At 34.4% G+C, this 115,343-nt stretch carries 88 protein-coding genes (1 of these 88 running past the window's edge); 48 read left to right on the top strand and 40 right to left on the bottom strand.

Annotated features, from left to right (window positions below):
- Positions 1-544, top strand: the 3' portion of a protein-coding gene (locus tag EV143_RS17960; protein ID WP_133509325.1) for a helix-turn-helix domain-containing protein. It extends 479 nt beyond the left edge of the window; 544 of the gene's 1,023 nt are visible here — the last part of the coding sequence; its start codon lies off the left edge, out of view; it ends in the stop codon at positions 542-544.
- A 235-nt stretch (positions 545-779) separates the two neighbouring features.
- A complete protein-coding gene (locus EV143_RS17955; protein WP_133509324.1) occupies positions 780-1,730 on the top strand; it encodes a bifunctional helix-turn-helix transcriptional regulator/GNAT family N-acetyltransferase in 951 nt (316 codons plus the stop codon).
- Between the two features lie 88 nt (positions 1,731-1,818).
- Here EV143_RS17955 and EV143_RS17950 read toward each other — a convergent pair whose 3' ends face one another.
- The 7 genes from EV143_RS17950 to EV143_RS17920 form a co-directional block, all read right to left on the bottom strand.
- A complete protein-coding gene (locus EV143_RS17950) occupies positions 1,819-3,015 on the bottom strand; it encodes an NAD(P)/FAD-dependent oxidoreductase (protein ID WP_133509323.1) in 1,197 nt (398 codons plus the stop codon).
- Positions 3,012-3,497: a low affinity iron permease family protein gene (locus EV143_RS17945; protein WP_133509322.1), complete on the bottom strand. Its 486-nt coding sequence runs from the start codon at positions 3,495-3,497 to the stop codon at positions 3,012-3,014. Before EV143_RS17945 ends, EV143_RS17950 begins: the two co-directional genes overlap by 4 nt.
- Entirely contained in the window at positions 3,497-6,319 is a 2,823-nt protein-coding gene (locus tag EV143_RS17940; protein WP_133509321.1) for an AsmA family protein, read from the bottom strand. The genes EV143_RS17945 and EV143_RS17940 overlap by 1 nt, the downstream gene beginning before the upstream one ends.
- 15 nt (positions 6,320-6,334) lie before the next feature.
- Entirely contained in the window at positions 6,335-7,162 is an 828-nt protein-coding gene (locus EV143_RS17935; RefSeq protein ID WP_133509320.1) for an MlaD family protein, read from the bottom strand.
- A gap of 24 nt (positions 7,163-7,186) precedes the next feature.
- Positions 7,187-7,966 carry an ABC transporter ATP-binding protein gene (locus EV143_RS17930; RefSeq protein WP_133509319.1) on the bottom strand — a complete coding sequence of 260 codons (780 nt, stop codon included), beginning with the start codon at positions 7,964-7,966 and terminating at the stop codon, positions 7,187-7,189.
- A 2-nt stretch (positions 7,967-7,968) separates the two neighbouring features.
- Positions 7,969-8,727: an MlaE family ABC transporter permease gene (locus tag EV143_RS17925; RefSeq protein ID WP_133509318.1), complete on the bottom strand. Its 759-nt coding sequence runs from the start codon at positions 8,725-8,727 to the stop codon at positions 7,969-7,971.
- Between the two features lie 278 nt (positions 8,728-9,005).
- On the bottom strand, positions 9,006-11,276 hold the full coding sequence (locus tag EV143_RS17920) for a glycosyltransferase (protein ID WP_133509317.1): 2,271 nt from the start codon (positions 11,274-11,276) through the stop codon (positions 9,006-9,008).
- 368 nt (positions 11,277-11,644) lie between these two features.
- Here EV143_RS17920 and EV143_RS17915 point away from each other — a divergent pair, with 368 nt between their 5' ends.
- A complete protein-coding gene (locus EV143_RS17915; RefSeq protein ID WP_042565425.1) occupies positions 11,645-11,806 on the top strand; it encodes a DUF1328 domain-containing protein in 162 nt (53 codons plus the stop codon).
- Positions 11,807-11,930: 124 nt separating this feature from the next.
- On the opposite strand, the gene EV143_RS17910 is transcribed toward EV143_RS17915, so the two are convergent.
- The 10 genes from EV143_RS17910 to EV143_RS17865 all read right to left on the bottom strand — a co-directional run bounded on the left by EV143_RS17910 (position 11,931) and on the right by EV143_RS17865 (position 21,505).
- On the bottom strand, positions 11,931-12,437 hold the full coding sequence (locus EV143_RS17910; RefSeq protein WP_133509316.1) for a DinB family protein: 507 nt from the start codon (positions 12,435-12,437) through the stop codon (positions 11,931-11,933).
- A gap of 11 nt (positions 12,438-12,448) precedes the next feature.
- The gene (locus EV143_RS17905) at positions 12,449-12,838 is read right to left on the bottom strand and encodes a VOC family protein (protein ID WP_133509315.1); all 390 of its coding nucleotides are present in this window, start codon (positions 12,836-12,838) and stop codon (positions 12,449-12,451) included.
- Between the two features lie 87 nt (positions 12,839-12,925).
- On the bottom strand, positions 12,926-13,135 hold the full coding sequence (locus tag EV143_RS17900; RefSeq protein ID WP_133509314.1) for a hypothetical protein: 210 nt from the start codon (positions 13,133-13,135) through the stop codon (positions 12,926-12,928).
- Between the two features lie 12 nt (positions 13,136-13,147).
- Entirely contained in the window at positions 13,148-13,528 is a 381-nt protein-coding gene (locus tag EV143_RS17895; RefSeq protein ID WP_133509313.1) for a DoxX family protein, read from the bottom strand.
- 350 nt (positions 13,529-13,878) lie between these two features.
- Complete coding sequence (locus EV143_RS17890; RefSeq protein ID WP_133509312.1) at positions 13,879-15,297, bottom strand: TolC family protein; 1,419 nt, start codon at positions 15,295-15,297, stop codon at positions 13,879-13,881.
- A 136-nt stretch (positions 15,298-15,433) separates the two neighbouring features.
- Positions 15,434-18,601: an efflux RND transporter permease subunit gene (locus EV143_RS17885; protein ID WP_133509311.1), complete on the bottom strand. Its 3,168-nt coding sequence runs from the start codon at positions 18,599-18,601 to the stop codon at positions 15,434-15,436.
- An 11-nt stretch (positions 18,602-18,612) separates the two neighbouring features.
- Positions 18,613-19,833, bottom strand: coding sequence for an efflux RND transporter periplasmic adaptor subunit (locus tag EV143_RS17880; protein ID WP_243739902.1), 1,221 nt, complete (start codon positions 19,831-19,833; stop codon positions 18,613-18,615).
- 241 nt (positions 19,834-20,074) lie between these two features.
- On the bottom strand, positions 20,075-20,668 hold the full coding sequence (locus EV143_RS17875) for a TetR/AcrR family transcriptional regulator (RefSeq protein WP_133509310.1): 594 nt from the start codon (positions 20,666-20,668) through the stop codon (positions 20,075-20,077).
- Between the two features lie 320 nt (positions 20,669-20,988).
- Positions 20,989-21,288, bottom strand: coding sequence for a type II toxin-antitoxin system RelE/ParE family toxin (locus EV143_RS17870; RefSeq protein WP_133509309.1), 300 nt, complete (start codon positions 21,286-21,288; stop codon positions 20,989-20,991).
- Entirely contained in the window at positions 21,278-21,505 is a 228-nt protein-coding gene (locus EV143_RS17865; protein WP_133509308.1) for a hypothetical protein, read from the bottom strand. Before EV143_RS17865 ends, EV143_RS17870 begins: the two co-directional genes overlap by 11 nt.
- A 127-nt stretch (positions 21,506-21,632) precedes the next feature.
- On the opposite strand from EV143_RS17865, the gene EV143_RS17860 reads away from it, so the two are divergent.
- The 4 genes from EV143_RS17860 (at position 21,633) to EV143_RS17845 (ending at position 25,948) form a co-directional block, all read left to right on the top strand.
- Positions 21,633-22,061, top strand: coding sequence for a cupin domain-containing protein (locus tag EV143_RS17860; protein ID WP_133509307.1), 429 nt, complete (start codon positions 21,633-21,635; stop codon positions 22,059-22,061).
- 174 nt (positions 22,062-22,235) lie between these two features.
- A complete protein-coding gene (gene gnd / locus EV143_RS17855) occupies positions 22,236-23,135 on the top strand; it encodes a phosphogluconate dehydrogenase (NAD(+)-dependent, decarboxylating) (protein ID WP_133509306.1) in 900 nt (299 codons plus the stop codon).
- 69 nt (positions 23,136-23,204) lie between these two features.
- On the top strand, positions 23,205-24,524 hold the full coding sequence (locus EV143_RS17850) for a gluconate:H+ symporter (protein ID WP_133509305.1): 1,320 nt from the start codon (positions 23,205-23,207) through the stop codon (positions 24,522-24,524).
- Positions 24,512-25,948: a gluconokinase gene (locus tag EV143_RS17845; protein ID WP_133509304.1), complete on the top strand. Its 1,437-nt coding sequence runs from the start codon at positions 24,512-24,514 to the stop codon at positions 25,946-25,948. Before EV143_RS17850 ends, EV143_RS17845 begins: the two co-directional genes overlap by 13 nt.
- 136 nt (positions 25,949-26,084) lie before the next feature.
- Here the strand turns inward: EV143_RS17845 and EV143_RS17840 are convergent, their stop codons facing one another.
- From EV143_RS17840 to EV143_RS17825, 4 genes are all read right to left on the bottom strand, one after another.
- The gene (locus EV143_RS17840; RefSeq protein ID WP_133509303.1) at positions 26,085-26,510 is read right to left on the bottom strand and encodes a response regulator; all 426 of its coding nucleotides are present in this window, start codon (positions 26,508-26,510) and stop codon (positions 26,085-26,087) included.
- 139 nt (positions 26,511-26,649) lie between these two features.
- Positions 26,650-26,994, bottom strand: a complete 345-nt coding sequence (locus EV143_RS17835) for a hypothetical protein (RefSeq protein WP_133509302.1) — start codon at positions 26,992-26,994, stop codon at positions 26,650-26,652.
- Between the two features lie 217 nt (positions 26,995-27,211).
- Positions 27,212-27,670 carry a hypothetical protein gene (locus EV143_RS17830; protein WP_133509301.1) on the bottom strand — a complete coding sequence of 153 codons (459 nt, stop codon included), beginning with the start codon at positions 27,668-27,670 and terminating at the stop codon, positions 27,212-27,214.
- Between the two features lie 97 nt (positions 27,671-27,767).
- Positions 27,768-28,184, bottom strand: coding sequence for a hypothetical protein (locus EV143_RS17825; RefSeq protein WP_133509300.1), 417 nt, complete (start codon positions 28,182-28,184; stop codon positions 27,768-27,770).
- Positions 28,185-28,684: 500 nt separating this feature from the next.
- On the opposite strand from EV143_RS17825, the gene EV143_RS17820 reads away from it, so the two are divergent.
- Positions 28,685-29,233 (top strand): type 1 glutamine amidotransferase domain-containing protein, encoded by a 549-nt coding sequence (locus tag EV143_RS17820; RefSeq protein ID WP_133509299.1) that lies wholly within the window; start codon positions 28,685-28,687, stop codon positions 29,231-29,233.
- 175 nt (positions 29,234-29,408) lie between these two features.
- Positions 29,409-29,708 (top strand): hypothetical protein, encoded by a 300-nt coding sequence (locus EV143_RS17815; protein ID WP_133509298.1) that lies wholly within the window; start codon positions 29,409-29,411, stop codon positions 29,706-29,708.
- Positions 29,709-29,846: 138 nt separating this feature from the next.
- On the opposite strand, the gene EV143_RS17810 is transcribed toward EV143_RS17815, so the two are convergent.
- The 6 genes from EV143_RS17810 to EV143_RS17785 form a co-directional block, all read right to left on the bottom strand.
- The gene (locus EV143_RS17810; RefSeq protein WP_133509297.1) at positions 29,847-30,290 is read right to left on the bottom strand and encodes a DUF4352 domain-containing protein; all 444 of its coding nucleotides are present in this window, start codon (positions 30,288-30,290) and stop codon (positions 29,847-29,849) included.
- A gap of 175 nt (positions 30,291-30,465) precedes the next feature.
- On the bottom strand, positions 30,466-31,257 hold the full coding sequence (locus EV143_RS17805) for a hypothetical protein (RefSeq protein WP_133509296.1): 792 nt from the start codon (positions 31,255-31,257) through the stop codon (positions 30,466-30,468).
- A gap of 219 nt (positions 31,258-31,476) precedes the next feature.
- Entirely contained in the window at positions 31,477-31,863 is a 387-nt protein-coding gene (locus EV143_RS17800) for a DUF7674 family protein (RefSeq protein ID WP_133509295.1), read from the bottom strand.
- A 547-nt stretch (positions 31,864-32,410) separates the two neighbouring features.
- Positions 32,411-33,499 (bottom strand): efflux RND transporter periplasmic adaptor subunit, encoded by a 1,089-nt coding sequence (locus EV143_RS17795; RefSeq protein WP_133509294.1) that lies wholly within the window; start codon positions 33,497-33,499, stop codon positions 32,411-32,413.
- Positions 33,486-36,773: an efflux RND transporter permease subunit gene (locus tag EV143_RS17790; protein ID WP_133509293.1), complete on the bottom strand. Its 3,288-nt coding sequence runs from the start codon at positions 36,771-36,773 to the stop codon at positions 33,486-33,488. The genes EV143_RS17795 and EV143_RS17790 overlap by 14 nt, the downstream gene beginning before the upstream one ends.
- 10 nt (positions 36,774-36,783) lie before the next feature.
- Entirely contained in the window at positions 36,784-38,169 is a 1,386-nt protein-coding gene (locus tag EV143_RS17785) for a TolC family protein (RefSeq protein ID WP_133509292.1), read from the bottom strand.
- A 163-nt stretch (positions 38,170-38,332) separates the two neighbouring features.
- Here EV143_RS17785 and EV143_RS17780 point away from each other — a divergent pair, with 163 nt between their 5' ends.
- The 4 genes from EV143_RS17780 (at position 38,333) to EV143_RS17765 (ending at position 41,344) form a co-directional block, all read left to right on the top strand.
- On the top strand, positions 38,333-39,373 hold the full coding sequence (locus EV143_RS17780; protein WP_133509291.1) for a sensor histidine kinase: 1,041 nt from the start codon (positions 38,333-38,335) through the stop codon (positions 39,371-39,373).
- Complete coding sequence (locus EV143_RS17775) at positions 39,370-40,065, top strand: LytR/AlgR family response regulator transcription factor (protein WP_133509290.1); 696 nt, start codon at positions 39,370-39,372, stop codon at positions 40,063-40,065. The genes EV143_RS17780 and EV143_RS17775 overlap by 4 nt, the downstream gene beginning before the upstream one ends.
- An 88-nt stretch (positions 40,066-40,153) precedes the next feature.
- Positions 40,154-40,627 (top strand): PepSY-like domain-containing protein, encoded by a 474-nt coding sequence (locus EV143_RS17770; RefSeq protein ID WP_133509289.1) that lies wholly within the window; start codon positions 40,154-40,156, stop codon positions 40,625-40,627.
- Between the two features lie 201 nt (positions 40,628-40,828).
- The gene (locus EV143_RS17765; RefSeq protein ID WP_133509288.1) at positions 40,829-41,344 is read left to right on the top strand and encodes a PepSY domain-containing protein; all 516 of its coding nucleotides are present in this window, start codon (positions 40,829-40,831) and stop codon (positions 41,342-41,344) included.
- Between the two features lie 89 nt (positions 41,345-41,433).
- On the opposite strand, the gene EV143_RS17760 is transcribed toward EV143_RS17765, so the two are convergent.
- The 9 genes from EV143_RS17760 to EV143_RS17720 all read right to left on the bottom strand — a co-directional run bounded on the left by EV143_RS17760 (position 41,434) and on the right by EV143_RS17720 (position 51,166).
- Complete coding sequence (locus tag EV143_RS17760; protein WP_133509287.1) at positions 41,434-42,198, bottom strand: SDR family oxidoreductase; 765 nt, start codon at positions 42,196-42,198, stop codon at positions 41,434-41,436.
- A gap of 205 nt (positions 42,199-42,403) precedes the next feature.
- A complete protein-coding gene (locus EV143_RS17755; protein WP_133509286.1) occupies positions 42,404-43,129 on the bottom strand; it encodes an SDR family oxidoreductase in 726 nt (241 codons plus the stop codon).
- 223 nt (positions 43,130-43,352) lie between these two features.
- A complete protein-coding gene (locus tag EV143_RS17750; RefSeq protein ID WP_133509285.1) occupies positions 43,353-44,276 on the bottom strand; it encodes a helix-turn-helix domain-containing protein in 924 nt (307 codons plus the stop codon).
- Between the two features lie 211 nt (positions 44,277-44,487).
- Positions 44,488-45,144 (bottom strand): 2'-5' RNA ligase family protein, encoded by a 657-nt coding sequence (locus EV143_RS17745; protein ID WP_133509284.1) that lies wholly within the window; start codon positions 45,142-45,144, stop codon positions 44,488-44,490.
- A gap of 26 nt (positions 45,145-45,170) precedes the next feature.
- Complete coding sequence (locus tag EV143_RS17740; protein WP_133509283.1) at positions 45,171-46,541, bottom strand: alginate export family protein; 1,371 nt, start codon at positions 46,539-46,541, stop codon at positions 45,171-45,173.
- A gap of 21 nt (positions 46,542-46,562) precedes the next feature.
- Positions 46,563-48,329: an amidohydrolase gene (locus EV143_RS17735; protein ID WP_133509282.1), complete on the bottom strand. Its 1,767-nt coding sequence runs from the start codon at positions 48,327-48,329 to the stop codon at positions 46,563-46,565.
- Between the two features lie 214 nt (positions 48,330-48,543).
- Positions 48,544-49,107, bottom strand: a complete 564-nt coding sequence (locus EV143_RS17730) for an isochorismatase family protein (RefSeq protein WP_133509281.1) — start codon at positions 49,105-49,107, stop codon at positions 48,544-48,546.
- 312 nt (positions 49,108-49,419) lie between these two features.
- On the bottom strand, positions 49,420-49,734 hold the full coding sequence (locus EV143_RS17725; RefSeq protein WP_133509280.1) for a hypothetical protein: 315 nt from the start codon (positions 49,732-49,734) through the stop codon (positions 49,420-49,422).
- A gap of 556 nt (positions 49,735-50,290) precedes the next feature.
- Entirely contained in the window at positions 50,291-51,166 is an 876-nt protein-coding gene (locus EV143_RS17720) for an alpha/beta hydrolase (RefSeq protein WP_133509351.1), read from the bottom strand.
- A 523-nt stretch (positions 51,167-51,689) separates the two neighbouring features.
- On the opposite strand from EV143_RS17720, the gene EV143_RS17715 reads away from it, so the two are divergent.
- The 9 genes from EV143_RS17715 to EV143_RS17675 all read left to right on the top strand — a co-directional run bounded on the left by EV143_RS17715 (position 51,690) and on the right by EV143_RS17675 (position 62,863).
- Complete coding sequence (locus EV143_RS17715) at positions 51,690-53,135, top strand: MFS transporter (RefSeq protein ID WP_133509279.1); 1,446 nt, start codon at positions 51,690-51,692, stop codon at positions 53,133-53,135.
- Positions 53,136-53,183: 48 nt separating this feature from the next.
- Entirely contained in the window at positions 53,184-54,500 is a 1,317-nt protein-coding gene (locus EV143_RS17710; protein ID WP_133509278.1) for an MFS transporter, read from the top strand.
- Between the two features lie 88 nt (positions 54,501-54,588).
- Positions 54,589-55,425, top strand: coding sequence for a 5-dehydro-4-deoxy-D-glucuronate isomerase (gene kduI, locus EV143_RS17705; RefSeq protein WP_133509277.1), 837 nt, complete (start codon positions 54,589-54,591; stop codon positions 55,423-55,425).
- A gap of 5 nt (positions 55,426-55,430) precedes the next feature.
- Positions 55,431-56,222: a gluconate 5-dehydrogenase gene (locus EV143_RS17700; RefSeq protein ID WP_133509276.1), complete on the top strand. Its 792-nt coding sequence runs from the start codon at positions 55,431-55,433 to the stop codon at positions 56,220-56,222.
- Positions 56,223-56,246: 24 nt separating this feature from the next.
- The gene (gene uxaC, locus EV143_RS17695; RefSeq protein ID WP_133509275.1) at positions 56,247-57,653 is read left to right on the top strand and encodes a glucuronate isomerase; all 1,407 of its coding nucleotides are present in this window, start codon (positions 56,247-56,249) and stop codon (positions 57,651-57,653) included.
- A 196-nt stretch (positions 57,654-57,849) separates the two neighbouring features.
- A complete protein-coding gene (locus tag EV143_RS17690) occupies positions 57,850-58,872 on the top strand; it encodes a sugar kinase (RefSeq protein WP_133509274.1) in 1,023 nt (340 codons plus the stop codon).
- A gap of 9 nt (positions 58,873-58,881) precedes the next feature.
- A complete protein-coding gene (locus EV143_RS17685) occupies positions 58,882-59,553 on the top strand; it encodes a bifunctional 4-hydroxy-2-oxoglutarate aldolase/2-dehydro-3-deoxy-phosphogluconate aldolase (RefSeq protein WP_133509273.1) in 672 nt (223 codons plus the stop codon).
- A gap of 217 nt (positions 59,554-59,770) precedes the next feature.
- A complete protein-coding gene (locus EV143_RS17680) occupies positions 59,771-61,213 on the top strand; it encodes a tagaturonate reductase (protein ID WP_133509272.1) in 1,443 nt (480 codons plus the stop codon).
- A gap of 33 nt (positions 61,214-61,246) precedes the next feature.
- Positions 61,247-62,863, top strand: a complete 1,617-nt coding sequence (locus EV143_RS17675) for a UxaA family hydrolase (protein ID WP_133509271.1) — start codon at positions 61,247-61,249, stop codon at positions 62,861-62,863.
- 200 nt (positions 62,864-63,063) lie between these two features.
- On the opposite strand, the gene EV143_RS17670 is transcribed toward EV143_RS17675, so the two are convergent.
- Positions 63,064-64,092, bottom strand: coding sequence for a LacI family DNA-binding transcriptional regulator (locus EV143_RS17670; protein ID WP_133509270.1), 1,029 nt, complete (start codon positions 64,090-64,092; stop codon positions 63,064-63,066).
- A 288-nt stretch (positions 64,093-64,380) separates the two neighbouring features.
- Here EV143_RS17670 and EV143_RS17665 point away from each other — a divergent pair, with 288 nt between their 5' ends.
- The 13 genes from EV143_RS17665 (at position 64,381) to EV143_RS17605 (ending at position 84,079) form a co-directional block, all read left to right on the top strand.
- Positions 64,381-65,838: a glycoside hydrolase family 28 protein gene (locus EV143_RS17665; protein ID WP_133509269.1), complete on the top strand. Its 1,458-nt coding sequence runs from the start codon at positions 64,381-64,383 to the stop codon at positions 65,836-65,838.
- 15 nt (positions 65,839-65,853) lie between these two features.
- Positions 65,854-69,030 carry a SusC/RagA family TonB-linked outer membrane protein gene (locus tag EV143_RS17660; RefSeq protein ID WP_133509268.1) on the top strand — a complete coding sequence of 1,059 codons (3,177 nt, stop codon included), beginning with the start codon at positions 65,854-65,856 and terminating at the stop codon, positions 69,028-69,030.
- 11 nt (positions 69,031-69,041) lie between these two features.
- The gene (locus EV143_RS17655; protein WP_133509267.1) at positions 69,042-70,736 is read left to right on the top strand and encodes a RagB/SusD family nutrient uptake outer membrane protein; all 1,695 of its coding nucleotides are present in this window, start codon (positions 69,042-69,044) and stop codon (positions 70,734-70,736) included.
- Between the two features lie 100 nt (positions 70,737-70,836).
- Positions 70,837-71,772 (top strand): alpha/beta hydrolase, encoded by a 936-nt coding sequence (locus tag EV143_RS17650; RefSeq protein WP_133509266.1) that lies wholly within the window; start codon positions 70,837-70,839, stop codon positions 71,770-71,772.
- Between the two features lie 9 nt (positions 71,773-71,781).
- Positions 71,782-72,747 (top strand): DUF4861 family protein, encoded by a 966-nt coding sequence (locus EV143_RS17645; RefSeq protein ID WP_133509265.1) that lies wholly within the window; start codon positions 71,782-71,784, stop codon positions 72,745-72,747.
- 101 nt (positions 72,748-72,848) lie between these two features.
- Positions 72,849-74,060: a glycoside hydrolase family 88/105 protein gene (locus tag EV143_RS17640; RefSeq protein ID WP_133509264.1), complete on the top strand. Its 1,212-nt coding sequence runs from the start codon at positions 72,849-72,851 to the stop codon at positions 74,058-74,060.
- A gap of 39 nt (positions 74,061-74,099) precedes the next feature.
- Positions 74,100-75,320 carry a glycoside hydrolase family 88/105 protein gene (locus EV143_RS17635; RefSeq protein ID WP_133509263.1) on the top strand — a complete coding sequence of 407 codons (1,221 nt, stop codon included), beginning with the start codon at positions 74,100-74,102 and terminating at the stop codon, positions 75,318-75,320.
- A gap of 244 nt (positions 75,321-75,564) precedes the next feature.
- On the top strand, positions 75,565-77,163 hold the full coding sequence (locus EV143_RS17630; RefSeq protein WP_133509262.1) for a glycoside hydrolase family 43 protein: 1,599 nt from the start codon (positions 75,565-75,567) through the stop codon (positions 77,161-77,163).
- A gap of 229 nt (positions 77,164-77,392) precedes the next feature.
- On the top strand, positions 77,393-79,402 hold the full coding sequence (pelA, locus tag EV143_RS17625; protein ID WP_133509261.1) for a pectate lyase: 2,010 nt from the start codon (positions 77,393-77,395) through the stop codon (positions 79,400-79,402).
- A 107-nt stretch (positions 79,403-79,509) separates the two neighbouring features.
- On the top strand, positions 79,510-80,859 hold the full coding sequence (locus EV143_RS17620) for a glycoside hydrolase family 28 protein (protein WP_133509260.1): 1,350 nt from the start codon (positions 79,510-79,512) through the stop codon (positions 80,857-80,859).
- 207 nt (positions 80,860-81,066) lie between these two features.
- Positions 81,067-81,810, top strand: a complete 744-nt coding sequence (locus EV143_RS17615) for a rhamnogalacturonan acetylesterase (RefSeq protein WP_133509259.1) — start codon at positions 81,067-81,069, stop codon at positions 81,808-81,810.
- Positions 81,811-83,294: 1,484 nt separating this feature from the next.
- Complete coding sequence (locus EV143_RS17610) at positions 83,295-83,678, top strand: hypothetical protein (protein WP_166638182.1); 384 nt, start codon at positions 83,295-83,297, stop codon at positions 83,676-83,678.
- Positions 83,679-83,680: 2 nt separating this feature from the next.
- Positions 83,681-84,079: a hypothetical protein gene (locus EV143_RS17605; RefSeq protein WP_133509257.1), complete on the top strand. Its 399-nt coding sequence runs from the start codon at positions 83,681-83,683 to the stop codon at positions 84,077-84,079.
- 52 nt (positions 84,080-84,131) lie between these two features.
- Here EV143_RS17605 and EV143_RS17600 read toward each other — a convergent pair whose 3' ends face one another.
- Positions 84,132-85,256, bottom strand: coding sequence for a glycoside hydrolase family 88/105 protein (locus EV143_RS17600; RefSeq protein ID WP_133509256.1), 1,125 nt, complete (start codon positions 85,254-85,256; stop codon positions 84,132-84,134).
- 22 nt (positions 85,257-85,278) lie between these two features.
- Entirely contained in the window at positions 85,279-88,080 is a 2,802-nt protein-coding gene (locus EV143_RS17595) for a glycosyl hydrolase (RefSeq protein WP_133509255.1), read from the bottom strand.
- A 387-nt stretch (positions 88,081-88,467) separates the two neighbouring features.
- Here EV143_RS17595 and EV143_RS17590 point away from each other — a divergent pair, with 387 nt between their 5' ends.
- From EV143_RS17590 to EV143_RS17565, 6 genes are all read left to right on the top strand, one after another.
- Positions 88,468-91,611: a SusC/RagA family TonB-linked outer membrane protein gene (locus tag EV143_RS17590; protein ID WP_133509254.1), complete on the top strand. Its 3,144-nt coding sequence runs from the start codon at positions 88,468-88,470 to the stop codon at positions 91,609-91,611.
- A gap of 6 nt (positions 91,612-91,617) precedes the next feature.
- Positions 91,618-93,156: a RagB/SusD family nutrient uptake outer membrane protein gene (locus EV143_RS17585; protein WP_133509253.1), complete on the top strand. Its 1,539-nt coding sequence runs from the start codon at positions 91,618-91,620 to the stop codon at positions 93,154-93,156.
- 166 nt (positions 93,157-93,322) lie between these two features.
- A complete protein-coding gene (locus EV143_RS17580; RefSeq protein ID WP_243739900.1) occupies positions 93,323-94,855 on the top strand; it encodes a sialate O-acetylesterase in 1,533 nt (510 codons plus the stop codon).
- A 201-nt stretch (positions 94,856-95,056) separates the two neighbouring features.
- Entirely contained in the window at positions 95,057-96,130 is a 1,074-nt protein-coding gene (locus tag EV143_RS17575) for a glycoside hydrolase family protein (RefSeq protein WP_133509251.1), read from the top strand.
- 170 nt (positions 96,131-96,300) lie between these two features.
- Complete coding sequence (locus tag EV143_RS17570; RefSeq protein WP_133509250.1) at positions 96,301-97,629, top strand: rhamnogalacturonidase; 1,329 nt, start codon at positions 96,301-96,303, stop codon at positions 97,627-97,629.
- A gap of 284 nt (positions 97,630-97,913) precedes the next feature.
- Positions 97,914-98,090, top strand: a complete 177-nt coding sequence (locus tag EV143_RS17565) for a histone H1 (protein WP_059114598.1) — start codon at positions 97,914-97,916, stop codon at positions 98,088-98,090.
- Between the two features lie 113 nt (positions 98,091-98,203).
- On the opposite strand, the gene EV143_RS17560 is transcribed toward EV143_RS17565, so the two are convergent.
- Positions 98,204-99,703: a rhamnogalacturonan acetylesterase gene (locus EV143_RS17560; RefSeq protein ID WP_133509249.1), complete on the bottom strand. Its 1,500-nt coding sequence runs from the start codon at positions 99,701-99,703 to the stop codon at positions 98,204-98,206.
- A gap of 270 nt (positions 99,704-99,973) precedes the next feature.
- Between EV143_RS17560 and EV143_RS17555 the strand changes: the two genes are divergently transcribed.
- The 7 genes from EV143_RS17555 (at position 99,974) to EV143_RS17525 (ending at position 115,149) form a co-directional block, all read left to right on the top strand.
- Positions 99,974-103,384 carry a DUF4450 domain-containing protein gene (locus tag EV143_RS17555; protein WP_133509248.1) on the top strand — a complete coding sequence of 1,137 codons (3,411 nt, stop codon included), beginning with the start codon at positions 99,974-99,976 and terminating at the stop codon, positions 103,382-103,384.
- 267 nt (positions 103,385-103,651) lie between these two features.
- On the top strand, positions 103,652-105,775 hold the full coding sequence (locus EV143_RS21535) for a hypothetical protein (protein WP_166638181.1): 2,124 nt from the start codon (positions 103,652-103,654) through the stop codon (positions 105,773-105,775).
- Between the two features lie 141 nt (positions 105,776-105,916).
- Positions 105,917-107,767 (top strand): rhamnogalacturonan lyase, encoded by a 1,851-nt coding sequence (locus EV143_RS17545; RefSeq protein ID WP_133509247.1) that lies wholly within the window; start codon positions 105,917-105,919, stop codon positions 107,765-107,767.
- Positions 107,768-108,204: 437 nt separating this feature from the next.
- On the top strand, positions 108,205-111,342 hold the full coding sequence (locus EV143_RS17540) for a SusC/RagA family TonB-linked outer membrane protein (RefSeq protein WP_133509246.1): 3,138 nt from the start codon (positions 108,205-108,207) through the stop codon (positions 111,340-111,342).
- Positions 111,343-111,364: 22 nt separating this feature from the next.
- Entirely contained in the window at positions 111,365-113,311 is a 1,947-nt protein-coding gene (locus EV143_RS17535; RefSeq protein WP_133509245.1) for a RagB/SusD family nutrient uptake outer membrane protein, read from the top strand.
- 127 nt (positions 113,312-113,438) lie between these two features.
- The gene (gene rhaM / locus EV143_RS17530) at positions 113,439-113,765 is read left to right on the top strand and encodes an L-rhamnose mutarotase (RefSeq protein WP_133509244.1); all 327 of its coding nucleotides are present in this window, start codon (positions 113,439-113,441) and stop codon (positions 113,763-113,765) included.
- A 49-nt stretch (positions 113,766-113,814) separates the two neighbouring features.
- The gene (locus EV143_RS17525; RefSeq protein WP_133509243.1) at positions 113,815-115,149 is read left to right on the top strand and encodes a glycoside hydrolase family 88/105 protein; all 1,335 of its coding nucleotides are present in this window, start codon (positions 113,815-113,817) and stop codon (positions 115,147-115,149) included.
- The last annotated feature ends 194 nt before the right edge of the window (positions 115,150-115,343 follow it).

The following is a 115,343-nucleotide window of genomic DNA, read 5'->3' as shown; positions in this document are numbered from 1 at the left end:
TACTTCGGAAGATTTCTTTTACACAGGTTCTTATAATTTAAGAATTGCCGAAAAAATAGAGCAATTGAACGCGATTACTCAAAACGGAATTGTTCGTAATTTATTGAAAGAAGGTATTTTGAAAATTATCCTTGCAATGGAAATTCAACAACATACAGATGATTTACTTGCTGTTTCTAAAGATTCAAATTGTTTGACTTTACGAGAAATGGAAGAAATTAAAGAACTTTCTGAAGCGATAAAAGCAAATCCTGAAGAAGCATTTACGATTAAATCATTAAGTAAAAGATCTGGTTTATCTCCAAATAAATTACAGGAAGGTTTTAAAATGATTCATAACCGAACTGTAAATGACTACATCACTCATATGAGAGTTTTAAAAGCCGAAATTCTAATTAGAACTTCAGACTTAAATATCTCTGAAATTGTATACTGCATTGGTTTTACAAGCAGAAGCTATTTCTCTAAAATCTTCAAACAAAAATTCAACTGCAGCCCAAAAGAATATAAATTTAATTTGAATCCGTTGGCTATAACAGCTTAAGAGAGGTTCAAAGTTGCAAAAGTTCATAGGCTCAAAGGTTTTCTTAGAGCCAAAGATTTCCGTAGAGACGCACAGCAGTGCGGTCTTTTTTTGTTTATATTTTAGAGTGAGCGGGAATTTATTTTCATAAAAATAGTCGAATTTTAAAAAACTTTGTACCTATGAACCTTTGCTTCTTTGTACCTAAACAAAAAACGTGTATATTTGCATAACTAATTATGTAATTAACTATATTATGGGTTTTTTCGACAAAGTGGGTAAGGTTGCTTTAGGAAGCAGGTTGCGATTGATGACCGCAAGCATAACAGATGATGCGGCTAAGATTTATGAACTTTATGGTGTAGATTTTATGCCAAAATGGTTTCCGGTATTTTATGTTTTGACGGAAGAAAGAGAGATAACGATTACGGAAATTGCGAATGAGATTGGACATTCTCAACCTTCGGTAAGTAAGATTGTGCAGGAAATGATTACGGCGGGATTGGTAGAAGAAAATGAAAAAACCAATGATAAACGTAGAAATATTGTTGTTTTAACAAAACAAGGTTTGCTTTTATCTAAAAAAATAAAACTGCAATGTATTGATGTCGAAGCCGCTGTCGAATCTTTAATAGCTGAATCAAACCATAATTTGTGGGCAGCACTTGAAGAATGGGAGTTTTTACTGGAGCAAAAATCACTTTTTAAAAGAGTAAATGAACAGAAAAAAACAAGAGAAAGTCAGTATGTGCAAATCGTTGAATATGAATATAAATACCAGGATGCGTTTAAAGCACTTAACGTAGAATGGATTTCGACCTACTTTGAAATGGAAGAAGCTGATTATAAAGCTTTAGATCATCCAAAGGAATATATATTAGACAAAGGCGGGAAAATTTTCGTGGCTTTATATCAAAATGAACCTGTTGGTGTTTGCGCCATGATTAAAATGCAGGATGAAAATTATGATTTTGAACTGGCAAAAATGGCAGTTTCTCCCAAAGCGCAAGGAAAAAATATTGGCTGGCTCCTCGGACAAACCATCGTAGAAAATGCCAAAAAACAAGGCGCAAAAAAATTATATCTGGAAAGTAATACCATCTTAAAACCTGCTATTAACTTATATCATAAACTGGGCTTTCAGAAAATTTCCGGTTTAGCAACACCTTATAAGCGTTGTAATATTCAGATGGAGTTACTTGTATAGGTTCAAAGGTTCAGAGTTGCAAAGGCTCAAAGGCAAAAAAAGGAACAGAGGTTAAACCTTTGTCCCTCTGTACTTTGATCCTTTGTATCTACCTATTAAACTTATAATACTCCAAATCCAGATGTTCTTTGCCTTCAATAGAGCATAGAATAGAATTCATGGCTATTACGCTAAAAGTGATTCCGTTTCCTCCAAAGCCCAGGACGTAATGTTCATTTTTGTCCGGGTTTGGTTTTCCGAAATAGGGTAGGCCATCTTTGGTTTCACCAAAAGTTCCTGCCCAGGCGTAATCTGGTTTGAAATGTATTTTCGGGAATTTTCTTTGAAATTTCTTTAAAAGAAAATGTTCCTTTTTAGGTAAAAGTTTATCACGTCTTTTAGTGTCTTTAAATTCTTCATCGCCACCGCCAATTATGATTCGGTTATCGTGGGTGGCTCTAAAATATAAGTATGGCGTTGAGGTATCCCAAAAAATAGCTTTTTTGAAAGCGGTTGGCAATTCAGGAACGTTCTCAGATGCAATTACAAAAGTGCTTTTTAAATCAACGATTTTTTCAGCAACAGTTTCTGTGCTTTCATAACCGCTGCAGCGTATAACATGATCGGCAGTTATGTTGAATTTCTCTTCGGTTTTTGCTACAAGTTTTTCTTTGTGTTTTTCAACTGAAGTTATATTGGTACGGTCAAAAATCTGCATTCCTTTTTTCTCGCAATATTGTATTAAATCCTGTGCCAGTTTATACGGATCTACAACGGCAGCAGTTTTAGATTCTATTGCAGCAAGAGCATTTAAACCCAGTTTTTCTAAGTCCCATTTTTCAAGCCATGTCACATCAAAACCATGTTCTTTACGGCATTTGAATTCAGTTTTTAGAAACGGAAGATCTTTTTTAAGCGAGCAAAAATAGATGCTTTTTTTGAATTCGAACTGACAATCGCTTTTTATATCATCGACAATAGTTCGTAAGTCAAAAATTGCTTTTTTGCCATTATTATAGCTGTCAAGAGCGCATTTTTCGCCTCTTAATTTTATAAGGTCGTGTAATGAAACATCAATTTCATATTGTAATAAAGCGGTGCTGGCAGCGGTGCTTCCGTTGGCGACATCTCTGCGGTCGACCATTATAATTTTTTTTCCTTCGTTTATGAGTTTATAGGCGATTAAAGCTCCGGTGATTCCGCCGCCAATAATTAAAATTTCAGTTTCTACATCTGATTCTAAGGATGGATAACTCTCCATCGCATGTTTTAAGGGCCAGAAGGTTTCTGTTGAGCGTAGCTTCATTTTTTGGTTATGTTTTGGGTACGCAATTTCGTCCTGTTTTTGTCTTTTATTTCGTGTTGTTCGTCTGCTTCAGCGATTGAATGAGAAGTTCTCACGCTTTCTTCTTTTTTAGCAAGTTCGCTCAGTCTGTGATAGTATTTCTGAACAATAATCATTTCCTGTTCTGTCATACTTTCAATATCGACCAGCGTGTTGCTTGAATATTCATTTGAAGCCACCAATTCATTTAATTTTAATTGAATGGCAAGTGAATCTCTATTTTGAGCTTTCTGAATTAAAAAAACCATCAGGAATGTAATAATCGTAGTTCCGGTATTTATAACCAGCTGCCATGTTTCAGAATAATTGAAAATCGGACCGCAAATAGCCCAGACTACAACAATTAAAAAAGCACTGATAAAAGCTGTTGTACTTCCTGCTGCTTTAGAAACATGCGAAGCAAAACTATCAAAAGTGCCCTTTTTTTTATTTATCTTTTTCATTATGATTTTGCTTTTACTTTTCGTTTGCTAACTTTTTCTTCCCGAATTACTTTATTATTTTTTTCGTCATAAATGGCATCAAAAATTTTCTGACCCGTTTTACTGAAAATCTTAATTTTAGGATCATCATGTGTTCCTGTAATGGTAATCGGAAATCCGACTAAACCAAAAGGAGGAAGCCCTAATCGCATTCTTAAATCTAACAATCCATCAAAACTGGTTGTTCCTTTAATGGTAGGTCTAAAGCTGGCTACACTAAACGTAAAAGGCTGAATATGAATTAAATTGTTATCTATATTCGATTTTATTTCAATGCCTTTCAAATCAGGATTATTCAATCCGTCTTGTCCGGTTTGCGAACTAATTCCGTCAAAAAGTTTAAGGCCTTTTACTTTTACATCACGTAAATTCAAAATTCCTTCACCTTCAAGAGATTCATAAATTGGTCCCATGTTTCCGTTTAAGTCTCCTTTTATTGTGTAATCAATTCCAATAATTCCTTCTGCTTTTTCAGCCGCGGTGACCATATCATGAAACATCGGAATTTCTTTGTAAGCTTTTTGTACGCTGAAATCTTTGGCCGTAAAATGCGCATCAAAATGGGCAGATGTTGGCGATTCATCTTTATAAGAAGCATCAACTCCAACAATACAATCTATAATATTAAAAGTGGTGTTTTTTAAATAAAAACCTTCTTTCGTAACACTCACTTTTCCTGCGAGTTTATTCAAAACAAGTCCGTTATATTCAACTTTATCGACATTTGTTGTAAGTCCAACATTTAGATTTCTCGGAACAATGACAACGCCGCTCATCTTTGGATGATCTTCTTTGGCGTATTCAACATCAATATTTCGATCTGTATTTTCGCCTTTTTTCAGCGCCATAAATTCGTCAACATTTATCAGTTTCGATTTCATGTTGAATTCACCGCTTAAAGTTCCGTGCGATTCTAAAAAGTAATTGATGGTATTAAGCAGATATCCGTTAATCGCAAAATCAGACTTTCCGTAAAAAGCATCAAATTTTTCAAACCACATTTTCTCATTCTGAAAACGGAAATTCCCTTGTTTGATATAAAATGCTTTCGGAAAAAGTTCAGAAGTTGCTTTTATATTTTTAAGAATAATTGTTCCGCGATTGTCCAGTTTACTATATTGTCCCGTTGTGGCATAACTTTGTTTTCCTTTTAACGAAAGATCAGCTTTGGCATAACCGGTAATGTCAACTCCTTTTTGAGAAAACACTTTATAAATACGCCCCACATTCAGTTCTCCTTTTATTTTAGCATTATAAGCCAAATCACTAAAGTCTGAAAGCGTTGCATTTACATACATCGGATTTCCTTCAAACACAAATGATGCGGGCGCAACTGCCACAATCAAATCCTCAAATGTTCCGGCTTTGTTTAACACATTTGCTACTAAAGTTATATCAGTAATGGGATTAGGATAAGAATCTGTTTTTAGCCAGCCATTTCGCAGAGAAATTCCGCCGATGGTTTTAGGAAATAATTTTTTTGAAGTACTAAAAACACCTCTTGCCTGAATATTGGTTTTCAGAATTCCTTTTAATTCCATGGTGTTTAAACCAATTGCAGCATCTACTGTAGCAAGATCCAAAGCACCTTTTACACTCGCATTTACAGTCATTTCATTAAAGCCTTTGCTGTGTAAATAAGCCGTGAAATAATCTTTTTCGCCTACTTTAAATTTTAAGGTATTTAAGTTTATCAGTAATTTTTGAACATCTAATGATGGCAAAATCGCATTCAGATCCATCTGAAAATCCGTCAATGGGGCAGGGGCATTTTGATAATTTATCGCGCCTTCATTAATTTTAAGATTAAAAGCTAAATCCGGTTTTTGATTTTTGGCAACATTATAATCTCCTTTAAATGTAAAAAGTAAATCACTTTTACCTGAAATTTCGGTTTCTTCCATCCAGGTTAAATATTCCGGTGGCATTACAGAAAACAAATCTTTTAAGGTTGAATTTTTTGAAGCGGCTTTGATATTAATTTTATAACCGTCTCTTAAAATGGTAAATAACCCGGTGAATTCTAAAGGCAATTTATTTATTCGCAATTCATTTTTTTGAAGAATAAACGAAAGCGCATGTGTATTGATTCGGGTAATTAAATCAGCACGTAATTCTTTTTTTCTAAGATAAGCAGTTCTGTTGTAGTAAAAATCGATGTTGTCAATTTTAGCATCGGTGTTTAAATCGAAAATATCTTCGCTTAAATTTCCTTTTCCAACATAATTAAAGCCTTTTGCATCGATCAGAACTTTGGCAGAACGATCGTTGTATTTTACGTGACAATCCTCAAGATCAATACGTTCTAACCGAATTGCTGTTCCTTCTTCCGGCTCTTTGTTTTTGTCTTCTTTGTCATCCGGAGCTTTATAAATATTGTAATTGGCTTGCCCTTTTTGGTTTACCATTATATTTATTAAAGCTTTAGAAACATATAATTTATTGATTTTGACTTCGTTGTCGAAAATTAATCTTTTTAAATTGATACCAAATGCAACTTGCTCTGCTTTAAGCAAAGTATCATTGCTAAAAGGTGCTGATCCTGTAAGCGACAAATCATCCAGCGAAACTGTCAGCGACGGAAAATGTGTAAAAAAAGAAAGCCTCGACTTCGAGAACTCCATTTTTGTATCTAATTTTTCGTTTGCAATTTTCTTTACTTCTGAAGCCACTTTTCCGGGAAAAAGTAGCGGAATGAGAAAAAGCAATAGCAAAATTGTTGCTATTGCTATTCCTAAAACCTTGAGCGTTTTTAAGGCAATATTTTTATATGAAAAACTCATCGGCGTACATTTAAATTACTTTTTTGCTTTTTCGGCTTCGGCTTTTTTGGCGTCTTCTTCTTTTTGTTTTTCAGCTTTTTCTTTATCTTCCTGGGCTTTTTCCTCTTTAGCTTTTTCGGCTTTTTTCTGTTCCTCTTCTTTTTTCTCTTTTATCTCTTCCTGCTTTTTTTCTTTCTGTTTTTCTTTCTTTTTATAGTAACCTCTTAGCAAAAAGTTGCTTTTTGCAGCTTCCATATTTTGGCTAAACCCTTTTGTACCGGATTCTAAATTAGAAAGTGTGTTCGAAACGCTGTTCGCCATTTTATCATCGCGCACTAATCGTGCTAAAGCTCCGTTTCCGTTATTCATACTGTGGCTAAAAATGGCAAGTTCATCGGTAATAACGGCAGCATTATCAACACTTTTCTTAACGCTTTTCATTAAATCCTGCATTTCAATTCCGTTAATCGAAGCAATTGCACCGTTATTTTCAACTACTTTAGTAGATTTAACTCCCGGAGAAATTGTTAAAACTTTATCGCCCATTAATCCGTCAGAACCAATGCTGGCACGGGCATCTGTTTTAATAAATTCACGTACGTCATCTTTTATAACCATCGACACCACAACAGAAGAATCGTTTATTAATCTGATTTCTTCGACTGTTCCGATATTAATTCCTGAAAAACGAACATTATTTCCCACTTCTAAACCGCTAACCGTTTTAAATTGTGATGTAATATGAAATGTTGATCCAAATAGGTTTTTTTGTTTTCCAATAAAATAAATTGCCACTATAAAAAGCAACAATCCTACTGTTACAAACATTCCCAATTTCCAAGTATATCCAGATTGCTTATCCATGATTTCTATTTTTATTTTTTAAGTTTATTCAAAAAAAGAGCGTACCCATTCGTCATCGCTTTGTTCTAATTCTTCGTAAGTTCCTTCAGCATGTATTACACCGTCTTTTAGCACCATAATGCGGTCTGCAGTAAGTTTGGCACAAGCCATATCGTGTGTAATAATGATTGATGTTGTTTTTCGTTTGTGTTTTATATCTAATATCAGTTCACTGATTTCTCTTGATGTTATAGTATCTAAACCGGTTGTTGGCTCATCGTATAAAATAATTTCAGGCTTAAGAATTAAAGTTCTGGCCAGACCAATTCTTTTTTGCATTCCGCCTGATAATTCAGATGGCATTTTATTTATCGCATCACTTAAACCAACATTGTCAAGTGCTTCTACAACTTCAGCTTCAACTTCTTCCGGAGTTAAATCGCTTTTGTGTTTTTTTAATGTAAAAGCTAAATTTTCACGAACTGACATTGAATCGTATAAGGCACCACTTTGAAACAGAAAACCAATTCTTACTCTGATTTCATTGAGGTCTTTTTTATTAAGATTCAGTACGTTTTCATCGAATACTTTTATTTCTCCTTTATCAGGTTCAATTAAACCCACAATACATTTTATAGTTACTGATTTTCCAGAACCGGAACGCCCTAAAATCACTAAGTCTTCACCTTGATTTACAGTAAGATTAACTCCTTTTAAAATCGTGTTATTTTTGCCAAAAGTTTTGTGCAAATTTTTAATCTCGATTATGGGAGTTTTACTTTTTGCTTTTGGTTCTTTCTCTATATTTTTTTCTTCCTTAATCATCTTTAAAAAAATAAGTCGGTTATTTGAACAGCTACCATATCAATTATAAAAATGGCTAAAGATGCCGTTACAACAGCAGAGTTTGCGGCTTTTCCAACACTTTCAGTTCCGTTAGAAGCATTAAAACCTTTATAACATCCAATCATTCCAATAAAAAAGCCAAAGAAAAAGGTCTTAATTGTGGCTGGAAAAAGATCAAGAAATGATAAGGATTGAAGAATTTGTGTCAGAAAACGGTAAAAATTTACATCACCGTGAATATTAATACCAATATATCCGCCTATAATGCCCACTGCATCAGCAAAAAACACTAATAGCGGAACCATTAATGTACAGGCTAAAATGCGGGTTACAACCAAATAATTGTATGGGTTAATTGCCGAAACTTCCATGGCGTCAATTTGTTCTGTTACTTTCATCGAACCTAATTCGGCACCAATTCCTGAAGATATTTTTCCTGCACAAATTAAAGCTGTTATTACAGGAGCAATTTCACGAATCAGTGATAGTGCGACCATTCCCGGTAACCAGGATTCGGCTCCAAATTTCACCAAAGTTGGTCTCGATTGAAGTGTAAGTACTAAGCCCATAATAAAACCTGTAATAGCAACAAGGGGCAATGATTTATATCCTATAATATAGCATTGCTTCACAAATTGCTTAGCCTCGTAAGGAGGTACAAAAACTTCCTTAAAAAACTGCTTTGCAAACAGTGTTGCATTACCTATCTCTTCGAATGTATTTTTTAAAGTAAGAATCAAAATACTACTGTTTTAGTTGAGTTTAAATTTTTGAAAATCAATATTTTAACATATTTAATTTTCCTTCGATATTTTTAAATAAAATTACCTTATTAGTTAACAAAAATTCTTACACAACTTTTTTGGATGTTTATATAATTTACATAATAGCACAATAATTATATTAAGTTGACGTTACTTCAAATCTTCATAAAAATAAAAAAATCCCTTTTAGACAAAGGGATTTTAGGGTAAGTAGAAAATTTAGTTTTTTGGAATATATAAATTTAGTTAAAATTTTATTGGTTAATAGCAACGCCGGTTTTAGCTTTCATAAGCGGAATTACTTTACTTTCTGACAGCTTTAGGTTTTCCATTATCAATCTTGCAGTTAAATAACAAACTGTAGATTCTGATCCTTGATTTAGGTTTACATTATCTTTTTCTAAACCATCATATCCACCTCCGCTAATTGGGTTGTACATAATTTGGTTTAAGTGATTTTTACCTAAAAACCAGTTGAATGCAATTTTCATTTTTTGTTTGTATTCAGGATTTTTAAACGCATTGTAAAATGAGTTCAAAGTCTGAATCATGTACGAAACATCAATTGGCTGTTCTCCGTATTCTTGTGGTTCTGAACCTTTATGGTACCAACCGTTGTTTGAAATAACTTTAAAGTTATCGCCTTTATAAGTTTTCGAAATCAAGAAATCAAGTGATTCTAAAGCTACTTTTTTGTAAATAGGTTTATTGGTTACAAGATACGCATACAACATTGATTCCGGTAAAATTCCGTTACCATAAGTCATTGAGTTTTCGAACCATTTCCAGTCTTTAGTAGAGTAAATTTCATAACCGGATAATAATTTCGCGTTCAGTTTATTGATAATTGCTGCTACATATAAATTAGGAACAGCATTATGATACAAATACAAACCTTTTGTTGCAAAACCAATAGAACGAGGCGATTGAATGCTTTCGGCCCATTTTAGAGAGTTTAATAAACACTTAGAAGCTTTTTTGGTAATTGAGTCCGGTAAAATGTTTCCGATAGAAACTACAGTTCCTAAAGCCCAGATTCCGCGTGCATTAGAATCTTCTAAGTTTACTTCTGCATTTTGCTCGATATGTTCACGATTGTTTTTATCAACATAGTTCATGAAATTACCTTTTGGTTTCTGGCAACGTTCGATGAAGTCAAGATAAATTAAAATGTATGGAAGATCATCTTTATCTTCTGTTAGTTTATAATGCATACACATTGCTACCAACGCTCTTGCATTATCATCTAATGTATATCCTGATTCGATATCAGGAATAGAAATTTTGCTGAATTGGATAATTCCAACATCAGTAGTCATTTTTTTAACGTGTGCTAACTGAATTGACGGATAGCTGAATTTAACATCAGACGATTTATCCATTAATTTTTTATACGTATTCATGTGTGCAATACCTACATTTTCCCAAGAAGATGCTCTGGTTTTTCTAAAAGCACTTTTACCCATTTCTTCTCTTAAATTTTCATCATTAAGAAGTTTAATGGCAGCTTCAGCAAACTGATTTTCATCTCCAATATCAACTAAAATTCCAGAATCTGCTGTTAGAACTTCTTTTGTATGCGGGATTTTTGAGGCAACAATCGGACAAGCGCAGCTCATAGCATAAGAAAAAGTTCCGCTTACCGCCTGATTTGGATCTTTTGAAGTAAACATATAAATGTCAGTAGCCTGTAAATATTCTAAAAGTTCGTTTGTTTCAAGATATTGGTTTATAAAACGAACATTATTGTGTAATTCTAATTCATCAACAATTGCTTCTAATTTTTCACGATAAGTATCTACACCATCAATAATTAAATTTGGATGTGTTCTTCCAATAATTAAATAAAGCGCGTTTGGTGTATTTTCAACAATTTTGCTTAAAGCTCTTAAACCTGTTTCGATATTTTTTCCTTCACCTAAAAGTCCAAAAGTAGAAAGAACGGTTCTGTCTTCAATTCCGAATTTTGCTTTAGCAGTTTCCGGAGCTTCGTAAACAACAACGTGAGTTCCGTGAGTTATAGTTGTAATAAATTCTTTTGGAATTTCGTAATCGTTAATTAATATCTCTTCAGATCTGTGTGTCATAACAAATACAGAATTGCTGTAGCTTAAAAGCAATTTTACAAATGTTCTTAATTCGTTATTTGGGCCAGGAAGCACTGTATGAAATGTAAACGTTACCGGTTTTTTGATAACATTTAAAAAATCTAATAAATGATCACCGTAGTTTCCTGAAAACAAACCAAATTCATGTTGAATATGAACTAATTTGATATTTTCATCAGCATTCATTTCTTCGGCAACACGAGTATAGTCTTCTCTGTTTTTTGTGTTTAAAGTAAAGGCCTGTGTTGGATTTGCTTTTGGTTTGTCAACCAATTCACAAATCTCACATGTAACTGATTTACCAAATACATCAGTAATTCCTTTTATTGTATCCTGCGTATAAGTAGCTATTCCACATTGAGTTGGTGGAAAAGTTGATAAGAAAACGATTTTCGATTTGTTAGATAGTGCTTTCATGGGGATTATTTTTATTCGTTTAATATGTCGTTTATATTTTAACAAGTCTATAAATAAAGAAATACATTAAGTTGTGTTTTACATCAGAAAATTACCCCTTTATTTATTTTTTGATAAAATTAAAGTTTAGATGAGCCTACGATTAATCCAATCCACTAAAAAATTAACTCAAAAGCTTATTTATGGAAATCCTATAAGTCTAAAATGGTAATTTTGAAACTATTAGCAAGTTTTAGAATTTATTGTGTTTGATATTTTTTTGCGATAAAAAAAAAACGGATAGAGTTAAGGCAAGCAGTTTTTTAAAATGAAATTTGATCTAACAAACAGACCTAATAAGTCATTTATAAACCCTAAAAAATAATCATATGTTACGTTGGACAGTCATTTTTATTATTCTAGCTATAGTAGCGGGAATATTTGGTTTTGGTGGAATCGCTGCCGGAGCTGCTAGTATTGCAAAAGTTTTATTCTTCATATTTATTGTATTATTTATACTTTCATTAATAAGCGGAAGAAGAAAAGTTTAGCAATAAGTTTTAATCATACAAAAAAAGCGACACCTCATTTACTGGTGTCGCTTTTTTTTGTTTCAGGTTTTTAAGCTTCAGGTTTCGCCTTTTGCTATGTTTATTTAAAATGAAAATTTCATAGCTAATTCCTCAATGCTTTATAGATATTGGTCAATTGAAAGATATGCCTTTTGGTATGAATTACAGCAAAGCTCACAAGTTCATAGATCGTCAGGTTTCCAAAACCGGGCATTTCAAATTCCATACAAGTCAGTCCTAAATCGTAATTTTCTGTTATGTATACCAGTTCTTTTTCTATTTTTTGAATAGAAGAAAGAAGCAGTTCCTTGTCATAATCTTTTATTTCAGGATAAATAAATTCCGGCGAATTCATCTTTGAACTGAAGTCTAAAAATATTTGTTTCAATGCGGGAACTTTTTCTTCTGGATTTACAGCTAATTTTTGGGTGTTATTGTCACAAATTTGTTTTAAGCCTGAAGTTGATTTAATAATATGACGCGCTACTTGCCCGGAAGTCCAGCTTCCTTCAAACGGAATTGCGTTAATTTCACCTTGCGTAAAAAGAGAAAGCGTTTGATACAATTGCTCGAATGTACTTGTGATTTCTATTTTAAGTTCCTCTTTCATAACTATTAAGATTAAATTGTTTCTTGTTTATTTACAGAAGTAATCCACCAGACATTGCCAAAAGGATCTGTTACACCGCAGGTTCTGCCGTAATCCTGATCGCTTAATCCCATCAATATTTCGGCACCTTCTTCAATGGCTTTATGAAAGGTTTCATCAGCATTTGGAACATATACAAACAAATTTGCTGTTTCTTTATTCCAGTCTTTCGTTACGTCGGTTACCATAATAGTACTTCCGTTTAAAGTAACTTCAGCATACTGAACCGTTCCGTCTTCCCGCAAAAGTGGAGCTTGCAATGTAATAGCATTAAAAACGGTTTTTGTAAAATCTATAAATTTTAATGCATCGTTTACAATTAAATAAGGCATTACTGTCTGATGATTTTTTGGAATGTTCATTTTTAATTGATTTGATGATTGAAACAATTCAAATTTACAATTTTATATTAAAACTATGATAATTAAACACTTATCGCTTTTGGTGATTTACAAAAGCACTTCGCAATGGTATCCGTACGAATTTAATAATTCGATTATGGTATGATTTGAAATTGATAAAGCGTGAATCCGCAAAATTTTGTCGCAATCTTCCAGGTCAAAATTGATGATGCTGTTTGGGAAATGTTCAAGAAGTTTCCCCACAATCATAGCAGACTGCTCCATTTCCTGAACATTTGTTTTAAAAACCTCGATCATCTTTTTATCAATTTACAAAGCGATGTTTTTGTAACGCTCTATTTTGTGGTGATATATATATGAAATTATTAGAATCCCTAAAACGATTAAGGGAAAAAAGCCTTGAAAATCAATTCCGTCTACCGCGAAGTGACTTATAGAAGCAAATATAAAATCGAATGCAAAACCTGCATAAGCCCACTCTTTAACACGATTTGGAACTTGTGGAATCACTAAAGCCAAAACCCCCAAAATCTTGAAAACGACCAAAGCATTCCCGAAATACTCCGGATATCCGAGATGTCTGATTCCTTCTTTTGCTAATTCACTTTGAGAAGTGAGCGCCGGCATAACGCCTTCAAATAAAAAAATAAGAATAGTTGTAATCCAAAAAATCATTTTTGCTTTTTTCATTGGTTATATTTAAATAGTTATTAGTGAATGTATTACAAATGTAACAATCTTATTTTTTTGAAAGAATACGTATTTATGACTATTTTAGGGTCATTTAAGACAAGATGTTGATTTTAGATTTTTACGTTTGTCATCCTGAGCGAAGTTGAAGGACACAGAAGTAACTCGCCAAAGATTGACGATGCTCTTTGCGGGACTTCGACTTCGCTCAGTCTGACATAAAATGAGCGTAAAACCTGCGTGGAATAAAAAACTTTGCGCCTTAGCGCCTTCGCGGCAAAAACAAAAAAAAACGCTGCAAAACCGAAGTCTCGCAGCGAATCTCAAATAAATAATTAAATAAACGGGTATTATCTCCAACCGCCGCCCAATGCACGATATAACTCGGTATTAGCAGAAAGTTGTTCTCTTTTTATGTTTGCCAGTTCTAACTCGCTTTGCAATAAATTTGTTTGTGCGGTTAAAACTTCCAGGTATTCCGCCATTCCGTTTTTGAATAACAAATTCGAATTTTTAATGGCTTGCTGCAATGTTTTTACTCTTTCTTTAAGAAAAAATTCTTGTTGTTGTAATTTCTCCACTTTTACCAAAGCATCAGAAACTTCGCTAACAGCTATTAAAACCGATTGTCTGAAATTTAAAACTGCTTTTTCTCTTTCGGCTACAGCAATATTATATTGCGTTCTTACTCTTTTACTGTTTAGTAAAGGCTGTGTTAAACCTCCTGCAACAGTTCCGAATAATGAAGCCGGAATATTGAACCAACTGCTTGTTTCAAAAGAATTTACTCCGCCCTGAGCGGTAATTTTAAGTGAAGGATATAAATCTGCTTTTGTGATTCCAACATTTGCGTTCGCCACTTTTAGAGCCAATTCAGCACTTTTTACATCAGGTCTTCTGCTTACTAATGAAGATGGAATTCCGATTGCAGTATTGTTTTTTACTTCAATTGAACTTAATTTAATACTTCTTTGTTTTGAATTCGGAAAAGATCCTGTCAAAACACTCAAGGCATTTTCCTGAATTGCAATGTTTTGTTCTAATAAAGGAACCAATTGAGCTGAACTTAATCTTTGTGCTTCAGATTGTTGAATTCCTAACGAAGTAACTTGTCCGGCATCAAATTTCAATTTGATTATGTTGGTTGTACTGTCGTTTAATTGTACGTTTTTCTTAGCGATATCCAATTGTGCGTCTAACATCAAAAGATTGTAATATCCTTTAGAAACGTTCGCAACAATATTAGTCTGCAATGCTTTTTTTACTTCTTCAGATTGAAGGTAACCTGCATAAGCACCTTTTTTCTGATTACGGATTTTACCCCAGATATCAGCTTCCCACGAAAGTGAAGCTCCGGCAGAATAATCGTCAATATGTTTTTGACCTAAAGCCTGATTCAGGTTCATTCCTGTAAAACTATTGTCAGACGGATTGCTTGTACTGGCATTCACAAATAAATTAACCTGAGGCACATTTCCCCATTTTGATTGTGTGAATCTGTATTGCGCAATTTCGATATTTTTGGCAGCGATTTGTAAATCGTTATTTCTGGCTACCGCGCTATCTATTAATTGAATAATATCTTGTTCTGTAAAGAAATTTTTCCACTCCAAATCAGCAATACTGGTTGTATCGGTTGAAGTTGATGCATTCCTGAAATTTTCAGGAAATGCATCTTTTGGAGTTTCAATATCCTTCGAAACTTTACAGGATATTACTGTGACGATCAAAATAGCGATCATCACAATTTTGGTTATATACTTTTTCATTTTATAAGTTGTCATTAAATTTCAGTACAAGTAGTATCTTTTTTTCTGCTGTCCAGATCTTTAGAAATCTTGTAGGATATGTATGCGATGCCCGTTATAATGGTCACCAGTATTGTCGTTATATAATTTTCCATTTTTATTTTTCTCCGTTATGAATTACGGCTACTGGTTTTCCAGAAACCTTTTCTTGTAAATGTTGGAATACGATGAATAAAACCGGGATGATTAACAACCCTAGAATTACTCCTGATATCATACCTCCGGCGGCACCAATACTAATCGAGTGGTTACCTTGTGCTGACGGTCCGGTTGCGCTCATCATCGGGATTAACCCCACAACAAAAGCAAGAGACGTCATGATAATTGGTCGCAAACGTAATTTTGCTGCGTCTATAGATGCGCTAACCAATGCCTGACCCGATTTTCGTTTTTGAACGGCAAACTCGACAATCAAAATGGCATTTTTGGCGAGCAGTCCAATAAGCATTACCAGTGCAACTTGTACATAAATGTTATTTTCGATTCCTGTTAAACCAATGGCTACGAAAACTCCAAATATACCTGCAGGAATTGATAGAATTACTGCTAAAGGCAGGATGTAACTCTCATACTGTGCGGCAAGTAAGAAATAGACGAATATCAAACACAGTAAGAAAATTGTTGCCGACTGACCTCCTGAAGAAATTTCTTCACGGGTTTGTCCAGAAAATTCAAATCCGTAGCCCGCAGGTAATTGTTGTGCTGCTACTTCTTCAATTGCTTTAATGGCATCTCCTGAACTAAATCCAGGTTTCGGAATTGCATTTATACCAATTGAGTTAAATAAATTATATCTAGATGCTGTTTCAGAACCATAAATACGGCTTAGTTTTACTAAAGTATTTATAGGAACCATTTCGCCATTTTTGTTTTTCACAAAAACTCTGTCAATTGCTGATGGATCTGCTCTGTCGGCAATATCAGCCTGAACAACAACTCTGTAATATTTTCCAAATCTATTGAAATCTGATGCCTGTGCACTACCAAAATAAGCCTGCATAGTTTGCAGAATATCTTTGACTTTTACGCCTAACTGATCTGCTTTTGCATCATTAATATCCAATTGCAATTGAGGATAATCGGCCTTAAAACTTGTAAAAGCAACTGCTATTTCCGGACGTTTCATCAATTCTCCAATAAAGTTTTGAGAAATTCCACTAAACTTATCCAGTTTACCACCGGTTTTATCTTGTAGTACTAAATCTAAAGCTTCAACGTTACTGAATCCAGGAACGGTTGGAAAACTAAATACGAAGAAACTTCCTCCTGAAATCGCGCCCAATTTGCCACGAACTTCATTCATGATTTCATCGATATTTTTTACATCACCACGTTCTTCGTTTGGTTTAAGCAATACGAAAACAACTGCTGAAGATGGACTTGTAGAATTCGTTAACAAGTTGAAACCTGAAATCGCTGTTACAAATCGGGATGAATTTAAACCTCTCAAAGTATTTTCTGCCTGAGTCATTACTTTTTGAGTTCCGTCAAGAGATGTTCCGGAAGGAGTGTTTACCGCAATTGCAATAAATCCTTGATCTTCTGTCGGGATAAATCCTGATGGAGTTGTTTTCACCATAACAACCGTAGCGAAAGTAATTAAAGCCAATCCGCCTAAAGAAACCCATTTGTTACGAATTAAGAATTTTAATCCGCCAACATAACGGTTCGTTAAAGAGTCAAAACTTTTGTTGAATCCGTTAAAGAATTTCTCTTTAAATCCTTTTTTCACGTAAGGAGCATCTCCTTCTTGGTGTGCGCCGTGATTATCTTTTAAGAATAAAGCGGCTAGGGCAGGGCTTAAAGTTAAAGCGTTAACAGCTGAAATTACAATTGCAATTGCCATCGTAAATGCAAACTGACGATAGAAAACTCCCGTTGAGCCTTCCATAAAACCGACCGGCAGGAATACAGCAGCCATTACCAGCGTAATCGAGATAATAGCACCCGTAATTTCGTGCATTGCTTCATGTGTTGCTACTTTTGGAGACAAATGTTTATGCTCCATTTTCGCATGCACGGCTTCGACCACCACAATTGCATCATCCACCACAATACCAATCGCCAGAATTAAAGCGAAAAGCGTTAAAAGGTTGATCGAAAATCCAAATAATTGCATGAAGAAGAACGTTCCTAAAATTGCTACAGGTACAGCAATGGCCGGAATTAATGTTGATCTAAAATCTTGCAAGAAGATAAATACCACAATAAATACCAAGATAAAAGCTTCTAATAAAGTATGTTTTACCTGATCGATTGACTGATCTAAAGATACTTTTGTACTATAGAAAATATTGTGTTTGATACCAGGAGGAAAATCTTTAGATGCTTTAACCATCAATTTATTTATCGCAACCTGAATATCATTTGAGTTCGAACCTGCTAATTGAATAACTCCAATTACGATTCCTTTTTTACCATTTAAACGTGTTAAACTGTTGTAAGAATAAGCACCAAGCTCAACTCTTGCCACATCTCTTAAGCGAAGGACAGAACCATCAGCATTAGAACGAATAGCAATATTTTGATAATCTTCTGGTTTGGTTAGTTTTCCTTTGTATTTAATTACATATTCAAAAACTTCCTTACTTCTTTCTCCAAATTTACCCGGAGCAGCTTCTAAACTTTTGTCCTGAATGGCTGCCATAACTTCATTAGGCGTTACCTGGTAAGTCGACATTTGAGTTGGGTTTAACCAAACTCTCATCGAGTAATCTTTTACACCACCAAAAATACTGGCGGCACCAACTCCGGGAATACGTTTAATCTCCGGAATAATATTAATCTGTGCATAATTGGCAACAAAAGTCTGATCGTATCTCGATTCATCTTCCGTATACATACCAATCGCCATGATAAAACTGTTTTGTTGTTTCGCAGTCGTTACACCTTGTTGCACAACCTCTGAAGGCAACTGGCTTGTAGCTTGTGCCACTCTGTTTTGCACGTTTACTGCAGCCTGATCTGCATCAGTTCCTAATTTAAAGAAAACTGTAATTGCTAAAGTTCCGTCATTACTTGCTGTTGAACTCATGTAAGTCATGTTTTCAACACCATTTATAGACTCTTCAAGAGAAGGCGCAACAGAACGTAAAACCGTTTCTGCGTTCGCTCCCGGATAAACTGCTGTTACCAAAACCGATGGCGGTGCAATATCAGGAAACTGTTGTAAAGGTAATTTCGTAAGACCAAGTATACCTAATATCACCAATAGAATGGAAATAACGGTTGCTAGTACGGGTCTTTGTATAAATATTTTGAACATTTTCGTAAAAATTATTTTTTGTTAGTTATTTCGGCAACTTTTGTAGTTGATTTTTCAGGCTGAATTACTTGTCCTTCCTGAAGTTTATCAACACCGCTTAATACGATTTGATCACCAGATTTTACACCATCTTTAATAAGATAGTTTGTTCCGCTTTTTCCAATAACCGTGATTGGCATTTTGTTAACCTTGTTGTCTTTTCCTAAAGTGAAAACAAAGATTTTATCCTGCATTTCTATTGTAGCCGATTGTGGAACTAAAATCGCATCGTCATGTTTAATTCCTAATCTGATTCTTCCTGTGTTTCCAGAACGTAATGTTCCGTTTTTATTTGGGAAAGTAGCTCTAAGCGTAATTGCACCGGTAGTTTTATCAAACTGACCATCTACCATATCAATTTTTCCGGTTTGAGGATAAGCATTGTTATCAGCCAATATTAAAGAAACCGGAGGTAAGTGTCTGATTTTATCACCCAATGAATTTCCTGCGTATTGTGATTTAAAGTTGATGAAATCCGTTTCTCCTAAAGAGAAATAAGCAAAAACTTCATGAACGTCTGAAAGTGTAGTTAAAGGTTCAACATCAGATGCAGAAACTAAACTTCCTTGTTTTTTAGGCAATCTTCCGATGTAACCACTTACTGGGGCTGTCACATTTGTATATCCTAAATTAATTCTTGCAGATGCTACCATTGCTTTAGCTTGTTCAATATTTGCAGCAGCAATTTTTTGAGAAGCCTTAGCTGTTTTTAACTGATAATCAGAAACTACTTTGTTTTGTACTAAAGGAGTTAATTTATCAACTTCTAACTGAGCGTTGATTAAGGCGGCTTCATAAGCATGAAGACTAGCCAAAGCATTGTTTAACTGCTCACGGTAAGGTCTTTCATTTATTTTAAATAAAGATTGTCCTTTTGATACATAAGCGCCTTCGTCTACCAAAACGCGATCTAGGTTTCCGCTTACTTGCGGACGAATTTCAACGTCAACAGTTCCTTGTATAGAGGCAGGGTATTCGTTATCAGTAGTAGTGTTTTCACTTGAAATAGCTGCCACAGGTAAAACCGGAGGCGGTGGTGGAGCCGGAGCTTGTGATTTATCGGCACAACTAGCAAGTACTAGTGCCAGGATAAAGCTGGTTATAATTACATTTTTCATTTTTCTATTGGTTTTAATTTGTTGGAAATTCTCTTTGTTTAACATTCTCTCTTTTATAGTATTGGTGGTATTCATTTTTAATTCTATTAAATTATCTAACGTTGTTAAGTAAATTGGTGCAAAATTCTATATAATTATGGCTTCCAATTAAGTATTTATAATCGGTATTAAATTATTTATCACTGTTAAGTAAAATAGTAAAAAAAGGCTCTATGTTACTTTATTAAATATTTTATGCTGGTAAGTAATATGCAAAAGTACTTTTATATTACTCTATTAAATCATTTATCACTGTTAAGTAAATATGAAATTTTTTTTATTGTATTGATTTTATGATACCACCAATCGCATCTTTTAAGATTTGATTGTTTATAGTTTCCATAACTTCACTTCTATTGATGATATTAATAGCGATCAGACCATGAATAACAGAAAAGAAAGTAAAATATTTTTGTTTAATTACATCAGCGCTAGGATTGCTCTTTTTCATAATCTCAGCAATTACAGAAGTAAATAATTTATAAGGTGCTTCTGCAGCAGTGCATTGTTGCGAACAACAGTTCATTTGCACACCAAACATAACCTGATACATTTCAGTATCTGTAAAGGCAAAATCCCAATATGCCATCCACATCGCTTCTAATTGATCTTCCGGTTTTTCAAATTTACCTCTGGCTTCCTGAAGCTCTTTAGATAATTTAAGAAAACCTTTACCGGTTAGTTCATTTAAAATAGCATCCTTATTAGAAAAATATTCGTAGATAATAGGAGCAGTGTATTCAATCTTGTCAGCAATCTTTCTCATACTCAGACCTTGCCATCCTTCTTCTTTGACGATAGCATAAGCAGCCTCAAGAATGTTACTTCTTGTCTCTTCTTTTTGTCTTAAAATACGATCTTTACTAGCCATTTTTGATAAGTATTAAATTGTTTAACACTGTTAGGCAAATGTATGGCGGTTTTTCTAATTATACTATAATTTAATTATAATATTTTCTTATTGTTGTATAGACAAATGTCAAAAAGTATTGGAAGTCCTTTATTTACTGAGTTTTTTAAAATATTTATTTTTTTAGAAGCAGATTATTTTAGTATTTTAAAACCATTTCTCCCGCTGTTCACTATATCTTTTATGGCAAACCCCGCCATAAAAGGATGCCGTTTCCATCGGGGCTAGGCAAGAAAATATGTTTTTCATAATTTTCTCATCTCATTTTAGTGTTAGCTTTTTTATCGTGTGGGATATTTTTCAGGATTTTGAAAAGTGTGGAAAACTGCATTTATAAAAACAGTTTTTGATACTTCATCAACAATGAAAAAAGCAATGTATGGAAACTTTTTAAAAGGTAAAAAGCGATAATTATTGTCGTGAAATTGATAGAAAGGGTTTTTCTGTAAAGTTTTATAGAGCTTTTTATAATCATTAAGAAAGTCAAGAGCTACTTTCTTATTCACTTTTAAAATATAATATTCAACAGCTTCTTCAATATTTCTTAATGCTATAGGAGAAACAATAATCTTATAATTCATGCTTCTTTTTTAAATCAGTATAAAGTGATGCAGCATCTGTGTATAAATCTTTATTTAATTTAACTTGACTATCCAGAATTTCTTGTTGTTCAGCAGACAATTCATAAGATTTTACATTAGCTATTTCAAATTTTATCTTTAGTGCATTCATAAAAGCTTTTACAGCTTCTATTTGAGAAGCATCTTCTGTATACGCTGTGATGTTAATTGCTTGCATGATTAAAAGTTTACTAAAGTTGATAAACAAAGTTAAGACAAAACTCTAATTTTCATGTTAATCAATAGAATTTATTTTATGTAATCATTTTTATGAATGTCAATTTTTCGTAACATTACAATAAAAAATGAAAACACTAACTATAATTGCTATGTTGTTTTTGCAGCAACTTGCATTTTCTCAGGAAACTAAAAAAGAAACCCCAGCCGAAATCAAATACACAATCGAAAATTGTGTCAATCATTTTGAGCTAGAAAAAGCCACAAAAACCAAAGTAGGCTATCAATATTGGTTTGCAGATAAAAACTTTACTCAGGAAAACACACTTAAAATGAGCATCGTCGAACAGGGAAAATCTACCCACGCGCCACATCATCATGTTGAAGAAGAATTTTTCTACATTCTGGAAGGTACTGCCCAGTTCTATCTTGACGGAAAAACCGCCGTTGCCGGATCAAATACCAGTTTCTATTGCCCGTCAAATATGGAACACGGAATTAGTAATGTTGGTGATACTACTTTGAAGTATTTGGTAATTAAGAAAGATTTGAAGTAACAGTAAGATTATTAATTTCTATTTAACATAGTTTGAAGATTAAAAAAAACGCTTCTCAATATTTTTCAAGCAACTTTAATTTAAATTTTATTATTTAACATATTAAATTTAAAATGACGAAATTAAAAGTATAGAAAGTAATATTTTTACGAAACAAACAGTAAAATAAAAACAATGCAAATAGGAATAATCGGATTGGGAAAAATGGGATTTAATCTCGCATTAAATTTAAAACGAAATAATTATCAGGTGGTGGCACAGGACTTCAACACTGAATTTGTCTCAAAAATTGGTAATGAAGGAATCGAAACCGCCTTTTCTGTTGAAGAATTATGCAAAAAATTACACGATCGAAAAGTAATCTGGTTAATGGTTCCGGCGGGAGAAATAGTAGATGCCGTGATTACTTCATTACTGCCTTATTTGTCCAAAAACGATATTATTATTGATGGAGGAAACTCTAATTATAAAGACTCGAAACGTCGTTATGCACTTCTCAAAGAGCAGGGAATTAATTTTTTAGACTGTGGAACTTCAGGAGGAACGTCCGGAGCTTTAAACGGTGCCTGCACTATGATAGGCGGAGATGCTGATGTATTCGATTATGTCGCCGCAGTTTTTAAGGATATTTCTGTTGAAAACGGATTTCTATATACCGGAGAAGCCGGAAGTGGTCATTTTACTAAAATGGTACACAACGGTATTGAATATGGTATGATGCAGTCTATTGCAGAAGGTTTTGAAGTTTTTGAGCATTCAGAATATGATGTCGATTTTCAAAAAACCGCCAAACTATTCAACCACGGTTCTGTGGTACGAAGCTGGTTGATGGAACTTACAGAAAATGCTTTTTCAAAAGATGCGAAACTAGACAGAATAAAAGGTATTATGCATTCTTCAGGTGAAGGAAAATGGACATTAGAAACCGCTTTAGATTTAGGTGTTCCTACTCCGGTAATTGCACTTTCTATAATGATGCGTTATCGTTCTCAAATGTCAGATACATTTTCAGGAAAAGTGGTGGCGGCACTTCGAAACGAGTTTGGAGGGCATGCCGTAGAAAAAAATGAATAACAGGATCTTTCGCCAGGAAGATTTTACAAAATTCGTTTCACTACATACTAATCCTTATACTCAAATTTCATGTCCCTACTGATTCTGATTGCCGGTATTCTTTTATTATTGATTCTTATTTCCGCAGTTAAGCTCAATGCCTTTATTTCCTTAATTATTGCCGCTTTTTTTGTGGGAATTGCGAAACAAATGCATTTTCCTGATTTAATTAATTCCATTCAGCAGGGAATAGGAAGTACTTTAGGCTCCTTAATTTTGATTATCGCATTTGGAGTTATATTAGGAAATTTGCTTTCAGACAGTGGCGCTGCCCAGCGCATAAGTTCAGTTATGATTCGGTCATTTGGCGTCAGGCATATCAAATGGGCAATGGTTATTACTGGTTTTTCTGTAGGAATTTCGATGTTCTACAATGCAGGTTTTATTATTTTGATTCCGATGGTTTTTGCAGTCGCCAAAAGTACCAAACAGCCTATCATTTACTTGGGTATTGCAATGGCATCAGCACTTTCTATCACACACGGTTTTCTGCCTCCGCATCCCGGGCCAACAGCAATTGCCGTAATTTTTAAAGCCAATATTGGGAAAACGTTGCTTTATGGACTTTTGGTAGCACTTCCTGCACTTTTTGTTGCCGGAATTGTTTTTCCGGAGTTTATAAAAAAAATAAATGCTTTTCCTCCAAAAGGATTATTTGACAGTAAAACGTTTACAGAAGCCGAGATGCCTTCTTTTACAATTAGTATTGTGACTGCATTAGTTCCGGTATTTTTAATGGCAGCTGCTACATTTAGTGAATTGCTATTGCCTGAAACAAACACTTTGCGATCTGTATTGCTTTTTATCGGAAACCCAACCACGTCAATGTTAATCGCCATACTTTTTGCAGTACTTACACTGGGAATTTTTCGCGGCCGAAAAATGCAGGATATCATGGATAAATCGGGAAATGCTTTAAGTTCTGCTACGATGATCATTTTAATTATTGCTGCCGGAGGTGCTTTTAAGCAAGTATTAATAGATAGCGGAATAGGAACAGATTTAAGTACATTTTTCGAAAAGTCATCGCTTTCTCCGTTAATATTAGGCTGGCTGATTGCTACTATAATCCGAATTGCATTAGGATCTGCTACCGTTGCCGGATTAACCGCAGCAGGTATTGTACAACCCCTTGTAATTGCATCTGGTGTAAGTCCGGAATTAATGGTGCTTTCTATTGGTGCCGGAAGTTTAATGTGTTCTCATGTAAACGATACCGGATTTTGGATGTTTAAAGAATATTTTGGCATCAGCGTTTCAGATACTTTTAAAACCTGGACCGTTATGGAAACAATTATAGGAGTAATGGGATTAATAGGCGTATTGGTTTTAAACTTATGGATCAAATAAAACACATGAAATCATTGTATATAGGAATTGACATTGGAACCACAGCTACAAAAGCGGTTTGTTTTGATAAACAGGGAAATGTGATCAGGCAAATTTCTAAGTCGTATGAAATGTACCATCCAAAACCCGATTGGAGTGTTCAAAACCCGCAGGAGATTTTAGAAACCGTAAAAGAATGCATTACTGAAATCACAAAAGATATTCAGCCTCAGTTTATTAGTTTTAGCTCGGCGATGCAAAGTATTATTGCAATTGATAAAAACGGAAAAACACTGACCGACGCTATTTTATGGGCAGACAACAGAGCTGCCGCAATTGCTGAAAAACTTAAAAATTCAGATAAAGGAAAGCACTTTTATCAAAAAACAGGAATTCCGATTCATCCTTTTTCTCCCATGACCAAAATTGCATGGTTCAAAGAATTTGATTCTGAAATTTTTTCCCGAACTTTTAAATTCATCAGTATTAAAGAATATATCTGGCATCATCTTACTAATGAATATTTTACAGACACTTCAATGGCTTCCGGTACCGGATTATTAAATATTCACACATTACAATGGGATGAAGAAGTTTTAGATTTCTTAGAGATAAAGCCTCATCAACTGGCAACTGTTTGTGAGGTTACACACCAATGCAAAGGTATTTCAGATGATTTTCTGTACATAATTGGTGGTGGCGATGGTGCTTTGGCCAATCTGGGAACAGGTGCGATGAACGAAGGTTGTATCGCCTTAACCATTGGTACTAGCGGGGCAGTGCGATTGCCTATTGATAAACCTTATCTCGATGAACAAATGCGCACGCAATGTTACCATTTGATGAAAGACCAATATCTTACGTTGGGAGCTGTAAACAATGGCGCAATCATTTTGCAATGGCTCAGGGAAACTTTACTGAAAACAGAGCAATCTTTTGAAGTTCTGTTTGAAGAAGCCGAAAAAATCCCTGCCGGTTCTGAAGGTTTGCTTTTTGTACCGTATTTACTCGGCGAAAGAGCACCCATTTGGGATGCCTCAGCACAAGGAGCGCTTTTAGGAATGCACATTACACACACACGAGCACATTTGGTGCGGGCAACTTTAGAAGGAATTTTATTTGGATTGTTTCAGATTACTGAAATTTTACTTCCTGATCCTGAAATAAGAAAGCAAACCAAAGTAATGGCCAGCGGCGGATTTGGTAAAAGTGAACTTTGGCTCCAAATGACAGCAGATATTTTTCAGATGCAGGTTGAAACCTCGCAAACTATTGAAGGATCTTCCTGGGGCGCGGTCATGATCGGCATACAATCTCAAGGAGAGAAGATAATAAACGAAACCAAAACCGGAAAAACTTATTATCCTAATTTGGCCTACAAAAACGTTTATGAAGTTTCTTTTAATAAGTTTAAAAAAGTGTACCCTTTATTGAAAGATTTTTGAAAGTGAAGCAAAATTTAAAATAAGCCATTTAAATATTGAAATAAAAAAACCGAAAAACTAAGAGATTTGCGGTGCGATTAAATTTTTAAAGCTAAAAGCTTTATAGTAAGTTTAATAATATCTCGTTGAAAGTATCTTATTTAACATAGTTTGGAGAAACACATGCCTCCCAATAGCCTACAATTGTTTTAATGATGTCTCTTATCTCAGAATAGCTCGAAGGCTTAACAAAAAAGCCCTGAATAGATTTTGAATAAGCATCTATAACATGTCTTTGTTCTGCACTCGTAGAGAAGAATAAATACGGAATAGATTTAAGCCTTAAATCTTCATTTTGATGAATTTTATCTCTAAGTTCCATACCACTTAACCTTGGCATATTGATATCAGAGAAAATAATAAAAGGTTCAATTTCTGTTGACGTTAAATACTGTAAAGCTTTTTCGCCATCGTCAAAAAAGATGATTTCATTTTTATAATTCAGTTCTTTAAAAACCTCAGTCAAAATATCCTGATCATCTAAATCGTCTTCAATTATAATTATTGGCCCGCCCTTGTTCATTTTGTGTTTTTGGGTAAAGATAACTTATTTATTTCGGGTTAGCAATATCTAGGCACTTTGAGTATCAAAAGATCACCGAATTCTATTTTGATTTAAAAGAAAATACATATTTTACATAAGTTAATTATATTGGCAACAATCAAGAATAAGGACATTTATGCTGCTCAAAATATTGGACTGCCATAGCTACAATTTCTTCTTTTGAAGTAAAACTGTATTTTATTCCGTTACTTTTTGTGTACAAGTCATCTGGTTTCGTATTATGTTCATTTTCATTTAAACAGAACGATTTTAGAATTGTAAGCCAGAGATTGCAATGTTGGTCTTTGAAAGAAAATAAGTGATTATCTGATATAATAAACATAGTTCCGTTATTGCTGTCAACAATAGAAATGTATTTAGAACTTTGATAAGTACCTAATATACTAATATTAGATAAATATTTTTTAGACAGTAATTCAATGATTTTGAGTGTGGTTTGCATAGTAGTACTTATAGTTTTGGCGATAGTACCTGCAAGTTAAGACTACTGATTTTAGTTATTTTACCCTTAAAAGTTTTAATTGTGATAGAATATGGTATTTTTTTTAAACTTGTGAATGTTATATTTTAATGATAATGTTATTCCGGACTTTGTAAGTTGGAATGTTTTGCGAAGTATTCTGACTTCGCTGATACTTGGTAGAGTGGAAGGAGTATTTTTACTTATATTTTTCTAATTCAATTGCTTCGTCAAAGTATTTTTTAAATTTTTCAGAGAGATTTAAAGATTTAAATTTTATAATTGTATACGAACTATCAAAAGCAATTATTTCAATTAAAGAGTTTGACAATTGTAAATTTCCATCTTTCCAAACATCATCATTTCCTTCAACATATGGCAAATTATTTATATCAAGTTCAATACTTTCATTTTTAGGAATTGCAGATATTACTCCCCAAATAATTTGAACTTTAGCTTTTGCAAATTTTTCAAAATCTTTTTCATCTAAAATGTAATACTCTTTTCCAAACTCAATGGTTATTTCTTCGTGAGCAATAAAATCTAAATCTGATAAAACCCAATTACAATTTTTTAAATCCTCAAATATTGGATAAAGTAATTCGGTTAGACTTGTGTGAAATTCTAATTTATCGGTATTTTTTAGTATCCAATTCATTTTGTGAGGATTTAATCAGTTTACGGAGCACTAATTCAGAGATGTTTGCGTAGCGTTTGCAATGAGCACTTCTTAGAGCGGAGTTATTTTTAGCTTATTAATCGAAGAAGTATTCAATAAGTATTTTATCCTCATCAACGATATGATCTGTGATGTGGAATACTTCATCAATCCATGGATGTTCTAATGCTTCTTTTCTGTCTAAAATAGTACCGAGCAAATCCTGTTTCCATGGGGATTCTTCTTTGTCAATTAAGCCAACCTGATAATCAGTTTCATCAACCCAAAGTCTAAACGGAAATGAAAATCTATTTTTAGGTTCTTTATCTGTTCCCCAATCACCAATACTTATTAGTCCAATTGCAAATTTGTCTTCATGACCTTTCGTAAATTTTAAATAATAAACAGCAAATGCATCTTCATCTTTAAAAACAAATCGAGTAAGTTTAACAATTTCATTATTACAGCATTTACAGATTTCAATTGTTGGTTCTTCAAATTCGATTCTTATCATTTGGTGTTGATTTTTAATATATTTCTTCTTGGTTATTCTTTTAATTGTAACCGAGACGAATTTATGAAAAAGTTGACAAAAGTGGGTCGAATTTTAGTTAGTTTATATTTTTAAAAAAGGTCTCAATGCTTGCGCGAGCGTCTCGCTCGTGAACGCACGATTTTCATAAGCATATTTTTATTGTTCTTGCAAAAGAGAAAAAAACATTTATTCAAAGCTATTCTCTTTTTACTTCATAATGGTATTTCTCGTTTCCTGAAATGTTTTTTATTTCGTACTTACTAATTTATACAATTATTTTCTTTGCATTCATCCTATAAAATAATTAACTAATTTGACATGAATCTTATATAATTTCAATTTAATTTTTAATAAAAATCTGAAATTCAATTAATTAACTTTTATTAAAGAAAGGTTTAACATCCTCTGTTTTCACTGGCTGTCTGAAATTATTAATTTTAACTAAATCAAAATTAATAACGTTTTAAATACTTAAAATTATGAAAAAGAATATAGCCATATTAGCCACAGACGGTTTTGAAGAAGTAGAATTATCATCGCCTAAAGCCTATCTTGAAGAACAAGGTTGGAATGCAGATATCATCAGTTTAAAATCAGGAACAATTAAAGCCTGGAAAGACGGTAATTGGAGCAAGGAATATAATGTTGATGTAGTATTAGATCAGGCAAATGAAGCAGATTACGATGCTTTGGTTCTTCCAGGAGGAGTTATAAATCCTGATTTATTGAGAAGAGAAGAGGCTGCAGTAAATTTTGTACGTTCTTTTTTTGAAAGTAAAAAACCAGTAGCGGCTATTTGTCATGGGCCACAAATTCTGGTAGATGCTGAGGTTTTACAAGGTCGAAAAGTAACTTCGTTCTTCTCTGTTAAAAACGATTTGAAAAATGCCGGAGCACAATGGGAAGACTCAGAAGTAGTCGTAGATAATGGATTGGTAACCAGTCGAAACCCGAATGATTTGCCCGCTTTTAATAAAAAAATGGTGGAAGAAATTAAAGAAGGAAAACACGAGCGTCAGACAGTGTAAAAGATATTTTTATTTATCAAGTTACAAAAAATGCAAGATCAATTCTGGTCTTGCATTTTTTTTGTGATTGCCAATTTAATTGCTTTGCGAGCGCGAAGTTAGAGACGTTTGCGTTAATCAAATAGTTTTTACAATATTGTAGCTAAAAACATTCAAAATGTATTATTTTAGAAACATGAAAAAAATCAACAAAGAAAGTTTTAGAAATTATTTAAATGATGTATATCAATTAAAAATAACTTTCTATGAAGAGTTTAATGAATTTGTATGTTTTTTTGAGATAGATTGTTTTTCTGAAGATTGCAAACATAAACTATCCATTGAAGTTTCAGATGAAAACATTAAGTTTGGTGCAGTAACGAAAGAACCATCAATTGATTTTTCTTTATACGATTTTGTAATTGAAACAAATAAAGAAGCAGAAGAATTTGTTGAACAAATAAACGAATTTGGATGGCCAAAAGAATTTAAGTAATTTTTCTACTTCAAAAAGTGTTCATCAGCATTCCCAATGCGTTCACGAGCGTCTCGCTCGTGAACGCAATCTATACTATCAAATATCCATTCTTTGTGCTCACGAGCGAGACGCTCGCGCCAGCGGAAATATATCAGTTTACTTATCCTCAATAATTTTATACCTTTTATCTTCAATAAATAATTCTTTAGGTTTTGCATTATCGGGAAACTCAAATAATACAATTCTATCAATTTCTTTTTTTGGTTTTATTTTGGTTTTCGTACTGGTAAAATAGGCCTGAAACTTCAAAAATCTGTATAAACTATCCTGTTCAGTTGAAATGTAGACATTTTCAAAATCAAAAATGCAATCTTTTTCGCCCTCGTTTTTCAAAGTAAGTTTCAATTTCACAAACTTCATTCCTTCTGCTGCTTCTATCGGCATTGAACCCAAGGGGCCATTTGGAGAACCCGGTCTCATATAATCTTCTGAAACCTTTCTAAACTTAATATGTAAGCCGTCAATAGCACTATTTTTAATTTTAAATGCGGCAATGATAATAAATAGTGTAAATAATACTATCATCTTAATTTTTCTCATAAAATATTTTTTTGTCATAGTTATAATTGGTAAATTCCAAAAGCTTTCATTTAATTAAAGTTTTATAAAAAAAAAATACCCCTGTTGGCGCGAGCGTCTCAATGGTAAACGCAATCTACATTAGCAATATCTATTCTTTGTGCTCACGATCCAGATGCTTGCGCCAGCAGGGGGTTCACTTCCGAGACTGCTGAGTATTCAGTATTTTTGATAATATCAATTTATTTAAGGCAAACCATCGTTCATCTTCGCTAATTGGAATTATGATATCATTATTCTGTTTGTTACTATATATTTTAAGAACTGGATCAATTGAATCATCAATATAAAAGAAAATTATAAAATCAACTAAAGCTAAAAGATAAATAGATTTACTTATTTGAAATGCTGAATGCATTCCTTTAAAATCAGCGAATTTATTTTCAGGCTTAATTAAGCAAAAATCATAATTAGGAATATTCTCGACTTCATTGATTGTGCTAATTAAAGAAGTATGATCAATCTTTAAATTTCTATCTAGAAAAGTCCTTAGCTCTTCTTCAATTTTAATTGGAAGTTTATATTTTTGATTAGCAAAATGAGTAGAAATTGATAAACGCCAAATTAATGAATAGATAAAAAGTTTAAATAGTTTGGGATTCAATTTTTTGCAGACAATATAATTTTGATTTCCAAGTGTTCTGATATCAAAATTATCAGTGAAATTTTCAAAATCACGAAGTTTAGTAAAAAATCTTGCGAAAAATGTTTCAATAATTTCAAATCGTTTTTCACATGAAACACATAAAATGAAATCTTCTTTTGGAATAGTTTGTATTTTTTTACATTTTCCATCTCTATCTATTTGAATTGCGTGATTTCCTAAATCGGATATAAATAATTCTTTTCCTAAAAACTTAGGAATAATATGTGAATTTTTCTTGTCTGCAATTTCAATTTTGCATAAATAACATGTTGGTTTACACATAAATTCTTTAGATATTAACGAATTTTTCTCCTGCTTTAGCGAGCGTCTCGCTCTTGCATGTAATGTAAAACATTTTTTTATAAATTTTTTTCACTCATTCTTAATTTTTTAGTTAGATTATTACCATTTTTTGAGTTCACGAGCGAGACGCTCGCGCCAGCAGGGGAACGCAATCTAAATTACTATGTCGATACTTTATATCGCTATTATGTGTTAGGATTATTCAGATTCGCTGTAAAATTGAAACAATCGTTGGTAAAATTCTTTTGTTTTAGACAACATCATTTTTTTAATTAACTCTCTTGCCTCTTTGTTTTTTGTTTCTATAATTGTAACCAAAAAGTCTGTGTATATAAACGAGGTAACTCTCTGATCATAGTTTTTTAAACATGATTCGAGATATTCAAAAAAAAATCTTGAATCTTCTAATTTATCGTTCGATGTCCAAAATATTATTTCTTCGGCTAAATCGGACATTATCATCGAATTTTCAGAACCTTCAATACTCCAATTGTATTTGTTCCAAGTTTTCAATTCTGCTATCTTCGGAAATTTGTTTTTCAAGTCAATATAGAATTCTTCAATGTTTTTTTTGTTATCTAACATATTCTTAAATGATTGGTATGTTGTTTTTTAGCAATATTTTGTTTGATATCGTTTGTAACTTATTGTTTGTCAGTTGTAAATAGGTTTTATTTGTCCGGTTTTGGTTTGTGTTTGTTTAGCTAATATAGGGAAAACTTTTACTAATTATCAGTAGAGTTTTATTGATAAATATAATATAACGATAGAGCATGTCATTTCGACGAAGGAGAAATTTTCGCAAGTAACTCCGCAACGAGAATCTAATCTTTGTCGAGCTTCTCGCGAAGATTTCTCCTTCGTCGAAATGACAATAATACGCTTAATAGTTACTTAATAAAAAAAACTTTGCACCTCTGCGTCTTTGCGAGATTAAAAAATTCTGCGAATCTCTGCGGAACCTCCGCAAATCTCTGCAAAACTACAAAACAAAAAAAAGGACAGCACATTATCAGCGTGCTGCCCCGGTGGCAAATAGATTTGCATGTTAAATCATAAATGATCTAAAATGCCGCATTAAATAATTGCGTACAGTTTTTGGTAATCTACTAAAATGAAGACTAAACGCAGGTTATTCGTTTATGATATCGCCTTCCTTAGTTTCTTCGCTGGCAATTTTTACCAGTTTATCTTTAAGGTTCAAGTCGCCGAAAATTTCTACTTTATCGTCGATTTCTCTTCCTTTTTTCACATCAACTCTTGTCGCTTTATGATTTACAACTTTAATTACAAAAGTTCCTTCAGCAGAATTTACAAGTGCTGATTTCGGAATCACGAATGTGCTGTCTTTTGCGTTAAGCGGCAATAAAACTTCTGCTACCATTCCAGGTAATAAATTTCCTTTGTTTTGTACATCCATTTCAACTCTTTCAGATCTTAATTTTAAATCTAAAGCGCCGGACATTCTTGTAATTTTAGCTTTGAAAGTATCCGGCAATGATTTTACGTTAAAACTCATTTCATCACCATTATGCAAATATCCAGTGTACAATTCCGGAACAGAAACCGCTAAACGCAATTTGTTTTGTTGCTGAATCGTTAATAAAGGCAAATCCGAACCTTTTCCTGCAGGACCAACAAACGTTCCTAAATTCACGTTTCTTGCCGCTACGATTCCGTCAAACGGAGCGCGGATTTCAAGATAGCCTCTCATAATCGACACTTCATTATGGCCTGCAACCGCCGCCTGATATTGTGCGTAGTCAGAATTTTTCTTTCCGCTGGCCATTTCTAAATCATTTTTAGAAATCGTTCCTTCTACTTTGCTTGTTTCATACAAACGGTTGTACGTACTTTTGCTTGTCGCATAAATAGCTTCCATCGATTTTAATCTGGATTCGGCTGCAGCCAATTGAGAGCTGATTTCCGGAGCTTCCAGAACAATTAAAAGTTGTCCTTTAGTTACTTTAGAACCAATATCTACTTTTAAGGTTTTCACGAAACTGCTTACTTTAGCGTATAAATCTACTTGTTGAAAACCGGTTAATTCTGCCGGTAAACGCAATTCGGTTGTTAGTTTTTCTTTTTCTAAAAGAAACGTTTCTGTTTTAGGTTCTAATTCTGCCGTAACCGTTTCTTCTTTTTTAGAATTACAACTGTTAAGGAAAAATAGTGCTGCAAAAAGTAGCGCGGTCGATTGTATTATATTATTTTTTTTCATTTTCTGATTTTAATGATGAGATATAATGGATGCTTTCTTCGTCTTCAGGATCTAAAGAAACAGATTGTGTTGTGGTATGTTCCTGAGCCCAGGCAAAGATAAGTGGCAGGATTAGCAATACGGCAAAAGTCGAAAATAATAATCCGCCAATTACGGCTCTTCCTAGCGGAGAAACCTGATCGCCACCTTCGCCATGACCAATTGCCATTGGCAGCATTCCCGCAATCATCGCAACCGAAGTCATAATAATCGGACGAAGACGCAACGCTGCAGCTTCTCGCGCAGACTCTAATGCATTGCCATTTATTTTTCGTAATTGTTCGGCATTTGTGACCAGTAAAACGGCATTTGCAATCGAAACCCCAACCGACATAATGATTCCCATATACGATTGTAAGTTTAAGGTCGAACCTGTAATCGTAAGCATCAATAACGCTCCTAAAACTACCGCAGGAACTGTTGTTAAAATTACTAATGAAACTTTGAACGATTGAAAATTAGCGGCTAACATTAAGAAGATTACAAAGATGGCAACCAATAATCCAACCTGTAAACTGCTTAATGTTTCGCTCAATACTTTACTTAAACCAATAGGAGTAATAAACAAACCACGTGGTAATTCTCCTAATGAATTAATTGTTGCATCAACATCTTTTACTGCCGTGCCTAAATCGACCTGGCTAATGTTGGCTGTAACCGTAATGTATGGCATAGCCCCTAAATTGTCATTTTCACCACTTACAAATCCGGGTGTAATTTTGGCAACGTCGCTTAAAACCGGACGAAGCGAATTTTTTAATACCGGAATTTCTCCAATATCGGTTTTGCTTTTCATTTTGTTCAAAGGAACCTGAACCTGAACGTTATATGATAATCCGGCTCTTTCATCGACCCAGGTATTTTTCTCGGTATATCTTGATGATGAGGTAGAAGCTACCAATGATCGTGAAATATCGTTCATGTCAACACCCAATTCGGCTGCGCGTGTTCTGTCAATATCAATATTCATTGCCGGATAATGAATTGGCTGACCAATTTGTACGTCTCTGAAATAAGCAATCTTTTTCAGTTTCTCTACAATTTGATTGGCGTATAATTCATTTCGTTTTTTATCTTTTCCGGCAATTCGAACTTCAATAGGAGTAGGAGAACCCTGGCTCAACACTTTATCGGTCAATTCGATTGGCTCAAAAGAAAGTTTAACGTCTGGTAAAACCTTTTTAATTCGGGCTCTGAAATCATCTTTAAAATCATCCATATCCGTGTGATATTCTTTTAAACTTACCTGAAAAACAGCTTCATGCGAACCTGCCATGAACAAATAAATCGGGTTAATCGAGAACAACGACGGGTGCTGACCAACATATACAGACGAAATTCCGATGTGTTCTTTACCCACCATTTTTTGCAATTCTTTCAGAACAATAATGGCTTTTTCTTCCGTTCTTTCTAAACGGGTTCCGTCAGGAGCACGCATTCTTAACTGAAACTGACTTGAATTTACTTTAGGGAAAACATCTTTTCCGATAAAAGAAATAAAGACAACCGCCAGAATTGTAATTCCGATAAGATACACCAAAGCGGTTATTTTTTTATAAGGGAATAAACGATCTAAAGTTCTCATAAAACGGATTCTGAATCGCTCGAAAGCGCCCACTTTTCCGTTATTATTTATATCCTCTTTTTCAGAGTAGGCTTTTTTCTGCGTAATCAAATTTCTTTCAGATTCCGGAGTTATTCCACTATCATTAAACTCCGCCTCATCATCTGTAATATTAGCTGAATGTTCGTGTTTTTCATGTCCTTTCATTAACCAGTTCGCCATTACAGGAACAAAAGTCTGAGATAGTAAAAATGAAATTACCATTGAAAAACCAATTGCTAAAGCCAAAGGCAAAAACAACGCTCCGGGAATACCAACCATGGTAAATGCAGGTGCAAAAACGGCAAGTATACAAAGTAAGATCAATAATTTAGGTAACGCAATTTCCTGACAGGCATCCCAAATGGCGAGCGCCTTTGGTTTTCCCATATCAAGATGCTGGTGAATATTTTCGATCGTAACCGTACTTTCATCCACTAAAATACCAATTGCCAAAGCCAATCCGCTTAAAGACATTAAGTTGATCGTTTGTCCGAATAATTTCAAAAATAAAACTCCCGAAATAATCGAAATCGGAATCGTTAAAATCACAATTAACGCTGCACGCCTGTCACCAAGGAAAAGTAAAACCATTAAACCGGTTAAAACCGCTCCAATAATTCCTTCAGTAATTAAACTTTTAACCGAATTGATTACATAAACCGACTGGTCAAATTCGTATGATAATTGTACATCTTCAGGAAGAGTACTTTGTATTTTAGGTAATTCTGCTTTCAATTTTTGAACCACATCCCAAGTTGATGCATCTCCGGCTTTTGCAATACTAATGTAAACCGAACGTTTTCCGTTTACTAAAGCATAACCGGCTGTAATATCCGCACCATCTTTTACGGTGGCAACATCACCTAATTTTAAGTTTTGAACACTTCCTTTAAACAACGGAATGTTTTCAAAATCTTTGACTTCTTTTATCGTATTATTTGTTGGCGTAATGTAGTTGACATCGCCCATTCTAACATTTCCTGATGGTGCCGTTTGGTTGTTAATACGAATGGCTTCAACAATTTGATCCGGCGTCATATTGTGCGAACGTAATAAATCAGGATCGACGTTAACCTCAATAGTTCTTGGGCTTCCGCCGAAAGGTGCCGGCGATAATAATCCGGGAATTGAAGTAAACGAAGCACGAACATAAACGTTGGCCAAATCCTGCAATTCATTATTTGATCTGATTTTACTGCTCAAAACCAATTGTCCGATCGGCAAAGAAGAAGCATCAAAACGAATAATGAACGGAGGCTGGGTTCCCGGAGGAAATGCCGCCTGAATTCGGTTCGAAAGTGAACTTAATTCGGCTGCAGCCTGCGCCATGTTGGTGTTTTCATAATAGGTTAATTTCATGATCATTAACCCTTGAATATTTTTAGTTTCTACCGATTTTACACCATTGGCAAAAGGCAGAATGTTGACGTATGTCTTAGCAAAATAAGCTTCCATCTGGTCTGGCGTGTAACCTCCAAAAGGATGCGCAATATAGATAACCGGCAAATTCATTTTAGGTAAAATATCTACCTTAATGTCCTTGATGGCACCAATTCCGAAGAAAAATAGACCCGCAACCAATACTAATATGGAGATGGGTTTGCGGAGTGCAAAACGTATTAAATTCATTAGGATCTAATTAAAATTCATTTATAAATAAGTCAAAATTGCCTGTTGCGGCCACTTTTAGCAAATACGATTGCCATACATTATTGTTCACAATATCGCGGTCAATTTCAGCACGATTAAGCGTGTATAATGTCTGCGTAATATCAGTCAGAGTCGTTAAACCGTTTTTGTATAAAGTCGATTTTTGCAAATACGCCTGTTTTGCGGCGTTGACCTGAATGGGCGCTTCGGCAAAATTGTCCAGCGTGATTCTTATTTTGTCATCAGCCAATGCCAGTTGCGATTTTAAAGCTCTGTCGGCCTGATTGTATTCTTCCTGTAAACCCTGCGAAACAAATTTTTGAGAACTTACTTGTTTGCTCATTCTAAACGGTGTGGTCAAGTTCCAGCTAATTCCAATTCCGACCAAATAATTGGTACGGTCCGGATTTACGCCATCCCAGTAATTTCTGCTGAATGAATTTTGATCTGTCGCGTAATCAGAATTAAATCCTGAAGCACGCGTTTGCAAAACTCCAAAAGCCGTCATTGTTGGGTAATAAAAACGCTTGTACAATTTAACCTGCTGATTGCTGTAATCAATTCTCGTTTTGTACAATTGAAGTAACGGGTGCAAACTATCAGAAGAAGCAATTCCGGTTAAAAGTTCTTTCGGAATTTCATTTACAAATAAAGTATCCGTAACAAAATCCTGTGGCGCAACGCCCATCAAATCAACCAGTTTGTTGTTTTGTTCCTTAACGAAATTTCTCGCCTGGTTCAAATCAATTTTAGCTTTAGAAACTTCGGCTGTAGCCAAGGTCGAATCTACTCCGGCCAATAATCCGTTTTTAACACGGGCTACGGCTGTCCTTTTAAAAACTTCGGCACGACTTAGGTTTTTTTGTTGTGAAATCAGTAATCTCTGGCTGGCCAATAAATTGAGATAAGCGGCAGAAATTTTAATTTGCTGTTGAAACATTTCCTGTTTCAAATCAACTTCTTTGCTCTGAACATCTATTTTAGCCAAATTGATTCTTTCTTTTGTTTTTCCGAAAGTGAAAAAATCCCAGTTCATGTTGACTAAATAAAGTGCTCCAAAGGCAGAGTTCCAGTTTTGATCCGGAAGTGAAGGTCCTGAAGAAGCAGTTCCTAAACCGTTAAAACCATATAAAGCACCGTTTTGCCCATTAATAGTTCCGTAATCTTGTTGGGCAGATAAATTAAGATTAGGTAAATAATCGCGGCGAGTTTGTTTAAGCGTTTCTCGCGAAGCATTGGTGTAATTGTTTTTTGCTCTTATAGAACCGTAGTTTTCAAGACCTGTTTTTATAGCTTCTTTTAAAGACAAGGTTTGTGAATAACCGATTGAGGCAAAAATCAAGAAAAATAATAAAGTAATTTTTTTGAAATACATAAACTCAAAGTGTGAAATTATAGCGCAAAATTATTTGTCTTTTGCGGATAAAAGCCATCTTAAATGATGTAATACAATCAAAAATGACGAATTGAATTTGTCATATAATGGAAATAATAACTAAAAATTTGTGGTTAATTTGTAAACTATTTAAGTTTTAAAAATGAATAAAAAATTTGATAACATATTAGACAACAAATGGTGGCAGGAAGTTGCCGTTGTTGCCTTCTCCTTTACGATTTATACTTTAAAAAATGACTGGATGTTGTTTAGTTCTTTTATTTCCATATTAATGGGGATTTTTTTCTACTTCATTTTGTACATGCATGCACAGTTTAATCGTTTTTTTCTATTGCCTATATTATTTAAAACCAGACGTCCGCTTACTTATATATTCCTGACACTTTTTGGCGTTTTTATATTCTCTGTTATTTTATACGAGATTACAATGCTGGATATGTTCAGTAATTATCGTTTGTATCAAAATTCACATCAGCGAAGCTATATTTATCAGCTGGCGAGTGTTTTAGGAACATTAGTTTGTATTTTGAGTCCGATCATTGTTTTTAAATTCTATAGAATTCATAGAAAACAAACTGATGAAACCTTGCTGTTCAACCAGATGCAGCTCAATGCATTAAAAGGACAATTAAACCCGCATTTTTTATTTAATACCTTCAATACGCTTTACGGAATTAGTTTAGAATTTCCAGACAGAACGCCGGATCTGATTATGAAAGTCTCGCAACTGATGCGTTATCAGCTTGAAAGTAATAACAAACAATGTGTATCTTTAGAAGATGAACTGGAGTTTATAAACAGTTACGTTCAGCTTGAAAAAGAGCGTGTTGGATATCGTTGTGACATTACATACGATTGTAAAATTGATAATGAAAACGCTTATAAAGTTTCGCCAATGTTATTAATTGCGTTTATAGAAAATGCTTTTAAACACGGAACCTGCGCTATCGAAAAATGTTATGTTCGTATTATTGTAACCGTCGAAAACGGGTTGCTGCACTTGCATGTTGTAAATTCAATTCCGAACAAAAAAGCCGATGTTGTTTCGACCAAAATTGGTTTAAAAAATACCATTGAACGTTTGAATTTAATTTACGGAAAAGAATATAAACTGAATATTCAGGAAGATAAAAACACCTATATCGTAGATTTGAAATTGCAACTGAAAAAGTTTGTAGAATGAAAGAATCCAAAAAATGCATAATAGTTGATGATGAGCCCGCAGCGCATTATGTGCTGGCGAATTACATTAAACAAAACCCACAACTAGAACTTGTTTTTCAGGGATATAACGGCATTGAAGCAATGGATTATCTTCGTGAAAACAAAGTCGATCTGATGTTTTTGGATATTAATATGCCGGAGATTTCCGGTATGGAATTACTAAAGATTATTCCAACCCATCCTAAAACCATTTTAACCACGGCTTACTCTGAATTTGCATTAGAAAGTTATGATTACGGAGTAATAGATTATCTCTTAAAACCCATTTATTTTCCCCGTTTTTTAAAAGCTATCGATCGTTTTTTTGCAACAGAAAATGTAAAAATTAAAGAAGAAGAAGTAGCCGTTAATTCTGTTAGTGTAAAAGTTGATGGCTATTTTATTGATATAGAACTGGATCATCTTTTGTTTGCACAAAGTTTTGGTAATTATGTGAAATTGCATACTACTAAACGAACTTATTTGGCTTCGATAACAACAACCGAATTTGAGAAATGCCTTCCGGAAAAATTCATACGCATTCACAAATCATATATTGTGGCAGTTGATAAAATTGAAGAAGTTGAAAAAGATTTTGTCATCATAAAAAAAGAAAAATTGCCAATTGGTATAACCTATAAAAGGGAATTATTCGATCGATTGAAAAAGTAAAGAAGTTTGAAAAATTAATCTGTAATTCATTTTAAAGTAATAATTTTAGTACTTATTTTGAAAGGTTTAATTTTTAAAATTTGAAATCATGAAAAACATAATCTTTGCTTTTCTCTGTTCGTTCAGCAGTTTTTTGATGGCTCAAAATGGCATTAGTTCTAAGGAAAAAATTACACCGCCGGAAAAAGTCAGGTTTGCTTTTGAAAGAGAATATCCTAATAAAATACCGGTTTGGTCACTGGAATATGTTGGTGATGATAATGACGAAATTCGTTATGAAGCTAAGTTCAATGTAAATGCGACTACAAAAGGACTGGCGGTTTATGACAACTTAGGAATTTTAAAAGCCTATGAAGTACAGATTCCGTTAAGTCAGCTTCCGCCGAAAGCACAGGCTTATCTTAAAAAGAATTATCCGGCCAAAGATGTTCATGAAATAGCAGTTGTTGTAGATTATAAAAACAAAACAACGTACGAAGTTGGAGTAGAAAAGAAGGGCGTATTTTATGACGTTATCTTCGATAAAAACGGAGGATTTGATGTTATAATCCAGAAAGATTAAGAATACTTACTAACTCAATATATTGAAAAGACAAACCCGACAAGTTTTACAGCTTGTCGGGTTTTGTTTTATGTTGATAATCTTAATTCTAATAGGCTGTAGAGTAAAATTTATAATGATCGTAAAATAATTTTCATATTATTTAAATGTAATACTTTTATTACATTATTTTTGTATTTTATAAACTTAAAAAATCTTAAAATGAAAAACATTCTTTTAATCATCGCGTTTTTATACAGCAGCCTTATCATAGGACAAAATGGAATTTTGGTACCTCCTGACAATATATTGAAGGCTTTTGAAAAACAATATCCTCAAAAAAAGGCAACCTGGTCTATGGAGTATGGACAGAAAGAGGATGATATAAATTTTGAAGCGAAATTTAATGTTGCAAAAAAAACAACAGGATACGCACTGTATGATCAACGTGGAGTTTTTAAATCCTACAAAGAACTAATGTCAAGTACCAAATTGCCAAAAAATGCACAGGTTTATCTTGAGACTAATTATCCAGTCAAATCAAATTCTAAAGCTAAAACCAAATCAAAATCAAAAGCTAAATCTAAAGCTGTTGCCGCACCTGTAAGAGAAGTTTTTAATGTTGTTGACGCTCAGGGTAAAACCAGATATGAAGTTAAAACTAAAAAAGACAATAAAACTTATAATGTCATATTTGATGCAGAAGGAAACTTTATTAAAACAGTTCAGATTGAATAAAAAATTACCATTATTTGAGTAGATTATACAAGAAACCCGACAGATTTTAAAAACCTGTCGGGTTTAATTTTCAAAGTAGAAATTTAGAATTACAAATTCATTCCACCAGAAACTTCAATACGTTGTGCGTTTACCCAACGCGCGTCTTCGGTACATAAAAAAGCTACGACACCGCCAATATCATCCGGCAAACCAACTCTGCCTAAAGCCGTTATCGATGCTAATGTTTTGTTTAATTGCTCATTATCGCGAACAACGCCACCGCCAAAATCAGTTTCTATTGCGCCCGGAGCCACAACATTTGCTCTAATTTGTCTTTCGCCTAACTCTTTTGCCTGATATTTTGTCAAGGTTTCGATTGCACCTTTCATAGAAGCATAAGCAGCATAACCAGGAGATGAAAATCTTGCCAAACCGGTAGAAATATTAATAATTCCGCCACCATTATTCATCACATTCAAAGCCTTTTGAGTCAAAAAGAACGGACCTTTGAATTGAATATTTGTCAATTGATCAAACTCCGCTTCAGTTGTTCCTATGAAAGAATTATGAATTCCGATTCCTGCGTTGTTTACCAGAAAATCAAATTTATCAGTACTAAAAGTGTTTTGTAAAGCCGAAGAAACACTTTCGAAAAAGCCATCAAAAGTTTTAGAATCTGCAACATTAAGTTGAATGGCACTTGCTTTTTGACCCAAATTTTCGATTTCTTTTACAACTGAATCCGCTTCTTCTTTTTTGCTGTTATAAGTAATGATTACGTCAATTCCTTTTTTGGCAATTGCAATCGCCATATTTTTTCCTAAACCTCTGCTACCGCCAGTAACAAGAGCAATTTTTGTATTTACTACCATATTTATAATTGTTAATTGTTAATTGTAGATTGTAAAATGTAAAATGGGAATTGTTTTTAAACACATAGAAACATAGGTTTTATTTTGGTTAAAAAAGATTTAAATAAGAAACTGGTTTCTAACACATAGCGCTATGTGGGTTTATACAAATGAAATGCCTTTTAGCGTTTTCAATATCTATGTTTCTATGTGTTGAAAATTAATATTAATTCCCGTGTAATGCGTTAAATGAAGCTTTCAATTCCGGGACACTCGCGTTTAATCTTGTTTCGCTTGTTCCGAAAGTAAGTTCCTCTCTTCCTTCTTTTATCTGTTCAAAAATTGACAGGATAAAATCACTCACACTTGGATGTGCATTGTGTAAACCAACTCCGCCAAGATCTGTATTTAATGCCGGTGGAATAATTTCGATTACTTCGATGCTTTTTGATTTCAATAAATGACGAAGTGAAAGTGTAAACGAACGGAAAAAAGCTTTAGTTGCTGAATAAACCGGAATTTTAGCAAAAGGAGAAAATGCTAATCCCGAAGTTACATTCATAACCGTTGTAAGCGATTTTAAATTGATAAATAAAGAAGTTAAATGCAACGGAGCCTCAATATTTGTAGCAAGTTCAGCTTTCATACTTTCGTAAAAATTAGCATCAGTTACTGAAACCCAGTTTTGAATTCCTGCATTATTGATTAAAACATTTAAATCAGGATGATTTTCAGCAATCCATTCGTAAAGTGCTACGCGTTCTTTTTCATCTGATAAATCACATACTTTTGTAATTACAGTTGGAAATTGAGCCTTAACTTCATTTAAAACAGCTTCTCTGCGGCCGCAAATAATTACGGTATTATTTTCTTCAATAAATCTTTGGGTAAGTCCAAGTCCGATACCAGTTGCACCGCCCGTTATTAAAATTTTGTTGTTTGATAAATTCATCTTTTCTATTTTTTAAATTGATAGGACAAAGGTAGGAGCGAAGTAGGGTTGGGGAATTGTAAATATCAAACCGATGTTTGCGAAATTCAAATCATGTTAAAAGAAATTTTAATTTTGAAAATCCCAAATTCCAAAAAGAGCAAAGCGATTTTTTATAAATCTAAAATCTAAAATCTAAAATCTAAAATCTAAAATCTAAAATCTAAAATCTAAAATCAAAACTCTACAATCTAAATGCTAAAGGCGTTAACGAAGTTTGTTTTTTAAAGAAGTTAGAAAAATGTGCCAATTCTTCAAAGCCTAATGAATAAGCAATCTCAGAGATATTCCAGTCGGTTTGTTTTAAAAGAACTTTGGCTTCATTGATTAATCGGCTGCTGATTAATTCTGTTGTCGTTTTTCCGGTATTTTCTTTTAAAACCTTATTAAGATGATTCACGTGAACGGATAATCGTTCAGCAAAATCTTTAGCAGTTCTCAATTCCAGTCTTTGATGCGGAGATTCTATTGGGAATTGTCTTTCTAACAATTCAGCAAATAAAGACGAAACTCGAGCTGCCGAATTATGTTTAGAATAAAGTGCTGTTATAGGTTGTAATTTTTGCCCGAAGTGAATTAACTCGGCAACATAATTTCGAATCAAATCGTATTTATAAACATAATCTGAATTGATTTCCTTTTGTATTTTATTGAAAATCAATGCTACTTCTTCAACTTCTTCATCAGAAAGCTGAAATATAGGATAACCGTCTGAAGCAAAAATAGGAAGTTCGTCTAAATCAATTCCGCTTTTAGTTTTAGATAAAAACTCACTTGTAAATACACAAAATTGTCCCGATTGATTCGTGTCTTGCGGTACATAATTGTACGGAATTTTAGGCGTTGCAAATAAAAGCCCCTGTTTTTCAATTTCAATGATTTTATCAGCATATTCAGCCCTGTTTTTTCCTCTGATCAAACTTATTTTATAATAAGCTCTTCTATCATAAGGCATAATCGATTTCCCCTGAAGGCGTTCCAGCAGTTCTTTTATATCAAAAACATTAAAATGACCAATCTCTTTTTGAATGTCGTTTGGTAATAATGAATTGGGTTCAACAGTGGAGCCTTCGGTAATATCTTTATAAAATGAATTGAGTGATTTCATATTGATGTGAATTGTAAAATTCAAATATACGAAAAAAATATATTCTCATTTTTGTCATTTCGACGGAGGAGAAATCACATAAAGCAGCTCGACAAAGATTTTCGATTTGTTTGCGGAGTTTCTAGTGTGATTTCTCCTTCGTCGAAATGACACACCTTATGGATATTTAAAAGAAAAAACTTTGTGCCACGGCGCCTTCGTGGCATGAAAACTAAAACAAACTCCCCTGAATGAACTCAGGTTCAGGATTACTGCCAAATTTAAAAGTATCAATTATAAAGAATTGTTTTTCTTCAGGATCAAATTCTCTTAAAACAATAGAATCGCATAAAAAATGAAGATCAATTGTAGTGAAAAGTTCTGAAGCAATTTTAAGGTTTTCAGAAGTTAGCCTTCTTCCAATTGACATATGAGGATCATTACTTTTTTTCATCCCAGGAGTTTTCAACGTATCCTGAGTCTTTTTCATAATTGATTTTAATTTGGATTGTTCAATTTCTCCGTCATTGGATTTATTTTTCTTTATAGCTTCTTTTTTTAAATGATTATCTGTTTTTTTTGCTTTTGGTTTTGATTCAGCTTTTGACTTTTCATTAGGAACTATAAAAAAGGCTCCAACATGTTCATAAGCTGAAAACTCTTCTAAATAAACATGAAAAGGAGTGAAAGTATTACAAATCTTTGCAAGCTTTTGCTTGAATTTATCGATTTCAGATTCAAGTATTTCAAACTCACAAATTGTAATATGAGCGATTGAATTACAGCTATTGTACCAATTAATTTTGGTTTTTAAATATCCTTTCATCACTTTGATAGCATCAATCACAGCTTGTGAAGGATAAAATACAACTGAATATTTTTTAAGCATTTTTGAAAACTTTGAATTACACAAATTTAGAATTTAAATTGAGCTGTCAAAGCACCATAAAAATAATCTTTCCCTGAACCAACTTCTTTTAAAAAGGAGCCTGCATTAAACCATGCGCCTTCAACAGAAAGCGTTAAAAACGGATTTACAGTATAATCAAAATTCGAGATTAATTGTGTGCCTACAAAACGTTCGGTTGTGTCTTTTCCGGAATACAAAAGCTGCATGTTTGGGGCGTATAAACCGTCGCTTACGGTTTGTCTCCAAAAGATATCATAATCTATTCCGAAGCCTAGTTTATCCGTTAGATCTAAAGCAATTGAAGGATGAATATCAATTAAATTGGATGGGCCTATTAAACCCACTAAACCAAAATAAGCACCTTTTGGATACAACGGATTAAAAGTTTCTAAACGATTATCATCACTGTTTTTATCTCCCGAAATAATTTCTGTTTTTAAACCGAGTTCAGGATTAAATTTAATGTTTTCAAAAGTATAAGAGGTATTCGACGAAAGTGTCCAGGCTGAAATTGTTTTGTTTTCAATAGTTCCGAATTGATAAAGACCTTCAAAATCATATTTCCAGTTTCCTTTCGATTTCCAGATTCTGGTTCCGAACGAATGTCTGGTTTCTTTACCAATTGCATCATCAAAAACGGCTCTGTTTTTCCATAATCCTAAATAATACAAATCGATATTTTCGATAAACGGCACTTTATGAATTACCGTATAACTTCCCCAAAGTTTAGCGTTATCATTAAAATCGTCATTAAAAACACCCGGAACATTCGCAATTGGATGTGTGTAAAAAGCATCGGTTTGCCAGTTTTTATTTTTGAAAAACAGTTTCGCTCCATCGTAAGAAATTCTGCTGTTTGGGCGTTCGCGGACACTTATTAAACGCTGCGAACCATAAGACATTTCCTGTCTTCCTATTCGAAATGTAAGCTGTTGGTTTTCATTCCGAATAAAATCAACATCCAGAAAAGCCTGATGAAGATCTAATTTGTTTTCATCAACTGGGCTCGGATCGATTTTGCTGTTTGCTAAACTGCTTTGTAATTCAACAAAAGTCCTGAAAATTCCGAAATGCACATCAGCATTCAATAAAAATCGGGAAAGCAAATAACCATCGCCGCTATCGGTTTCGTCTCCCCATTTATCATTTACGGTATAGGTATATTGTTCTCTGATTTCTCCGCCAATCGTAGCGTAAAATTTATCGTTTTTTCCTAACGGAATATATTTGATTTTCTCGTACAGATTTTTAGTCGAATCTTCTTTGAGATAGGTGAAATCGTCATCATAACGAACCTTTTGAAAAACTGGTTTTTGTTGTGCTTTTACAGAAAAAACAAATCCCAAAAGCAATACTAAACGAAATATATTTTTCATGATTTAATTTTTTTGATAGCCTCAAAAATAATTTACAGGACTCCAATCCGGAAGTGCCTTTGGTGTTGGACTTGCAAATGTTCTAAAATCATTATCAGCATAAACTACTTTTCCGTTTACAACAGTAAGTTTCGATTCTATGTTTAAGATTTTCTCTTCAGGAGTATTAAAATAATCATCAGAAAGAATAGCGAAATCAGCCAGATTATTTTCTTTCAGCATTCCTCGATCTTTTTCTAAATTAATTAATTGTGCGCTTCCGTAAGTAAATAATTTTAAAGCAGTTGTTCTATCCTGAATATTTTCATCAGCCATATATTTTAAACCGCCCAAAGTTTTCCCGGTTGTTAACCAATACAAACCAACCCACGGATTGTAACTTGCAACGCGTGTTCCGTCAGTTCCCATTCCAACTTTAATTCCCATTTCAAGAATTTTCTTTAGCGGAACTGTATTTGCAGCTGGTGTTTTTCCGTATCTTTTTATGAAACTTTCGCCCTGATACGCCATTCTGTGCTGAATTGCTAATCCTCCGTTTAAAGCTTTAATGCGTTTTAAATTTTCTAGAGAAACTGTTTCTCCGTGATCAAAAAACCATAAAAGTCCGTTTAGTGGCGTTTCTTTATTAATGTCTTCAATTACATTCAAAAATCTTGTAATGCTTTCGTTATAAGTTGCGTGAATTCTAAACGGCCATCTTTTTTTAATCAATAATGATAAAACTTCTTTCAATTGTCCTTCCATTGCCGGGCTTAATTCCGGTCTTGGTTTGTCGAAGTTTTCAAAATCTCCGGCGCTCATCACCAGATTTTCTCCGGCACCTTGCGCATGATATTCTACTTTACTGTCGTCGTGATCGTCACAACCTTCACCAATTTCAACAGTGCTAACCCATTTGCTGTAATCGTTAAGTTCATTTCCTGCTTTTTGAGCAAATAAATAATACGGCATTCTTATGGTTAAATCACTGTCTTTGCACAAACCATTTGTAACGCCATAATCATCCGGAAAATTTTGAAATCCGCCGCCGGCATCAATAATAGCAGTTACGCCAAGACGATTCATTTCGGTCATAAATTGTTTGGTCGAATTTACTTTTTCATCTGGAGTTAATTCAGGAAGTTTAGAAAGCGTTGAGTATAAAATAAAAGCATTTGGTTCAGCAACTAATAATCCAGTTGGATTTCCGTTAGCATCTTTTTCAACAAGTCCACCGTTTGGGTTTGGCGTATTGGCATCAATTTTCAGAGCTTCAATTCCGGCTTTGTTCAAATAAGCATGACCGTATAAATGAAGTATAAAAGCAGGAACATCGCCCGTAGCTTCATTAATTTCTGCTAAAGTTGGCAGTCTTTTTTCTTCAAATTGATACGCATTCCAGCCTCCAACTACACGAACCCATTGTCCTTTTGGCGTTCTTTGCGCTTGTTCTTTCAACATTGCTAAAGCTCTTTTTAAAGATTTAACGCCATCCCAGCGTAATTCGGTATTAAAGAATCTTCCGCCGCGAATAATGTGCATGTGAGAATCGAATATTCCTGGAATAATTACTTTTCCTTTGGCATCAATTACAGTAGTTTTTTTGTCTTTTAATTTTAAAATTTCGCTGTTTTTTCCGGTTTTCAGGATTTTTCCATCGGCAACAGCCATCGCTTCAACAATTGTATTTTTATCATCTAAAGTATGAATAACGGCATGATGAACGATTAAAGTAGCTTTTTTATTTTGACCAAAAACGGGAAGTGAAATAATTAAAAGAAACGCTAATATTTTAAAAGTAAGTTTCATAATCGTTGTTTTTTATTGAATTTTGGGTAAAAAAAAGACTGTACTTTTTACACAGCCTTTTTATGGATCAAAAATAAGACGCTGATTTTACAGATTCGCTATCGCGAAAACGCTGATTTACACAGATTTTTTTATATGTAATTATTTAAAATTAAATCCGTTTGTTATCCGCGTTTTCGCAAAGCGAATCCGTCTTATCCGCGTTCAATTGGATTTAGTGTTTTAACATTTCGTGAGCGTATTGAATACCAACTCCGTAAGCACCACCGTATTTTTTAGCCAAATCTGTTACAGCTACATAAGTTTCCTGACGAGCCCAGTCGCGTTGTAATTCTAATAAATATTGTAATGAAGTAATTGGGTGAGCACCAGCCTGAACCATACGGGTAATAGCCATTTCGTGCGCTTCTTTAGAAACATCAGCACTTGCATCTGTAATTACATAAACATCATAACCTTCTGCTATTGCTGATAATGTTGGCCCAACGATACAAACGCTTGTCCATAAACCACCAAAAACAAGTTTCTTTTTACCTTTTTCAGTAATGGCTTTGTAAGCTGGAACGTCTTCCCAAGTATTCATAGAAGTACGGTCAATATAATTTGAAGTTTTTTGTGGATAAAATTCTTCAATTTCTTTAAATACTGGTCCACTAAATGATTTTTCTGCAACTGTTTTTACAATTGTTGGAACTTTAAATATTTTTGAAGCACCGGCAACTAAAGCAGTGTTGTTACGAAGCTGGTCAATTGGTGTACTTCCTACCGCGAATGCCATTTGGCTTTCGTAATCAATAAGAACTAACGAAGCCAATAAAAGTAACGAATAATAATGCTGCTGTTAAGATTAATTTTTTCATGATAATGTGATTTTGTTGTGATTAAAAATGTTTTTTAAAAATTGTTTGTTTTTGATTTTCAGTGTATTGCATTCAAATAAAATGCCTTTTTTGTAATGTGTTGATTTTAAAAGGTTTTTCAGAAAAGGCAATAAAGATTTTAACGATATATCGTCAATTAAAATTGGATATTCGAATAATAAAATATTTTAAAGCTTTTTAATGAATTTTAAAAAGGAAAAGCTGGGTACCTAAATTTTTCCTTTTAGATGTAATCGGTGAAGAATTTCGGATTTTAATAAACCGCTTCCTCCGCCAAAATGTTCAATTACTTCTACTTCAGGCTGATTTTTTAAGCAAAAAGAAGTAAACTCTTTTTCTATATGATCTTCGATTCCGGAACTCAAAAGAACAATATCGATTTTGTGATTTTGAAAGTATTCCTGAGCTTCTTTCTCGTCATTGAAAGCAATTGCATTCCAATTTTGATCTGCATTTACAAGTCGAAGTAAAATGGCCAATATCGCTTCGTTTTTTCCGAGTAATAAGAATTCAAGAGTTTTCATTTTTTTTAGTTTTAAAGTTACTATCCCGAGACTTCGGGACTGATTTGCTGAGTCTTTAAAATTTCAGTTTGACAGAATTTGTAATTTCTTTAGCAAATTTACTTGTTTCATCATCACTTCAACTTAATCTAGAATAAGAAAGAAAGTTGCTAAGGTTCTTAGGAGCGAAGTTGCTTAGTTTTTCTTGGAAGATTTTAATTATAGGATATAAAACTTAGAGACTTAGCCACTCAGAAGCTTAAAAAAGCTCAGAAAATTAGCAACTTAGCACCTTCACAAAAAAAAACTTCCCAAAATGAGGAAAGCCGTAAGGGATTCTAAAAACTAGCTTGTAGCTTTGCGATATAGAATTAATGCCAATGATTTTTTTGCCTTTTTAAATATCATTTTATTTCTATTAAATACAGTTTTTTGGAAAAAACAATTTAGTTAAAAAGAAAATTTGACATATTCATTTGATCGTGGATCGTTGTAGAAATTTGCAAGCAATACAATACAGTCTATTTTTTTATGGTTTTTAGATTTAGTTATAGCTAAATCTAAAAACCTTTTTTATTTAATAATTGTTGCTTTTAAGCCATTCTTCGCAGGCTTTTGTCCAAAATTTACTGGTGTCTTTTACACCCAAACCAAATCCGTGGCCGCCATTTTCATATAAATGTAACTCAGCAACAACTTTATTATTTTTAAGTGCCAGATAATAATTAATACTATTTTCAGGGAAAACCGCACCATCATCTGTAGCATGAACTAAAAAAGCGGGAGGAGTTTGAGCAGTGACCTTTTTTTCGTTAGAAAAAGAATCGATTAATTCCTGCGAAGCATTTTCTCCCAATAAACTAATTTGAGAACCTTTGTGCGTAATATCATTTTGCATAGAAATTACAGGATAAATTAAAAGCGAAAAATCCGGACGCGCACTCACTTTTGATGAAGTTTCGTATACGCGGTCATCATAATGTGTACATAATGTCGATGCCAGATGTCCGCCGGCAGAAAAGCCCATAATACCAATTTTATTTGGGTCAATATTCCATTTTGCTGCATTTTGCCTTACTACACGAATCGCTTCCTGAGCGTCTTGCAATGGCCCGACATTTTTGTTTGTCATGATTAAATCGCTTGGTAATCTGTACTTTAAAACAAAAGCAACAATGCCTAAGCTATTAAACCATTCCGCTACTTTAGTTCCTTCTTTATCAATGGCTAAATGCTGATATCCTCCGCCAGGTAAAATAATTACTGCAGTTTGGTTCTGTTTAATTCCCGAAGGCAAAAACACGCTTAAAGTAGGTATCGAAACCAAGCTTGTACTTTGTACTTTGCCTTCTTTTGTAATTTCTTTTTCCTGATAGTCAGGCGCTTTTATTTCTTGCGGAATTACTTTCCATAAGGGTAAAACCTGATTTTGTGCCTGTATCTGACTGATCATTCCGAAAAGAAAAAGGAGGTTTAAGAATGGATTGTTTATGACGAAGTTTTTTAAGTTTTTCACTTTATATAAGATTTGTTAGTATTATTATTTTTTGGTTGAATTCAAATTTATATCATTTTCTTGATTTATAAGCATTCACGACCGTATAAAAGCATATTTATTTTTCGATAAGAATAGTCTTTATAAATAAAATTAGAAGCCTTGATTTTAGTACTATTTTCACACCTAAAACGGACAAATTTAGCATATGAGCTTTTAACAGATATATTGTTTAATCTGTAATTTTGAATACATATTTTTATGTGAAATGTTTATTTTATCTATCAAAATAATTTTTTATATAATTAATTTGGAATATTAAGATTATAAACTATATTTGTGCAATCGATTACATTATTTGAAATTTAGTTGCACAATTTCAGTTAGTTTGTTCTAAATGAACTCTTAACCGGACGACATTGTAAAATTGAAATATTTTGAATTAGTAATATTTACTTTATTAGCCAACCAACTCATTATTATGAATCAAATCAAACAAAACACAGGAAAGTACCGCTGGAGTATTTGTGCATTATTATTTTTTGCAACTACAATTAACTATTTAGACAGGCAGGTTCTTTCTTTGACGTGGAATGATTTTATTGCTCCCGAATTTCACTGGACTAACAACGACTACGGAAATATTACCGCTTTATTCTCCATATTTTATGCGGTATCCTTATTATTTGCAGGGCGATTTGTAGATTGGCTGGATACTAAAAAAGGTTTTCTTTGGGCTATCGGAATTTGGTCGATAGGGGCGTGTTTGCATGCTTTTTGCGGAATTGCAACTGCAGGCATCATTACAGGAAACTGGTTTGTAGGTTTTGAAGGAGCTAAGGATATCATCAAAAATGTAAATGATACCGGAATGGTAATTAATGTAAGTGTGAGCTTATTCATTTTTGCCCGTTTTATTTTAGCGATCGGAGAAGCTGGAAATTTTCCTGCAGCAATTAAAACAACAGCAGAATATTTTCCTAAAAAAGACAGGGCTTTTTCTACCAGTATTTTTAATGCAGGTGCAACGGTTGGTGCATTAGCAGCTCCAATTTCGATTCCGTTTATAGCGAAATCTTTTGGATGGGAAATGGCTTTTATAATCATTGGGGCTTTAGGTTTTGTTTGGATGGGATTTTGGATTTTCATGTACGACAAACCAGAAAGACACCCAAAAGTTAGCGCTGCTGAATTAGAATACATACAACAAGACGATATCGCAGACAGTAAATTAGTGGGATATGTTCCTGAAACTTCAACTAAAGTATCGTTTATAGATTGCTTTAAATACAAACAAACCTGGGCTTTTGCTTTTGGTAAATTTATGACAGATGGTGTTTGGTGGTTCTTTTTATTCTGGACACCGGCTTATTTAAGTTCTGTTTACGGAATGGATTCTACGCAAGCTGCTTTACCGTTATTTGTTTTATACATGATTACGTTACTTTCTATTATTGGCGGTTGGTTACCAACTTATTTTGTAGAGAAAAAAGGAATGAATCCCTACGAAGGAAGAATGAGAGCAATGTTGATTTTTGCCTTTTTTCCATTATTAGCATTGATCGCTCAGCCTTTAGGATATATCAGTTACTGGATTCCCGTTATTATAATTGGTATTGCAGGAGCGGCTCATCAATCTTGGTCAGCTAATATTTTTACAACCGTTGGAGATATGTTTCCTAAAAAAGCTATTGCAACTATCACCGGAATTGGTGGTTTGGCAGGAGGTGTTGGTTCAACAATAATCAACAAAGGATCTGGAATGTTATTCGATCATGCTAAAGAAACCAATATGGCTTTTATGGGCTTTAAAGGAATTGAAGCCGGATATTTTATCATCTTTTCAATTTGTGCCGTTTGTTACTTAACAGGCTGGATCGTAATGAAAACATTAGTTCCAAAATATAGTCCGATTACAAATCTTTAATAGCTTTCATGATTTAAACTGACCAACTAACCAACCAAACCTAAAACTATGAATCAAACCAACGCAGCAATAGGAAAATATCGCTGGACAATATGTGGATTAGTATTTTTTGCTACAACCGTAAATTATTTAGATCGAAATGTAATTAGTTACCTACGACCTTTTTTAGCAGAAGCTTTTCACTGGACTCCGGAACAAGAAGTTATAGATTATTCGAATATTGAATTGGCATTTAAAATCGCCTACGCAATGGGAATGTTGGTTGCAGGTGGAATCATAGATAAATTAGGAACTAAAATTGGTTATGCCATTGCCACAGGATTGTGGAGTTTGGCTGCAATTGGTCATGCATTAGCAACAGGAACCAGAGGGTTTTTAATTGCACGTGTATTTTTAGGAATTACAGAAGCCGGAAATTTTCCAGCTGCAATCAAAGCAACAGCCGAATGGTTTCCGCAGAAAGAAAGAGCCTTAGCAACCGGAATTTTTAATTCAGGAAGTAACATCGGAGCGATCATAGTGCCGTTAACAGTGCCTTTTATAGCAGAAAATTATGGTTGGCAATGGGCTTTTATTCTAACAGGAATTGTTGGTTTTGTCTGGCTTGTATTATGGTTTATTTTTTACGAAATACCGGAAAAGCAAAAACGATTGTCTCAGGCTGAATTTGAATATATTAATTCAGATAAAGTTGAGGCAGTTGAAGTAGAAGATACAGAAAAAGTTTCATGGTTAAAATTGCTTAGTTTTCGTCAAACGTGGGCATTCGCCATCGGAAAATTATTAACAGATCCGGTTTGGTGGTTTTATTTATTCTGGCTGCCAGATTTCTTAATGAAACAATACAAACTCTCAGCAACAGAAATTATCTGGCCTTGCGCATTGGTTTATATAATTGGAAGTATAGGAAGTATTGGCGGAGGCTGGTTACCATTAAAATTAATGAACAAAAACTGGCCGGCTTACAAAGCAAGAAAAACAAGTATGCTTATTTATGCCTTTGCCGTTTTACCGGTTTTGTTTTCACAATATTTGGGCGCCATAAATATTTGGTTGGCCATTTTGGTTATTGGTTTGGCAGTTTCTGCGCATCAGGCGTGGAGTGCTAATATTTTTACAACAGTATCCGATATGTTTCCTAAAAAGGCAACAGCTTCAGTTACAGGAATAGGAGGAATGTTCGGAGCATTCGGAGGGATTTTGTTAACTTTAGTAGTTCAAAAAAACATGTTTGTTTATTATACCAAATTAGGAAAAATAGAAACGGGCTATTTTATTATGTTTTGTATTTGCGGAGCTTCATATTTATTGGCCTGGCTGATCATGCATATTTTAGTTCCGAAAATGAAAAAAGTAGAAGTGTAAAATCAACACAAATAAAATTGTGTTTGTATTATGATTTTTGAAGATAAAAATATAATTTTGTGCAATCGATTACATTAAAATAAAAATTATGACAAAATATAGTTCAAGATACGCGTCAAGCCCTGAAGCAGTAAAAAAATATGACACACAACAATTAAGAGAAGAATTCTTGATTGATGATTTAATGCAGGAGAACGAAATTTCATTGACCTATTCTCATTACGATCGATATATTGCAGGTTCAGCAGTTCCTGTAAGCCCTTTAACCTTGGAAAGTATAGATCCGCTTAAAGCGAGTTATTTTCTGGAAAGAAGAGAAATGGGAATTATAAATGTTGGAGGAAGCGGTTCTGTAGTTGTTGAAGGAACATCGTATGAATTAGGCTTTAAAGATGCGTTATACATCGGAAGCGGAAATAAGGAAGTGATTTTTAAAAGTGATGACAGCGCAAATCCGGCTAAATATTATATTAATTCAGCTCCGGCTCATACAACATATCCTACTGTAAAAGTAAGTTTAGAACAAGCTAATAAATTACAATTAGGAACAATGGAAACGGCAAATCACCGTACCGTAAACCAAATGATTATTGGTGGTATTGTGACTACTTGCCAATTGCAAATGGGAATGACGGAATTAAAACCCGGAAGTGTTTGGAATACAATGCCGGCGCACGTGCACGATCGTAGAATGGAAGTCTATTTCTATTTAGATATTCCGGAAAATCAGGCCGTTTGCCATTTTATGGGACAACCTCAGGAAACAAGACATATCTGGATGAACAATCATCAGGCAGTTATTTCTCCACCTTGGTCAATACACTCAGGTTCAGGAACTAGTAATTATACTTTTATCTGGGGAATGGCGGGTGAGAATTTAGATTACGGAGATATGGATGTTTGTAAAATTACAGATTTAAGATAAGAATCATGACAGATTTATTTGATATAAAAGGAAAAATTGCCCTTATTACAGGAAGTACACACGGACTGGGAATGGCAATGGCAAAAGGATTAGGCGAGGCCGGAGCAACAATTGTTGTTAATGGTAACTCTTCTCAACAAAAAATTGACGATGCTGTAAAAGAACTTCAAAGTCAGGGAATAAATGCGGTTGGTTATAAATTTAATGTAACCAATGAGCAGGAAGTTATTACTGCAGTTAAAAAAATTGAAAGTGAAGTTGGATCAATTTCTATCTTAATTAATAATGCGGGAATCATCAAAAGAATTCCGTTAATCGAAATGGAAGTTGCTGATTTTAAAGAAGTGATTGATATTGACTTAGTTTCTCCATTCATTGTTTCTAAGCATGTTGCTAAAGGAATGATCGAAAGAAGACAAGGAAAAATTATCAACATTTGTTCGATGATGAGCGAATTAGGCCGTAATACGGTTGGTGCTTATGCTGCTGCAAAAGGCGGTTTAAAAATGCTGACTAAAAACATGGCAACAGAATGGGCAAAATATAACGTTCAAATCAATGGAATTGGTCCTGGATATTTTGCTACAGAACAAACAAAACCAATTAGAGTTGACGGACATCCGTTTAATGATTTTATCATTAGCAGAACTCCGGCGGCAAAATGGGGAGATCCAAGTGACTTGGCCGGAGCAGCAATATTCCTTTCTTCTAAAGCAAGTGATTTTGTTAACGGTCATATTTTATTTGTTGATGGCGGAATTTTAGCCACTATTGGTAAACCATCAAACGAAGAATAATTTTTCAATTTTATTTAAAAAGACATGAGTTCAAATACCACCTTTATAAACGACAATTTTTTACTTGAAAATAAATATGCTGAAGAGTTATACCACAATTACTCCAAAAATCAGCCTATTATAGATTATCACAATCATTTGAATCCGCAGTTTATTGCTGAGGATAAAATTTTTGATAACATAACTCAGGTTTGGATAAACGGTGACCACTACAAATGGCGTGCGATGCGTACGTTGGGTGTAAATGAGCAGTTTGTAACAGGAAATGGTTCAGACAAAGATAAGTTCTTACAATGGGGAAAAACGGTTCCGTACACGATGCGTAATCCTTTGTACCACTGGACACATTTAGAATTGGCGCGTTATTTTGATATTTATGACTTACTGAATGAAAAATCAGCAGAGAAAATCTACATCGAAACCTCTGAAAAAATAAATTCTCAGGCTTACAGCACACAAAATCTGCTTAAAAAAGTAAACGCTGAATTAGTTTGTACAACTGAAGATCCGATTGACAGTTTAGAGTTTCACCAGAAACTTACTCAAAACCCAATTGGTACTAAAATGAGTACAGCTTTCAGACCCGATAAAGCTATCCTTATTTCTAATGATGGCTATAACGCATATCTGGATACGTTGGGGGACGTATCCGGAGTTGCGATTAATACTTATGCTGACTTACAAACGGCCTTAAGAAAAAGAATTGAATTTTTTAATGCAAACGGTTGTAAATTAAGTGATCACGGTTTAGATCAGATTTATTTTGAAAACTTTACCGAAAGCGAAGTGAATTCAATTTTCAAAAAGAAAAGAGAAAATCAAACGATAACACCGGAAGAAGGATTAAAGTTTCAAAGTGCAATTCTATTATTCCTTTCAGAAACATATCACGAATTTGGATGGGTCCAACAGTTTCACTTAGGCGCTTTAAGAAACAATAATGCGCGTATGCACAGAATCTTAGGACCTGATACAGGTTGGGATTCTATTGGAGATTATCCACAGGCACAAAAATTATCTTCTTTCTTAAATGCATTAGACAGCAAAGATAAATTGACAAAAACAATTATTTATAACCTTAATCCGGCTGATAATGAAGTTATGGCTACGATGATTGGAAATTTCAACGACGGAAGCGTTAGAGGAAAAGTACAATTTGGTTCAGGATGGTGGTTTTTAGACCAAAAAGACGGAATGACAAAACAATTAAATGCCCTTTCGAACATGGGATTAATTAGCTGTTTCGTTGGAATGTTAACCGATTCAAGAAGCTTCTTGTCTTTCCCAAGACACGAATATTTCAGACGTATTTTATGTAATCTTTTAGGAGACGAAATCAAACGCGGCGAACTTCCTGCTGACATGGAATGGATTGGAAAATTGGTTGCTGATATTTCTTATAACAACGCAAAAGAGTATTTTAAGTTTTAGTTTAAAATTAAAAATTTAAAATTAAAAATTAAAAATTCCACCATTAAGATATTAACGTTCATTAAGAGTAAAGCTTAAAAAAGCAAATCATTAAGGAATTAAAGTAAAGCTTAATTTTTCTTAATCTCTTAATGGTAAAAAAAAGACTCTTAATGGTAAAAAAAATAAAAGTTTACTGGTAAAACAACACAACAATATGAGTAGAGTAATTGCATTTGGAGAAATCATGCTGCGTTTATCGACAGAAAGACATTTACGTTTTTCGCAATCTACGGCATTTGGTGCTACGTATGGAGGTGGAGAATTTAATGTATGTGTTTCATTAGCAAATTATGGTGTGAATGCTGAATTTATTACCAGATTACCTGAAAATGAAATTGGTTTTTCTGCATTAAAAGAAATCAGAAAAATGAATGTCGAGTCTAAAAACATTCTTTATGGTGGAGAGCGTTTAGGAATCTATTTTCTTGAAACTGGAGCTGGAACCCGCGGAAGCAATGTAGTTTACGACCGTGCTCATAGCGCAATGTCAACTATAGAAAAAGGACAGATTGACTGGGAAAAAGTTTTGGAAGGTGCAGAATGGTTTCACTGGAGCGGAATTACTCCTGCAATTTCTGAAAGTGCTGCCGAAGCTTGTTTAGAAGCAATTAAAGTGGCTCATAAAATGGGAATTACCATTTCCTGCGATTTAAATTACAGATCAAAACTTTGGCAATATGGCAAAACGCCAAGTGAAGTTATGCCGGAAATGCTGCAATACAGTAATGTTATTTTAGGAGATATAGATACAGCGTATTTTATGCTCGGAATTCCGAAAGTAAATCCAAATTATCAGGATGAAAAATCACTTCCTGTTTTATACACGAAATTATTCGAATTGATTCCGAATTTAAAAACCGTAGCGACAACATTACGTTATTCTGTAAGTGCTTCACACCAAAGAATTGGCGGTGTTTTATTCGACGGAAAAGCGATTTATCAGGCAGCCGTAAAAGAAGTTACACCGGTGATAGACAGAGTAGGAAGTGGAGACGCTTTTATGGGCGGATTAATTTACGGATTGTTGGAGTATCAAAATAATAATCAGAAAGCATTAGATTTTGCAGTAGCAGCTTGTTGCTTAAAACATACTATTGCGGGCGATTATAATTTGGTGACCTTAAAAGAAGTTGAAAATATGCTAGACGGTGATTCAGCTGGATTAGTTTCAAGATAATTAATTAGAATGGCAAAATATTCAAGAATTGAAGTAGCTCAGCAAATGAAAGATAACGGCATGGTTCCGCTCTTTTTTCATTCGGATATTGAGATCAGCAAAAAAGTGCTAAAAGCCTGTTATGATGGTGGTTCCCGATTAATGGAATTTACCAGCAGAGGCGATTTTGCGCATGAAGTATTTGGTGCTTTAAACAAATATGCATTGGCAGAATTACCGGGAATGATCCTGGGAGTTGGTTCTGTTACAGATGCTGCGGCAGCCTCATTATACATGAGTTTAGGTGCTAATTTTATTGTAACGCCGGTTTTTAGAGAAGATATCGCAATTGCCTGTAACCGCCGTAAAGTACTGTGGTCACCAGGTTGCGGAACTCTTACAGAAATCGCAAGAGCAGAAGAATTAGGCTGCGAAATCGTGAAATTATTCCCTGCGGATATTTACGGACCGGAGTTTATAAAAGCCATAAAAGGGCCATGCCCGTGGACAAGTATTATGCCAACCGGAGGAGTTTACCCAACAGTTGAAAGTTTGTCTTCCTGGTTAAATGCAGGTGCAACTTGTGTGGGACTTGGTTCACAATTAATTTCGAAAGATATATTAGATAATAATGATTACGAAGGACTAAAAACGAAAGTGAGTCAGGTTCTGGAGATCATCAAAAATATTAAAAATAAATAAGGAGTAATCATACCGATTCCTTATTTGAATGCAGTTTTTTTTAGTTTTTTAACGTTTTGTAATTGAACATTACGCTTGCTAAATAAAGTTTGTCACTCCTCACAGCAAATTTTATTTTACTCTTACAGGTGTAATGTTTCTTTTACATTCAGAAAAGCTTCTACAAAAGCAATAAGGTATTTAATGTGGTTATTTATAACACTTTAATGAATTTAAAATGAAAAAATTAAATAGAATAAATACAGGATTAGAAAAGTTACAGCCAATTAAAGTAGTTCAGTTTGGAGAAGGTAACTTTTTAAGAGCTTTTGTTGATTATGCTTTTCACAAACTAAATAAAGAAGTTGATTTTAATGCTGGTATTGCAATGGTTCAGCCTTTGAAAGACGGTATGGTAAACCTGATTAATGATCAGGACGGTCTTTATACTTTGTTTATGAACGGAATTAAAAAAGGCGAAAAAATACAAGATATTGAGTTAATCACTAATATTGTAAAAGCAATAAATCCGTATACTGAATTTGCAGATTATTTAGCTTTAGCCAAGGAAGAAGAACTTCAATTTATTGTTTCAAATACAACTGAAGCTGGAATTGAATTTATTGAAAGTGATACTCCGGATATGCAGCCTCCAGTTTCATTTCCTGCTAAGTTGACGGTTTTATTATATGAAAGATTCAAACATTTCAATGGAGATGCTTCTAAAGCGGTAACAATCATTCCTTGTGAATTGATTGATTATAACTCAGAGACGCTGAAAAAATATATTTTACAATATTGCGATACTTGGAAGTTAGAGGATGCATTTAAAACTTGGGTATCAGATGCTTGTACGTATCACAGTACTTTGGTTGACAGAATTGTTCCTGGATATCCAAGAGCTGAAATTGAAGAATACAATAATAAATTAGATTACGAGGACAATTTAATTGTTGCTGCAGAACCTTTCTTTCTTTGGGCTATTGAAGGTGGTGATGCCTTAAAAGCAAAATTACCTTTTCATAAAACAGATTTGAATGTAAAAATCGTTGATGATATACGTCCTTTTAAAATGATTAAAGTTCGTATTTTAAACGGTGCACACACGGCAATGGTTCCTTTTTCACTTTTGTATGGTAACAAATTAGTGATGGAAACTGTTAACGGAGATTTTACCGGAAAGTTCGTAAACAACGTTATTAGTGAAATTAGTGAAACTCTTGATATGGACAAAAATGAAATTACTGCCTATTCTGAGGAAGTAATGGACCGATTTAAAAATCCGTTTATCAAACATGCACTTGCCGACATTGCATTAAATTCTATCTCAAAATTCAAAGTAAGAGTTTTACCTAGTTTATTAGGATATTATAATACTAACAAAAAGTTGCCTGTTAATTTGACTTTTTCATTAGCGAGTTTAATTCAATTCTACAAAGGAACCTGGAATAACGAAGCATTACCTGTAAAAGATTCTCCAGAGATAGTTGAAGCATTTAAAAACGCTTGGCAATTAGGATCTGCAGATTTAGTTGTAGCTAAGATATTAGCTAATACTGAATTCTGGGGAGAAGATTTAACTAAAGTAAAAGGTTTATCAGAAGCTTTAGTAGTAGCCTTAAATGAAATTGAAGCGAACGGAATAGAACAAGGTTTTGCTAATTTCAGCAAACAATATTAATTAGATTACACATACTTTTTAAACATTATTATCATGCAAAAGAAATTAATAAAAGTAAACCCTTCAGATAATGTAGCAGTTGCATTGGTGAATTTGGTTGCTGGTGAGGTAATCAACTTTGAAGGACAAGATATCACAATCGTATCTGATGTGAAGATGAAACATAAAATTGCGATGCATACTTTTGAAGTAGGTGAACGTATTATTATGTATGGTGTTTTGGTTGGAAAAGCAAGTGCCAGAATTGAAAAAGGAGGTTTACTTTCTACAGAAAATGTAAAACATGAAAGCGATAAAGTAACCGGTAAAACGGAAACGATTGGCTGGAATGCTCCTAATGTTGATAAATGGAAAGACAGAACGTGGCAGGGCTATCACAGAGAAGACGGACAGGTTGGAACTGAGAATGTTTGGTTGTTTTTTCCGTTAGTATTTTGTGAAAACAGAAATATTGAAATCTTAAAAGATATTTTTGAAAAGGAATTAATGAAGCCTAAAGAAAACGATTATCAGTTGTTACTTCGTTCTTTGGTAAAAACAGAAACGGGCGGTACTGGTAATGAAGCAGCTTCTAATGATGCTAATTTATTCAATAATATCGAAGTAAAATTCATAACGCACCAGGGTGGATGTGGCGGAATTCGTCAGGATTCGCACAGTTTGGCTAAATTATTAGCCGGATATGTAAATAATCCAAACGTTGCCGGAGCTACAGTTTTGAGTTTAGGATGTCAGAATCTTCAAATTCAGATTTTTAAAGATGCTTTAGACGCTATAAATCCGGGAAGTAAAAAACCGGTTTTAATCTACGATCAACAACAAATTGGTACTATCGAAAGCATGTTGAGCAGTGTTGTAAAAGATACTTTTGAAGCTATTAAAATTGCAAACAATATACAAAGAACGCCTGCGCCTTTATCTAAATTAAGAATTGGATTGGAATGTGGTGGTTCTGATGGATTCTCAGGAATTTCTGCTAATCCAACATTAGGAGTGTTATCTGATCATTTAGTTGCTTTAGGAGGAACTACAATTCTTTCTGAATTTCCTGAATTATGTGGAGTAGAGCAGGAATTAGTAAACCGTTGTGTAGATGATAAGGATGGAAAACGTTTCTTAGACTTAATGCAATGGTACGAAAAAACAGTTGTAGATGCAGGTTCAGGATTTGACATGAATCCATCTCCGGGTAACATTAAAGACGGTTTGATTACAGATGCAATGAAATCTGCTGGTGCTGCTAAAAAAGGAGGGACTTCACCAATTACAGGTGTTTTCGATTATGGTGAATACATTAATGAACCAGGCTTTACATTGTTATGTACTCCTGGAAATGATGTTGAATGTACAACGGCAATGGTTGGTTCTGGAGCGAATATGGTTTTGTTTACAACAGGTTTAGGAACTCCAACAGGAAACCCAATTGCGCCGGTTGTTAAGATTTCATCTAATACTGAATTAGCTAAAAAAATGTCTGATATTATCGATATTGATACTGGTGGAATTATCACCGGAGAAAAATCTATCGATGAAATGGCAGATGAAATGCTTGAATTTATTATCGATGTTGCGAGCGGAACTATTAAAACCAAAGCTGCAATCTTAAACCAAAACGATTTTATTCCTTGGAAAAGAGGGGTATCTCTATAATAAAAATTAACAGATAAGCTCATTTTAAACAATGAGCTTATTTTTTTACCATTAAGATATTAAGTTCATAAAGCTGTAATGATAAGAAGATAAAAATATAAACCATTAAGAGATTAAGCATTAAGTGCAAAGCTTAATTTTCTTAATCTCTTAATGGTAAAAAAGATAAAAATTCTAAATTTTTAATGGTTCAATAAAAATTAAAAGGTAGTTCTTGACGAAGATTTACGAATGTGTAATTCAGGTGCAAGAACTACCTTTTTTTCGATTTTAATCGTATCTGTTTTGTCTACTTGTTCAAGGAAAACACGTGCAGACATTTTCCCCATTTCAAGCGGAGACTGATCTACAGAAGTTATAGATAATTCCATGAATTTCGTAAAAGGTTCGTTACTAAAACCCGCTACACAAAACTCATTTGGTATGCTGATATTTCTTTCTTTTAATTCCTGAATCGCGCCTAAAGCTGCGAAATCACTCGAAGAAAATATGGCATCTGGTGGTGTTTCTAGTCTTAATAATATCTCAACGGCTTCTTTTCCAGCTTCAACACTACTTTTAGAACGTATTACATATTCTTCTTTAAAAGTTAATCCGCTATCTAATATGGCTTGTTTATAGCCTAAAAACCTGTTTTTAAAAATTTCAAGTGATTGATCTCCTGATAAATGCGCAATAGCTCTGCAGCCTTCATTAATCAAATGTTTTGTGGTTTCATAACCACCTTTAAAGTCATTAATCGTAACAGAACTTACACCATCAATATGTTTGCTTCTGTCAAAAAAGATAAGCGGAACATTTTTTTGTAAAACATTATGAAAAGCACCATCATTTTCGTCTGTAACTGCAGTAACCGACATTAGAATTCCGTCAACCTGCGCGTCTATTAAAGTATAAAGATTTTCATTTTCTCTTTTTAAATCTTCATGAGTCTGACAAATAATAACCTGATAACCATGAGGTTGTAACTCTTCTTCGATACCTCTGATTACAGATGCAAAAAAGTTACTATCAATACGAGGAACAATAACACCTATATTATTACTACGACCGCTTTTTAATGCTAAAGCAAGTTTGTTTTGCTTGTAGTTCATTGAAGCTGCAGTTTTTATAACTAATTCACGTGTGCTTTCTTTTATTTTAGGGTTGTTATTTAACGCTCTGGAAACCGTCGCTGCAGTGATATTCAATTTTTTTGCAATATCGTAGATGGTTATTTTTTCGCTCATTCAAAAATAGTTTTTGATTTATTTATAGACAAAAATACATTTTTTTTATATAATGTGATATACATTGTTATCGATTACCATAATTGGTAACTAAAACGTTTTCAATCTTACAATGATAATAAATTATATGTTTTTTTACACAATATGTAAATAAAATTAGTAATAAAAATTAAATATATAAATTTTTTCTAAATAAATTTGGTTCATACACTCTAATTTTATATTTTCGTGTAATCGATTACATAATTGTTGGCTTTTCAGTAAAAAGATAAATAAATTACTACGTAAATGATTACAAATAAGTTTATAACGTTTTGGCCAGTTGCACTTTTCTGTGTAGTCATGTTATTGGTATTGTCGTGTGGAAAGCAAGTTTCTGCTGCCTTGGATACAGATCCGTGGAAAAAAATGGAATTAATTGTTAAAACCATTCCCCAAACTCATTTCTCTGATAATACTTACAACATCAATGATTTTGGTGCTGTAGCAGATGCAAAAATCTTAAATACAGCAGCTTTTGAAAAAGCAATTAAAGCTTGTGCCGAAAATGGCGGAGGAAAAGTAATTGTTCCGAATGGAAAATACTTAACCGGAGCGATACATCTAGAAAGTAATGTGAATTTGCATTTAGAAGATCAGGCAGAAATTCTTTTTAGCATAAATCCTAAAGATTATCCTATCGTACATACTTCTTGGGAAGGAACAGAATTAATGAATTATTCCCCTCTTATATATGCCAAAAACAAAACTAATGTTGCAATAACAGGAAAAGGAACTTTAAACGGCCAAGCAAACAGTACAAATTGGTGGATTTGGTCAGGAGGAAAAAGTTATGGCTGGCAAAAAGGAATTCCTTCACAAAATGATCCCACGAACCGTGAAGTTTTAGTTGATATGGCTGAAAAAAATGTTCCTGTTTCAGAAAGAGTTTTTGGAGAAGGACGTTATTTAAGACCAAGTTTTATAGAGTTTTTTGAATGTAATACGGTTTTAATAAAAGATGTTACCGTTATAAATGCTCCTTTTTGGATTCTACATCCTTTAAAATCAAATAACATTATCATTGATGGCGTAACTGTAAACAGTCATGGCCCAAATAATGATGGTTGTGATCCGGAATATTCTCAAAATATAATTATCAAAAACTGCACTTTCAATACCGGTGATGATTGTATTGCCATAAAAGCCGGAAGAGATGCTGATGGAAGAAGAGTTGCCATACCAAGTAAAAATATCATCGTGCAAAATTGCAAAATGATTGACGGACACGGCGGTGTTGTTATTGGAAGTGAAATTTCAGCTGGTGTCAATAATGTTTTTGTAGAGAATTGCTTAATGGACAGTCCAAATTTAGACAGGGCAATCCGAATTAAAACAAATTCAAAAAGAGGAGGCGTTATCGAAGATATTTTTGTTCGAAATCTTTCAATTGGAACCGTCAAAGAATGCGTTTTGAGAGCAACGATGACTTATAATGTTTACGGCAGCCAGACAGGAAATTTTATTCCCGTAGTAAGAAATATTACTCTTGAAAACATTAAAGTTAAAAACGGCGGAAAATACGGCGTTTTGGCAGACGGTTATGCAGAATCTCCAGTGGAAAATATTACACTTAGAAACGTAGTAATTGAAAAAGTAGACTCGGTCTATTCTTTAAAAAATGTAAAAAATATCAATTTTATCAATACCTATATTAATGGAAAAAAAGTAGAACAAATTAAAAATTTAAAAAAAACTATCAATTAACCAATAAACCAAACTATGAACATTAAACAAATTTCAAAGAAAAAATTAAAATACAATCTTGTGTTTTTATTTTTCCTAAACTTCCTGTTAAGCAATACTATGAGCGCACAGTCGACCGTAGTAGAAGGAAAAATTACTGATGCTTCGGGATTATCTCTTCCGGGCGTAAACATTCAGGAAAAAGGAACTAAAAACGGAACTTCGACAGATTTTGAAGGGAGTTTTAAAATCAATGTTACTAATAAAAATGCTATTTTAGTAATTAGTTATTTAGGATTTCAAACGCAGGAAGTTAGTATTGCAGGAAAATCTAAAGTAAATGTAAGTCTTGCAGAAGCATCAAACTCACTAAACGAAGTTGTTGTAGTAGGTTATGGTACTGTGAAAAAATCAGATGTTACAGGTACAGTAAGTACTATAAGTGCGGCGACTATAACGGAGAGAAATACAACAAATCCATTAGAAGCTATCCAAGGAAGTACAGCAGGGGTTCAAATTTCTTCTGCTTCAGGGCGTGCAGGCGATGGATTCAAAATCGTTATCAGAGGAAACAACTCTTTGCTATCTGATACTAGTGGTACTAATTCTACAGCTGTAGGATCGACTCCGTTGTTTGTTGTTGATGGTGTACCCCTGGACAATATCGACTTTTTAAACCCACAGGACATTGCCAGAATGGATGTATTAAAAGATGCTTCTTCTGCAGCAATATATGGTTCCAGAGCTTCTAACGGGGTGGTGATTGTAACAACAAAAAGTGGTTCAACAGCTAAATCAGGAATTAATGTTAGTTTTAATACATCATATGGTACTAAAACAGCTGCGAGATTACCAGAATTTATGAACTCACAAGAGTGGTATGCATTTAATCAATCTGCATTTTTATCTTATCCAGCAACTTCACAAACACCTCAGGCACTTGCGACTGCTTCTACAGGTAATAGTCCTTTATTAGTTAAAAGATACAATGAAGGTTTTAGTTATGACTGGGTTGATGCGATCCTTAAACCTGGTTCAACCCAAAATAATTATTTAAACATTTCGGGACGTGGAGATTCAGGTTTAAGCTATAACATAGGGCTTGGTTTACAAAATGATGAAGGACTTATTGATAATGATTCAACGGACAAATATTCTTTCAAATTAGGTTTAAATCATAAAATAAATGACAAATTCTCTACAGGTGTAAACGTTACTGTAGCGCGTATTGAGAGCCAATTAGGTAGTGATTTAGCAATGCAGGATGCATTTAGGCTGCCTACACTTTTATCTCCCTGGGCTGTTGATGCTAACGGAAATGATATTGTAGGACAATTAACATTACAACCTGGTAAAATAACGCAACCTGGTAATGCCACCCTTGTTTTAGACAGAACCAGTAATGTTAATCCATTAATGGAAATTGCAAACTCTTCACAAACAGAAAAAACATGGCAAACTGTTGGTAATGTTTATTTTCAATACCAAATGTTAAAATGGTTAAGCTTTAAAACAACTTTTGCTGCAGGTATAGTAAATTCTGTTACAGGTATATCCAATACCGCTAATACAAATCAGGGAATTCTGGTAAAAGGAAATTCATCATCAATTAGAAATTACAATAATTTCAATTATACTTGGGACAATCAGCTAGACTTAAAGCATACTTTTAATGAAGTACATGATTTTAGCATGTTATTATTACAAAGTACTTACTCCAACACAGATCAAAATTCATACTTATATTCAAGTAATCAGCCTTTTGAATCAGGGATATACAATGTTGGTTCTGGATCACCTTCAACTTATTCTTTTGTTGCCCCAACACCAGAAACACCTTATGTGAAAAACGAGTTAAAATCTTATGCTGTACGTTTAAATTATGCTTACAAGGATAAATATTTATTAACTGCCTCTAACAGATGGGATGGTTCATCTGTATTATCAAAAGGAAATCAATGGGAAAGTTTTCCATCTGTAGCTTTAGGCTGGAAAATTAGCAAAGAGTCATTTTTATCAAACAGCAACATTATTTCTGACTTGAAATTAAGAGCTAGTTTGGGGTATACAGGAAATGACAACGTTAATGCTTATGCCTCGCAAGCACTTTTAGACCAACAAACATTCTATGCGAACGGATCGAATCTTGTTGCAGGATGGCAATCAAAAAATTTGGCCAACAAAAAATTAGCTTGGGAAAAAACAAGAGAAGTGAATTTTGGACTTGATTTTGGATTACTAAAAAACAGAATCTCAGGAAGTGTCGATGTTTATGATAGATTATCGACTAACGTAATTAATAGTAGACAACTTCCTTATGAAATGGGTTACTCAAGAACATTTGACAATGTAGGTTCGGTTAGTAACAAAGGTGTTGAAGTTTCATTGACAACTAAAAACATTCAGTTAGATAAACTAAAATGGGAAACAACATTTATATTTAGCAAAAATATAAATGAATTAGTTTCTATTAATTACCAGGAAACAAGTGATATAGGAAATAATTTAATTCTTGGTTCAGAATTAAATCCTAATTTCCACTATGTTTACGATGGCGTTTGGCAAGAAAGCGAAGCTACTCAAGCTGCTTTGTTTGGTGCTAAACCTGGTAATGGTAAATTAAAGGACCTTAATGGTGATAATAAAATTGATGCTAACGATAAAACTGTAATTGGTAGTAGCGTTCCTAAATGGCAGGGAAGTTTTTATTCTAAACTGACATTTGGCCAATTTGATTTCAATTTCTCGGTTATTACAAGTCAAGGACAAACCGTATATAGTCCTTTTCATAGACAATTTACAGACGTTACTGACAGAAACCGTCAAAGGGTAAAAATGGACTATTTTGTACCAACCAATGGTGCTGGTGTTACTCCAAATGCATCAAACAATGCTCCAAGACCTGGTCCTACAGCAGGTGGTAATGGAGCAGGAGCCACTTATCTGGAGACTACAAATACAGGTCTTGTTGGTTATGCATTTTACAGAGATGCATCTTACGTCAAAGTAAAAAACATCTCAGTAGGTTATACATTAAATTCAGATTTAATGCAAAAACTTAAATTGAGTAATCTAAGAATTTTCATTAATGTTTTAGATCCGTTTGTTTTTACTGATTTTGATGGTTACGATCCTGAATGGGCAGGAGCTGCGATAGGGGTAAACCGTCCATCTTCTATTACTACTCAATTAGGATTAAGTGTTAACTTTTAATAAAATAAAAAATGAAAAAAATAATAATAATTTTAGGAGTAATTGCCTCACTATTTACTTCATGTAGTGACATAGATGAAAAAAGTTTGTCTTATCCTGCGGCTGATGAAGAATACAGAACCTCAGGTGGATTTCAATTGTTAGTAAATTCTACTTATGCAAGATTGAAAGAAATTTATGGAAATAATCCATGGTTTTTTGTGGGAGGGACTGATTTGTATGCTGAAGGTTTTAATCCCGAATCGCCTTTAAGTAATTATGCTAGTCTTGTACCTTCATCTAACAATGTTGAAGAGTTATATGTATCTTGTTATTCTCAAATACAATCAGTAAATAAAGTATTGTATTATTCAACAATTACAGAGCAAACATCTAATTTGAATGTATTAGTAGGAGAAGCTCGATTTTTAAGAGCGAATGCTTACTTCTTGTTGGTTCAGGCTTATGGAGGAGTACCTATTGTTAATGATCATATAGTTAGTACTGAAAATACATCTTTTAACAGAAATACAGAAGAAGAAGTGTATAATCAAATTATTGAAGATTTGAATGCTTCTTTAGCAACTGTAGGAACAGCAAATTATGCTACATCAGGAAAAGTAAACAAGAGGGCTGTAAATGACTTATTGGCTAAAGTTTATTTAACAAGAGGGTACCAATCTTATGGTAAAGCCACGGATTTTGCTACAGCAGCAAATTTTGCAGATGCGGCTATTGCAGGACAAGCACTAATATTGCCTGTTGATCAATTGTTTAAACCTGGAAACGATCTAAATGCGGAAACTATTTTCTCTGTTCAATATGACAAAGCTTCAACAAGTACTAGTCCAACCACTCTTGGTAACAGACAATACTCTTATTATAGTTCTAATTTAGGAGGAACCAATGTTGGTGCGCCACAGAGAAGTCAAAATTTATTACCAACACAGTACGCTTTAGATCTTTATGAGGGTCCAAATGACAAAAGATGGGATGCAACTTTTATGACCACAATTTATTCAGGTACCGAAACAACAAACGGAGTATCTTCCACTGTTGTATATTTTCCTTATTATAGAAGTAGTAGTTTGAGCACATTAAAAACATTACATTTTTATGAGCCAAAAGGATATACACCTGCTCAAAGAGCTGCTTATATAGCTTCACATCCTGATTTACAGAAACCTAACAGACCAAATGGAGACCCGAGAGGATACCATAGATATGGAGAATACGGTGCAGAAAGCGTTGCTGTTCCGGGATGGATTAATGATGCTGGTACTATACCTGTGAAAAAATTTGATGATCCGGAATTATCAACACCACTTGGTACTGGAGCTGTAAGCACAAGAGATATTATTTTAGCAAGATTAGCAGACACGTATTTAATTGCTGCTGAAGCTTATTTTAAAGCAGGTAACCCAGCACTTGGTTTAGACCGCTTAAATGCCGTGAGAACCAGAGCAGGAGTAACTGGCGCCCTTCCTGCACAATTTAATATTGATTACATTTTGGATGAAAGAGCAAGAGAAATGTTAGGTGAGTATAATCGTTGGTTTGATTTAAAACGAACAGGTACCTTGACAACACGAGTACCGGGCAATAATTATAAAATTAAATTAGCCGATTTTGGAACTGCTCCGAATCAAAAACTATTAAGACCAATTCCTCAAAAAGCAATTGATTTGAATAAAAATAAAAATTTTCCTCAAAATCCTGGTTATTAGTAATTTGATAATTTTTTTGAGATTGTAGTTTTTTGAAGAAGTTAAAAAGGAGTTTGATGCATTTCAAACTCCTTTCTTAACTGTAAAATAAGTTTGTTAGATGAAGAAAGCGCTTTTTATGATACTGTTGATTTCCAATGCTATTTTTGCTCAAAGCAATGTTGGTGTTGATACTTCATACACCGTAAAAAGTACTTATGCTAAACTAATTAAAAAATATCCCTTTATAACGATACCTCAGGAACAAAACAATGGTTTAATTATTGAAGTTGAAGAAGTTGTTTATCAGCAAGGAAAGGACAGAGCATTACATTTGGATGCTTTTTTTTATAAAAAACAAAAATTAAATCCTGCAGTAATCATGATTCATGGTGGAGGCTGGAGGTCAGGAAATAAAAACCAAATGCATATTTTGGCAAAGGAAATAGCTTTAAAAGGCTATTCTTGTTTTGCCATAGAATACAGATTATCTTTAGAAGCAAAATACCCGGAAGGAATTTATGATGTAAAAAATGCGATTAAATTTATAAAAGATAACGCGCGAAAATTCAATGTAGATCCAGACAAAATTGCCGTTTTAGGTTGCTCTTCAGGAGGACAAATGGCAGCTTTGATTGGTACAACAAACGGAAATTCGGATTTTGAAGATGCAGCGTACAAAAGTAAATCATCATCAAAAGTAAATGCGATTATTGATATAGACGGCGTTTTAGCTTTTAAACATCCCGAATCTTCAGAAGGAGAAATGGCATCATTTTGGCTTGGAGGTACTTATGATCAAAAACCGGAGAACTGGAAAAATGCTTCGGCTTTAAGCCATACAGATAAAAATACGCCGCCAATACTTTTCATAAGCAGTAGTTTCGACAGGTTTCATGCGGGGAGAGACGATGTGATTGCGATTTTGAATCAGCATAAGATTTACAGTGAAGTTAAAACAATTCAGGATTCACCGCATTCTTTTTGGTTTTTTCAGCCCTGGTTTGATGAAACTGTAACGCACACAACACAATTTTTAGATAGAATTTTTAAATAATACAACACAATGAAAACAAAAATCACATTAGCAACCTTATTCTTAGTTGGTTTTACGGCAGTTCAGGCTCAGAAATACGATATAAAAACAGCGAAAACCTATGCAGAAATCTCGTCGAAAACTGATGGAAAATGGGAAGGCAGAAAATATATTGGAGGAACTGTTTTTAAAAATGTAGATCAACTAAAACTTGCTCCGGAACATACAGATCATTCTTTTGATATTCGTTACGAAGGACCGGGTTGGGAAAGTAATAAAATTGGATACCGTTTGTATTTAGACTGGAGAAATGCAATTGATATTTTTGGAAAGAAAACATCTGAAATGATCTTGCCAAAAGTAGGTCAGGATAATTTTGATTCTTATCACGAAATGAGCGATTGGGGAGCAGATATTCTGAAAGCCGGAAAAGCAATCGGAATTGGATCGATTGATCGTTATTTAAACAATGAAAAATTACACTTTCGTGAAGTAGATTCGACCATTGCAAATGTTGCTAATAAAACAAATGAATCTACAGTAAAAGTGCGTTATTATGGCTGGAAAACAGCTTCTGATAAAATTGATTTTACTTCAGAACTAACCATCAAACCAGATCAATTGTATACGCAACATACGATTAAGGCTTCAAAAGAAATTAAAGGAATTTGTACCGGAATTGTAAAACAAAAAAATACAGAATTACTTAAAAAAGAGAGTAAAAATAAAAAATGGGCTTATATAGCAACTTACGGAACACAATCGTTAGTGCCGGATAAATTAGGATTGGCTATTTTTTATGAAGTGAAAACAATCGAGAATGTTGCTGATACAGATTTAGATTATTTACTGGTTTTTAAACCAACAACAAAAGCAACATCATTTTACTTTTTAGGCGCCTGGGAACAACAAATTGATGGAATCAAATCGCAAGAAGAATTTGTAAAATATTTAGACGAAAAATTAGAGATCCTGAACAAAAAAGGGAAACTATAATTTTGTAAAATATAATAGCTACAGCTTAAAGGATTAGAAAGATAAAAATTAAAATCTGCTACATCTGCTGAATCTGCGTGAAAATATAACAAAGAAAATGTATGTCTAAAACAATTTGTACAAAGACAAATTTTATCAAATACGCAATTATTCTGCTATTAATTTTTAGTGGTAAACTAACAGCGCAGTCTAAAGAAAATCCGCTTTCTGCTACTTCAAAATGGTCAGAAAAAGCGGCCGTTACAATATTGAATAAATATCCGAAAGCGTGGCAGATCGACGGAACCGAAAAACCAAAATGGGATTATAAAATGAGTCTTGTTTTGTTTTCTTTTGAAAAATTATATCAAAAAACAAAAGATAAAAAGTATCTCAATTACATCAAAGAATATGCTGATGAAATGATTGACAGTTTAGGAAATATTAAAAAATATGATGTTAAGGAATATAATATTGATTATGTAAATCCGGGAAAACTTTTGTTCAATTTATATAATAGTACGAAAGACAATCGCTATCAAACAGTAATAAAACAATTGAGAAATCAACTTGAAAGTCAGCCAAGAACGGCAAGCGGCGGCTTTTGGCACAAGGAAATCTATCCTAATCAAATGTGGATTGACGGCTTGTATATGGCAGAGCCTTTTTACACCCAATACACGGTATCCTATGAAAATGGAAAAGCGTTAGATGATATTGCAAAACAATTCGAATTGGTTCAAAACCATTTGGTTGATAAAAAAACAGGTTTAGTTTATCAGGCCTGGGATGAAAGCAAAAAAAATGGCTGGGCAGATCCTGAAACCGGAACATCGCCAACCATTTGGGGACGCGGGATTGGATGGTACATGATGGCTTTGGTAGAAACCTTAGATTATTTTCCTAAAAGTCATCCAAAGCAAAAAGAATTAGTTGGCTTTTTGAACGAGATTTCAAAGAATGTTGTTAAACATAAAAGTACATCAGGATTATGGTATCAGGTTACTGATAAACCGGAATTGAAAGATAATTTTTTAGAATCTTCATCTTCGGCCATGATTATTTACAGTCTGGCAAAAGGCGCAGATAAAGGATATTTACCAGCAAGTTATAAAAAGACAGCACAAAAATCTTTTGATGCCTTTGTAAAAGAATTTGTAAAAACAGATGCCAATAATGAAATTACAATTTCAAATGTTTCATCAAATGTAGGTTTGGGAGGAAAACCTTTTCGCGACGGATCAAATGAATATTATATAAAAAGCAAAGCAAAAAACAACAGTTCGCCTGCCTTAGCCGCATTTATATTAAGTGCTGTAGAACTGGGAAAATAAAATTTCGAAAGAAAAAGTAGAATTTAAATATATTTTAAAATGAAAAATAATAGAAAGCAAGGTTATTTCGTATCGGCTGTATTAATGTGTTTTATGATTTTTACAAGTTGTAAAGTAACATCGCAAGAACCGGAAAAAAAGGATATAGTAATTTCTAAAGATTTAAAATGGTCGGATAAAATGGCTTTAACATTGATGATACGCCATCCTGAAGCTTATATGATCGACGATTCTAAAAAGCCAAAATGGGATTATGTTCATGCTTTGGTTTTGCATTCCATCGAAGAATTATACAAGAAAAATCCGGACCCAAGATATAAAGCCTATATCAGAGGTTATGTAGATGAGTTGGTACAAGAAGACGGCACAATTAAAACCTACGAATTTGATAAATACAATATAGACTTGGTTGTTCCCGGACGTTTACTTTTTAATATTTATGCTGAATCAAAACAAGATAAATATTTAAAAGCAATGCAATTAGTACGCAAGCAGCTTTCAGAACAGCCTCGTACACAAAGCGGTGGATTTTGGCACAAACAAATTTATCCAAATCAAATGTGGTTAGATGGTTTGTATATGGGAGAACCGTTTTATGCACAATACACAGCTACATTCGAAAATGGAAAAAGTTTTGATGATATCGCTAAACAATTCGAATTAATTCAATTGCATGCAACAGATCCAAAAACAGGATTATTATATCATGGTTGGGATGAAAGTAAAGCAATGCCATGGGCGAATAAAGAAACCGGGAATTCACCAAACTTCTGGTCAAGAGCTTTAGGCTGGTATGCAATGGCTTTGGTCGATGTTTTAGATTACATGCCAAAAGACCATCCAAAACAAAAAGAATTGGTCAAATATTTAAATAATGTTTCGGCCGCTTTAGCGAAATATCAGGATAAATCAGGTTTATGGTATCAGGTAACAGATAAAGGCGGAGAAAAAGGAAATTATCTTGAAGCGTCAGGATCATCAATGTTTGCTTATGCTTTTGCAAAAGGCGCAAACAAAGGCTATTTACCTGCAAAGTATAAAAAATTAGCCAACAAAGCATTTGATGGTTTAACCAAACAACTTATAAAAGTCGATGCTGACGGTGGAATTACCTTAACTCAAGCCTGTCAGGTTGCAGGTTTAGGAGGAACTCCATACAGAGACGGAACGTACGAATATTACGTAAACGAAAAAAAGAAAGACAACGATCCTAAAGCAACCGGACCTTTTATTTTAGCTGCGTTGGAGTTGAATAGATAATTTTTTAAGATTTAAGAATTAAGAGTTAAGTTAAGACAAAGTGTGTCATTTCGACGGAGGAGACCCGAGCGATAGCGAACAGGCGAAGCAAATCACATCCAGAGAGCAACGAACCGGAATTCCGTTATGTGATTTGCTTCGCCTGTTCGCTATCGCTCGGGTCTCCTTCGTCGAAATGACACAAATGACCTGACAGTCCCGAAGCCTCGGGATAAAACCTGTCAAGTCTAATTAAAAAATAAAAATGAAAAACATAAATATCATTTTCCTTTTATTATCAATACTTACCATGCAAAAAAATGTTGCACAAGTCTGGGTACCTGATAATGGAGACGGAACGTATACAAATCCAATTATTCATGCAGATTACTCAGATCCGGATGCTGTAAGAGTTGGTGATGATTTTTATATGACGGCGTCGTCTTTTAATTGCATTCCGGGATTGCCCATTTTGCATTCTAAAGATTTAGTAAACTGGACGATTATCGGTTATGCACTTACCAAACAAATTCCTGTCGAAACTTTTGATAAAGTACAACACGGAAATGGAGTCTGGGCGCCAAGCATCACTTTTCATAATAATGAGTTTTATATTTACTACCCTGATCCTGATTTCGGAATTTACATGATTAAAGCCAAAAAAGCCGAAGGTCCTTGGTCTGAACCTATTTTGGTAAAAGCTTGCTCAGGATTAATAGATCCGAGTCCGTTATGGGATGATGATGGAAAAGTATATTTGGTTCATGCCTTCGCTGGCAGCCGCGCGAAAATTAAAAGTTTGATCGTCGTTTGTACGATGAATACAGAAGGAACGGTGGCGAATAACGATGAAGTAATGGTGATTGACGGACATGAAAGCGAAGGAACTATTGAAGGGCCAAAGTTTTACAAACGAAACAATTACTATTACATTTTTGCTCCTGCGGGAGGAGTTTCTACAGGATGGCAAACCGTTTTACGATCAAAAAATGTTTTTGGGCCTTACGAGAAAAAGAAAGTTTTAGAGCAAGGAAAAACCAATATAAATGGTCCACATCAGGGAGCTTGGGTGCAAACGCAAACGGGTGAAGATTGGTTTATCCATTTTCAGGATAAAGGAGCATACGGAAGAATTGTCCATCTTCAGCCCATGAAATGGGAAAATGACTGGCCGGTTATGGGACAGGATTTTGACAAAAATGGAATTGGAGAACCTGTAACAACTTTTAAGAAACCCAATGTAGGCAAGAAATATCCAATAGAAACTCCTGCAGAATCAGATGAGTTTAATTTGCCTAAGTTAGGATTGCAATGGCAATGGCAGGCAAATGCTCAAATCAATTGGGGATTTCCTACGAGTTTAGGATATTTAAATTTGTTTTGTCTGCCAACAATTAAAGAGAACAATAAAATTTTTGAAGCACCGAATCTATTATTGCAAAAATTCCCTGCTGAAGAATTTACAACAACAACCAAATTAACTTTTAATACAAGATTAAACGGAGAATCGACAGGACTTTTAATAATGGGATTAGATTACAGTTATTTGTGTTTAAAGAATGATAACGGAAAATTATATTTGAATCAAAAAACAGGAACCTTTGATAAAAAAATTGTTGAGACAGAAACATCTCCGGTTTTGATAAAAAATAATACAATCTATTTAAGAGTAAAAATTAAGAAAGGCGGCGTTTGCAATTTCTTCTATAGTTTAGATGATAAAAAATATGAACCAATTGGTAATGATTTTACCGCTAAAGAAGGAAAATGGATTGGTGCAAAAATTGGACTTTTTGCTTTGAGTGAAAAAATTACCAACGATTCCGGAAATGTTGCTGTAGATTGGTTTAGAATTACGAAATAGAAAAAGAGGTTTAAATGACAAATATTTTTTTGATTTTGAAAAAAAACGACTTATTTAAACGATGTATATTCAACAAAATCAAAAAAATAATATCTGAATATTCCGAGCAATAAAAAATAAGCTGAAAAAGGCTTAAAATAATTTTGTTTAAAGAAAAGGTGGATTTTTGTTCCATTTTTAAGAATTTAAATAATAAGCGCTTTTATACTAAAAGTTAAAACAGATTAAAATGATTCAATTAAAAAAAATAGCCTTACTTTTTATATTAGGATTAAGCGTTACGATAAATGCTCAAAATTCATATAAAAAATGGCCGGATATTATTCGCAAAAATGATCCTGCGTGGTTTGCTACAGAGGAAGCAAAAAAAATAGCAGAAAATGTATTGCTGTATCAAAGAGATATTGGCGGTTGGCCAAAAAATATCCAAATGCAGGAAGAACTAACTGCCGCACAAAAAACAGAATTGCTGGCTGTTAAAAAAACAACTAAAGAAACTACAACAGACAACGGAGCAACTACTCAGGAAATGCTTTTTATGTCTAAAATGTATGCTCAAATCAAAGATGAACGGTATAAAGAATCGTTTTTAAAAGGCTTGAATTATTTGCTTGAAGCGCAATATGACAATGGCGGCTGGCCTCAGTTTTATCCGCTAAAAAAAGGCTATTACACGCACATTACATACAATGATGATTCAATGATTCATATTTTAAATGTGATGGAAGAAATTAGCAAACAAACTGATTTTTATAGCATTAAACCATCTTCGGAAATTGTCGAAAAAACGAAGAAGTCTTTCGATAAAGGAATCGACTGCATCTTAAAAACACAATACAAACAAAAGGGTATTTTAACTGCCTGGTGCGCACAGCATGATGAATTTACGTTAGCTCCGGCAAATGCGAGGGCTTTTGAATTAGCATCATTAAGCGGTTATGAATCGGCTAAAATTGTGTTGCTTTTAATGTCAATTGAAAAACCTTCTCCAGAAATTATTACCGCAGTAAAAAGTGCTCAGGCATGGTTTGAAAAAACAAAAATCACCAATCTTGAAGAAAAAAGAGTGCTAAACGATGCCGGAAAAATTATCGATAAGAAAATGATTCCAACCGTAAATGCAGCACCAATTTGGGCAAGATTTATGGATCTTGAAACCAACGAGCCTTTCTTTTGTGACCGCGACGGAATCAGGAAAAAATCACTTGATGAAATTGGTTCTGAAAGACGAAATGGTTATTCCTGGTATACTGATGCTCCAAAAGAAGTTTTAAAGAAATATTCGGCGTGGGCAATCAAAAATGGAGTAAAAGTTTCATCGGTAGAAACGCCATCAAAAAAAAAAGATAATTACATAACAGTCGCACAAGATGGCTCCGGAGATTTTACTAAAATTCAGGATGCAATAAATGCAAGTCCCGCTTTTCCGTATGAGAAAGTTGTAATAAATATAAAAAATGGTACTTATAATGAAAAAGTACGCGTTCCGGAATGTAATACGAACCTAATTTTAATAGGTGAAAGTAAAGAAAATACCATTATTGCTTTTGATGATAATTTCAAGAAAATTAATTTAGGACGAAACAGCACTTTTTATACGTATACATTATTAGTTGAAGGAGACGATTTTTCGGCATCAAATTTAACTATTAAAAATACTTCGGGTGATAATGGTCAGGGAATTGCCTTATCAGTAGTAGCAAATCGTGCTAAAATTTCGAATTGCATTATTTTAGGAAATCAGGATACTTTGTATTTGTCCGGAAAACAAGCAAAACAATATTTTAAAGACTGTTATATAGAAGGTACAACCGATTTTATTTTTGGTAGTGCCACAGCCTTATTTGAAAATTGCGAAATTAAAAGCATTAAAAACTCTTACATAACGGCAGCTTCAACACCTCAGGGAATTCCTTTTGGGTTTGTTTTTAAAAATTGCAGACTAACTGCCACTAATGAAGCTACGGCAGTATATTTAGGAAGACCCTGGAGAATTTATGCTAAAACGGTTTTTATAAATTGTGATATGCCAAAACACATAAAACCCGAAGGCTGGGAAAATTGGTCGAAGCCCGATGCCGAAAAACATGCTTTTTACGCTGAGTATAATAATACAGGAGAAGGATTTCAACCCACAAAAAGAGTTTCATGGTCGCACCAGCTTAAAAAATCTGAAGCCAAAAAATATACTATAGAAAATATTCTAAAAGATGCTATACCAAATTGGTACATTTTATAGCTTCTGAATTACTATCCCGAAGCTTCGGGACTAATACTCTAGGTTTAAAGTTAGAATCCTTAGCAACAAAGAATCTCAGCAACTTAGAACCTTAAAAAATAATAATTATGAACTTAAAATATCTCCTTTTTTTATTCATTTCCTGTGCGTCTTTTGCACAGCATAATGTATTTCCAAGTGCCAAAGTAGATTCAATAATTAACAGAATTCAGGTACCGGTTTTTCCGTCGTATCAGATCAATGTTGTGAAATTGGGTGCAAAAGGAGATTCCATTATAAACAATAAAACCTTTTTTGACAAGGCAATGGCTTTATGTAAAAAGAACAATGGCGGAACAATTATAGTCCCAAAAGGAATTTATAAAGTTAACGGCCCAATTCATTTTGTGAGTAATGTAAATCTTAAAATCGAAAAAGGAGCAAAAATTAAATTTAGCGATAAACCAGAAGATTATTTACCAATGGTTTTAACAAGCTGGGAAGGAACCATGCTTTACAATTACAGTCCGCTAATTTATGCTTACGATTGCAAGAATATTGCCATAACAGGCGAAGGAACAATTGATGGAGAAGGAGGAAAGACCTGGAAAAGTTTTAAGGCAAAAGAAAATACTGGTAAAAATTTAAGCCGTGACATGAACCATAATAATGTTGCTTTAAAAGACAGGAAATTTGGCGATGGTTATTTTCTGCGTCCGCAAATGATTCAGTTTTTTAATTGCAAAAATATTCTGGTAGAAAATATCCGAATAGAAAATTCGCCATTCTGGTGTTTACATCTTTTAAAATCAGAAAGTATTGCCATTCGTGGCATAAGTTATAAATCACTGAATTACAATAATGACGGAATTGATCCCGAATATGCTAAGGATGTTTTAATAGAAAACGTGACATTCGATAACGGCGATGATAACGTTGCCATAAAAGCAGGAAGAGATCACGAAGGAAGAGCAAATGCAGCAACACCAAGCGAAAATATTATAATTAGAAATTGCAATTTTAAAGGACTTCACGGTGTTGTTATTGGAAGTGAAATGTCAGCCGGAGTTCAAAATGTTTATGTAGAAAATTGCAAAACAGTCGGCTATTTAAAAAGAGGAATTTATATAAAAACCAATGCAGACAGAGGTGGTTTTATCAAAAACATTTTTGTGCGAAATATTCAGTTAGATGAAGTGGAAGATTGTCTTTACATTACAGCCAATTATCATGGTGAAGGAAGTGGTTTTCAATCGGATATATCGAATATTTCCTTCTCTAATATCACTTGTAATAAAGCGACAGAATCCGGAATCGTAATTCAGGGATTCCCTGAGAAAAAAATCCGAAACATATCTTTAAATAACATAGAAATCAAATCGGCCAAAAATGCATTATCAAACGAAAATGCCGAAAACGTTTTGATGACCGATGTTTATATAGGACAGAGAGCAACAGTGCCGTCAGCAGCAAAATAGGTTTTTTTTTGAGGTCCAAAGAAATGAAGGTACAAAGGTTCAAAGGTTTCTGTAGAGGAGCAGTGCATGCGTCTATTTTGTAAATGATGGAGTAGAAAAGTTCAAGAGGTATAAATCACATCTGAAATCTTGTCTTCCTGAGCGAAGTCGAAGGGCACAAGAAACTCGACAAAGAATAAATCTAAAATCTAAAATCTAAAATCTAAAATGAAACTATACATCCTCCTTATATTACTAATCTCTACAACATGTTTCGCTCAAAAAACAACGTTGTACACCATTGGTGATTCTACAATGGCAAATAAAAAAGATTCTGATCGCAATCCCGAGCATGGTTGGGCGCAGGTATTACAACCCTTTTTTAAGGATGATATTGTCGTAATAAACAAAGCTGTAAACGGCCGAAGCACTAAAAGTTTTATAAATGAAAAACGTTGGGATTCCATCTATAATAAACTAAAAAAGGGCGATTATGTTTTTATAGAGTTCGGTCATAATGACGAAAAAATAGAAGATTCAACACGTTATACAAATCCACATACAACGTACAGATATAATTTAATCCGATTTGTAAAAGAAGCCAGAGAAAAAGGGGCAACTCCCATTTTACTTACTTCTATTGCAAGACGAAACTTTAATGACAAGGGTGTTTTAATTCCCACGCATGGAGACTATCCTTTAGAAACCCGTTTGGTTGCTCAGGAATATAAAGTTCCGTTTATTGATTTAGAATATCTTACAGAGCAATTGGAGCAGTCTTATGGTCCTGAAAAATCCAAAAAATTACACTTACACTTCAAAGCAGGTGAGAACGGCTATTACGATAAAGACAAAGCAGATGATACCCACCTTTCCTTATTAGGTGCAACAAAAATTGCTCAAATAGTTGTTGACCAGATTAAAGTATTGAAAACTCCATCCCTAACAAAACTTCAAAACGGAATAAAATAATTTTTCGCCACTTCTTTTTTTTACAAAAAAACTTACAAAACATTTTGTTAATTTATTGATATTCAATAAATTTGGTAAAACTTTTAAACTTGCAGGATGTTTTTTATTCCCTTGCAGGTTTTATCTCAGCACGTTAAACTTCTTTTTCAAATCAGTTTTTTTAATACACGCACTTATCCGCCTTTAATTAAATAATTTAATTTAAAGTAATTATTAGTTTCAAAGCTATAGTGTACTTGCCTGTTTTTTTAGATTTTATTTTACTTTGATTCTCTTCATTACTTTCAAACTGTAATTGTTCATCATACATTACAATTATAGCTGGTTTATAGCACAAAATCTTTGTTGCTATTGGATTTAATAAGTCTTTTAGACTTACGAAATGCATTATTATAATCTATCAGATTGTAATATGTGCAATTACACTTGTAATTAGCGAATAAAAAATTCTATCTATTCTGATTGTAACGTTTTTTCAAATTAAAATCTACTTTATAAATTTTAATAGTTTTTCTTGAAAAAATAAATACCAGAAAGATTTTACTAAATGTAAATTTTGAGTATGAAAATATCATTACTATTATTTTACTATCTGTATATTTTTTTCCATGTTTCAGCCAACAGGAATTCCAATAGAGACAATATATGCATAATACTCTTTCAGTTAACCAGAGTTATGCGGCTATTTGTCTACTTTCAATTATATCTGGACTTTACAGAATACAATAGAGCATATTTGACGCAGTACCAACACCCACAACTTGCTCAATTGAAACCTCCGTAACAAAGTATTATCAGGGATTTGGATCAATAATTAATGATCAAATATGTTTACAAAAAAATCCTAACAGCACATTATTCTTATCCCATACAGCTTTCAGACTAAGTTAAAGCGGAGCAGCTAATAGTGCGATACAATAAGTACAATCATCGATTTTCATATTACTTCAGGTTTGAACATAAGATGTGCTTAAATCATGACACAGCAATATTGGCACTTAAAATTCAGGAATCTCATAATTTTTTTTGGGTTTGATTATTCACTACAAAAATTCAGGTTAGTAACACAAATGTTTTTTTAAATAAGAGTTATTTATAGATGAAAACTGCTTAAAAAATCAATTTATGATAATTTTTAACTGTTGTTAAAATAAGGATCTAAATTTTTTATTAAGTGTTGAATCAGGATAAAATGTACTTCTGATTTAGGTATTCAAACTTTAGTGATACTATTATTTTACTTAATGTAAATGATTTATTTGCAATGTCTTAAAAAAAAAATCTTTTTAAGATTGTCCTAATTTATCAGTTTAAAAACTTTTATAGGTTAAAAAAAGAAGATTACATGGGGAACTTTGCACTTTCAAATTAAGGGTAATTAAATAATAAAAACATAGTAGTAAAATATTGATTTCTATTTGATATTCAGTGCTAAAACAAAATTTATTTATTCTTAAAAATTCAATAATTAAATAAATAATATTATGAAGAATAGATTACTTCCTTTATTTTTTGTTTTAGGTGCTTATTCCGCTTATTCGCAGGTAGGTATAGGAACTAAGAATCCCAATTCATCTGCCCAATTGGAGATCACAACCACAGAAAGTGATAAGTATGGCGGTAGTACCAAAGGTTTATTAATACCTAGGGTTAGATTAACTAGCACAGTTATTTATGCACCAATTACAGGTGCTGAGGCAAACAGTTTATTAGTATTTGCTACTGAAGCAATTGGTGATATTACACCGGGTTACTACTTTTGGTTAGATCACAAATGGAACAGATTAGGTACTTCTTCTGACGGAAAAGATGGTATAACTGGTGGTACTGGAGCACCAGGCACAGTGATAACAAAGGGCTGTTTCTAAAGATGTTTAGGAGAAAGTTTAAAGGAGATTTTGAATTTTATGAAAATTCATTTCTTCTAAAAAATGATATTGAATCTGGTGATTTTGATCGTTCTGTTTTTGTTATATATGACAAATCTGAATTGATAGAATTTTTAAAGTTAAAGAATAAAGGAACCAATGTAATGATTTGTTTCTTTAATAAACAGTTGCTTAATAGTTTGATTTTTTTGGATGAAATTAAAAACGTAAAATTAATCGATGCTTCGCGATCCAGAACAGAAATTACAGCAGATTTAAAATTATATTTTAATAACACATCTGACTATATCGCTAAAATACCTGAAATTAAATTTTCGAGAAGGAATATTTATAAAGCGCAGTTCGATGATTTTCAGAAGGCTTTATTTTTTATGACGTAATATAGAAGCAGCAATTAATTCAAAAAAGCCGGGCACTTATATGCCCGGCTTTTTATTTTAATTTATATATTTCAGATCCCGCAAGTAAAAAGCAACCTAAGCCATAATCTTCAAAATCCGGTATTTTATCATAAGATAAAGGTTGGCCGTCTTTTGGTTCTTTTCCCGTCGATTGTAAATATCCCAGAAATCCGTTTGTATGCAAACTTTCTGTTGTAATGCCGTTCCAAGCTTTTTGAACAACAGGCAAATAGGTTTCTTTTTTCAAAATTCCACTGTTTATTCCGTATGTAATTCCATAAATAAATAAAGCAGTTCCGGAAGTTTCTTTTTCTCCAAAATTAGTAGGATCATGCAGGCTGACATTCCAGAATCCGTCAGGTCTCAGAATAGGCACTAATGCTGCGGCCATTGATTTCAAATCTTTTACATATTGCTCTCTATGCGGCGCATTTTCAGGAATTATGGTAAGTACTTTTGCCAAAGCAGCAATAACCCATCCGTTGCCACGGCTCCAATAGCAATCCTCTCCGTTTGGTTCTTTGTACGGCGGATCAAAATCAGCGTCACGCCACCAAAGACCATCTTTTGGATTAAACAAACCATGATCGCCGTGTTTGTTTCTGGAGTACATATACATCTCGTACATCTTTTCAAAATAACGATTGTCTTTTTCAAGAACTCCAAGTTTTGCAAAAACGGGCATTCCCATCTGGATTGCATCTATCCATGACCAATCGTCGAGTTGAGGCGTACTCAAAAGCATCTTGATATTGGCCCGGGTATTTTTTAGCTTTTTAGGATCAGGTTCTAAATTGTATAAATCAATATAAGTTTGGGCTGCACAATAATTATCGGCATTTCGGGTCGTGTTGCCGCTATTAAATCCCCATTTATGAAATTCTGACCACGAATAAGCATAATCATAATAGACATCTTTTGGAAAAATTTCGTGCAAGGCCATTAAACCTTCATAATATACACCGCGTGTCCAGATGTTACTCTGGCGTTCTTTATTTGTAATGATCGTTTTACCTGTATCGGGCCATTTTTGCATAAAATAATCATTGGCAAGGATCATTTGTTTGAGCACCAGCTTTTTATCAAAGGGCTGTTGTGCGCTCGTTGAGTTTAGGTAAGAAAAGCATATAGCGAAAAGTAAAAGTAATTTTCTCATTTTCAGTTCGGTTATTTAATAATTAGTTTTGTTGTTGCAGTGCCGTAATAGTCACCGGCCCTAATAATCCTGAAGGCATCGGATTCCATTTTGTAGCATCAAATTTTTTATAATCTTTATCGACCATATTAATTTCATAGAAAATTTTCCATTCTTCTCCTTTTAATTCCTTGTCCCTGATTCGGTTGGCAGAAAGATTGGTAACCTGAATTTTCAACGTGTTTTTTCCTGATTTTAATTTTCTAATATTTAGTTGATAAGGAACTGACCATGCCGTACCAATAAATTCATCGTTTATCCAGACTTTGGCACTTTCCCGCACATCTCCTAAATTTAATCTCCAATTATTTATTTGAGTATTCGGATTCTCAAATTGCAGCGTGTAAGTAGCAGATCCTGAAAAAGCTTCAGCGTCAGGACTTAATTTTGTCCAGGATTCAAGGTTAGAAATAGTAGCCGACTCAGGCAATTTCGGTCCGCCTTTATCAAATGTAATTTTCCAGTTTCCTTTTAAAGTAACGGGTTTAGAAGTTGGCTCAAAATAATACCATTTTTTTTGAGAAGCCGTGTTTTCTGTTTTCAAAAAAAAAGATTGTCCCGGTTCAATTTTAATTTTTACCAGCGTTTTATCACCTGATTTATTTACAATTGCATTACCAAATTCCCGGGTTAGAGGATCCAATAGTATAACTTCTTTATTGCCAATTTGCAACGGAATAAACTCGTCTATTGTTTTAGAAGTATGATTGACCAAATAATATAATTTTTCTCCATCGATAGTTCTTCGGGTATATTTTAATCCTGTATTCACAAGGCTTTCCGGATATATTCGAGCATTTTCTAAAGCTGTAAAAATATCTGATATAGGTTTTACCAAATTGCTGTTATTAGTTAAAAGATTTTTTAATTCTTCTTCTTGTTTTTTGTAATTATTAAATCCGGGAACAGATTCCGGCAATCCTTCAAAAATGATTGTTGCTCCGGCTTTTTGTAGCTCAATCAGTTTTTGTAAAGTAGCCAAGGGCATTTTTTTACAAGAAGGGATAATCAGCGATTTGAAAGTTCCGCCCGGCAAAATGATTTTTCCGTCAATTACTTTTGCTTCGCCAATAAAATTATCCGAAATAAAATCTACGCCATAACCTTTTTTCATCAGGCTTTTTGTAGTGTCGTAAAATGAAGTTTCATACAGCCATTCTGATAAAGAATGAATTTTAAATTGAAAAAATAAATTTCCTTTTTGGTATTTGTCCCAAGTATCAAAAATAGGCCAGTAGAGGAGGATTTCATTGTCAGATTTTCCTTGTTGCAACAACGATTGACAATTGGAAATATAAGAAAACAGGGCAGGAGCATCTTCCCAAATGCTGTTGTTCGAATTAAAATTGACCGATGCATAAAATTGCCATCCCGGCCACGCAGCCCTTGTTGGCGAATAAGTAGAACCATGCAGAAAAACATGATTTACGCCATTGAGCATTAAATCTTCAACCTCTGGTTTGCATTGCGATAAAGCGGTTTTAAAATGTTCTCTGAGCCAGGTAAAAGTCTCTGATGAAACCAGATTTTTTCCTGAAAGATGTGCTGCCGATGATGAAAATTTCAACATAACCGGATCAGCATCTCCTTCACGAATATCTTCTTTTTCGCGCCTGAAACCGGGAATATCAAAAGGCATAGAACCAAAAGTTTCGCATTCAGGAATATCTGCAGAAGCATACAAATCAATCAGGTTTCCGGGTGAACCGTGTGCCTGAAGTTTGGTTTTAAAGTTTTTAGTATGTGCCCAGGCGGTCCATGATTTGTCAAATTTATTTAATAATAAGTCAGAAATCGTTTGTCTGTAATCACTTCTAATGCGGTTTCCGGTTTCATTATCCGTTTCATTGAGCAAAAGTGGTAATTCTTTTTTCAAATCATAACCTCTTAATTTTATAAATTCTTCGAAAAAATTGGGTGTAAAATCGGTTCCGTAAACTTCAAAACTATCATTAAAAATTGCTCTGATTTTGCCTTCACGACCTTTAAAGGCATTATTAAACGGAACTACATAAGCATTTAAAGCTTCCTGAGAATAATGATCCAGGGTGTAACCACTTCCACCCGGAGCTGCCCGTTTTACTTGTTGTCCGGTTTTACCGCTAAAAACTGCATAAATAGTATAATCAGTTTTTTTAGCTTTCCATTTCAGTTTATTGGGTTGTAATTGATTTGGTAGTGCTACAGGATTTCCTTCAATGCCTTTATCATTTAAATTTACTTGTTTATTTTTTATTTGATCTGTCAGGTTTATATAACTTCTGTCACTTCCGTATGCCACAACATATAAAAGCTCGGCAGGAATTTTTTCTTTACTGTTGCTGACAATTATGTTTCTATCAATAGTTTCATTTTTTTTGACCTGATATTTTTCGACGATCAGTTTTGTAGCTGCATTAGGCAATGTTACATGAGAACCTCCGTAAGGCCAGCCGGTTCCTAAAACCATATCAACCTGCATATGAAGACTGTCTGAAACATGAATGGTATAATCTAACATTTCCATCCATTTTGGAGACAAGTAATCGATGAAATTATTCTCTTCTCCCTTAACGCCGTAGATGGGCGTAATTTCCACTCCGCCAATTCCGGCATTATGAAAATCTAAAAGACTTTTTTTTAAGTTGGGTTTGTCTACCGCACTTCCCATCCACCACCAACGCGCCCACGGCTGATTAATATTGGTAGATTTTGGCCACGGAGCGCTTGAAGTTTCCTGTGCAAGAGAAGGGAAAACACATACAATCGAAAATATAATGCAGCAATAAAATTGGGTTAGTCTCATTATAAAATATTCAAAGTTGGTATTGTGGCTTAGAATTATCTGTTGTAGTAAAAGTATTAGTACTTATTGAAATGGCTATCCTGTTGCATCCTGTTTTAAATATATTTCTTTAAAATCATAAATTCTTAAAATTGGCTAATTATTTTATCAATTCGTAGCTTTTTATTTAATTAAATAAAGTATCAAAAAAAATAATTAGTTAAAATTTTTAATATCGTAATTGTATTTTTCGCATTGTAAATCAGCCAGTTATAAGGCTTTTTAGTTAATAAAAACATAAAAAATTATATAAGATATTGAATGCTAACAGGATACTACAGGATGCTGTCGAATATGCTTCTAAATAAATTTGGATTAAACTAATTAATTAACCAAATTAAACTTTGTATGAAAAATAAAATTAATCTTTTGCTGATTATAACCCTGTTTGGATTACTCCAGACAGCTGGTTATGCGCAAGAAAAAGTAGTTACAGGAACAGTTACTGATCCGTCTAAACTTTCTATTCCCGGAGTAAATGTATTTATCAAGGGAACAAAGAGTGGAACCAGTACTGATTTTGACGGGAAGTACAGTGTCAAAGTCTCTGAAGGCGAAACTTTAGTTTTTTCTTTCATAGGATTTGTTACAAAAGAACTAAAAGTAGGAAGTTCATCCATTTACAATATTTCTTTAGATGCTGAAAGTTCAAATTTAAATGAAGTCGTAGTTATTGGCTACGGAACTCAAAAGAAAAAATTAACAACAGGTGCCATATCCGGAATCAAAACTGAGAATTTTACAGAAAGACCAATTTCAAGAATTGACCAAGGTTTAGTAGGGCAGGTTGCCGGAGTTCGTGTAAAACAAACTACAGGTTTACCGGGTCAGCCTTTTAGCATCGAAATTCGCGGTGCAGGTTCTATTACTGCCGGGAATGAGCCACTATATGTAATTGACGGATTCCCGATTTATACCGAAGGCTCGAATGCAAATGGAGGATTTTCAAACGGAAGCCCTCTTGATAATATGAACCCAAATGATGTTGCTTCTATCGAGGTTTTGAAAGATGCGGCAGCTGCAGCAATTTATGGGTCAAGAGCCTCAAATGGTGTGGTTTTAATTACAACTAAAAAAGGAAAATTAGGCAAACCAAAATTCACTTTCAACACCTATGGCGGTGTGAATAAAGAAGCCAACAGAGTTGATATGTTATCTTCAGAAGAATGGATTGGCAGAGCCAAAACAATGATCGATTCTCAATGGGTAGGATCAGGTATAGCCGGTGCTTCTGCCAGTCAGAATACTGCCCAAAGAATAGCAGCTTATAATGCTGTGAACCCTACAGCACCTTTAACAACAGCCAACAGTAGATATTTTAGTTATTTGTATGATGATCGTTGGGATATGCCAGGCCATCCGGGATTAGATTATATCGATTGGCAGGATAAAGTTTTCCGTACCGGAGAATTCAGCAACTATCAATTATCAGCTTCTGGCGCTACTGATGTAGTGAATTACTATGTTTCTGCCAATTATCAAAAAAATACCGGATATATTGTAGGTACAGATTACACTTTGTTTTCTGCAAGAGCAAATGTTGATGTTAAGCTTTCAGATAATTTCAAGATGGGAATCAATATTTCGCCATCTTATTCAATAAAAAATGATCCTGGTGTTGAGGGAAAAGACAATACTTTATTTAAAGCACTAACCGCAACTCCGGTTTTTGAAAGCGCTTCTAATGCAGCAGGAGAAAAATATACCACAAGATATGCCTGGGGAAGCAGTACAACAAATATGTTGAATGCACTTGCCAGAACAGGAAAAAACTCCATGTACAGAACTTTAATCTCCTCTTATGCCAACTATGAATTTACTAAAGGCTGGACTTTTAAGACTACCATTAACTTTGATAACTCAGATAATACAAACGAAAGTTATACGCAAAACGATGTTCAGGCTAGTATTAGAGGGGCATATAATACCTACAGAAGACAAAATTTAGTAAATGAAAATACTTTAAACTGGGATAAATCGTTTGGAAATCATAATGTTAATTTACTTTTAGGACAGTCATTCAGTTCTTACGAAATAATGAAGTCTACCTTATCTTCAGGTGCACTTTACAACAGTTCAACTGTTGAAACATTACCAACAGGATCACTAGGTTCAACAAACGCAGAAAAAAGTACTTTACTTTCTTATTTTGCAAGGTTACAATACAATTACAAAGAAAAATACCTAATATCTGCCAGTGTGAGACGTGACGGTTCATCAAAATTTGGATCTGACAGACAATGGGGTGTATTTCCTTCTGTTTCATTAGGATGGAGAGTAAAACAAGAAGAGTTTTTGAAGGAAGTAGATTGGCTTAGTGACTTAAAACTAAGAGCCAGTGGAGGTATTAACGGAAGTAACAATATTGGAAGTTATGCTTCTTACGCTACACTTGCGAGTTATAATTATTCTATTGGAGGAGCCGCTGCAATTGGTCAGGGCGCATCATCAATAGCAAACCCTTCACTTCACTGGGAAGAATCCCGAAGTATTGATTTAGGATTGGATTTTGGATTTATAAAAAACAGGCTTTCAGGAACATTTGAAGTTTACAGAAAAAACAACAGCGAATTGCTTTTAAGAGTTCCAATTGTGGGCGCTACTGGGTTTACAAGTTATCTTACCAATGTTGGAGAAGTACAAAACCAAGGATGGGAATTTGAATTGAACTCACTAAATGTTAAAACAAATAATTTCGAATGGAGAACATCCGCTAATTTAAGCCACAACGAAAATAAGGTTTTAGCATTAGGTCCGGATCAGTCTAAAATTGAAATCAGCAATAGTTTTGATGGTGGAGTTCCTTTTGTAAAATTAGAAGTAGGCAAACCAATGTATACTATTTTCGGTTTAAAACAAAATGGCGTAGTAACTCAGGCTGACATTGATGCGGGCGGAACTACCATTGGTGGAAACAAGCTAGTGTTAGGAGACCCACGATATATGGATCAAAACGGAGATAAGAAAATCAATTCAGATGACCGTGTAGATTTAGGAAATCCAACACCAAAATACACTTGGGGAATTACCAATACATTTAAATACAAAGACATCGACTTAAATGTTTTAGTACAAGGTCAGAATGGAGGAAGCGTATACGGATTAACCGGAAGAGCTATTGACCGTACCGGAATGGGTTCAGTAGAAAATTCATTAGATGTAGATCCTGCCGTAAGAGGAAACTGGAGAACTTCGTTTGGATACCAGGCCAATTCAGACTGGATGTATAAATCAGATTATATTAGTATCAGAAGTATTTCACTTGGATACAATTTAAGAGAAGCCTTAAAAGGTGTCACAAGAATTGACAATGCGAGATTATATGTAACAGCAGAAAACTGGTTTAACTGGAACAAATACAGAGTTGGTTTCAATCCGGAAGCTGTAAATACTTCAGCAAGTTCCAGCAGTGATTTTTCTGTACCGGTAGATTATGGAGGAGCACCTCTTGCGAAATCACTAGTAATAGGTCTTAACATTAATTTTAATTAAAATAAAATGAAAAAATATATTTATTTAGCTGCAAGTGCGCTGGTATTGTTTGCCTTTACATCTTGCGATGATGAATTAACGCAATTGCCATTGTCTACAGGAACGATAGAGAATTTCTACGCGACTTCTGGCGATTTTGCCCAAGCAAGAAACGCTACTTATTCGATGGCTTTTCACGGAGCCAGCGTTTATGGTTATGCCAATAGAGTTTTGAATTTAAGCGAAACCAGATCAGATAATTTGTATGCAACCACAACAGCATCAAGAGAGTGGGAAGGAATTAATAGTTTCTACACGAACATTAGCTCTAATACCTTTGTAAAAGAAGCCTATTTAACCAATTATAACGCCATTAATAAAGCAAATCAGCTGCTGGAAAAAATAGCTAAAAAAGGCGATGCCATTTTCACAAATCCTGCTGATAAAGCCTCGATGGCTGCCGAAGCTCGTTTTCTTAGAGCTTTCTGTTATTTTGATTTAATCAGATGGTTTGGAAGAGTTCCTTTAATCGAAAGAACAATGACAGCTCCTGAAGCCGCCAAAATACCAAGAACTCCAGTTACAGAAATTTATGATTTTATTATCGCAGATCTTGAAGCGGCAATTCCTGATCTTGCACCGTCTTATGATGCTGCAAATTATGGACGAGTTTCTAAATACGGAGCAAAAGCACTTTTAGGCCTTGTGTACATGACCCGTTCAAGTCCAACCTACGGAATTGACGGTGCAACACTCGGACTAAACGAATGGGATAAAGCATACAAAGAATTAAATGATATTAAAACAAGCGGATTATATGTTTTTGGAACTGACTATGATGCAATTTTTAAAATCGAAGGGCTTGCTAATAAAGAAAATGTTTTAACAATTCCTTATACTCAAAGTCTTCCGCTTGCTGTTGGAGGAAATTTTATGGTAGAAGTGGGTTATGAACCTTATTTCGCTTCGGTAAATATAAATTCTGCACAAGGAGCTTTAGAAGCAAAACCGGTATCTACTGAATTTGTAAATAAGTTTGCTGCAACTGATAAAAGAAAAGCATTTGGAATCGCAACTAATTATACAGTAGCATCCGGCACATACAAAGGAAGTTATACACTTCCTGTTTACAAAAAATATATAGACCCAACAAAATACGGAAACGGACGCGAAGACTGGGGTGTAGATTTTATGGTAATACGCTATACCGATGTTTTAATGCTGATGGCAGAATGTACACTGCACGGCGGTGGCGGTTCTCAGGCTGATGTTGATGACATTGTAAACCAGGTAAGAACGAGAGCCGGAATTCCTGCAAATGCCGTTAATATAACTTTAGACCAATTGTTTGATGAAAGAAGAAAAGAATTCTTTTCAGAAGGTACCAGATGGTTCGACCTAATCAGATCAGGTAAGGCCGTTGAAATAATGAACGCCTGGAAAGCAGTCGAAGATAAAGATGGTAAAATCAGAACAATTGATAATAATGCCTTGATTTATCCAATACCATTACAAGAAATCTTAGCCGTTCCCGGACTTTACGACCAGAATATTGGATACGATTAAAAAAACTTTGCCCCCAATTTTTTTTTATATTTTGTTTTTTTTGAAAATGCTGTCCCTAGTGACAGCATTTTTTCATTTCGTTTTCAAAATAAACAGGAAAGCACAGGATGCTTTTCGGGATTAACTATTTTATATTTAATGTTCAGGACTTAATAATTCAATGCCAATGATTTACTTCAAAAAACTCCTTCTGTTTTCATTCATTTTAGCAGCAGAATTTCAACTCTCAGCTCAAATAAAATTGCCCGCTTTAGTAAGTGATAATATGGTTTTGCAGCAAAATGCAAAAGTTAATTTATGGGGATGGGCGTCACCAAACGAAAAAATAAGTATTCAGTTAGAATGGTCAAACACTCCAATAGAGATTACTGCAAACGCAGACGGAAACTGGAAAACCACTGTTGACACGCCAAACGGAAGCGATAAAAAATACACAATTGCACTAACGGCGACCAATAAAATTATACTTAACAATATTCTAATCGGAGAAGTGTGGCTTTGTTCCGGTCAGTCGAATATGTTTTTTCCTGTGGGAAGAGAAGAAAAAACATGGAAAACCGGAGTTAAAAATTACGAAGAAGAAGTCAAAAATGCTTCCTATCCAAATATAAGATTCTTTACCGTTGCCCTTAATGCTGCGCAACAGCCACTTGAAGATGTTACCGGAAGCTGGAAAGTTTGTACGCCGGAGAATATCAAAACATTCTCAGCAGTAGCCTATTTCTTCGGAAGAGATTTGTATCAGAAATTAGATGTCCCAATCGGATTAATATCAACTTCATGGGGAGGAACAAAAGCCGAAGCCTGGACAGCACAAAATATTTTAGAAGAAGATGTTGCGTTTTTACCCATTCTTCAGGAAGATGCAAAAAATGAAAAAGTATATCAGGAAAAGTTAGAAGCGTATTATTTAAGCTTAACAAATGAAAGAATCGCAAGTGCTGAAAACGCACCAAAAGGGCAATTAAAAAAGCCTAAAAAAGAAGCCAACAAAACCTCGTATGTTTTATACAACGCAATGTTGCATCCCATCGTAAATTATACCATAAAAGGTGCGATTTGGTATCAGGGCGAAAGCAATTCAGGAAAAGCCTATTTGTATAGAACCTTATTTCCTGCGATGGTAAAAAGCTGGAGAGAAGAATGGAAGCAAGGCGATTTCCCTTTTTATTATGTACAAATTACACCTCATAAAGGACAAAATGCAGCAATTAGAGAAGCGCAATTAATGTCATTAAAAACAATCCCGAACAGCGGAATGGTTGTAACGACAGATGTTGGAGACGCGCAAAATATTCACCCAATCGACAAACAAACCGTTGGACATCGATTAGCTCTAATTGCCCGTGCTAAAACTTATGGTGAAAATAAATTAGTGTATTCAGGGCCAATTTACAATCAGATGAAAATTAAAAAGCAAAAAGTACAATTGTTTTTTGATTATTCCGAATCAGGATTGCAGCAAAACGGAGAGGTGCTGAAAGAATTTGAAATAGCAGGAAGCGATCAGGTTTTTTATCCTGCAGATGCTAAAATCGATGGTAAAACAGTTGTCGTTTCTTCTTCACAAGTAAAAGATCCTGTGGCCGTTCGTTTTGCATGGAAAGCCGTTCCGGAACCTAATTTATTCAATAAAGAAAATTTACCGGCTTCACCTTTTAGAACAGATGATTGGGAAATTAGCACAGAGAAAAAATAAAAATTCGTTGCCATTTTTTAAACCATAGAAACATAGTTTAACAAACTTTAAAAAGGCGTTTCACTAATCTAAAATTGTACCGATGCTTCGTGACTATGTGAAGAAAACTAGTTTTCTTATTTTACTCTTTTTTTCGAACTATGAAAATCTATGTTTCTATGTGTTTAATAAATTTTAAATGAGTTGATAAAAAAAAATAACATGAACCGAAGAAAATTTATAATTGGAAATTCACTTGCATTGATTGGTTTATGTCTTCCATTTCCAGTCAGAAGTACTAATTTTTTAGAAGATCCAAGGCTTTCAGATTTCGAAAAAAAACTTCGACCAGTCGGACGCGCGCTTGAATTTGAAGATTATTACGTTTGGTGCAACAGTCCTATTGAAGGCCCGGATGGAAAAATTCACGTATTCTTTTCCCGCTGGCCAAAAGCAAAAGGCATGACCGGCTGGATCAGCAGTTCTGAAATTGCTCACGCCGTTGCCGATAAACCCGAAGGACCGTACGAATATATAAGCACTATTTTGGCGCCTCGCGGAGCAGGTTTTTGGGATGGCACAACGTGTCATAATCCAAGTATTCATTTTGTAGACGGAAAATATGCGCTGTTTTTCATGGGAAATTCTAACGGAAAAATGGATACCAAACGCATCGGTTTAGCCACTTCGGATTCGCTTTACGGTCCGTGGGAAAGACCGGATTCACCATTATTACTGCCCGGAGAAAAAGGCACTTGGGATGATCTTTTAACCACAAACCCCTCTTTTCTAAAACATCCAAACGGAGAATATTGGCTGTATTATAAATCATTAGATACAGAAAATTATGTACATCCAAAATTCCCCATTAAAGGAAATAGAAAATACGGTTTGGCCATTTCAAAATCGCTTCACGGCCCTTACATAAAACATGAAAATAATCCGGTAATAGATTTTTCTAAACTAGGCGATAACAAACAATGCGAAGACGCTTTTGTGTGGTATGAAAATAAGAAATTCAAGATGTTAGCCAGAGATATGGGCGTTTTCGGAATTGATAATGGCCTTTATATGGATTCTGATGACGGTATTCACTGGAGCGCTCCTTTGATTTCGTACCAGCCTTTAAATAAATATATAAAACAGCCGGAAGCTCCTAAACATCTCAACCGTTACGGCCGTGCAGAGCGTCCGCAATTACTATTTCAAAACGGAAAAGCAACCTATTTATTCACAGCTTCTCAAGGAGGAAAATATGAAACGGCTTCGGCATTTATTTTTAAAATAGGATTATGATATCTTTATCAAAGTTTCAAACTTTGATAGTAATGCCACAAGTGTGTCATTTCGAGAACGAGAAATCACATCCAGAGAGCAACGAACCGTAAATCCGTTATGTGATTTCTCGTTCCTCGAAATGACAAGATTACATTAAAAAACAAATAAACTATTAACACGAACCACAAATGAAAACTATACTAACCTCTATAATATGCATTTTCGCTTTCACGCAAGTGTTGTTATCACAAAATTACGCAAACGACAAATTTCCGGACGGAACAGCAATTCCGAACTGGTTTAAAGAGTATAGTAAAATTCAACTAAAAGATTTAGGTAAAAAATATACCATTACCGATTTTGGTATTAGTAAGGACAGTACTAAAATTCAAACTGTTGCCATTCAAAAAGTAATTGATAAAGCCGCAGCAAACGGAGGAGGAGTAATCGTGATTCCGAAAGGCGTTTATTTAAGCGGTGCATTATTCTTTAAACCAAAAACCAGTTTATATGTTTCAGAAGGCGGCATTTTAAAAGGTTCTGATAACATTGCAGATTTTCCAATAATGCCATCACGAATGGAAGGACAAAATCTGGATTATTTTCCGGCTCTGGTAAATGCTTACGGAGTTGATAATTTTTCTATTTCAGGAAAAGGAACAATTAACGGAAACGGTTTAAAATATTGGGAAGCTTTCTGGCAAAGACGAAAAGAGAATCCAAAATGCACCAATCTCGAAGTTTCAAGACCACGATTAGTTTTTATCTGGAATTCAAATAATGTACAGCTTCAGGATGTAAAACTCATTAATTCCGGTTTTTGGACCAATCATTTTTATAAATGTAATAATGTAAAAATGCTTGATCTGTATATTTTTTCACCACATGTTGGCGTAAAAGCGCCAAGTACAGATGCCATTGATATTGACATTTGTACTAATTTTTTAGTAAAAGGCTGTTATATGTCTGTTAATGATGATGCCATCGCACTAAAAGGCGGAAAAGGGCCTTATGCCGATCAGGATAAAAACAACGGACCAAATGCAAATATTATTATCGAAGATTGCAATTTCGGATTTTGCCATTCTTCATTAACCAACGGAAGCGAATCTATTCATAACAGAAATGTTATCATGCGCAATTGCAAAATAGATGGCGCTTCGAGATTATTGTGGCTTAAAATGCGTCCTGATACGCCTCAAAGATATGAATACATAAGAGTTGAAGATATAAAAGGCGAAGCCAAAACCTGTCTGGCTGTTTTTGCCTGGAAACAATTTTTCGATTTAAAAGGACGTCCCGACGTTCCATTATCATACGGAGATAATATCACGCTGAAAAATATTGATCTTAAATGCGAAACTTTTTACGGAGTAGAAAACGACCCGAATGTTCGTTTGTCGAACTTCACTTTCGAGAATCTAAACATCGAGGCCACCAAAACAAGTATTGATAAAAGTCTTATAACCGGAGTTACGTTTAAAAATGTCTATGTAAATAAACAGTTAGTTGACTAAGTTACACAGCAACAATGTTATACTGATTTACACTTTGCATCCGTTTCTCGCATATTGTAAGTAAGAAAAACAGTCTAAAAAAATTATGGAAGTTGTGATTATGAAGGAATAAGCAAAAATAAATTTGCTGACTTATTTTGTAATGACTTGATTATGAATACTGAACAAACAGGGTTAATTAAATATTAACTTAAAAGCCAAAATGAGTGATAATTTTAACAATAAACATGCGTTATGTTTCAAGCAAACTTTTATTTTTGCGCCTTAATTTAACAAGTATAAGCATGAAAGATCTATTAGTAAAAATCAACGCCGAAATCGAAACATTCAAAACAGAATCTGAATCATTAACTGAAAAAGGAGTTAAAGCTGCAGGAGCAAGAGCACGTAAAGCTACTTTAGAAATTGAAAAACTTTTAAAAGAGTTCAGAAAAGTTTCTATCGAAGAATCAAAAAAATAATCTTTGAAAAAAGATAAAACCTCGTTCTAAACGAGGTTTTTTTTTGCCTGTAAGTGAGGGTGAAGAGTTATGAATTATAAATTATAAATTTAACTAGGTCTCTTACTCATAACTCATAATTGAATAAACTCTTTCAAACCACATTCTTTTAATTTCCTGATACTTTCAGCTGCAGTAAGCGCATTAAGTTTAGCGCCTTCCAAATTGGTATGCGTATGATCTTTTGGAAAAAAAGCCTTTACTTTTTCTTTTCCCAAAGCTTCGTATTTTAAAGCGACAATTTCGTTTAAATCAATATAATAAGCACCCTCTTTATTTGCGGTTTCCTGAGACCACTTATTATAAGTGTCTGTTCTGCGTTCTACTTTATCATTCGGCCATTCGTTTCTGGGAGTCTGACTTAAAACAATCGGAATTGCACCTTTTTCTTTAGCTTCCCTAATAAATTTTTCCATATACCATCCAAAAGTATGAACAATTTCTTTTGTGCCATCAGGCTGAATAACTTCTTGGGTTTCATTGCCGTTTCCTTTCAATGAACCTCTAAGTTTTTCCGTATCAACAGCTCCTGCATCATTATGCCCAAACTGAATCAGAATAAAATTTCCGGGTTGCAATTGGTTTTTAACTTCATCCCAAAGACCTTCATAATCAAAAGTTCTTGTGCTTCGTCCGGCTCGCGCTTTGTTAATTACTTCAATTCTGGTTGTGTCGCAATAAGCAGAAAATACCATTCCCCAGCCAATAGCGTCAGGATTATCACTATTTGACATCGTTGAATCTCCAATCAAAAAAACTTTTTTCTTAAGAGGAAATACAATTTTCGGATGATCTAAAATGTATTTTTTTAATGAATTATCACTTTCTTTTAATTGATTAATTATAACCGAAGCCGAAAGTGCAGCGCCTTTAGCCGATGTATGCGTATGATCGCGTTTGTAAAAATAAGTTCCGGTTATTTTTGTTTCGCCTAACTTTTCCATTTCAACAGCCATTTTATCATTCAGATCGATAAAAGTGACTTTTTCCTTTTCAGCAATTTGCTTCGCCCACAATCCGTAACTAGTGCTATTGCGCGGTACTTTTCCGTCTTTCCAATCGTTTCTCGGAATCGGCGAACAAACAATCGGAATCGCTCCTTTAGCTTTTGCTTCCTGAACAATTTTCTCAATATACCAGCCATAACTGTGTACTATTTCATGCTTTTTTGTCAGAATGTTGTCGATTTCCTGAGTTTCATTTCCGATGCCTTTAATAGTGCCACGAGCGCGGAGACTGTCATTTAGAGGTCCGTCATCATTATGTCCAAACTGAATTAAAACATAATCACCTTTTTTAAGTTTATTCAAAACCTCAGACCACAAACCTTTGTCAATAAAAGTTCTGCTGCTTGTTCCGCCCAAAGCATGATTTTCTATAGTAACTTTTGAGGTATCTAAAAACTGACCAATATAATCGCCCCAGCCCCAAAGCCCGCCAGCTCCGTCGCCTTTACCATTTTTTACGGTAGAATCGCCAACCATAAAAACAGTAGGTTTGTTATTTTGATTTCCTGTAAAATTGAAAAACAAACAAGCCAAAAGAAGTATTAAAAAGAGTTGAATTAATTTCATAAAGTTTAAATTAAAAAACAAAAGATAGTCCGCACAGTTAGAATATAAAGGTGAAACAGTTTGATCCGAATGTATTTCAAAACTAGCAGTTCTAAATTTATATCGTATCCTGTACTATGATGTTAAAATATTGAATAATATGAATTCATTATATTATTAAAATCAGGTAGGTACAGGATAGTAAACCGTAAAAAAACAATGAAATTGCAATAAAATTATCAGGTTAGTTTCTAAATCTGGCTTTATAATTACTTTTAACGCGACTTTTGAATGAAATTTAAAATACAATATTTTCCAATCCTAATTCAGACATTTCTTTTATGTTCAATGGCGACATTTGGACAGGAAAAACAAGTCTTGCGTAAAATACATTATGCGCCCGACGGAAATAGTTTTGTGTTAAAAAACGGCACCCGAAAATTCAATCGTGCACTTTATGGCTCTAATACCGGATTTCGGGTTGAAACAGGAGATTTGCCGGAATTTGCCATGTATATGCCCGGAATGGGAGGGAATTTTAAACTGGGAATTTTAAACGGAAAAGAAAGTAAATGGATAACTCAAGCTTCGAAAATTGAAACAAGATATGTTCTCGGAACCATGCATTATGAAATCGAAGATGCAATTTTAGGAAACGAAACCTTATATATTGATGTTGTCGCTTTAAAAGAAAAAGAAGGTTTTATTGTGAAAGTCTACGGTAAAAACGTATCAAAAAATACGACTCTAATTTGGGCTTTTGGTGGCGCAACCGGTAAAAAATTCAGCCGCGATGGAGATATTGGAGCCGATCCTGAATCAGTATTTTATTTGCAGCCTGAATATTGTTTGGGCAATAAATACACCATACAAAACCAATCTTTTTTGTTGGAATATGGTTCAGAAAGCAACAAACAAAAATCAGGAAACAATAAAAGTCTTGTTGGTTTTTTTCCTGAATCTTCTACACAATTATCCAACGCAAAACAGCAAAATTCGCCTTTAGAACTTTATAATTCGAATACAGAATCGTTGCCTGTTATTGCAGGAAAAATAAAAAACAGTTCCGAAAAAGCAATGTATTGGCTCTTTGCTACCGAAGATTTAAAAACAGATGTTTCTCAAAAAGGGCTGGCAAAGCTGTATGATAAATCAGTTCAGGAAACACAAGTTTTAGCCAACAGAGTTAAGGTTGTAACTCCGGATCCTTACATCAATACTTTAGGATCGGCACTTTCAATTGCTTCTGATGGAATCTGGGAAAGTCCTGCTTATCTTCACGGAGCAATTGCCTGGAGAATGTACCTCAATGCCTGGCGTGGAGCTTACACCGCAGATCCGTTAGGTTGGCACGACCGTGCAAAATCGCATTTTAAAAGTTACAGTAATTCACAGGTAACAGCGCCTGCAAACGGTCCGGTTGTTTTTGATGAAGAAAAGAATTTAGCGCGTCAAAAAGAAGAAATGGGAACTTCTATGTTTAGCAGCGGTTATATAAGCCGAAGTCCAAACAAAAATACAGTGGCACATCATTACGATATGAATTTGGTTTTTATAGATGAGATGTTGCGACATTTTAAATGGACGGGCGATGCATCGTTTATGAAAGAAATGTGGCCTACGATTCAAAGACATTTAGATTGGGAAAAAAGAAATTTTGATCCCGATAATGACGGACTTTATGATGCGTACGCTTCAATCTGGGCAAGTGACGCTTTGCAATATAGTGGCGGCAGCGTGATTCATTCTTCGGCTTATAACTATTATGCTAATAAAACCGTTGCAGAAATTGCTAAAAAAATACAGGAAGATGCAAATCCATTTTCTAAAGAGGCTAACAAAATATTGAAAGCCACAAATTCTCAGCTCTGGATTCCTAATAAAGGAATTTTTGCAGAATATAAGGATGCACTCGGAAACAAATTATTGCATGAAACGCCCGGAATTTGGAGCATTTATCACACCATAGATTCCGAATTGTCAAATCCTTTCGAGAGTTATCAAATGTTGAATTATGTCGATACGCAGATTCCTCATATTCCTATTGCAGCCGAAGGACTTGATAAAAAAGATTTGTATGTGATAAGTACAACCAATTGGCAGCCGTATACTTGGTCGATCAATAATGTGGCTTTGGCAGAACAATTGCATACTTCGCTGGCTTTTTGGCAAGGCGGACAGTCTGATAAAGCGTTTAAAATGTGGGAAAGTGCTTTGATAGAAAGTATGTATTTAGGTGCTTCACCGGGCGGCTTTGAACAGCTTTTGTATCAGGATGCAATACGTGGCGAATTATACCGCGATTTTGCAGACCCAATCGGGATGGCATCGCGAACATTAGTCGAAGGTCTTTTTGGAATTCAGCCCGATGCTTTAGCCGAAGTTTTAAACATTAAACCCGGATTTCCTGAAAAATGGAAAACTGCCTCTTTAGAAATTCCGGATATTTCAATTGATTTTAAAAGAGAAAATCAACAAGAAAGTTATCATATTGAAAATCGTTTGAGCTCAAAAATGAATCTTAATTTGGTTGTAAATGCGCAATACGAATCAGTAGAAAGTGTTGTTGTAAACGGAAAAGCAGTTTCCTGGAAAACCGTTGCTGAAAGTATTGGAAAACCAAAAATCAATATTGAAGTTCTGTATAATCCTGTTTTTGATATTAAAATTAAATGGAAAGGAAATTTTTTAGAAGACATAAATTCGAAAGTCATTTATACTGCTAATGAAATTTTAGAAATCAATACTTCAAAAGCAAAGATCATTTCAATTTACGATCCGCAACAAGTTCTAAGTGATATTTTGAAAACGGATAATTCGCTAAATGCAAAAGTAAATTCAGCTGGAAATAAAGTGTTTTTTATAGAAGTAAAACAAGGCGATTTATCCTGGTGGAAACCAATTCAACTCAATATAAAATCTACTGAATCAGGTTCAGCAATTACAAATTGGGATATTCCGTTGGATAAATCAAAACGTCTGGAAACCATTCCGCTGACATCATTTTTTAATTCAAAAGTAACCGATATTTTTAATTACGAATATTTATCGCCAAGACCAAAAACAGTGACTTTGCAACTTCCAAAAAACGGAATTGGAAATTGGTGTTATCCAAATGTTTCGGTAAAAATTGATGATAAAGGCTTGCGCGAAAAAGCAAAACAAAACGAACAAATTACAACTCCAAACGGAATTCCGTTTAAAACACCATCTGATGAAAATCAGAAAAATATAATCTTCACTTCCATGTGGGATAATTTTCCGGAAAGTGTCAGTATTCCGTTAAACGGAAAAGCTTCGCATATTTATTTGATGATGGCAGGAACGACAAACCCAATGCAAAGCCGAATGATAAATGGCGAAATTAAAGTTAATTATACTGATGGAACTTCGGCTATTCTGCCTTTAAAAAATCCTGAAAACTGGTGGCCAATAGAACAGGATTATTTTATTGACGGACTTGCATTTACAACAGATGCTCCAAAACCTCCAAGAGTCTATTTTAAATCGGGAGAAATTACGAGAGATTTCAAAAATTTTGTAAGCATAAAAGGATATTCAAATTACGGAATTGATGGCGGTGCCGGAACTATTTTAGAGCTGCCATTAGATAAAAATAAAACGTTGAAAGATCTGACTTTAAAGACAATTGCCAACGATGTAGTGATTGGTTTGATGAGTTTGACTTTGATGAGAGAGTGATTTATTCATTTATTTCAGATTTTAGAATATAGATTTTAGATTGAAATATGAACAATTTAAATTTAAAAAAGTGGCTCCGTTACGAGCTAAATATTGGTAGAAAAAGAAGATTACCCACAATTTTCTCATCCCGAGGAACGAGGGATCACACTAGAAATTCCTCAAAGAAATTCGTCAATTTTTGTCGAGTTACGAGTGTGATTTCTCCTTCGTCGAAATGACAAAGCGATAAAAACTTGAAACTATAAAACATAACCATATATCCAAATGAAGAAATATCAATTAATTACTTTAGTTTTATTTTCCATTTCAATTTTCGCTCAAAAAATAGATCGAAAAGCATTGGTAACAAGGCACAATGTTCAAATTTCTACTATAGACACTTTGGCATCTCTGACTGTTGGAAACGGTACTTTTGCTTTTACCGTTGATGCGACCGGATTGCAGACTTTTCCTAAAAAGTACGAAAACGGGATTCCGCTGGGAACACAGTCTGAGTGGGGTTGGGATAGTTATAAGAATACCAATAATTATAAATTCTCAGAAACTTTAAGAGATTACAAACAGTACGGAAGAGATATTTCATACACAGTTCAAATAAAAGAACCCGCCAGAAAAGTCGAAGCTGTAAATTGGTTCAGGCAAAATCCGCATCTGTTGCAATTGGGAAATTTGGGTTTTGAAATTACCAAAAAAGACGGAAGCGCAGCAAAACCGGAAGACATCAAATCAATTGTGCAAAAACTAAATTTATGGACTGGAGAAATTGAAAGTTATTTTGAAGTAGAAGGAATTCCGGTAACGGTTTTTACTGTTTCGCATCAGGAAAAAGATGCAATTGGTGTAAAAGTAAAATCAGATTTATTGCAACAAAAACGTTTAAAAATCAGTTTGAGAATTCCGTTTCCAACCGGAGATTGGTCTGATATGGGAACAAAATGGGAAGGCAAACAAGACTATAAAAGCACACTTACAGAAAAGTCTAAAACAGAAGCGATTGTTACTCATGTAATGGACAGTATTTCATACAGCATCAATTTGAATTGGAAAGGAAACGCTCAGATAAAAAAGACAGCAGATCATTATTTTGTAGTTGAAGCATTAAATACGAACACTTTAGAATTGAGTTGTCTTTTTGCTTTAGCAGATAAAAAAACAGCAAATTCTTCCTTTACAGAAATTCAAAACAGCAGTATAAAAGGCTGGGAACAATTTTGGAAAAGCGGCGCTGCAGTAGATTTTTCAGGAAGTACAGATCCCCGCGCTAAAGAATTAGAACGACGAGTGATTCTCTCGCAATATTTAACCAAAGTGCAATGCACAGGAAAAATTCCGCCGCAGGAAACAGGACTAACGTACAACAGTTGGTATGGAAAACCGCATTTAGAAATGCATTGGTGGCACGGCGTTCACTTCGCATTATGGAATCGACCGGAATTATTAGAAAAAAGCCTTCCGTGGTACCAGAAAGTTTTTGATAAAGCAAAAAACATAGCCCAAAAACAAGGTTTTGAAGGTGCAAGGTGGCAAAAAATGACCGATCCTGATGGCAATGAAAGTCCGTCGTCTGTAGGTTCATTTTTGATTTGGCAACAACCGCATTTTATAACTTATGCCGAATTAATGTACAGAGCAAATGCAACAAATAAAACGTTGAATTTATACAACGAGCGCGTTTTTGCAACGGCTGATTTTATGGCTTCGTTCGCCAATTATGATGCTAAAAACGATCGTTATGTTTTGGGTCCCGGAGTAATTCCGGCACAAGAACGCTTTAAGGCGATGGAAACTTTTAACCCTACATATGAATTAGCGTATTGGAATTGGGCTTTGAAAACCGCAATCGCTTGGAAGAAAAAATTAAACCAGAAAGTACCGGAAAAATGGGAAACAGTTTTGGCTAAATTATCTCCGTTGCCAGTTGCTGATAATGTTTATCTGGCAACAGAAAGCGCTACAGATTCGTATACCAATCCAGAATTTAAAACGGATCATCCTTCTGTGTTAGGAACTTTCGGGATGCTTCCTGAAACCTCTCTTTTAGATAAAAAAATCATGAAAAATACGTTCGATCTGGTTTGGAAAACCTGGTCCTGGGATAAAACCTGGGGATGGGATTTCCCGATGACTGCGATGTCGGCAGCACGTTTAAATATGCCCGATAAAGCAATTGATGCCTTATTTATGAACGTGACAACAAATACTTATTTGAAAAACGGACACAATTATCAGGCAGAAAGACTAACGCTTTATCTTCCCGGAAACGGTGGATTATTAACCGCAGTTGCCATGATGTGCGGCGGCTGGGACGGAACAACAATTGAAAATCCGGGTTTCCCTAAAGATGGAACATGGAAAGTACAAAGTGAAGGATTTAAAAAGATATTTTGATTTTTTTGAAGATTCTAAGTTGCTGAGGTTCTGAGGTGCTAAGTTTTTAGTAAAGTTTAGTTTGTCATTTGAGGAACGAGAAATCTGCTTAAATCTTTTTAAATCTGCGTGAAACTTTCTAATCCACATAAAAAAAGAATTATGAAAAAAAGAATTTTATTCCTGCTATTGTTTTTCTCCTATTCCATTTTTGCCCAAAGACAAATGGAAAATTTAGACCGCGGCATAATTGCCATAAAAGACAAGGGACAGTTTTTTATTGGCTGGCGCGTTTTAGGAACAGATCTAGATGATTTGGCTTTCAATTTATATAGAAAAAGCGGTACTAAAAAACCAGTCAAATTGAATGACAAACCAATTTCGGGTGCCACAAATTTTATAGATACCAAAGCAAATCCACAAGAAGAAAATACATGGTTTGTAAAAACAGTTGTAAAAGTAAAAGAAACAGAAGCGTCGGGAAGTTTTTCCATTTCTGCTGAAAGTCCGGATAAAGATTATTTGTCCATCCAATTAAAATCGATTGAAGGCTATATTCCAAATGATCTTTCAGTTGGCGATTTAGATGTCGATGGAAAATACGATTTGATTGTGCACATGACTGGAAAAGCCCACGACAATTCGCATACCGGAATTACAGATCCACCAATATTTCAGGCTTATACTTTAGAAGGAAAGTTTTTATGGCAGATTAATTTAGGAAAGAATATTCGAGAAGGAGCTCATTATACACAATTTTTGGTATACGATCTGGATGGCGACGGAATTTCAGAATTTGTTTGCAAAACAGCTGATGGTACAACAGATAGTCAAAACAATATAGTGGGCGATGGTTCGAAGGACTGGGTAGACAGAGATCCGCATTCTCCCGTCTTTGGTAAAATTTTAAAAGGCCCTGAATATCTTTCGGTTTTTGATGGAAGAACAGGCAAAATAATTACAACCGTCGATTACATTCCGGAACGCGGTGATCTTGGAGGTTGGGGCGGACATGGCGGAAGCGGTGGAAATGACACAAAAGGAAACCGAATTGATCGTTTTACAGCCTGTATTGCTTATTTAGACGGAATTCATCCGAGTGTTGTAATGTGCCGTGGTTATTATGGAAGAACGGTTTTAGCTGCGTGGGATTTTAAAAATAACAAACTTACTTCGAGGTGGATTTTTGACAGTAAAGATGCCGAGAATCCGTATTCCGGAATGGGAAATCACGGGCTTACGGTTGCTGATGTAGATAATGACGGAAAAGATGAAATTATTTACGGCTCAATGTGTGTTGATGATGATGGAAAAGGATTGTACACCACAGGTTTTAGGCACGGAGATGCTTTGCATGTTACCGATCTTGACCCTGACGTTCCCGGTTTAGAAGCTTTTGGAATACATGAAATTGAAAATGGAACTACAGGACCTGGCGTAACTTTGTTTTCGGCAGCCGATGGAAAAGTTTTATTTACAGATTCTCTTAATGAAGATGTCGGCCGTGGTGTCGCAGACAATATAGATCCGACAAGAAAAGGTGCGCAATGCTGGTGGTCAGGATCTCCTGATTTGCATGACATGAAAGGAAATAAAATTGGAAAAGCACCAACATCAACCAATTTTGTCATTTATTGGGATGGTGATTCTTCAAGAGAACTATTGAATTCAAATTATATTGATAAATACAATAAAGGCCGATTATTCACTGCAACGGGAGCTGCCTCTAATAATGGAACAAAATCAACACCCGCACTTTCTGCAGATATTCTGGGAGACTGGAGAGAAGAATTAATTTTAAGATCAGAAGACAATAAAGAGCTTAGAATTTATTCCACCACAATTCCCACAGAAATCAGACAATATACCTTAATGCACGATCCGCAATACAGGCTCAGTATCACATGGCAAAACGTTGGATATAATCAGCCGCCGCACACGAGTTTTTATATGGGAAAAGACATGAAACCTGCTCCAAAGCCGAATATTGTTTTAGTACCGCAGAAAAAATAAAAAGAGCCCCGATTTAAACAATCGGGGCTCTTTTTTGATTTTTATTTTAAGTAAAAATTGAAAAGTATAATTTTTTTAGAAAGACAAGATTAAACATGTCTTACACTTCATTTTTCGTTGTTTATTATTTTTCAGTTTTGAAATTAAGTATATACAGTAATCTTATTAATTTTTTTTATCATTTAACAAAATAAATTTAAAATTAATGGGATATGTTTAAAATAAATACTTTTATTTTTTGATATATGCATTTGTTTATTTTTCCTAGTATTTACGGGGGGTTGAAGATTTTTATGGTTAAAAAAAACTTAATGCATTTTTGTAAAACATTGTAAATTAGAATGATAATAAATTAATTGGCAGGATACTACAGGATAGTACGAAATGAACTTCTCGATAAATTTGAGTTAACTATTAATTAACCAAATTTTAACTTTATGAAAAACAAATTTAGCGTTTTGCTTGTTATAGTGATGTTGTCATTATTGCATGTATCTGCCTATGCTCAGAACAAAGTAGTTAAGGGTATCATTAAGGATCCTTCAGGATTGCCAATACCAGGTGTCAACGTTCTGATTAAAGGAAGCAAGAGTGGTGTAAGTACAGATCTGGACGGAAGTTATTCTATCAGCGTTTCCTCAGGAACTGTTCTCGTATATAGTTTTATCGGCTTTAAATCTCAGGAAATTACTATCGGAAATTCAAATGAATATAATGTTGTGCTCAAGGAAGACGACAATTCTCTGGAGGAAGTTGTCGTTGTTGGATATGGTGTAAAAAAGAAAAAAGATCTTACCGGATCTATTGTAAGTGTTGGTGCCGAAGAAATTGCGTCCAGGCCTGTCGTAAATGCAGTACAAGCCATGCAGGGTAAAGCTGCCGGTGTAGATGTTTCTTCGAATGAGCGTCCGGGAACAGTAGGTACTATTACCATTCGTGGCTCGCGCTCTATCTCGGCTTCTAATGCGCCGCTTTATGTGGTAGATGGAATCCCTTTAAATTCAAGACTTGTTACAGATGCTTCTACCGGAAAAATTAGTGTGGATCCGAATTCTGGAGGAATCGATTTTTTAAACCCAACCGATATTGAAACAATCGATGTATTAAAAGATGCCTCGGCTACCGCTATTTATGGTTCCCGTGGTGCGAACGGGGTTATTATCGTAACAACAAAAAAAGGTAAGAATGGAAGATTTACTTTGAATTATGATACTTCACTAGTAATGGAAACCATACATGAAAATGCTCCGATGATGAATGCTGCAGAATACATCGAATTTCGCCGTTGGGGAAGATATTATTCTAATCCAGCAGCTTTTCCAAAGGGAGATGCTCCAAATATCGAAAATGATAAATTGATTTTCCTGGCTTCTGCAGATCCTTCTGCCTGGGCAAATATTGAAAAAGGATGGAGAGATGCCAGTGGAAACATAACCACAACATGGGATGGGTCTAAAGTAGCAACTACAGACTGGACAAAATTTGTGACCCGTACAGGAATTACACAGCAACATACCATAGGGGTTAGCGGTGGTACAGAAAAAATGAAAGCCTATGGTTCTTTTGGATATTTAAATAATACAGGAACATTGCAAGGACAAAGCTATTTGCGTTACAGCGGTACAGCCAATGTTGATATTACGCCTACCAAATGGTTCTCGATGGGTGCAGGTCTTAATATCAGTTATGGTGTAAATGAATACGGACAATCTAATGTAGGAAGAACAGCCGTTACCACTACTACCGGAATCTACGCAACAGCCCGTACAAATCTTCCGTATGCAGTTCCTTATGACAGCAACGGAGTAAGAATTGATAATCCCGGAGGAGATTCAACCATCAGAACACCTGTAGATGAATATAAATATTCACAGGATCAGCGTGTTTCATTGCGTACTTTTGGTAGTTTATATGCCCAGATTGATTTCGGCACTTTTTCTAAGTCACTCGAAGGTTTAAAATACCGTGTTAATTTTGGTCCGGATATCACATCGTACCGCGATGGAGTATATTTAGATGGAAAATCAGCCATTCGCTCCGGAACAAGTTTTGCTTCTTTAGCCAATGAAAAATCAATTTCTTACACGCTGGATAATTTGATTTTTTATAATAAAACATTTGGCAATCATAATTTTGGTGCAACTTTATTAATGAGCCAGACGGAATATCACAACGAACAAAGTTCACTTTCTGCCAATGATATCAAAAATCCCGCAAACAAATGGAATTCTTTAACTCCTGCTAATGTTACACTTGCAGGATATTCTTCAGGATTGACAGATACGGGTTTATTGTCGTACATGGGGAGAGTAAACTACAGCTATGCCGATAAATATTTACTTACGGCATCTGGTCGTTTTGATGGTGCTTCGCAATTAGCATCAGATAACAGATGGGCATTTTTTCCAAGTGCATCTGTAGCGTGGATTCTGAATAAAGAAAAATTTTTAGAAAATGTATCTTGGCTTAACCAGCTAAAAGTAAGAGTTGGTTATGGTGTAACAGGAAACGCCGCGGTTCCGGCTTATGCAACGCAGCCTCCATTAACAGGAATAGTATATCCAAACGGATCTGGTGTAATAGACAATACGACTTTAGGCAATTTAGATCTGGGCTGGGAGCAAACCTCACAATTTAATTATGGAATCGATTTCTCTATGTTCAGCAATAGAATTTCCGGTGCTTTAGATTATTACACTAGCAAAACTACCGATTTATTATTAAAAAGCAGCGTACCTACAGTTATCGGAGTAAAAGACACTTATCAAAATGTTGGTGAAACAGAAGGAAACGGAGTAGAGCTTACTTTGAATACGGTGAACATAACGACAAAAGATTTTGAATGGACTTCTAATATTAGTGCGTCATACCAACAAAGCCGAATTGTATCGCTTCAAAATGGAAAATTTGATGATATCAACAATAACTTATTTATTGGAGAATCTCAAAACGTGACTTACGGTTTCGAATCAAACGGAATTTGGAAACCGGAAGATGCCGCTGAAATGGCAAAATTTAATGCAGCTGCAGGATCCAATATTTTTTCATTTGGTAACGCAAGACCGGTAGATCAGAATGGAGATTATAAAATTGATGCCAACAACGACCGTGTCATTATTGGTTCTAAAGATCCAAAATATATCGTTGGATTAACGAATACTTTTGCTTACAAAAATGTCGAATTCTCCTTCTTTGTTTACGGTCGTATGGGGTATTTATATGATACTTTGGGAGAAAATGAAGGTGCAAAAGGAAGTCAGCGTGCCATTAATTATTATACAGACAACAATACCAATGCAGAATATCAAAAACCAATCTACTCTGCAGGTACAGGAGATCCTTATTTTCCTGTCTTAGGATATCGTGACGGTTCATTCCTGAAAATAAGAAACATTTCTTTAGGCTATCGCTTCGATAAAGAATTAGTGGAGAAACTAGGACTTTCTAAACTTAGGCTGTATTGCCAGGCAAGCAACCCGGGTATGATTTTCTCTAAAGTAAAATGGACTGATTTGGATACACAAACAACAGCTTCAAACAGAGGTATGACTTTGGGATTAAACGTAGAATTCTAAATTAATTTTAAATAAAAATAGTATGAAAAATTATAGAAACCCATATATCAATTTAATGTTGCTTGTTGTGCTTGCTTTTGGCAGCAGCTCCTGCAACAAAGATTTTCTGGACGAAGAACTGACCACAGCCTATAGCAAAGATTATTATAAAACCGAGGCAGGAATTCAGGCGCTTGCTGTTGGTACTTATTACCAGGTGTTTGCGGCAGAATTTGCCAGTGAAGTGCCACTTACAGCAACAGAATCCGGTACAGATGAATTTCATGCCGGCGGAGATCCATCAAACTGGATTTGGAATTCCTATTCGTCAGGTTTCAAAGCGTTTGTAACAGCATCGAATGCCAACACGGTTGCGGCAAATACGAATTGGGACAATTTGTATATTGGAATTGGAAATGCTAATCAATTAATTGAATCTGCTACAAACATTGCATCTTCTAACGATGCGATCAAGAAAACAGCATTAGGAGAAGGATATTTTTTAAGAGCATTTAATTATTTAAAATTGGTAAGCCAGTATGGTGCTGTTCCGATAAAATTAACAACAAGTTCTACCGTTGAATTAGAATTTACCAGAGCAGCGCCTCAACAGGTTTTAGAACAAATAATTACCGATTTTACACAAGCATATAATCTCTTAGGAAATGCAGGCGCTCCGGCTAAAATTACCAAAGATGCTGCAGCACATTATTTGGCAAAAGCCTATTTAACGCGTGCCAGTGAAATTAATGATGGCTGGAATTCAGCCACAAAAGTAACTGATTTACAACAAGTAGTGACTTTATCTGATGAGGTGATTTCACATCATCCGTTAGCAGCAAATTATGTCGATTTATGGAATTACACCGTTGCGGATGGTGCCAATGAGAAACTTCCGGAGTTAATCCTGTCTGCTCAGTTTAATGCCAGTACATTAACTACAGGAGGCAATCAGCAGCATTTGCATTTTCTTTCTACCTATGATCAGTTGCCTCAAATGAAACGAAATTTAGCAGGAGGGAGACCATTTAGCCGTTTAGCACCTACATATTTTGTTTACGATGTATTTGATCATGTAAACGATTCTCGTTTTTGGAAAAGTTTTCAAACAAAAAGCATCATCAATAATAAATCAGGAAATTATTATGCAAACGGTGATCTGGGTATCATGTATATAGTAAATTATGCAGCTGATACACGTTTTGCCAAAACTAAAAATACAGATGCTATAATTTATTCTAAAACAGGAAAAACAATTCCAAGTGTGTATGTGGCTTATGCAGCAGACCATGTTGGTTTAATGGCCGATGTTCGATTTCCATCTTTAAATAAACATCTCGACGGCAACAGGATTGATGTAAGCAACACTAAAGGATCCCGTGATATGGTACTGGCACGTTCAGCAGAAACTTATTTGATGGCCGCCGAAGCAAAAATACGTTTGGCACAATTAGGATCAGCAACATTTGCTGATGCATTATCGTATATTAATGCCGTTCGTACCCGCGCTGCCTATAAAGCGGGAGAGAACCGCGCTGCTTATACGGATGGTTTAGCTGCCTGGACTGTTGGAGGTCAGGCTGGAATTCCAATTTCTTTCATTCCTGAAAATTCGTATTATGAATCTAATAATATTCCCGTTGCAACTACAGCAACCAGTTTAGCAATCACCAGTACCGGAACTTTGCCCGCAGAGGATGAAGCTGTTATTTCAAAACTGGGATATGGCAGTGAATATGACCGAATGCTGTGTTTAGTTCTAAACGAAAGAACCAGAGAACTTTGCGGTGAGTTTCATCGTTGGGAAGACCTTAGTAGAACCAAAACTTTAGTAGCCAGAGCAAAAGCTTATAATATTGAGGCAGCTCCAAATATTCAGGATTATCATAATTTGCGTCCAATTCCGCAAACTTTCCTTGACGGTGTATACGCCAACGGAAAACCATTAACGGCTGCAGAAAAAGATGCCATGCAGAATCCGGGTTACTAACGATTTTCATTTTTAACTACTAGTTTTAAACCGTCTCATTTTTTAGAGACGGTTTTTTTACCATGAACTCTATTCCCTGTTTTAAGTTGAGGAATAAACCAGCGGATTAATCTTAAAATATAGAAAAATGACAAAAAACACTATTCGTAATGCTTTCAAGATGAAATTAAAGCCGGGTTTTGAAGCCGAATATAAAAAACGCCACGACGAAATTTGGCCTGAATTGACCACTTTGCTTTCAGACAGCGGTATACAGGATTACAGTATTTTTTTAGATGAAGAAACACTTATATTGTTTGCCGTACAAAAGATAAGTCCCGACTTTGATCACAAGTATTTGCCCAATCACCCTATTGTACAAAAATGGTGGGCTTATATGGGAGACATTATGGAAACAAATCCGGATAATTCGCCCGTTGCCATTGCATTAAAAGAAGTTTTTTATTTAGATTAAAAAATAAAAAATGTTTTAAATTGAATTCTTCACTTTAACTATCATTAGTATGAATTATAAAGCAACCCACATTATAACATTATTCGCCTTTGGATTCTGCGCTGCAGTAAGTGCTCAGACCAATGATGTAACTACGCCATTGCATTTGATGAAGCCCGATTATGTAACACCTTATGTTATTCCAGAAAAAAGCAATATCGAAGCAGTTTTAAACAGAGTGTATACTTTTCTGGAAGAAAATACAGCTTCAAAAGCGGTACTGGCAAGTGACAATTCAGAAGTAAAAGACTTTAAAAAAGCAAAAGGAAAAATCATATTTTCTCCAGGTGCTTTTAGATTAACAAGTTATGAATGGGGCGTTACGTATGCCGGAATGCTTTTGGCAGCTGAGGCTACAGGAAAAAAAGAATATGCAGATTACACCAATACACGCCTTAAACTTATTGCAGATATTTCAGAAAATTATAAAAGCGAAAATGAAAAAGATTCTCCTGTACACACCGTTTTAAAACCAAGAGCTTTAGACGATGCAGGTGCATTATGCGCCGCATTTATAAAAGCCAAAAAAGCAGGAAATAATGCCAATTTTGATCCTGTAATAAACAATTTTATAAAATACATAAGTGAAAAGGAATTCCGTTTGAAAGATGGAACTCTTGCCAGAAACAGGCCTCAGGACAATACACTTTGGCTTGACGATTTGTTTATGAGCGTTCCCGCTTTGGCTCAAATGGGAAATTATACCGGCGATGTAAAATATTTTGATGATGCTGTTAAACAAGTCAATCAATTTTCTGAAAGAATGTTCAACAGTCAAAAAGGACTTTATATGCACGGCTGGGTCGAATCGATGCAGGTTCATCCGCAGTTTCACTGGGCACGAGCTAATGGTTGGGCGGTAATGACAATGGTCGAATTGCTGGAAGTATTGCCTAAAAATCATCCCGGATATCCTCAGGTTTTGGCACAGCTTCAAAAACACATTGCAGGATTATTGCAGTATCAGCACGGAACAGGTTTTTGGCATCAATTGATCGATAGAAATGATACCTATTTGGAAACTTCGGCTACAGCCATATATACCTATGCTATTGCCAGAGCCATAAACCGTGGTTATGTAGATAAATTGGCTTATACTCCTGCAGTTTTACTGGCGTGGAATGCGGTTGCATCAAAAGTAAATGCAAAAGGCCAGGTAGAAGGAACTTGCGTAGGAACCGGAATGGGTTTTGATCCGGCTTTTTATTATTATCGTCCGGTAAATTTATATGCTGCTCATGGTTATGGTCCCGTTTTACTGGCCGGAGCCGAAATGATTTCTCTTTTGAAAAACAGCAAGTTTGAGATCAACGACAGTTCTATTCAGTTGAAAACAAAGAGTTGATTTGTTTATGAGTTATGAATTATGAATTATGAGTTATAAGAGAGATAGAATATAATAAAAACAAAACCTCGTTTAAATTTATTTAAACGAGGTTTTGTATAAAATCTAAAATCTAAAATCTAAAATCTAAAATCTAAAATCTAAAATCTAAAATCTAAAATCTAAAATCTAAAATCTAAAATCTAAAATCTAAA

Source organism: Flavobacterium chryseum (genome assembly GCF_004362015.1).
Lineage (GTDB): Bacteria > Bacteroidota > Bacteroidia > Flavobacteriales > Flavobacteriaceae > Flavobacterium.
Note: the sequence above shows the minus strand (reverse complement) of the source record. Positions and strands in the feature narration are given on the sequence as shown.

Bases quoted from the DNA above. Each gene is read 5' to 3' on its own strand.
- EV143_RS17955 (WP_133509324.1), top strand. From the start codon at position 780: ATGGGTTTTTTCGACAAAGTGGGTAAGGTTGCTTTAGGAAGCAGGTTG.
- EV143_RS17950 (WP_133509323.1), bottom strand. From the start codon at position 3,015: ATGAAGCTACGCTCAACAGAAACCTTCTGGCCCTTAAAACATGCGATG.
- EV143_RS17945 (WP_133509322.1), bottom strand. From the start codon at position 3,497: ATGAAAAAGATAAATAAAAAAAAGGGCACTTTTGATAGTTTTGCTTCG.
- EV143_RS17940 (WP_133509321.1), bottom strand. From the start codon at position 6,319: ATGAGTTTTTCATATAAAAATATTGCCTTAAAAACGCTCAAGGTTTTA.
- EV143_RS17935 (WP_133509320.1), bottom strand. From the start codon at position 7,162: ATGGATAAGCAATCTGGATATACTTGGAAATTGGGAATGTTTGTAACA.
- EV143_RS17930 (WP_133509319.1), bottom strand. From the start codon at position 7,966: ATGATTAAGGAAGAAAAAAATATAGAGAAAGAACCAAAAGCAAAAAGT.
- EV143_RS17920 (WP_133509317.1), bottom strand. From the start codon at position 11,276: ATGAAAGCACTATCTAACAAATCGAAAATCGTTTTCTTATCAACTTTT.
- EV143_RS17915 (WP_042565425.1), top strand. From the start codon at position 11,645: ATGTTACGTTGGACAGTCATTTTTATTATTCTAGCTATAGTAGCGGGA.
- EV143_RS17910 (WP_133509316.1), bottom strand. From the start codon at position 12,437: ATGAAAGAGGAACTTAAAATAGAAATCACAAGTACATTCGAGCAATTG.
- EV143_RS17905 (WP_133509315.1), bottom strand. From the start codon at position 12,838: ATGAACATTCCAAAAAATCATCAGACAGTAATGCCTTATTTAATTGTA.
- EV143_RS17900 (WP_133509314.1), bottom strand. From the start codon at position 13,135: ATGATCGAGGTTTTTAAAACAAATGTTCAGGAAATGGAGCAGTCTGCT.
- EV143_RS17895 (WP_133509313.1), bottom strand. From the start codon at position 13,528: ATGAAAAAAGCAAAAATGATTTTTTGGATTACAACTATTCTTATTTTT.
- EV143_RS17890 (WP_133509312.1), bottom strand. From the start codon at position 15,297: ATGAAAAAGTATATAACCAAAATTGTGATGATCGCTATTTTGATCGTC.
- EV143_RS17885 (WP_133509311.1), bottom strand. From the start codon at position 18,601: ATGTTCAAAATATTTATACAAAGACCCGTACTAGCAACCGTTATTTCC.
- EV143_RS17880 (WP_243739902.1), bottom strand. From the start codon at position 19,833: ATGAATACCACCAATACTATAAAAGAGAGAATGTTAAACAAAGAGAAT.
- EV143_RS17875 (WP_133509310.1), bottom strand. From the start codon at position 20,668: ATGGCTAGTAAAGATCGTATTTTAAGACAAAAAGAAGAGACAAGAAGT.
- EV143_RS17870 (WP_133509309.1), bottom strand. From the start codon at position 21,288: ATGAATTATAAGATTATTGTTTCTCCTATAGCATTAAGAAATATTGAA.
- EV143_RS17865 (WP_133509308.1), bottom strand. From the start codon at position 21,505: ATGCAAGCAATTAACATCACAGCGTATACAGAAGATGCTTCTCAAATA.
- EV143_RS17860 (WP_133509307.1), top strand. From the start codon at position 21,633: ATGAAAACACTAACTATAATTGCTATGTTGTTTTTGCAGCAACTTGCA.
- gnd (WP_133509306.1), top strand. From the start codon at position 22,236: ATGCAAATAGGAATAATCGGATTGGGAAAAATGGGATTTAATCTCGCA.
- EV143_RS17850 (WP_133509305.1), top strand. From the start codon at position 23,205: ATGTCCCTACTGATTCTGATTGCCGGTATTCTTTTATTATTGATTCTT.
- EV143_RS17845 (WP_133509304.1), top strand. From the start codon at position 24,512: ATGGATCAAATAAAACACATGAAATCATTGTATATAGGAATTGACATT.
- EV143_RS17840 (WP_133509303.1), bottom strand. From the start codon at position 26,510: ATGAACAAGGGCGGGCCAATAATTATAATTGAAGACGATTTAGATGAT.
- EV143_RS17835 (WP_133509302.1), bottom strand. From the start codon at position 26,994: ATGCAAACCACACTCAAAATCATTGAATTACTGTCTAAAAAATATTTA.
- EV143_RS17830 (WP_133509301.1), bottom strand. From the start codon at position 27,670: ATGAATTGGATACTAAAAAATACCGATAAATTAGAATTTCACACAAGT.
- EV143_RS17825 (WP_133509300.1), bottom strand. From the start codon at position 28,184: ATGATAAGAATCGAATTTGAAGAACCAACAATTGAAATCTGTAAATGC.
- EV143_RS17820 (WP_133509299.1), top strand. From the start codon at position 28,685: ATGAAAAAGAATATAGCCATATTAGCCACAGACGGTTTTGAAGAAGTA.
- EV143_RS17815 (WP_133509298.1), top strand. From the start codon at position 29,409: ATGAAAAAAATCAACAAAGAAAGTTTTAGAAATTATTTAAATGATGTA.
- EV143_RS17810 (WP_133509297.1), bottom strand. From the start codon at position 30,290: ATGAGAAAAATTAAGATGATAGTATTATTTACACTATTTATTATCATT.
- EV143_RS17805 (WP_133509296.1), bottom strand. From the start codon at position 31,257: ATGTGTAAACCAACATGTTATTTATGCAAAATTGAAATTGCAGACAAG.
- EV143_RS17800 (WP_133509295.1), bottom strand. From the start codon at position 31,863: ATGTTAGATAACAAAAAAAACATTGAAGAATTCTATATTGACTTGAAA.
- EV143_RS17795 (WP_133509294.1), bottom strand. From the start codon at position 33,499: ATGAAAAAAAATAATATAATACAATCGACCGCGCTACTTTTTGCAGCA.
- EV143_RS17790 (WP_133509293.1), bottom strand. From the start codon at position 36,773: ATGAATTTAATACGTTTTGCACTCCGCAAACCCATCTCCATATTAGTA.
- EV143_RS17785 (WP_133509292.1), bottom strand. From the start codon at position 38,169: ATGTATTTCAAAAAAATTACTTTATTATTTTTCTTGATTTTTGCCTCA.
- EV143_RS17780 (WP_133509291.1), top strand. From the start codon at position 38,333: ATGAATAAAAAATTTGATAACATATTAGACAACAAATGGTGGCAGGAA.
- EV143_RS17775 (WP_133509290.1), top strand. From the start codon at position 39,370: ATGAAAGAATCCAAAAAATGCATAATAGTTGATGATGAGCCCGCAGCG.
- EV143_RS17770 (WP_133509289.1), top strand. From the start codon at position 40,154: ATGAAAAACATAATCTTTGCTTTTCTCTGTTCGTTCAGCAGTTTTTTG.
- EV143_RS17765 (WP_133509288.1), top strand. From the start codon at position 40,829: ATGAAAAACATTCTTTTAATCATCGCGTTTTTATACAGCAGCCTTATC.
- EV143_RS17760 (WP_133509287.1), bottom strand. From the start codon at position 42,198: ATGGTAGTAAATACAAAAATTGCTCTTGTTACTGGCGGTAGCAGAGGT.
- EV143_RS17755 (WP_133509286.1), bottom strand. From the start codon at position 43,129: ATGAATTTATCAAACAACAAAATTTTAATAACGGGCGGTGCAACTGGT.
- EV143_RS17750 (WP_133509285.1), bottom strand. From the start codon at position 44,276: ATGAAATCACTCAATTCATTTTATAAAGATATTACCGAAGGCTCCACT.
- EV143_RS17745 (WP_133509284.1), bottom strand. From the start codon at position 45,144: ATGCTTAAAAAATATTCAGTTGTATTTTATCCTTCACAAGCTGTGATT.
- EV143_RS17740 (WP_133509283.1), bottom strand. From the start codon at position 46,541: ATGAAAAATATATTTCGTTTAGTATTGCTTTTGGGATTTGTTTTTTCT.
- EV143_RS17735 (WP_133509282.1), bottom strand. From the start codon at position 48,329: ATGAAACTTACTTTTAAAATATTAGCGTTTCTTTTAATTATTTCACTT.
- EV143_RS17730 (WP_133509281.1), bottom strand. From the start codon at position 49,107: ATGGCATTCGCGGTAGGAAGTACACCAATTGACCAGCTTCGTAACAAC.
- EV143_RS17725 (WP_133509280.1), bottom strand. From the start codon at position 49,734: ATGAAAACTCTTGAATTCTTATTACTCGGAAAAAACGAAGCGATATTG.
- EV143_RS17720 (WP_133509351.1), bottom strand. From the start codon at position 51,166: ATGATCAGTCAGATACAGGCACAAAATCAGGTTTTACCCTTATGGAAA.
- EV143_RS17715 (WP_133509279.1), top strand. From the start codon at position 51,690: ATGAATCAAATCAAACAAAACACAGGAAAGTACCGCTGGAGTATTTGT.
- EV143_RS17710 (WP_133509278.1), top strand. From the start codon at position 53,184: ATGAATCAAACCAACGCAGCAATAGGAAAATATCGCTGGACAATATGT.
- kduI (WP_133509277.1), top strand. From the start codon at position 54,589: ATGACAAAATATAGTTCAAGATACGCGTCAAGCCCTGAAGCAGTAAAA.
- EV143_RS17700 (WP_133509276.1), top strand. From the start codon at position 55,431: ATGACAGATTTATTTGATATAAAAGGAAAAATTGCCCTTATTACAGGA.
- uxaC (WP_133509275.1), top strand. From the start codon at position 56,247: ATGAGTTCAAATACCACCTTTATAAACGACAATTTTTTACTTGAAAAT.
- EV143_RS17690 (WP_133509274.1), top strand. From the start codon at position 57,850: ATGAGTAGAGTAATTGCATTTGGAGAAATCATGCTGCGTTTATCGACA.
- EV143_RS17685 (WP_133509273.1), top strand. From the start codon at position 58,882: ATGGCAAAATATTCAAGAATTGAAGTAGCTCAGCAAATGAAAGATAAC.
- EV143_RS17680 (WP_133509272.1), top strand. From the start codon at position 59,771: ATGAAAAAATTAAATAGAATAAATACAGGATTAGAAAAGTTACAGCCA.
- EV143_RS17675 (WP_133509271.1), top strand. From the start codon at position 61,247: ATGCAAAAGAAATTAATAAAAGTAAACCCTTCAGATAATGTAGCAGTT.
- EV143_RS17670 (WP_133509270.1), bottom strand. From the start codon at position 64,092: ATGAGCGAAAAAATAACCATCTACGATATTGCAAAAAAATTGAATATC.
- EV143_RS17665 (WP_133509269.1), top strand. From the start codon at position 64,381: ATGATTACAAATAAGTTTATAACGTTTTGGCCAGTTGCACTTTTCTGT.
- EV143_RS17660 (WP_133509268.1), top strand. From the start codon at position 65,854: ATGAACATTAAACAAATTTCAAAGAAAAAATTAAAATACAATCTTGTG.
- EV143_RS17655 (WP_133509267.1), top strand. From the start codon at position 69,042: ATGAAAAAAATAATAATAATTTTAGGAGTAATTGCCTCACTATTTACT.
- EV143_RS17650 (WP_133509266.1), top strand. From the start codon at position 70,837: ATGAAGAAAGCGCTTTTTATGATACTGTTGATTTCCAATGCTATTTTT.
- EV143_RS17645 (WP_133509265.1), top strand. From the start codon at position 71,782: ATGAAAACAAAAATCACATTAGCAACCTTATTCTTAGTTGGTTTTACG.
- EV143_RS17640 (WP_133509264.1), top strand. From the start codon at position 72,849: ATGTCTAAAACAATTTGTACAAAGACAAATTTTATCAAATACGCAATT.
- EV143_RS17635 (WP_133509263.1), top strand. From the start codon at position 74,100: ATGAAAAATAATAGAAAGCAAGGTTATTTCGTATCGGCTGTATTAATG.
- EV143_RS17630 (WP_133509262.1), top strand. From the start codon at position 75,565: ATGAAAAACATAAATATCATTTTCCTTTTATTATCAATACTTACCATG.
- pelA (WP_133509261.1), top strand. From the start codon at position 77,393: ATGATTCAATTAAAAAAAATAGCCTTACTTTTTATATTAGGATTAAGC.
- EV143_RS17620 (WP_133509260.1), top strand. From the start codon at position 79,510: ATGAACTTAAAATATCTCCTTTTTTTATTCATTTCCTGTGCGTCTTTT.
- EV143_RS17615 (WP_133509259.1), top strand. From the start codon at position 81,067: ATGAAACTATACATCCTCCTTATATTACTAATCTCTACAACATGTTTC.
- EV143_RS17610 (WP_166638182.1), top strand. From the start codon at position 83,295: ATGAAGAATAGATTACTTCCTTTATTTTTTGTTTTAGGTGCTTATTCC.
- EV143_RS17605 (WP_133509257.1), top strand. From the start codon at position 83,681: ATGTTTAGGAGAAAGTTTAAAGGAGATTTTGAATTTTATGAAAATTCA.
- EV143_RS17600 (WP_133509256.1), bottom strand. From the start codon at position 85,256: ATGAGAAAATTACTTTTACTTTTCGCTATATGCTTTTCTTACCTAAAC.
- EV143_RS17595 (WP_133509255.1), bottom strand. From the start codon at position 88,080: ATGAGACTAACCCAATTTTATTGCTGCATTATATTTTCGATTGTATGT.
- EV143_RS17590 (WP_133509254.1), top strand. From the start codon at position 88,468: ATGAAAAATAAAATTAATCTTTTGCTGATTATAACCCTGTTTGGATTA.
- EV143_RS17585 (WP_133509253.1), top strand. From the start codon at position 91,618: ATGAAAAAATATATTTATTTAGCTGCAAGTGCGCTGGTATTGTTTGCC.
- EV143_RS17580 (WP_243739900.1), top strand. From the start codon at position 93,323: ATGATTTACTTCAAAAAACTCCTTCTGTTTTCATTCATTTTAGCAGCA.
- EV143_RS17575 (WP_133509251.1), top strand. From the start codon at position 95,057: ATGAACCGAAGAAAATTTATAATTGGAAATTCACTTGCATTGATTGGT.
- EV143_RS17570 (WP_133509250.1), top strand. From the start codon at position 96,301: ATGAAAACTATACTAACCTCTATAATATGCATTTTCGCTTTCACGCAA.
- EV143_RS17565 (WP_059114598.1), top strand. From the start codon at position 97,914: ATGAAAGATCTATTAGTAAAAATCAACGCCGAAATCGAAACATTCAAA.
- EV143_RS17560 (WP_133509249.1), bottom strand. From the start codon at position 99,703: ATGAAATTAATTCAACTCTTTTTAATACTTCTTTTGGCTTGTTTGTTT.
- EV143_RS17555 (WP_133509248.1), top strand. From the start codon at position 99,974: ATGAAATTTAAAATACAATATTTTCCAATCCTAATTCAGACATTTCTT.
- EV143_RS21535 (WP_166638181.1), top strand. From the start codon at position 103,652: ATGAAGAAATATCAATTAATTACTTTAGTTTTATTTTCCATTTCAATT.
- EV143_RS17545 (WP_133509247.1), top strand. From the start codon at position 105,917: ATGAAAAAAAGAATTTTATTCCTGCTATTGTTTTTCTCCTATTCCATT.
- EV143_RS17540 (WP_133509246.1), top strand. From the start codon at position 108,205: ATGAAAAACAAATTTAGCGTTTTGCTTGTTATAGTGATGTTGTCATTA.
- EV143_RS17535 (WP_133509245.1), top strand. From the start codon at position 111,365: ATGAAAAATTATAGAAACCCATATATCAATTTAATGTTGCTTGTTGTG.
- rhaM (WP_133509244.1), top strand. From the start codon at position 113,439: ATGACAAAAAACACTATTCGTAATGCTTTCAAGATGAAATTAAAGCCG.
- EV143_RS17525 (WP_133509243.1), top strand. From the start codon at position 113,815: ATGAATTATAAAGCAACCCACATTATAACATTATTCGCCTTTGGATTC.